This window comes from Streptacidiphilus alkalitolerans (assembly GCF_042511045.1).
Lineage (GTDB): Bacteria > Actinomycetota > Actinomycetes > Streptomycetales > Streptomycetaceae > Streptacidiphilus > Streptacidiphilus alkalitolerans.
Window position 1 is genome coordinate 227691 of the sequence record NZ_JBHEZX010000009.1, and the last position, 90651, is coordinate 318341.

General features: G+C 71.6%; 77 protein-coding genes and 1 riboswitch (1 of these 78 cut by a window edge). Of the genes, 33 read left to right on the top strand and 44 right to left on the bottom strand.

Features of this window, described 5'->3' with window-relative positions; translation table 11 throughout:
• Together ACEZDG_RS21985 and ACEZDG_RS21990 are read right to left on the bottom strand one after the other, a co-directional pair.
• Positions 1-1166: the 5' portion of a glycoside hydrolase family 16 protein gene (locus ACEZDG_RS21985; RefSeq protein ID WP_380512214.1), read on the bottom strand. It extends 274 nt beyond the left edge of the window; 1166 of the gene's 1440 nt are visible here — the first part of the coding sequence; its start codon is at positions 1164-1166; its stop codon lies beyond the left edge, outside the window.
• A 217-nt stretch (positions 1167-1383) separates the two neighbouring features.
• Positions 1384-3003, bottom strand: coding sequence for a hypothetical protein (locus ACEZDG_RS21990; protein ID WP_380512216.1), 1620 nt, complete (start codon positions 3001-3003; stop codon positions 1384-1386).
• Positions 3004-3275: 272 nt separating this feature from the next.
• Between ACEZDG_RS21990 and ACEZDG_RS21995 the strand changes: the two genes are divergently transcribed.
• A complete protein-coding gene (locus ACEZDG_RS21995) occupies positions 3276-4244 on the top strand; it encodes a hypothetical protein (RefSeq protein ID WP_380512218.1) in 969 nt (322 codons plus the stop codon).
• Between the two features lie 40 nt (positions 4245-4284).
• Here ACEZDG_RS21995 and ACEZDG_RS22000 read toward each other — a convergent pair whose 3' ends face one another.
• From ACEZDG_RS22000 to ACEZDG_RS22010, 3 genes are all read right to left on the bottom strand, one after another.
• Positions 4285-6039, bottom strand: a complete 1755-nt coding sequence (locus ACEZDG_RS22000; protein WP_380512219.1) for an MOSC domain-containing protein — start codon at positions 6037-6039, stop codon at positions 4285-4287.
• 172 nt (positions 6040-6211) lie between these two features.
• Positions 6212-9001, bottom strand: a complete 2790-nt coding sequence (locus tag ACEZDG_RS22005) for a discoidin domain-containing protein (protein WP_380512221.1) — start codon at positions 8999-9001, stop codon at positions 6212-6214.
• 152 nt (positions 9002-9153) lie between these two features.
• Entirely contained in the window at positions 9154-9924 is a 771-nt protein-coding gene (locus ACEZDG_RS22010) for a FadR/GntR family transcriptional regulator (protein ID WP_380512222.1), read from the bottom strand.
• Between the two features lie 143 nt (positions 9925-10067).
• Here ACEZDG_RS22010 and ACEZDG_RS22015 point away from each other — a divergent pair, with 143 nt between their 5' ends.
• On the top strand, positions 10068-10418 hold the full coding sequence (locus ACEZDG_RS22015; RefSeq protein ID WP_380512224.1) for an L-rhamnose mutarotase: 351 nt from the start codon (positions 10068-10070) through the stop codon (positions 10416-10418).
• An 18-nt stretch (positions 10419-10436) separates the two neighbouring features.
• On the opposite strand, the gene ACEZDG_RS22020 is transcribed toward ACEZDG_RS22015, so the two are convergent.
• The 8 genes from ACEZDG_RS22020 to ACEZDG_RS22055 all read right to left on the bottom strand — a co-directional run bounded on the left by ACEZDG_RS22020 (position 10437) and on the right by ACEZDG_RS22055 (position 19730).
• Positions 10437-11057 carry an L-threonylcarbamoyladenylate synthase gene (locus ACEZDG_RS22020; RefSeq protein ID WP_380512226.1) on the bottom strand — a complete coding sequence of 207 codons (621 nt, stop codon included), beginning with the start codon at positions 11055-11057 and terminating at the stop codon, positions 10437-10439.
• Between the two features lie 68 nt (positions 11058-11125).
• Positions 11126-11329: a hypothetical protein gene (locus ACEZDG_RS22025; protein ID WP_380512228.1), complete on the bottom strand. Its 204-nt coding sequence runs from the start codon at positions 11327-11329 to the stop codon at positions 11126-11128.
• 83 nt (positions 11330-11412) lie between these two features.
• Positions 11413-12204, bottom strand: coding sequence for a VOC family protein (locus ACEZDG_RS22030; RefSeq protein WP_380512229.1), 792 nt, complete (start codon positions 12202-12204; stop codon positions 11413-11415).
• A 216-nt stretch (positions 12205-12420) separates the two neighbouring features.
• Positions 12421-13596, bottom strand: a complete 1176-nt coding sequence (locus tag ACEZDG_RS22035; protein WP_380512231.1) for a lactonase family protein — start codon at positions 13594-13596, stop codon at positions 12421-12423.
• A gap of 223 nt (positions 13597-13819) precedes the next feature.
• Positions 13820-14818: a zinc-dependent alcohol dehydrogenase family protein gene (locus ACEZDG_RS22040; protein ID WP_380512233.1), complete on the bottom strand. Its 999-nt coding sequence runs from the start codon at positions 14816-14818 to the stop codon at positions 13820-13822.
• A 79-nt stretch (positions 14819-14897) separates the two neighbouring features.
• A complete protein-coding gene (locus tag ACEZDG_RS22045; protein ID WP_380512235.1) occupies positions 14898-15482 on the bottom strand; it encodes a TetR/AcrR family transcriptional regulator in 585 nt (194 codons plus the stop codon).
• 43 nt (positions 15483-15525) lie between these two features.
• Entirely contained in the window at positions 15526-19371 is a 3846-nt protein-coding gene (locus ACEZDG_RS22050; RefSeq protein WP_380512237.1) for an nSTAND1 domain-containing NTPase, read from the bottom strand.
• Positions 19368-19730: a hypothetical protein gene (locus ACEZDG_RS22055; RefSeq protein WP_380512239.1), complete on the bottom strand. Its 363-nt coding sequence runs from the start codon at positions 19728-19730 to the stop codon at positions 19368-19370. Before ACEZDG_RS22055 ends, ACEZDG_RS22050 begins: the two co-directional genes overlap by 4 nt.
• Before the next feature lie 307 nt (positions 19731-20037).
• Here ACEZDG_RS22055 and ACEZDG_RS22060 point away from each other — a divergent pair, with 307 nt between their 5' ends.
• The 3 genes from ACEZDG_RS22060 to ACEZDG_RS22070 all read left to right on the top strand — a co-directional run bounded on the left by ACEZDG_RS22060 (position 20038) and on the right by ACEZDG_RS22070 (position 24042).
• Entirely contained in the window at positions 20038-21546 is a 1509-nt protein-coding gene (locus ACEZDG_RS22060; RefSeq protein ID WP_380512241.1) for a discoidin domain-containing protein, read from the top strand.
• Between the two features lie 132 nt (positions 21547-21678).
• A complete protein-coding gene (locus tag ACEZDG_RS22065) occupies positions 21679-23523 on the top strand; it encodes a glycosyl hydrolase family protein (RefSeq protein WP_380512243.1) in 1845 nt (614 codons plus the stop codon).
• A gap of 102 nt (positions 23524-23625) precedes the next feature.
• Positions 23626-24042: a hypothetical protein gene (locus ACEZDG_RS22070; RefSeq protein ID WP_380512245.1), complete on the top strand. Its 417-nt coding sequence runs from the start codon at positions 23626-23628 to the stop codon at positions 24040-24042.
• 70 nt (positions 24043-24112) lie between these two features.
• Here ACEZDG_RS22070 and ACEZDG_RS22075 read toward each other — a convergent pair whose 3' ends face one another.
• Positions 24113-24382, bottom strand: coding sequence for a hypothetical protein (locus tag ACEZDG_RS22075; protein ID WP_380512247.1), 270 nt, complete (start codon positions 24380-24382; stop codon positions 24113-24115).
• Between the two features lie 229 nt (positions 24383-24611).
• Between ACEZDG_RS22075 and ACEZDG_RS22080 the strand changes: the two genes are divergently transcribed.
• On the top strand, positions 24612-25739 hold the full coding sequence (locus ACEZDG_RS22080) for a chitinase (RefSeq protein ID WP_380512249.1): 1128 nt from the start codon (positions 24612-24614) through the stop codon (positions 25737-25739).
• On the opposite strand, the gene ACEZDG_RS22085 is transcribed toward ACEZDG_RS22080, so the two are convergent.
• Positions 25685-26698: a zinc-dependent alcohol dehydrogenase family protein gene (locus ACEZDG_RS22085; protein ID WP_380512251.1), complete on the bottom strand. Its 1014-nt coding sequence runs from the start codon at positions 26696-26698 to the stop codon at positions 25685-25687. The genes ACEZDG_RS22080 and ACEZDG_RS22085 overlap by 55 nt on opposite strands.
• A 136-nt stretch (positions 26699-26834) precedes the next feature.
• On the opposite strand from ACEZDG_RS22085, the gene ACEZDG_RS22090 reads away from it, so the two are divergent.
• On the top strand, positions 26835-27629 hold the full coding sequence (locus tag ACEZDG_RS22090; RefSeq protein WP_380512253.1) for a helix-turn-helix domain-containing protein: 795 nt from the start codon (positions 26835-26837) through the stop codon (positions 27627-27629).
• Positions 27630-27645: 16 nt separating this feature from the next.
• On the opposite strand, the gene ACEZDG_RS22095 is transcribed toward ACEZDG_RS22090, so the two are convergent.
• Positions 27646-28347: an RraA family protein gene (locus tag ACEZDG_RS22095; protein WP_380512255.1), complete on the bottom strand. Its 702-nt coding sequence runs from the start codon at positions 28345-28347 to the stop codon at positions 27646-27648.
• Positions 28348-28497: 150 nt separating this feature from the next.
• On the opposite strand from ACEZDG_RS22095, the gene ACEZDG_RS22100 reads away from it, so the two are divergent.
• Positions 28498-28896 (top strand): OsmC family protein, encoded by a 399-nt coding sequence (locus tag ACEZDG_RS22100; RefSeq protein ID WP_380512257.1) that lies wholly within the window; start codon positions 28498-28500, stop codon positions 28894-28896.
• 180 nt (positions 28897-29076) lie between these two features.
• Positions 29077-29544, top strand: coding sequence for a DoxX family protein (locus ACEZDG_RS22105; RefSeq protein ID WP_380512259.1), 468 nt, complete (start codon positions 29077-29079; stop codon positions 29542-29544).
• A 50-nt stretch (positions 29545-29594) separates the two neighbouring features.
• Here ACEZDG_RS22105 and ACEZDG_RS22110 read toward each other — a convergent pair whose 3' ends face one another.
• The 3 genes from ACEZDG_RS22110 to ACEZDG_RS22120 all read right to left on the bottom strand — a co-directional run bounded on the left by ACEZDG_RS22110 (position 29595) and on the right by ACEZDG_RS22120 (position 34055).
• Positions 29595-31289, bottom strand: coding sequence for a methyltransferase (locus ACEZDG_RS22110; protein WP_380512261.1), 1695 nt, complete (start codon positions 31287-31289; stop codon positions 29595-29597).
• Between the two features lie 71 nt (positions 31290-31360).
• Positions 31361-32575, bottom strand: coding sequence for a 4-hydroxybenzoate 3-monooxygenase (locus ACEZDG_RS22115; RefSeq protein WP_380512263.1), 1215 nt, complete (start codon positions 32573-32575; stop codon positions 31361-31363).
• A 142-nt stretch (positions 32576-32717) separates the two neighbouring features.
• Positions 32718-34055, bottom strand: coding sequence for a ricin-type beta-trefoil lectin domain protein (locus ACEZDG_RS22120; protein ID WP_380512265.1), 1338 nt, complete (start codon positions 34053-34055; stop codon positions 32718-32720).
• A gap of 499 nt (positions 34056-34554) precedes the next feature.
• Between ACEZDG_RS22120 and ACEZDG_RS22125 the strand changes: the two genes are divergently transcribed.
• A complete protein-coding gene (locus ACEZDG_RS22125) occupies positions 34555-35361 on the top strand; it encodes a polysaccharide lyase family 7 protein (protein WP_380512267.1) in 807 nt (268 codons plus the stop codon).
• Positions 35362-35517: 156 nt separating this feature from the next.
• Positions 35518-36663: an acyl-CoA dehydrogenase family protein gene (locus ACEZDG_RS22130; protein WP_380512268.1), complete on the top strand. Its 1146-nt coding sequence runs from the start codon at positions 35518-35520 to the stop codon at positions 36661-36663.
• A 20-nt stretch (positions 36664-36683) separates the two neighbouring features.
• On the opposite strand, the gene ACEZDG_RS22135 is transcribed toward ACEZDG_RS22130, so the two are convergent.
• Positions 36684-38531: a non-ribosomal peptide synthetase gene (locus tag ACEZDG_RS22135; protein WP_380512269.1), complete on the bottom strand. Its 1848-nt coding sequence runs from the start codon at positions 38529-38531 to the stop codon at positions 36684-36686.
• Positions 38532-38825: 294 nt separating this feature from the next.
• On the opposite strand from ACEZDG_RS22135, the gene ACEZDG_RS22140 reads away from it, so the two are divergent.
• On the top strand, positions 38826-40514 hold the full coding sequence (locus ACEZDG_RS22140; RefSeq protein WP_380512271.1) for a condensation domain-containing protein: 1689 nt from the start codon (positions 38826-38828) through the stop codon (positions 40512-40514).
• A gap of 121 nt (positions 40515-40635) precedes the next feature.
• Positions 40636-41826, top strand: coding sequence for a serine hydrolase domain-containing protein (locus ACEZDG_RS22145; protein ID WP_380512273.1), 1191 nt, complete (start codon positions 40636-40638; stop codon positions 41824-41826).
• Here the strand turns inward: ACEZDG_RS22145 and ACEZDG_RS22150 are convergent.
• Positions 41823-42797, bottom strand: a complete 975-nt coding sequence (locus ACEZDG_RS22150) for a LysR family transcriptional regulator (RefSeq protein ID WP_380512275.1) — start codon at positions 42795-42797, stop codon at positions 41823-41825. The genes ACEZDG_RS22145 and ACEZDG_RS22150 overlap by 4 nt on opposite strands.
• 107 nt (positions 42798-42904) lie before the next feature.
• On the opposite strand from ACEZDG_RS22150, the gene ACEZDG_RS22155 reads away from it, so the two are divergent.
• On the top strand, positions 42905-43912 hold the full coding sequence (locus ACEZDG_RS22155) for an SLAC1 family transporter (RefSeq protein WP_380512277.1): 1008 nt from the start codon (positions 42905-42907) through the stop codon (positions 43910-43912).
• A 62-nt stretch (positions 43913-43974) separates the two neighbouring features.
• On the opposite strand, the gene ACEZDG_RS22160 is transcribed toward ACEZDG_RS22155, so the two are convergent.
• On the bottom strand, positions 43975-44544 hold the full coding sequence (locus ACEZDG_RS22160; RefSeq protein ID WP_380512279.1) for an ester cyclase: 570 nt from the start codon (positions 44542-44544) through the stop codon (positions 43975-43977).
• A gap of 105 nt (positions 44545-44649) precedes the next feature.
• Here ACEZDG_RS22160 and ACEZDG_RS22165 point away from each other — a divergent pair, with 105 nt between their 5' ends.
• Positions 44650-45273 (top strand): TetR/AcrR family transcriptional regulator, encoded by a 624-nt coding sequence (locus tag ACEZDG_RS22165; protein ID WP_380512281.1) that lies wholly within the window; start codon positions 44650-44652, stop codon positions 45271-45273.
• 26 nt (positions 45274-45299) lie between these two features.
• Here ACEZDG_RS22165 and ACEZDG_RS22170 read toward each other — a convergent pair whose 3' ends face one another.
• Both ACEZDG_RS22170 and ACEZDG_RS22175 read right to left on the bottom strand, forming a co-directional pair.
• Positions 45300-46301 (bottom strand): LacI family DNA-binding transcriptional regulator, encoded by a 1002-nt coding sequence (locus ACEZDG_RS22170; RefSeq protein ID WP_380512283.1) that lies wholly within the window; start codon positions 46299-46301, stop codon positions 45300-45302.
• A complete protein-coding gene (locus ACEZDG_RS22175) occupies positions 46298-47659 on the bottom strand; it encodes a GH1 family beta-glucosidase (RefSeq protein ID WP_380512285.1) in 1362 nt (453 codons plus the stop codon). The genes ACEZDG_RS22170 and ACEZDG_RS22175 overlap by 4 nt, the downstream gene beginning before the upstream one ends.
• Positions 47660-47984: 325 nt before the next feature.
• On the opposite strand from ACEZDG_RS22175, the gene ACEZDG_RS22180 reads away from it, so the two are divergent.
• Together ACEZDG_RS22180 and ACEZDG_RS22185 are read left to right on the top strand one after the other, a co-directional pair.
• Positions 47985-50219 (top strand): glycoside hydrolase family 9 protein, encoded by a 2235-nt coding sequence (locus tag ACEZDG_RS22180; RefSeq protein ID WP_380512287.1) that lies wholly within the window; start codon positions 47985-47987, stop codon positions 50217-50219.
• Positions 50220-50265: 46 nt separating this feature from the next.
• Entirely contained in the window at positions 50266-51210 is a 945-nt protein-coding gene (locus ACEZDG_RS22185) for a glycoside hydrolase family 6 protein (protein ID WP_380512288.1), read from the top strand.
• A gap of 65 nt (positions 51211-51275) precedes the next feature.
• Here the strand turns inward: ACEZDG_RS22185 and ACEZDG_RS22190 are convergent, their stop codons facing one another.
• Genes ACEZDG_RS22190 through ACEZDG_RS22200 form a run of 3 tightly spaced genes read right to left on the bottom strand, consistent with a single transcriptional unit; the run spans position 51276 to position 54642 of the window.
• Complete coding sequence (locus ACEZDG_RS22190) at positions 51276-52109, bottom strand: carbohydrate ABC transporter permease (RefSeq protein ID WP_380512290.1); 834 nt, start codon at positions 52107-52109, stop codon at positions 51276-51278.
• A gap of 11 nt (positions 52110-52120) precedes the next feature.
• Positions 52121-53134, bottom strand: coding sequence for a carbohydrate ABC transporter permease (locus tag ACEZDG_RS22195; RefSeq protein ID WP_380512292.1), 1014 nt, complete (start codon positions 53132-53134; stop codon positions 52121-52123).
• An 11-nt stretch (positions 53135-53145) separates the two neighbouring features.
• Positions 53146-54642: an ABC transporter substrate-binding protein gene (locus ACEZDG_RS22200; RefSeq protein WP_380512293.1), complete on the bottom strand. Its 1497-nt coding sequence runs from the start codon at positions 54640-54642 to the stop codon at positions 53146-53148.
• A gap of 200 nt (positions 54643-54842) precedes the next feature.
• Here ACEZDG_RS22200 and ACEZDG_RS22205 point away from each other — a divergent pair, with 200 nt between their 5' ends.
• Positions 54843-55919 carry a LacI family DNA-binding transcriptional regulator gene (locus ACEZDG_RS22205; protein ID WP_380512295.1) on the top strand — a complete coding sequence of 359 codons (1077 nt, stop codon included), beginning with the start codon at positions 54843-54845 and terminating at the stop codon, positions 55917-55919.
• An 82-nt stretch (positions 55920-56001) separates the two neighbouring features.
• On the opposite strand, the gene ACEZDG_RS22210 is transcribed toward ACEZDG_RS22205, so the two are convergent.
• Positions 56002-57237: an MFS transporter gene (locus tag ACEZDG_RS22210; RefSeq protein ID WP_380512297.1), complete on the bottom strand. Its 1236-nt coding sequence runs from the start codon at positions 57235-57237 to the stop codon at positions 56002-56004.
• An 83-nt stretch (positions 57238-57320) separates the two neighbouring features.
• Between ACEZDG_RS22210 and ACEZDG_RS22215 the strand changes: the two genes are divergently transcribed.
• Positions 57321-58277 (top strand): aldo/keto reductase, encoded by a 957-nt coding sequence (locus ACEZDG_RS22215; RefSeq protein ID WP_380512299.1) that lies wholly within the window; start codon positions 57321-57323, stop codon positions 58275-58277.
• A gap of 28 nt (positions 58278-58305) precedes the next feature.
• On the opposite strand, the gene ACEZDG_RS22220 is transcribed toward ACEZDG_RS22215, so the two are convergent.
• A complete protein-coding gene (locus tag ACEZDG_RS22220) occupies positions 58306-58428 on the bottom strand; it encodes a hypothetical protein (protein ID WP_380512301.1) in 123 nt (40 codons plus the stop codon).
• Positions 58429-58754: 326 nt separating this feature from the next.
• Between ACEZDG_RS22220 and ACEZDG_RS22225 the strand changes: the two genes are divergently transcribed.
• Entirely contained in the window at positions 58755-58967 is a 213-nt protein-coding gene (locus tag ACEZDG_RS22225) for a DUF5133 domain-containing protein (RefSeq protein ID WP_380512303.1), read from the top strand.
• A gap of 20 nt (positions 58968-58987) precedes the next feature.
• Here ACEZDG_RS22225 and ACEZDG_RS22230 read toward each other — a convergent pair whose 3' ends face one another.
• Together ACEZDG_RS22230 and ACEZDG_RS22235 are read right to left on the bottom strand one after the other, a co-directional pair.
• Positions 58988-60007, bottom strand: a complete 1020-nt coding sequence (locus tag ACEZDG_RS22230; RefSeq protein ID WP_380512304.1) for an LLM class flavin-dependent oxidoreductase — start codon at positions 60005-60007, stop codon at positions 58988-58990.
• Positions 60008-60041: 34 nt separating this feature from the next.
• Entirely contained in the window at positions 60042-60770 is a 729-nt protein-coding gene (locus ACEZDG_RS22235) for a hypothetical protein (RefSeq protein WP_380512306.1), read from the bottom strand.
• A 199-nt stretch (positions 60771-60969) separates the two neighbouring features.
• Between ACEZDG_RS22235 and ACEZDG_RS22240 the strand changes: the two genes are divergently transcribed.
• Positions 60970-62565 (top strand): glycoside hydrolase family 88 protein, encoded by a 1596-nt coding sequence (locus tag ACEZDG_RS22240; RefSeq protein ID WP_380512308.1) that lies wholly within the window; start codon positions 60970-60972, stop codon positions 62563-62565.
• Between the two features lie 4 nt (positions 62566-62569).
• On the opposite strand, the gene ACEZDG_RS22245 is transcribed toward ACEZDG_RS22240, so the two are convergent.
• Positions 62570-64219 (bottom strand): MFS transporter, encoded by a 1650-nt coding sequence (locus ACEZDG_RS22245; protein ID WP_380512310.1) that lies wholly within the window; start codon positions 64217-64219, stop codon positions 62570-62572.
• A gap of 87 nt (positions 64220-64306) precedes the next feature.
• Here ACEZDG_RS22245 and ACEZDG_RS22250 point away from each other — a divergent pair, with 87 nt between their 5' ends.
• The 5 genes from ACEZDG_RS22250 to tmpA all read left to right on the top strand — a co-directional run bounded on the left by ACEZDG_RS22250 (position 64307) and on the right by tmpA (position 68704).
• Positions 64307-64843 carry a TetR/AcrR family transcriptional regulator gene (locus ACEZDG_RS22250; RefSeq protein WP_380512312.1) on the top strand — a complete coding sequence of 179 codons (537 nt, stop codon included), beginning with the start codon at positions 64307-64309 and terminating at the stop codon, positions 64841-64843.
• A gap of 39 nt (positions 64844-64882) precedes the next feature.
• A riboswitch (guanidine-III (ykkC-III) riboswitch) is annotated at positions 64883-64946 on the top strand.
• 23 nt (positions 64947-64969) lie between these two features.
• Positions 64970-65260, top strand: a complete 291-nt coding sequence (locus ACEZDG_RS22255) for a CBU_0592 family membrane protein (protein WP_380512314.1) — start codon at positions 64970-64972, stop codon at positions 65258-65260.
• Positions 65261-65302: 42 nt separating this feature from the next.
• Positions 65303-65710, top strand: a complete 408-nt coding sequence (locus ACEZDG_RS22260) for a YciI family protein (protein WP_380512316.1) — start codon at positions 65303-65305, stop codon at positions 65708-65710.
• An 8-nt stretch (positions 65711-65718) separates the two neighbouring features.
• Entirely contained in the window at positions 65719-66858 is a 1140-nt protein-coding gene (locus tag ACEZDG_RS22265; protein WP_380512367.1) for an RNA polymerase sigma factor, read from the top strand.
• Between the two features lie 157 nt (positions 66859-67015).
• A complete protein-coding gene (tmpA, locus tag ACEZDG_RS22270) occupies positions 67016-68704 on the top strand; it encodes a 2-trimethylaminoethylphosphonate dioxygenase (RefSeq protein ID WP_380512318.1) in 1689 nt (562 codons plus the stop codon).
• Here tmpA and ACEZDG_RS22275 read toward each other — a convergent pair.
• On the bottom strand, positions 68643-69392 hold the full coding sequence (locus ACEZDG_RS22275; protein WP_380512320.1) for a GntR family transcriptional regulator: 750 nt from the start codon (positions 69390-69392) through the stop codon (positions 68643-68645). The genes tmpA and ACEZDG_RS22275 overlap by 62 nt on opposite strands.
• Positions 69393-69404: 12 nt before the next feature.
• The gene (locus ACEZDG_RS22280) at positions 69405-70358 is read right to left on the bottom strand and encodes a LysR family transcriptional regulator (RefSeq protein ID WP_380512322.1); all 954 of its coding nucleotides are present in this window, start codon (positions 70356-70358) and stop codon (positions 69405-69407) included.
• Positions 70359-70461: 103 nt separating this feature from the next.
• Here ACEZDG_RS22280 and ACEZDG_RS22285 point away from each other — a divergent pair, with 103 nt between their 5' ends.
• On the top strand, positions 70462-71355 hold the full coding sequence (locus tag ACEZDG_RS22285; RefSeq protein WP_380512324.1) for an NAD(P)H-binding protein: 894 nt from the start codon (positions 70462-70464) through the stop codon (positions 71353-71355).
• A gap of 17 nt (positions 71356-71372) precedes the next feature.
• Here ACEZDG_RS22285 and ACEZDG_RS22290 read toward each other — a convergent pair whose 3' ends face one another.
• Together ACEZDG_RS22290 and ACEZDG_RS22295 are read right to left on the bottom strand one after the other, a co-directional pair.
• Positions 71373-73640, bottom strand: coding sequence for a hypothetical protein (locus ACEZDG_RS22290; RefSeq protein WP_380512326.1), 2268 nt, complete (start codon positions 73638-73640; stop codon positions 71373-71375).
• Positions 73641-73743: 103 nt separating this feature from the next.
• Positions 73744-74391: a TetR/AcrR family transcriptional regulator gene (locus ACEZDG_RS22295; RefSeq protein ID WP_380512369.1), complete on the bottom strand. Its 648-nt coding sequence runs from the start codon at positions 74389-74391 to the stop codon at positions 73744-73746.
• A 159-nt stretch (positions 74392-74550) separates the two neighbouring features.
• Between ACEZDG_RS22295 and ACEZDG_RS22300 the strand changes: the two genes are divergently transcribed.
• Positions 74551-76125, top strand: coding sequence for an MFS transporter (locus ACEZDG_RS22300; protein ID WP_380512328.1), 1575 nt, complete (start codon positions 74551-74553; stop codon positions 76123-76125).
• A 22-nt stretch (positions 76126-76147) separates the two neighbouring features.
• Here ACEZDG_RS22300 and ACEZDG_RS22305 read toward each other — a convergent pair whose 3' ends face one another.
• The 4 genes from ACEZDG_RS22305 to ACEZDG_RS22320 all read right to left on the bottom strand — a co-directional run bounded on the left by ACEZDG_RS22305 (position 76148) and on the right by ACEZDG_RS22320 (position 79793).
• The gene (locus ACEZDG_RS22305) at positions 76148-77110 is read right to left on the bottom strand and encodes a hypothetical protein (protein WP_380512330.1); all 963 of its coding nucleotides are present in this window, start codon (positions 77108-77110) and stop codon (positions 76148-76150) included.
• A 218-nt stretch (positions 77111-77328) separates the two neighbouring features.
• On the bottom strand, positions 77329-77991 hold the full coding sequence (locus tag ACEZDG_RS22310; RefSeq protein WP_380512332.1) for an NADPH-dependent F420 reductase: 663 nt from the start codon (positions 77989-77991) through the stop codon (positions 77329-77331).
• A 177-nt stretch (positions 77992-78168) separates the two neighbouring features.
• Positions 78169-79389 (bottom strand): RNA polymerase sigma factor, encoded by a 1221-nt coding sequence (locus ACEZDG_RS22315; protein WP_380512334.1) that lies wholly within the window; start codon positions 79387-79389, stop codon positions 78169-78171.
• Positions 79389-79793, bottom strand: coding sequence for a YciI family protein (locus tag ACEZDG_RS22320; protein WP_380512336.1), 405 nt, complete (start codon positions 79791-79793; stop codon positions 79389-79391). Before ACEZDG_RS22320 ends, ACEZDG_RS22315 begins: the two co-directional genes overlap by 1 nt.
• A gap of 457 nt (positions 79794-80250) precedes the next feature.
• Here ACEZDG_RS22320 and ACEZDG_RS22325 point away from each other — a divergent pair, with 457 nt between their 5' ends.
• Positions 80251-80556 carry a hypothetical protein gene (locus ACEZDG_RS22325; RefSeq protein ID WP_380512337.1) on the top strand — a complete coding sequence of 102 codons (306 nt, stop codon included), beginning with the start codon at positions 80251-80253 and terminating at the stop codon, positions 80554-80556.
• A gap of 267 nt (positions 80557-80823) precedes the next feature.
• On the opposite strand, the gene ACEZDG_RS22330 is transcribed toward ACEZDG_RS22325, so the two are convergent.
• From ACEZDG_RS22330 to ACEZDG_RS22345, 4 genes are all read right to left on the bottom strand, one after another.
• The gene (locus ACEZDG_RS22330) at positions 80824-81843 is read right to left on the bottom strand and encodes a C40 family peptidase (protein ID WP_380512339.1); all 1020 of its coding nucleotides are present in this window, start codon (positions 81841-81843) and stop codon (positions 80824-80826) included.
• 289 nt (positions 81844-82132) lie between these two features.
• Positions 82133-83446: an NtaA/DmoA family FMN-dependent monooxygenase gene (locus ACEZDG_RS22335; RefSeq protein ID WP_380512341.1), complete on the bottom strand. Its 1314-nt coding sequence runs from the start codon at positions 83444-83446 to the stop codon at positions 82133-82135.
• On the bottom strand, positions 83443-83994 hold the full coding sequence (gene mug / locus ACEZDG_RS22340) for a G/U mismatch-specific DNA glycosylase (protein WP_380512343.1): 552 nt from the start codon (positions 83992-83994) through the stop codon (positions 83443-83445). The genes ACEZDG_RS22335 and mug overlap by 4 nt, the downstream gene beginning before the upstream one ends.
• A 101-nt stretch (positions 83995-84095) precedes the next feature.
• Entirely contained in the window at positions 84096-84992 is an 897-nt protein-coding gene (locus ACEZDG_RS22345; protein WP_380512345.1) for a helix-turn-helix transcriptional regulator, read from the bottom strand.
• Positions 84993-85220: 228 nt separating this feature from the next.
• On the opposite strand from ACEZDG_RS22345, the gene ACEZDG_RS22350 reads away from it, so the two are divergent.
• From ACEZDG_RS22350 to ACEZDG_RS22365, 4 genes are all read left to right on the top strand, one after another.
• Positions 85221-86156, top strand: a complete 936-nt coding sequence (locus tag ACEZDG_RS22350; RefSeq protein WP_380512347.1) for an alpha/beta hydrolase — start codon at positions 85221-85223, stop codon at positions 86154-86156.
• Positions 86157-86173: 17 nt separating this feature from the next.
• The gene (locus ACEZDG_RS22355; RefSeq protein WP_380512349.1) at positions 86174-87055 is read left to right on the top strand and encodes a fructosamine kinase family protein; all 882 of its coding nucleotides are present in this window, start codon (positions 86174-86176) and stop codon (positions 87053-87055) included.
• Between the two features lie 124 nt (positions 87056-87179).
• On the top strand, positions 87180-87968 hold the full coding sequence (locus tag ACEZDG_RS22360) for an ABC transporter ATP-binding protein (RefSeq protein ID WP_380512351.1): 789 nt from the start codon (positions 87180-87182) through the stop codon (positions 87966-87968).
• Complete coding sequence (locus ACEZDG_RS22365; protein ID WP_380512353.1) at positions 87965-90532, top strand: ABC transporter permease; 2568 nt, start codon at positions 87965-87967, stop codon at positions 90530-90532. Before ACEZDG_RS22360 ends, ACEZDG_RS22365 begins: the two co-directional genes overlap by 4 nt.
• Positions 90533-90651 lie beyond the last annotated feature (119 nt).

The following is a 90651-nucleotide window of genomic DNA, read 5'->3' on the forward strand; positions in this document are numbered from 1 at the left end:
AGGGTGGCGTAGTTGTACGCGCCGTTGGCTCCGTAGGCGACGGTCATCACTCCGGCGAAGGAGCAGGTGGTGTTCTCGGTGGCGCAGGGGGTCCAGGTGTTGGCCGCCGGTGGTGGGGTCTCGGTGTAGCAGGCCTTGACGGTGCCGGGGATGGGGTCGCCGAACACCCCGGTGGTGCAGGCGGTGGAGTTGCCCAGGGTGCTGTAGTTGAAGCGGCCGTTGGCGCCGAAGGCCACGGTCTTGTGTCCGTCGACCGCGCAGCTGCCGTTCTCGGAGGCGCACTGGGGCCAGGTACCCGGCAGCGACTGATAGCTGGTTCCGGTGCCGCCGCCGGTCGTTGTATAGGCCGCGACATAGTCCACGTTCATACTCGCGCCCGACGATGTCGAGCCGTTCGGACTGGTGCAGCCGCAGACGCCGTTGGGGAAGCCGCCGCCCATCGCCAGGTCGAGGATGATCGACAGGTTGTGGTCGAAGGCGGCCTGCCAGGTGCTGGTGCCGACCTGACTCTCACTCACGCTGAAGTACTGGCTGCCGTCCAGGTACCAGGTGATGGTCTCGGCCGAGGTGTTGGTGCGGTCCAGGATCATCGAGTAGGTGTGGTAGCCGGTCTGGCAGCCGCTGCAGGCGCGGAGCCCGCTGCCGACCCCGGTCCCCTCGTTGCAGACGCCGCCCGGGTAGGTGCCGCAGTGGATGGTTCCGGCGACCTGGGAGAGGGCGTTGACGTCTTCCATGATGTCGATCTCGCCGTTCTCGGGCCACTGGCCCGGGCCCAGCATCCAGAAGGCGGGCCAGTAGCCGAGGCCGCTGCCCGGGTCGGGCTGCTGGATCGACGCGGTGACCTGCAGCTTGCCGCCGGCCGGGGCGCCCACGTTGGCGGTGGGCGTCTGGATCCGCCCCGAGGTCCAATTGCCGCCGTTGTTCAGCGCGGTGATGTCGAGATTTCCGCCACCGTCCAGATGGGTGTTGGCGGTCGAGTTGGTCATCGTCTCGATCTCACCGGTACCGAAGCTGGAACCGGCGCCGGTGTCGAACATCCAGTTGGCCGACGAGGGGGCCGAGCCGGCCGGCCCGTTGAAGTCGTCGCTGAAGACGGTCGTCCAGCCGGAGGGGGGTCCGGGCGCGGCGGCCTGGGCGGCGGTCGCGGTGAACGTGACGGCGTACACCAGGGCCGCGATGGTGGCCAGGATCGTGAGCCAGAGCTGCGCTCGCGACCTCGGCCCGGGACGGGAGCGGCGGAACCGGCCTCTGGGAACTTCGGCGTGATGGGATCGGAACATCGTCCGGCCTTTCTCGTGGGGGTGGTGGACGAAGGCGGGTTGCAACGATTCAAAGTAGGGGTATTGCACACCGCCGTCGGGATTGTGCGTGGCCTTATGCCCGCTACTGCACGTAGCAGCTCTTCGCGGTCCCCGGAATGGGATCGCCGAATACCGAATTGCTGCACCCGGTCGCATTGGTGACGGTCCGGTAGATGTACTGGCCGTTGGCGCCGTAGGCGACTTCGTGCGTGCCGCTGAAGGAGCAGGTGCTGTTCTCGGCGGCGCAGGAGCTCCAGTTGGTGAACGAGGGCGGGGGCGCGATCACATAGCAGGACTTGACGCTGCCGGACGCCGGGTCTCCGAAGGTGGTGTTGTTGCAGGAGGCGCCGTTCGGCAGGGTGGCGTAGTTGTACGCGCCGTTGGCTCCGTAGGCGACGGTCATCACTCCGGCGAAGGAGCAGGTGGTGTTCTCGGTGGCGCAGGGGGTCCAGGTGTTGGCCGCCGGTGGTGGGGTCTCGGTGTAGCAGGCCTTGACGGTGCCGGGGATGGGGTCGCCGAACACCCCGGTGGTGCAGGCGGTGGAGTTGCCCAGGGTGCTGTAGTTGAAGCGGCCGTTGGCGCCGAAGGCCACCGTCTTGTGTCCGTCGACCGCGCAGCTGCCGTTCTCGGAGGCGCACTGCGTCCAGGTGCCGGCGAGTGCGCCCCCGGAGCCTCCGCCCGTACTGCTTCCCGAGGTGAACGGCTGGAAGGCCCGGGTGAAGTCGCCGGTGTTCTGGCTGATCCCGCTGCAGGTGCCCTGGGCCGTGGTCGTCCCGGCGCAGTTGCCGTTGTCGCGGTTCTCGTCCCAGTACGACAGCAGGGCGATGCCCCTGGACGCGTCGTAGCTCTCCACGCTGGCCGCGTCGGCGAGGGTGAAGATCTCGCCCGCGCTGTCGTTCTGGCCGATCATCGGCGTATTGCCGAGCCTCGCGTACGCCGCCGCCGTGGAGATGCCGAAGGCGGAGGCGACCTGGCCCGCCGCGGCGTCAACGGCCGAGTTGGCCGCGTTGCCCATCTCGACGCCGGAGGCTCCGTAGTCCATCGTCATCAGGTTGACGACGTCGGGGGTGAAGCCGTCGGCGCGGGCGTTGTTCAGCACGTTGACCCCGTCACCGCTGAGGCCGCCTGCGGTGGCCGGCACGGTGAAGGAGATCGACAGCGCACGGCCGTTGGAGCCGGCCCAGGAGCGCACCTCGGCCAGCGCCCGGTCCCGGCGGTCGATGCCGGCCGCGTTGGTCAGCGAGTTCGCCTCGATGTCGAAGTCGAGGTGGGACAGGTTGAAGGTGGTGACCACCGACTCGATCTGGGCCGCCGCCGCCTCGGGGGAGGAGCAGGAGTCGCCGAGCTCGGTGAGGTTGTTGTCGGTGGTGTAGCCGCCGAAGGACACCGAGGCGTCGCCGCCGATGTCGCGCAGGCTGTCGATCTCCGACTGCACGGTGCTCTGCTCGCCGATCGACCAGTGACAGCCGGTGCCGTCGACGAAGGCGATGGTGAAGAACTTGGTTCCATAGGAATTCGCCGCGTCGGTGAGGGTCACATTGTTGGACCAGGTGTCGACGAACGGCGCGAACACATGGGCCGGCCAGGGGTTGGGGGACGAGGCGGCGAGTGCCGGTGTGGCGGCGGTGAATCCGGAGACCGCGACGGCTCCGATCACCCCCAGGGCTGACAGCGCGGAGATGACTCTTCTGCGTGCGGACATCTTTCCCCTTCTCTGTGAATCGATTCAGCGAATGGTCGTCATTGGTTTAGACCATGTGGGGTGTGAGGTCTTAGGGAAGCAGCCTGGACGAGTACAGTCAAGATGTCTGGAATGGCGGAAAGCGCCAGAGCTGACCCACGTACTCATCCATGCAGGTGGGGTGATGCACCCTCAGATCACGGGGGAGATACCGGATTCTGGCCCGGCCTCGCGGGTGGCGGGGTCAGACTCGGGTGTGTGGCGATGGGTGAGTTCCGGGTGGGGGGCCGTCGGTGAGCTATCTGCTGGCGTTCCTGGGCGTGATGGTCCCGGTCGGCGCGTGCCTCGGGTACGCGGCCCTGCGCGATCCCGATCGGCGCAGGACCCTCAGGGCCTCCAAGGCTCCCAGCGCCCCCGTGCCGACCCCGCGGCGCGTGGTCGCTCCCGCTCCGCCGACCTGCCCGGTGCCCCGCGAGCGCCAGGTCTGGATCGAGTCGTCGATGCTGTGGCTGGTCGCGGAGTTCGGCCTGGCCACGGTACGGCGCCCGGTGGCGCTGCCGACCCCGGAATTCTTCCCGGTCCCGTTCACCGGTGAGCGCCGCGAGATCAGGGCCCTGCTCGCGCGGGTCTGCTCGGTGATGCAGGTGGACCCGCTGTTCATCTGGTTGAACCTCTTCGACGGCCCCAGCAGCGAGGAGTTGAGCAGGCGTCAGGACCGGCGGATCACGCTCGGCCGGTACCGGAAGATCTGGGAGTTCTCGATCGTCTCCCTGGACCGCTTGGACGCTGCCGCACCCGCCGTGCTCGCGGCGACCATCGCCCATGAGCTCGGCCACGTCCGGCTGATCGGCGAAGCGCGGCTCGATCCCGGGCGCGAGGACCACGAGCAGCTGACCGACCTGGCCACGGTCTATCTGGGGATGGGCGTCTTCAGCGCCAACGCCGCCGTGACCTCGCACCACCGCGGTCCCGTGCCCGACCGTCCGGCATCGCCCCGGTACATGCGGCACGGCTACCTCTCCCAGCCCGACCTCGGCTACGCGCTGGCCTGCTACTGCCGTCTGCGCGGCGAGACCGAGGAACCGGCCTGGGCCGACCGGGTGCACCCGGGGCCGCGCCGGACGCTGCTGCGGGGGCTGGCCTACCTCGCCCACGCCGCCGAGGCCGACGGCACCGGAAGGGTGTTCCCGACCGCGGCCGACCCCGCGGCGGCGGGCAAGGGCGGCGAACGGCCCGGCCGGCATCCGGACGGCGCGGCCTAGGGTCCGTCAGCCATGCCGGGCGATCCGCGCGGTGCGGGGTTCACAGGTCGAGGAGGAGGTCCGTGGTGGGGGTGGCGCAGCAGATCAGGATCTCGCCGGCGGCCGGGGCTTCGAGCGGTGGCGGGGTGTGGTCCGCCAGTCCGGAGATGACGGGGGTGGTGCAGGTGTGGCAGACCCCGGTGCGGCAGGACCAGCGGGTGGGCACGTCGCAGGCTTCGGCGAGGTCGAGCAGGGAGGGGTAGGACGGTGCCCAGCGGGTGGACAGACCGCTGCGGGTGAAGGTCACCAGTGGGCCGGTGGCGGGGGCTCCCGGCGGCTGGTGCGGCGGGGTGGTCGAGACGGTGGCGATGCCGGGATTGATGGCGCCCAGGGCGCCGAAGCGTTCGCTGTGGATGCGGTCGGTGCTCAGGCCGAGTTCGCCCAGGGCGGTGCGGAGATCCGCCATGAAGGCTTCCGGCCCGCACAGGTAGGCGTCCGCGGCGGCGGGGATGCCGAGGCCGGCGAGCGTCCCGGGAGTCAGCCGCCCGTGGACGGCTCCGGGCGGCAGGGGCAGATCCGACTCGGTGGGCGCGGTGTAGAAGACGTGCTCGTGCGCGTCGGGCAGGCGGGCCAGCAGCTGATGCGCCTCGTCGGCGAACGCGTGCTGGGCGCGGTCGCGGGTCGTGTGGATCCACCACACGGGCCCCGGGTCCGCCTCGGCGGCCAGCTGGTACAGCATGGCCAGCACCGGGGTCACGCCGATGCCGGCGGAGACCAGCACCGTCGGGCGGGTCCGGTCGTCGGCCAGGACGAAGTCACCCCGGGGTGAGGCCGCCTCCAGCACCGTCCCCGTCCGCAGCGAGGTGTGCAGATAGGTGCTCACCACGCCGTGGGGCTCGCGTTTGACGCTGATGCGGTACTGCGGGGCGCCCGGCGCGGAGGACAGCGAGTAGCTGCGTACCGGGGCCGGAGCGGGGGCCGGGTCGGTGGCACCGGTGATACGCAGGGTCAGGTACTGGCCGGGTTCGGCCGGTGGCAGGGCCTGCCGGTCGACCGGTTCGAGGTAGAGCGAGGAGACCGTGCTGCTCTCCGCGACGATCCGGGCCACGCGCAGCGGCCGGAACCCGTCCCATCCGGTGCGGGTGCTCGGCCCGGGCGCCGCGGCGGGCTGCCCGGCGGCGTCGGCCAGCTCCCGGAACGACTGCTGCCATCCGGGGCTGAGCGCCGGGATGGCCAGCGCGGCCTTGAGCCGGTCCGGATCCCGGTCGGGCAGGTAGAGCAGCCCGTCGACGTCGGCGACGCTGAGGGCCCCGGGGCCCACCCGGGTCCGGACGATGGCGTCACCCGCCCGGACCCGGCCCTCGGTGATGACCCGCAGATAGAAACCCGGGCGGTGGTGCGAGACCAGCAGGGACGGCATGGCCGGTTCGCCCAGCCGGAGGCCCACCCGGTAGCAGGTGACGCGCGGCTGGGTGACCTCGAACTCGGCCCCGCCGATCCGGTAGCGGTCACCGACGCAGACCTCGTCGTCCGGCAGGCCGTCGACGGTGAAGTTCTCGCCGAACCACCCGAACTCCAGGTCCTCGCGTCCCAGCTGCTTCCGCCAGTGGTCGTAGGACTCGCGCTGGTAGACCAGGACGGCGCGCTGTTCTCCGCCGTGCCCGCCGAGGTCTCCCTGGCCGTCCCCCTCGACGTTCAGTCGGCGCACCATCCGGGGGCCGTCGACGGGTGATTTCCAGGCACCCGTGTAGACGGTTCTTCCGCGCCAGTCGACGTTCCTGGGCAAGCCGACGTTCACGGACAGCAGGGTTGCCATGGGGGCCTCCTGGCTGGCGGCGGTGGAGCAGGAACACGTGCCGCGTCCTGCGGTGCCGTCCGGGTCCGACCGGTGCTGAGCCGGACCCGGGGAGATCGACTCTAGCCGTGCGGACCCGTGCGGACCCGTGCCGTCGCCGTCGGCGGTGGGCGCAGGCTGCCCCGCGCCGGGGTCAGCCGCGGTAGACGCCGATCTCGCTCACCGCCATCTGCCCGCCGGTCTGGCCGCCCTGGTTGGGCAGGTCGGCGACCACGCGGAGGTAGCGCGCCGTCACCGGGGCGGCCAGCTGGACGCCGGTGAGTCCTCCCGCCGTGTCGGCGTGGCGGGCGACGGTCCAGTAGGTGGAGCCGTCGAGGGAGACGTCGAGGTGCCAGTTGGTGGCGAACGCGGTGTCGGGCTGGAGCAGGGAGACGAGGTCGAAGGACTGCGGCTGGGTCAGGTCGATCTGCTGGATCCAGCGGTACTGCGCGGTCGCCTGCGCGGAGGTGGCGGTGTTCCCGTCGTCGGCCGCGGACGGGGTGGAGCCGGGCTGCATCCGCGCCTGGGTCCCGTCGATGTACAGGGCCTGGGCCGGCTGGTTGAGGGCCAGGTTCGGCTGGCCCGTGGTCGGGGCGTATGCGCCGACCTCGCTGATGGCCATCTGGTCCCCGCGCTGGTTCCAGTCGGTCGGCGCGTCGGCGACGATGCGGAGGTACCGCGCGCTGACCGTGCTCGGGAAGACGACGGGGATGGTTCCCCACCCGCTGTCGGTGACGGTGCCGACCGTGGTCCAGCTGCTGCCGTTGGTGGAGGCGTCGACGTGGAAGGCGGTGGCGAAGTGGGCCTGCGGCATGGTCACCGTGACGTGGCCGAGGCTCTGCTGCGCCTGCAGGTCGACCACGAGCTGCCAGCGGAACTGGCCGCTGGCCTGCACATAGGTGCCGGCAGCGCCGTCGGTCGCATAGGACAGCTGGGAGTAGGACTGCAGCGCGGCCGTGGAGCCGTTGAGGAACTGCGCCTGGACCGGCTTGCCGAGGGCGAGGTTGGTCAGCGCCTGCCCGGCGGGAGCCTGGGCGAGGGCCGCGTACTGCGGTTCGAGGCCGGCCGCGGCGATCAGTGACGCGGGCACGCCGGTGCCGTCGGCGGACACCTGGGTGTTGCTGACGGTGGCGTTGGCGGGCGCTCCGCACGGCCAGTCGGGGGTGGTGTTCTCGACGTAGTTGCCGGTGAACGAGAACCCGCCGTAGGGCGTGCCGCCCTGCTCGTTGCAACCGCCCATGGACGGCGTGTTGTTGGCGAACATGGCGTTGCCGGTCATGGTGATGTACTCGCTGCCGCCGTCGGTGTAGATGGCATGGCCGCCGTTCGCCGAGTCGGTGTTGCGGACCACGTTTCCGCTGATCAGCAGGCCGTCGGCGAGTGAGTCGCCCTCGATGCCCAGGACGTAGATGCCGCCGCCGTCCGAGCGCTGCTGCATCTGGTCGAAGACCAGGTTGTCCAGGATCCGGTTGCCCTGGGTCGCGGTGGGGTTGTGCCCCCAGCCCCAGTTGGAGCTGATCCCGCTGTAGGGGACGTCATTTATCTGGTTGTGCTCGATGGTGTCGTCGCGGGTGTAGCCCTGGAAGATGCCCACGCCCCCGGTGTACTCCACGGCTATGTGGTGCACCCAGTTGTCGGCGATCGTATTGTTCGCCGGCAGCAGCGAAAGGTCGCTCGGATCCGCGTCGGTGCCGTTGCCGATCTCCAGGCCGTTGCCGGAGATGTCGGTGAACACATTGCCCTGGACCGTGGATCCGGCGACGTCGCGGTCCAACTGCAGCCCCGCGGCGCCGAGGTGCTCGAAGGTGCTTCCGGTCACGCTCAGCCCGGTGGTGTGGTCGAAGACGACGTTGCCGGGGGTCATGGTCCAGGCGCCGTAGGGGCAAGTGCCGGGGCTGGTGGTGGAGTACCGGGTGCAGGTGCCCTGGTTCTGCCAGGCGTTCTGGCCGGTGAGGCGCATGTTCGCCTGGACCTCCGAGAAGCCGTCGCCGTTGTCGGGCGCCGTCCAGCCCGCGTACTCGAAGGAGATCCCGGAGAGGGCGAGGCCGTTGAGCGGCTGCTGTTCGGTGCCGGTCCCGGAGACGAGGGTCTGCAGGCGCGGGATCTCCACGTCCGCGGTGCTCAGGTTCTGTCCCGCGCGGGGGAGGTAGTAGACGGTGTTGCTGCTCCGGTCGAGGTACCACTGGCCGGGGTCGGTCAGCAGCGCCCTCGCGTTCTCCACGGAGCTGGGCAGGTCCGCGTTGACGCCGTACGGCTTCTTGGTGGAGTTGTCGAAGCAGGGCTGGTCCATGGTGATGCTGGTGCCGGAGACCGAGGCGATGTCGCAGCGGACCTGGGTCCAGGCGACGTCGTAGACGAACTCGACGTCCGAGATGTTCGGCCAGGAGGTGAAGACGGTACTGGCGGCGGTGTAGCCGGTGGCGGTGCGGGTCAGACCGGTGGGCACCGCGCCGGCGGCCCGGTCCGCGCGCACCCCGTTGACGTAGAGCTGCCGGGTGTCGGTTCCCGCGGGGACCGTGGCCTGCCAGACGCCGCCCGCGCCCTGGGTCCAGCCGGTGATCTGCTCGCCTCCGCTGAGCACGGGATCCGCGCCGGGGGCGGCCTGGTAGGTCACGGTGTGGCCGGAGGTGGCGCCGTCCCCGTCGGCCGCGTCGAAGGAGAGGGTGTTGGCGAGCCGGTAGGTGCCGTCGGCGAGGACGACGTCGATGTCGGTCTGGGCGGTCCCGGTGACGGACCGCACCAGCTGCTGCGCGGTGGTCAGGGCGCACGGGGCGGACGTCGTGCACGACTGTCCGCTCCCACTGGGAGACACGTAGTAGGAGAGGGGCGAGCCGGCTGCCGAGGCCGGTGCGGCCGTGATTCCGGTCAGGGCCCCGATGATCAGGCCGGCGGAGGCAGCCAGGGCGGCTGTCATCCTGCGGCGCCGAGGTGCGGTACTGCGCATGGTTGTTCACTCCCGAGAGGTGGGTGGGGGAGGGGAGGGAAGGCCGTTCGGGCCGCCGTCGTCGACGGGCGGACGGCCTGGAACGGGCATGGGGGTGCCGTGACGACCGCCCCGTACCGGCAGGGGTCGCCCAGGGGGTCGATCGGCGGGTGTCAGCCCTGTTCGGGCCGGGTGGACAGGCGGTCGCGGATGCGGCGTTGGAACTGCTGCCGGGTGGTGTCGATATGAGCCTCCATCAGCTCGGCGGCACGGTCGGCCTCACCGTCGGCGATCGCCTTGGCGATCTCCACGTGCTGCCGACCTGCTTCGCCGAACGAACCGGGAGCCGCGCCGTGGAAGAGCAGCACATCGCTCTGCGCGGCGAACCGTCGGGTGGAGGCGACGGCGGACTGCAGGAAGACGTTGGCCGCGGCGGCGGAGACCGCGCCGTGGAAGCGCCGGTCGGCGTCGGCGAACGCCTCGAGGTCGTCCCGCTCGCCGACCTGCGCCGACTCCTCGGCCGCTTCCCTGATGGCGCGTACTTCGATCGGGGTTGCGATCGACGCCGCCCGCCGCGCGGTCTCCGACTCCACGAGGCAGCGGTAGTCGAGCAACATGAGGACGTGCTGCATGTCGGTCGGTTGGAAGTGGGACAGCTCGTCGCTGTCGGGCTCGGCCCCGCCCGCCGCGACGAAGATGCCCGCGCCGCGGCGCACGCTCAGCCGGCCGATCGCGGCGAGTACCTTGACCGCCTCCCGGGTCACATTGCGGGTGGCGCCGAGGAGGTCGGCCAGCCCCTGCTCGGTGGGCAGGCGGCTGCCCGGCCGAAGCTTCTCCTCGGCGATGTACCGCAGGATCTGCTCGGCCACCAGCTCGTAGCCGGGCCGGTAGCGCTCGGTGCCGTCGGGTTCCCCCGGGCCGAGCGGCCCAGCCTTGGTCACCACAGTTGTCGTCCCTTCTGAGCATGAGCTGCACCGTGCGCAACATGAGTATGCTGTATCAGCGTTTTCGCGCAAGTACTTCGACCATTAATCTGACTCTTCGCCAGACCTCGCCCCCATGGGCGGCCTCGGCGGGAACGAGGGCCATGGACACCGAGCAGGTGCCGCCGACGGAGACGTTCACCTTCACCACGCTGCTGCGGGCTGGCAGGGAACAGGACTACGAGCGCTTCCACCGCGCCATTCCCGCCGAGCTGGACGCCGCGATGCGCGCGGCCGGCGTCCTCGGCTGGCAGATCCGGCGTCAGGGGACCACCCTGACGCATGAGGTGACGGCCCGGAGCCGCGCCCGGATGAATCTGATTCTTGAGGGCGACGAGGTCAACCGGGCCTGGCAGCACGAGGTCGCGCCGTTCCTCGACTCCAGTCGCCCGGCGCCTGCCCCGGACGCCGACGCCGGCGCGCTGATCTGGGACTTCTCCTGGCCGACGCGCTGACGGGCCCCCTCCGGGGCCCTACTCGAACCGGCTGACGTCGCCCGCCCCGCGGCGCACGATCTCGGCCTCACCGCTGGAGAAGTCGATGACCGTGGTCGGCTCGGTGCCGCAGTCGCCCGAGTCGAGCACGGCGTCCACCACGTGGTCGAGCCGCTCCTTGATCTCCCAGCCCTGCGTCATCGGCTCGTCCTCGCCGGGCAGCAGCAGGGTGCTGGACAGCAGCGGCTCGCCGAGCTCGGCGAGCAGGGCCTGGGTGACGACGTGGTCAGGGATCCGGACACCCACCGTCCGCTTCTTGGGGTGCAGCAGCTGCCGCGGCACCTCCGTGGTCGCCGGGAGGATGAAGGTGTAACTGCCGGGCGTCGCCGCCTTGATGGCGCGGAACACCCTATTGTCGATGTGCACGAACTGGCCCAGCTGCGCGAAGTTCTGACAGACCAGGGTGAAGTGGTGCCGCTCGTCGAGCCCCCGGATCGAGCGGACCCGCTCGATCCCGTCCCGATTGCCGAGCTGGCACCCCAGCGCGAAGCAGGAGTCCGTCGGATACGCGACGAGCGCGCCGGAGCGGATGAGGTCAGCCACATTGCCGATGGTGCGACGCTGAGGGTTCTCAGGGTGCACGTCGAAGTACTTCGCCATCCGCCGAGCCTACGGGACCGCGGCCCGGATCCCCGGCACCTCGCCATGGCGGGGGCGGGGCGGGGAGGTCAGGGGCCGAGGCGGTCGGCCGGGGTGCTGGTGGGGGCGGTGACGCTGATCTTCTGGAGCTTCTGGCCGAAGGAGACGGTGGCCTCGACGACGGTGTCCCCTGCCGCGCCACCGCGCATCGCGTCCTGCACCCAGGCGGCGACCTCGTCCAGGGTGAGGAACTGGCCTTTGTCGGCCCTGACTTCAATCGTGCGCTTCGCCATGGGCGCAAGTTTCCCATCCGGCCGCAGGCCGGTGCCAGGCGGTCTCCGGGTTCGGTGAACCCGGAGACCGAAGCCGTCCCGGTTCAGGGGAGTTGGACGAGACCGAAGAACGCGTCCTGGGGGTCCCGGGCCACACCCGCGCGGCCCAGCGGTGTGTCGAAGGTGTCTCCGAGGACGCTGCCCCCGGCCCGGCCCAGTTCCGTCCTCGCGGCGTCGAGGTCGGCGACCGCGAAGTAGGTCAGCCAGGTCGGATACGCGCTGCGGGGCAGGTTCTCGGAGTCGGACAGGGCCGCGACCGGGCGGCCGTCCACGGTGAACACATAGATGCCGGGCGCGGACTCCACGGGGGTGACCTCGATGCCGAGCACCGTGCTGTAGAAGGGCGCGACGGCGGCCGGGTCGGCGGTGTAGAGCTCGTTCCAGGCGAAGGACCCGATCTTGCCCACGAACGCCGCGCCCGGAAGCGCCGCCTCGGCGTCGGCCTGCCACAGGCCGAACACGGCACCGCTGGGGTCGCGGACCAGGGCCGTTCGGGATATTTCGGTCCGGTCGGCGCCCGGCACGAGCACTGCCCCGCCGTCGACGGAAACCGCCTCCGCGGCGGCGTCCACGTCCTTGGTGGCGAGACAGGTGGTCCATACGGCTGCCGGTGACAGCTCGGGGATGCTGCCGTCCTGGTTCCTGATCGTATTGATCCCGGCGACGGGCCTGCCCTTGAAGCGGAACACGGTGCGGTGGCCCGACCCGTGCGGCAGCACCTCGGCCTCCCAGTGCAGCACTCTGCGGTAGAAGTCGACGGCTAACCGCTGGTCAGGGGCAATGAGGTCGACCCAGCACGGGGTGCCGGGCGGGTACGGAGCGGTGACGTGTGACATGGAGCCTCCCTGGGGCACGGAACGGGCAGCAGCAGCACGCTTGGGCGGTGCTGCATCCGTGATCTCTCCAGCAGCCCCACGCCGAAACCAACCGGATGCCGTTGAGTGCACCGCTGTTGCCGTCCCGTCAGCCCGTCAGCCCGCCCGCCCCGGGCACCGTGGGCGGTGCGCCGGGGCGGGCGGGCTGGGCCGGGGGTACGGCCCACGGCCTGCGGGTCAGCCGGCGGCGATGCCCTCGCCGCCGACCGCGCCGGGCACGGTGACCGAGCCGATCGCGGTCAGCGAGCCGTCCCGGGCGACCCGGAACTCGTCCACGACGCCCTTGGCGCCGGTCTGGGCGTAGAGGTAGTGCCCGTCGGAGCTCGCCGCGGCGTCGACCGTGCCGCCGTCGGTGGCGGTTGCGCCGAGCGGGGTGAGGGCGCCGGGCGCGGCGGCGCCGAAGCCGGAGAGGCTGCCGCTTCCGGCGTTGGAGGCGTAGAGGTGGTCGCCCGTGGCGGTGATCCAGCAGGTCGCGGCCTGGCCGGTGGCCAACTGGCCGACAGCGGCCAGCGCGCCGTGGCGGCCGACGGTGAAGGTGGCCACGGCGTTGGGTCCGGCCTCGGTGACCTGGAGCCGTCCGGCCGGGTCGAAGGCGAAGCCGAACGGCACCGCGCCCGGGGTCGAGGTCACCACGGGCTCGGACGCGGGGGCGCCGGACCCGCTGAGCGGGAAGACGTCGATGGTGTTGGCGGCGGCCTTGGTGGTGACGATCAGCTCGCCGCCGTCCGGGGTGAAGCCGATCTGCCCGGGGGTGTGGGTGAACTGGGGCGTGGCGCTGGGGTCGAGGTTCAGGTCCCGGTGCCAGGAGGGGATCCGGACCAGCCGGTCGCCGACCCGGGCGAAGCCCTGGATCGAGCCGCCGTCCAGCGCGTTGGCGACGTAGACCAGGTTGCCGTGGACGGCGACGCTGACGGGGAACTGCCCGCCGGAGGAGACGACCTGGACCCGGCGCAGCCGGTCGCCGTGGACGGCGAAGACGGTGACGGTGTCGCTGGCCGCGTTGACGGCGTAGAGCAGCTGGTGGCGCTGGTCGAGGACGAGCGAGCCCTCCGAGGCCAGGTGGTCCACGGCGGAGCCGGCCAGGACCCCGCCGAGGCCGCCGGTGGCGTAGGAGCCGGCCTGGCTGAGCGTCCCGTCGGCGTTGCGGTGGTAGGCGAGGACGGTGTTGCCCGCGGTGTTGTCGCTCTGGACGAACACCGGCGCGCCGCTGCCGGGGACCTCCCCGCCCGCGTGGTGCGGCGCGGCGGCGAGGGCGGGGACGGTGAGCAGCGCGGTCGCGGCGGCGGCGGCCGTCGCGACGGCGAGGGCGCGGGCGGTGCGGCGGGTGACGGTGCGGCGGGTGGTGGACGACATGATCGGGCTCCTTGTGAATGCCGGGGCGCTCTGGGTGGAGGCATGCCGCAGAGACCGTCAACTTGTCTTTGCTGAAGGACAGTTGACGGCTTGTGCAGCTTCTGGACCGATCATCAGATTAGACGCTCACGAGCGGCTGGTATCGGACATAACCGGCAAACCATCCAGGCGTCCGAACTCCGTAAGGAATGGCCCGTCGGACCGCCGCTGAGCCGCGTTCCCGTCAGCCGGTGGTCTCGGGGATGACGTCGATGACGACCTTGCCCTGGGCGGTGCCGGTCTCCACGGCCCGGTAGGCGTCGACGACGGACTCGAAGGTGAAGTGCCTGGGGTCTAGCCGCGGCGTCAGCCGACCCGACGCGGCGATCACCGCGGCCTGTTCCAGGATCTCGCCGTGGTGTGCCCGTCCGCGGCCGGTGAGCATCGGCAGCAGGGTGAAGACGCCCGAGTAGGTGGCTCCGCGGAACGACAGCGGCGCGAGGCTGTGGGTGCCCCATCCCAGCGCGCTGACGACGTGTCCGGTGTAGTGGCGCGCGGCGCTGAAGGAGGCGTCGAGGGTCGCGCCGCCGACGGTGTCGAAGACGATGTCGAACCCCTCGCCGCCGGTGTGCTCGGCGACGTAGGCCGCCACGTCGGTGGTGGTGTAGTCGATCGGGACCGCTCCCAGTTCCTTGATGGCCCGCTGGCTCCGCGGGCCTCCGGTCGCGAACACCTGGGCGCCGTGGGCCAGGGCGATCTGGACCGCCGCCTGGCCGATGCCGCCGGCGCCGCCGTGGACCAGCACCTTGTGCCCCGGGCGGACGCCGGCCCGGTCCACCAGTCCCTCCCAGGCGGTGATCGTGACCAGGGGCAGGGCCGCCGCCTGGCGCATCGTCAGCCCCTCGGGCTTGTGGGCGAGGAGGTCGGCGTCGACGGCCGCGTACTCGGCCAGGGAACCCTGGAGGTCGCCGACGCCACCGGTCAGGCCGTACACCTCGTCGCCCGGCGCGAAGCGCTCCACGCCTGCCCCGACCGCCGCGACGGTGCCGGCCAGGTCGAGGCCGAGGACGGCGGGCAGGCGCCGTTCGGCGTGGGCGGCCTTACCGGCGCGGATCTTGGTGTCCAGCGGGTTCACGCCGCTGGCCCGGATCCGGACCAGGACCTGGCCGGGACCGGCCTCGGGGGTGGGGATCTCGGCCGGCTCCAGGGGAGTGTCGAACTCTTGCAGTACCAGGGCGCGCATGGCTTCCTCGGATATCGTTGATGGAATCGAACAGAAAGGTCTGTTTCTTGTGGCGCCGACGACCCCGGTCCGGTCGGGATCAGGCGGCGGCCGTGCAGGCCGTCTCCACCAGCCCCCGGGCCGCCGCCCTGGCGGCCAGCGGCATGGCCCGGTCCTGCTCCAGCTTGCCGGCGGCCAGCGTCCCGTCGATCAGCAGGGTGAGCTGCAGGGCCAGCTGGTCCGGGTCGGCCGCGCCGGCGGACGCGGCGAGGTCGCGGACCCAGCTCCGCACCGCGCGCTTGTGGTCGACGGTCACCTGGTGCGCGGGGCTGCCGGGCTCGCTCTCGGCGGCTGCGTTGATGAACGGGCAGCCGTGGAAACCGTGCTGCCGGTATGCCGTGGCGACCGCGTCGAAGAGGCCGACGAGCTGGTCGGACGGCCGCTCGCCGGCCTTGCGGGCGGCGGACTGCAGCTTGCCGCGCCAGGAGGCGTCGGTGCGGCGCAGGTACTCGACCGCCAGGTCGTCCTTGGAGGGGAAGTGCACATACAGCGTGGACTTGGCGACACCCGATTCGGCGATGATCCGGTCGACGCCGACCCCGCGCAGCCCGTGGGCGGCGAACAGCTCGGCCGCGATCAGCAGGATGCGCTCCCGCGCCGGCAGTGTGCCCCTGGTGGTGGTCATGGACCCATGATACAGACAGTTCTGTCCGATGACCCGCGCCGGGTCACCGGCAGGGCGGGTCGTAGCGGTAGTGGGGGACGTACGCGTGCCACTGCTGGGGGGTGAGCACGTTCCTGGTGCTGGCGCAGATCCACCGGACGGCGTCGTCGGCGTCCAGGTCCCACAGTCTGATCACGCCGTCCTCCCCGCCGGTGACCAATTGGCTGTCGCGGTCGAACCCCAGGGACTCGACGGAGCTGTAGGGTCCGGTCAGCGGCTGTCCCAGGGCTGTCGGGTGCAGCGGATCGGCCATGTCCCACAACCGGACCGTGCCGTCGGCGCCCCCGCTGGCCAGGACGCGTCCTGAATGGTCGAACGCCACCGACAGGATGGAACTGGTGTGGCCGACCAGCTCTCGGCCCACGGCCACCGCCTCGGCGGGATCGGTGACGTTCCAGAACCGGATCGTGCTGTCCTGGCCGGCGCTGGCCAGGGTGCGACTGTCCGGGCTGAACGCCACCGACAGCACAAAACCGGTGTGCCCGGTCAGTGGTCGGCCCAGGGGCGCCGCGTTCGCGGGATCGGTGACGTTCCACAGCCTGATCGTCTTGTCGGCGCTGCCGCTGGCCAGGGTGTGCCCGTCGGGACTGAAGGCCACCGACACCACAGGTCCGGTATGACCGGTCAGCGGCTGTCCGAGGGTGGTGGGACGGGCCGGATCGGTCACGTTCCACAGGCTGATCTGCCCGTTCCAGCCGGCGGCGGCGAGAGTGCGGCCGTCGGGGCTGAACGCCACCGACATCACCCTGCCCATGGTGCCGGCCAGGGTTTGCTCCGGCACCCCGGTACGGGCCGGGTCCCCGGTGTTCCACAGATACACCGCGCCGTCGTCGCTTCCGTCGGCCAGGACGTGCCCGTCGGGGCTGAACGCCAGGGACCTGATGTCGGCGGGAGCGCTGAGGACCAGAGGCCCGGCCAGCAGGGTGGGTCGGGTCGGGTCGGTGACACTCCACAACCGGACTCTCCGGTCGGTACTCCCGGTGGCCAGCAGGTGTCCGCCGGAGCTGAGCGCCACGGACGCGATCGACCGGCTGGAGGAGGCGATCAGCCGGGGCGGAAGCGACCACACCCGCAGGGTGTCGTCCGCGCTGCCGCTGACCAGGGTGCGGCCGTCGCCGCCGAAGGCCAGGGAGAGGACCGGCCCCGTGTGGCCGACCAGGCTCGGACCACGCGCCACGGGGTTGGCGGGGAAGGCCACGTTCCACAACTTGACCGAGCCGTCGTAGCTGCCGCTGGCCAGGGTCTGCCCGCTCCGGCTGAAGCTCAGGGAGGTGATTGAGCCCGTGTCGCCGAGCAGTTGGCCCTCCGACACCGCGTGGGCCGGATCGGCCACGTTCCACAGCCGGACCCGGTTGTCCGCACCTCCGCTGGCCAGCGTGTGTCCGTCGGGGCTGAAGGCGACCGCGGACACCAGGTTGTCGCCGTGGCCGAACAGGCCGGGGCCGAGAGCCACGGGGTGGGCGGGATCGGCCACGTTCCACAATCTGACGGTGTGGTCGAAACTGCCGCTGGCCAGTACCTTGCCATCGGCTCGGAAGACCACCGATGCCACGGTGTCGGTATGTCCGGTCAGGGGGTGGCCCAGAGCCACCGGGCGGGTGGGATCGGCGACGTTCCACAGTCTGATGGTCTTGTCGGCGCTGCCGCTGGCCAGGATCCGGCCGTCCGGGCTGAACGCGACGGATCCCACGGTGCTGGTGTGGCCGGTGACGGGCTGTCCGAGAGCCACCGGGCGGGCGGGATCGGCCACGTTCCACAGCCTGATGGTGCCGTCGTTGCCGCCCGCCGCCAGCAGGCGTCCGTCCGGGCTGAAGGCCACGGACTCGACGATATCGGCGTGGACGGGCAGCGGCGCACCCAGCGGGACGGGGCGGGACGGGTCGGCCAGGTTCCACAACCGGACCGAGTTGCTGTTGCCGCCGGCGGCCAGGGTGCGCCCGTCCGGAGTGAGCGCCACCGAGACGACGACTCCAATGCCCGAGGCCACGGGTGTGGACAGGGGAGTGGTGCCGTCGTCGACCAGATGGCTGTACAGGTCGGGTGTGGGGTTCATGCGGTAGGCGACGGCGTCGAGTTGTGCGGCGAGCGCCGAGTCGGTGGTCCGCAGCCGGTCCGCTTCTCCGGTGATCTGGTTGAAGATGGCGTCGTCGCGCTCGGCCAGCGCCGATCCGCGCTGCTGGAAGGCGAACACGGCCGCCCCGGACGCGAGCAGGGCGAGGGTCACCAGGACGGCGGTGACCCGTCGGCGGATCCGCGCGGCACGCTTGACGCGGCGGTTGGAGGCGACGAGGAACGCCCGGGTGACATGGTCGACGTCCCCCGTGTCGGGGGCACTCGCCTCGACCGCGTCCAACTGGCTTCTCCGGTACAGCAGGTCGTCGTCGCGTCCGCCGCGGTCCCAGGAGGACGCGGCGTCGCGGAGTTCCTGCCGCACGATATTGCCGACCCGGTCGCTGTCGATCCACTGGCGCAGGCGCGGCCAGGCCCTCAGCAGCACCTCATGGGTGATGGCGACGGTGTCCCGGTCCTGCGTCAGCAGGCGGGCCTTGGTAAAGGCGCCGAGGACCTTCCGCACGGCCTCCGGTTCGGCCTCCGAGCCCAGGAGGTCCGCCCGGAGTACCCGGCGCCGGGAGTCGTCGGAACCGCGGATGACCGTCACCAGCCGCAGGAAGACGTTCTTCGCCGCCGCCTGCTCGGCGTCCGCCAGTCTCTCGAAGGCCCGCTCGGCCGTGGCGGCGACCGCGTGCTCGATGCCTCTGGTGGTCTCGTACCCGCTGACGGTCAGCCGGCCGTCGTGCCGGTTCTGCCAGGTGGCGCGAAGTGCGTGAGCCAGCAGCGGCAACCGGCCCGCCTCGTAGCCGTCGGGAGCGTCGGCCGTCCCGTTGCCGGCGCCGAGGTCCCGCAGGAGGATCTCGACCAGGCCCGGTTCGACGTCCAGCCCGACCTCCTGCGCCGGGAGCACGATCGCATCGCGCAGTTCGGACCGCGACATCGGGCCGAGGAACAACTGGTGCTGCTGGAGCGCGGTCCGCAGCCAGGGGTAGTCGGCGCAGTGTGCGTAGAAGTCGGCCCGCAGGCCCAGCACGACCAGGCCGATCGGGTCCCGGCCGTCTCCCGGATCGGTCAGCCAGGCCAGTTCCTCGATGAAGGCCCGCCGCTCCTCGTCGTCCTCGCACTGCGCGAAGACCTCCTCGAGCTGGTCCACGATCACCACGATGCGGGCGTCGCCGCGTGGCTGGTTCCTCGCGAGGGCGGCGACCAGCCCGGCCCGGCGCAGGTCGCGGTCCTGCGACCGCCAGTCCGGCGGCCCGGCGGGGTCCTCGGCGCCGTCGGGGTCGGCGGTGAGCAGCGCCAGGTGCGAGGTCAGGGCCGCCATCGGGTGGTCGGTGGGGGTGAACACCACGCGCTGCCAGCGCCGCGAACCCGGCGTCGGCAGGTCGCCGCGCTCGACCGCAGGCAGGAGCCCGGCTCTCAGCAGCGAGGTCTTGCCCGTCCCCGAAGGCGCGACGACGACCAGCGGAGTGCGCTCGGACAGGCAGTCGTCCAGCCGGACCGTCAGGTCCGCGACCAGGCCCTTCCGGCCGAAGAACCACCCGGCCTGGTCCAGGCCGAACGGGGCCAGGCCGGGGTAGGGGCACTCCTCGTCCGTCGTCGGCCGGTCGACCCGGTCGATGCGGCCGTCGCGCGCGACGAAGGTGACGTGGAGGTCGCGGACCTCCACGACGTACTGGGACCCGGCTGCCACGAAGACACGTGCGTCGTCCGACGCCTCGGCGCGTACGAAGACCCTTTCCGCCCGCCCGTCACCGGTCGGTTCCTCCTCGGATCCCCACCCGCCGGGGGCGCTCACTGTTCCGTTATGTGCTGGTCCCTGGCGGCCATGTAGACCCGGCCGTTGCCCTCCGCGTGAGCCTCCAGGTGGATGTCTCCGCGCACGACCTGGGCGCCGGGCGCGGCCTCCCAGTCGGCCAGGATCGCCCGAAGGGCCGGCTCGGCGTCCTGGTGGGACTCCAGCAGCTCGACGAAGCGCCGTCCCCACTCCTCGCGCAGCGCCTGCTCGACCACCGTCGTACCGGACTGGTGGGCCGCGAGCACGGCGGCCCGGGTCGAATCGAGCTCGGTCGCCACGGCGGCGGCATGCTCGGGGCGGACCCGCCGCCACAGCTGCACCACCTTGTCCCTGGCCTGCTGCCACCCGTCGGTGACCATGAGGGTCACCATCGTGCTTCCGGCTGTACCCGCCAGAGCGACAACCTGCGGATCCATCTCCACCCCCGTTGTGCGTACTTCCGTCGGGCATCCACCGGCAGGTACCGGGGGGTGCGACATCGCGGCGCCTCAACTGTAGGACAAACCCGGTCCGGGCAAGTGGAGTTGGCACCGGGCGACGGCTGCCGACGACTCGGCGTGACACACCCGTGGACAGCGTGAGGCCACGCAGTTAACCTTCTTTACGAGCTGGTCATAGACATGACTGCTGTCCATACATGTGAACCCTCGTCGTTAGGGAATCCTCATGCCACGTAGAACCCGCCCCGTCCTTCTCGCTTCGACCCTCGCCGTCGGCGTCGTGCTGGCCGCGGGATCGCTCACCGTCGCGCTGGCCTCGACCGGCACCGCGGCGGCCATCCCCGGGGACCTGGCCTGCGGCCGGGCCGCGACCGCCACCAGCACAGCCGCGGGGACACCCGCCGCCGCCACCGACTGCAGCACCGCGACCGGTTGGCAGAGCAGCACCGCCCACCCGCAGGAACTCGTCGTCGACCTCGGCGCCGCCGACGCCGTCGACCACGTCACCGTGGCCTGGGGGGCCGGCTACGCGACCTCGTTCAAGGTGCGGACCTCGCCCGACGGGAAGCAGTGGCACACCCAGACCGCCGTCACCGCGGGCAAGGGCGGCACCGGGACCGTGCAGCTCCCCGCCGGGGTCTCCACCCGCTACATCGAGCTCTACCTGCAGCAGTTCAGCGGCGGGAACGGCTTCCAGGTCAACGAGTTCGAGGTCTTCGGCACGGCCGCCACCTCCACGCCGACCCCGACCCCGACCCCAACGCCCACGCCGACCCCCACGCCGACGCCGACGCCCACGGGTACGACCGCGCCGGGCGGGCCCACCGTCCAGGTCTCGACCGCGGCGCAGCTCAGCGCGGCGCTGCTCGCCGCCAAGCCGGGGCAGACGATCCAGCTGGCCGCCGGCACGTACTCCGGGGTCTTCCTGGCCACCACCAGCGGGACGGCCGCCGCACCGATCACCCTCAGCGGTCCCACCTCCGCGATCCTCACCAACCCGGACACCACGGGCGACCTCGGGGCCGGCTACGGCCTGCACCTGGAGGCGGACCACTGGAAGCTGACCGGGTTCAGCGTGGCGAACTCGGCCAAGGGCGTGGTGCTCGACCACGCCAACAACGACGTGCTGGACGGCCTGACCGTCTACAACATCGCCGACGAGGGCATCCACCTGCGGGAGTTCAGCAGCAACGACGTGGTCGAGCACTCCACGATCCACGACACCGGCCTCAAGGCGCCGGGCTACGGCGAGGGCGTCTACATCGGCACCGCCAACAGCAACTGGGACACCTACACCAACGGCCAGCCGGACCTGAGCAATGACAACCAGATCCTGAACAACACCTTCGGCCCCAATGTCGCGGCCGAGAACATCGACGCCAAGGAGGCTACGGTCGGCGGGCTGATCAGCGGGAACAGCTTCAGTGGCAAGGGTGAGAGCGGAGCCAACTCGGCGACCGACGTGGTGGCCGTCAAGGGCAACGGCTACACGGTGACCGGCAACACCATGAGCAACGGGCTGGTCGACGGCTTCGAGGTGGAGCAGCTGTGGCCCGGCACCGGCTGCGGCAACACCTTCACCCGGAACACCATCACCCTGAACGCCCCGGGGTGGGGTTTCAACGTCAAGGACCAGAGCGACTGCGCCGCGGCGCCCAATGTCGTCGGTGCGTCGAACACGGTCACCGGAGCCGTCCTGGGCGCGTCCAGGATCCCGGAGACGCCCGGCCTCTGAGACCTGACCCCTGACGGTCGGTCACGGTTCCGGGACTTGTCCGATCCGTTGACGGGGCCCGGTCAGCCACCTATGTTTTCGCTGATTCACTTATGAATCAAGTTCATATGTATGAACAGTGAAAGGTGGGGCATGCACGCCTCGATACGCTTCGCGATGACGCTCGCGCTCGCCGCAGCCACCGTCACGGCCACCGCGACCACGGCGAACGCGGCAGCCCCTCCGGTGATCACCATCTCCCCGACGACGACCGGCACCTCGCTGACGGCCGGCTCGCTCGGCCTCTCGTTCGAGGCTTCGGACCTCGCGCTGCCGGGCTTCACCTCCGGGAACCTGGCGAGCTATCTGCGCACCCTCGGCAGTTCGGTGATGCGGATCGGCGGCAATACCGTCGACCAGACGTACTGGACCTCCACCGGGGAGACGCCGCCGTCCTGGTCGTCGGCCACCATCACTCCCGCCGACCTGACCGCGCTGGGGACCCTGGCGCGGGCCAGCGGCTGGAAGGTGATCCTCGGCGTCAACCTGAAGCAGTACGACCCGGCCAGGGCCGGTGACGAGGCGGCGCACGCGGCGGCGGCCCTCGGGTCGTCGCTGCAGGCCGTCGAGATCGGCAACGAGCCCGACCTGTACCCGCAGTACTCGGGCAACACCGCGAAGTACCTCACCGACTTCAAGGCCTATGTCGCCGCCGTCAACAAGGCCGCGCCCGGGGTGCCGATCGAGGGTTCGGACGCCGCCGGAGCCCCCGGCGGCACCTTCCAGAACGCCTTTGTGGCCAGCCACCCCGCCGTCAGCGAGCTGACCAGCCACTACTACCCGCTCACCTCCAGCACCTGCGGCGGCAACCCGACCGTCGCCGACCTGCTCGGCTCGGGTGTGCGCGACGCCGAGACCGGGGTCGCGGCCGCCGCGGTCACCGAGGCCGCCAAGCTGGGCCTGCCCGCGGTGTTCGACGAGGGCAACTCGGTGGTGTGCGAAGGCCAGCAGGGTGTGAGCGACGTGTTCGCCGCCGCGCTGTGGGAGGTGGACGAGCAACTCGACATGGCCCGGGCCGGCGTGGCCGGGGACTACATGCACGGCACGGTCATCAAGTGCGACGCGCCCAAGCCGCTCTACATGTACTACTCCCCGCTGTGCGCCCCGACCGACGCCGACGCGTCGGCCGGACTCCTGGCCGCGCAGCCGGAGTACTACGGGCTCGCCGCCGTGCACCAGCTCGGCACAGGCAGCTTCCTGAACCTCAGCAACCCGATCTACGCCGGCCTGCGTGCCTACGCGCTCAAGCACACCGACGGCAGCATGACCGTGGTGCTGGACAATGTGCAGGACCCGGCGACCAATGCCGCCACGACCGTCCAGCTCGCCCTGGGCGCGTCGTTCAGCTCGGGCCGGCGGGTGAACCTCACCGCGAGCGGTCTGACCGCCACCGGCGGGGTCACCCTCGGCGGGCAGTCGGTCCAGACCGACGGCACGCTGGCGGCCCCGGTCTCGACCAGCATCGCCGTCAGCGGCAGCAGCACCACGGTCAGTGTCCCGGCCGGCAGCGTGGCGATCCTGACCCTCGGCGCCGGCGGCGGGACCAGCCCGGCGACCGCCCTGGTCGGCGGGGCGTCGGGCAAGTGCCTGAGCGTCACCGGCGCGTCCACGGCGAACGGTGCCGTCGCGGAGATCTACACCTGCAACGGCAGCCCCAGTGAGAACTGGACGCTCGGCGCCAATGGCACCATCGTCGGCGGACTGTCGGGCAAGTGCCTCGAGGTGAGCGGGAGTTCCACGGCGAACTACGCCCTGGCCGACATCTCCAGCTGCACCGGGGCGGCGAACCAGCAGTGGACCGTGACCGGTGGCGGTACCGTCGTCGGGGTGCAGTCCGGCCGCTGCCTGAGCGTCACCGGGGCCTCGGTCGCCAATGGCGCGACGGCCGACATCTACGACTGCAACGGCAGCGCGAGCGAGACCTGGTCCGAGCAGTAGCCGCGAGCGACCGGGGTGCCTTTCCGCACGTCGAGGAGGACGGCGGCGGAAGGCACCCCGTGCACCCTCGCGCATATGCCAGGGTCATGCCAGGATGGCCCTGTGGCCCAACTCCCATATCCCGCACACCTGATCCCGGATGTCTCGGCCGGCATGCTCGCCCACAACGACGCCCGCGCGGCGGCGGCGCAGGCCGGCCATGTGGCCGTCAGCATCCAACTGCAGCGGGGCGCCTGGTCGGTGAAGATGGACACCCGGACGGCGCCGGCCCACTCCGTCCGCGAGAGCGACGCCCTCGCCCTGGCCGAGGCGGTGACCACCCTCGTCCGGTGCCGCGTCGCGGTGACCGGAACCTGCGGGCCGGGTCAGTACGGTCTGGTGCGGCTGGCGGGGGAGGAGGAGGCCCGATCCCTGGCCGCGGCCATGCACGCCGCCGTCTACGGTGACCCGACCGGACTGAAGGCCCTCACCGCCGAGCTGTGCGCGGCCCGGGGACGTACCGCGGAAGGGACGCGGTAGCGCGCAGGGTCGGCCGGGGGCATCGCAGACCCGGGTGCGCTGGTCGGCGATGCCTCGGCCTGACGGCCGGTCACTTCACGTAGAGGTCCGCCTCGCCCAGGATGCCGGAGCCGGGGAAGCCGGGGTTGAAGGGGGTCCAGGTGCAGTAGTACGCGGTCCACTGGTGGTTGGTGACGCCCAGTTGGCCCTGGCTGGCGCACTGGTCCTGGTAGTAGTACTCGGCGTGCCAGGTGTAGCCCGGCGCGGGGGCGGGGGCCGCCTCGGCCGTGCCTGCCGTGGCCAGCCCGGCCCCGAGAGCGAGGAAGGTCAGCGCTGCTGCCGTGCGGAGACGTCGTGTCACGGGGAACGCCTTTCCGTAGGGGAAACGCCAGCAGGCTAGGCGAATGGTCTGGACCAGTCAAGAGCGCCTCACTGGTCCGAACAACCAGCCCCGCAAGGCCATGTGGGGCAGGGCGCCGGGGTGCGGTCGGGCCGTTGGCGGTGGCATTGACGCGCTCTCGGGGCAGCCCTAGAGTCACCACCGCGTTAGTGACCTTTACTGGTTTGTCGAGTGGGATGAGGGCGGACACTTGATCAGCATCCGAAAGGCAGGCGCGGCCCTCGCGGCGGCGGCCCTGATCGCGGCGGGCACCACGACGCAGGCCGCAGCCAGCGGTCACGGACATGGGCATGGGTACGGACACGGCCACAGCCATGCGCCACGCCCCCTGCCGACCCATCTCTTCGCGCCCTACTTCGAGGGCTACACCACCGACAACCCGGCTACCCTGGCGGCCCGTTCGGGATCCAAGTACCTCACCCTGGCCTTCATCCAGACGCCCGCGCCCGGCTCCTGCGAGATCGACTGGAACGGCAATCCGGCCACGCCCGTGGCCCACTCCACCTACGGCGCGGACATCGCCCGGATGCGCGCGGCGGGCGGCGACGTCATCCCCTCCTTCGGCGGCTACAACGCCGACCACGCCGGTGAGGAGATCGCCGACAGCTGCACCGATGTCGCCGCCATCGCCGCCGCCTACGAGCGGGTCATCACCGTGTACGGGGTCTCCCGGCTGGACTTCGACGTCGAGGACAACTCGCAGACCAACCCCGCCGGGATCAACCGGCGCAACCAGGCGATCCACCTGGTCGAGCAGTGGGCCGCGCGGCAGCACCGGACGGTGCAGTTCGTCTACACCCTCGGCACCAATATGACCGGCCTGGACGAGCCGGACGGCCTGAGCGTGCTGCAGAACGCCGTGGCCAACCACGCCCGCATCGACATCGTCAACATCATGACCTTCGACTACTACGACGACGCGCCGCACGAGATGGCCAAGGACACCGTCACCGCCGCCGAAGCGGTGCTGCGGCAGCTGCACGGCGTGTACCCGCGCAAGAGCAGCTCGGAGCTCTGGCACATGCTCGGCATCACCGAGATGGTCGGCATCGACGACTACGGTCCGCCCGAGGTGTTCACCCCCGCCGACGCGACCGCCGTGGAACGCTGGGCCACCAAGCAGGGCATCGCCGAGCTGTCCTTCTGGGCACTGCAGCGGGACCAGGGCGGCTGCGTCGGCACGGCGGGCAGCGACAGCTGCTCCGGGGTGGCGCAGAGCGGCTGGGAGTTCAGCCACGCCTTCGAACCCTTCACCCGTGCGGGTCACAGGGTCACGACCACCTTGCCGAAGGGGTCGCCGTCGCGGAAGTACCGGTAGGCGTCCGCCGCCGCGGCGAACGGGAACACCCGGTCGATCACCGGGCGGATCCGGTGCGCGGCCAGGGCCCGGTTCATGGCCTCGAAGTCGGTGCGACTGCCGACCGCGATGCGCCGGACCGACACATAGCCGCCCGCGAAGGGATCCGTGACGGGCGCGGTGGCGGGGAAGGCGCCGATCAGGGTGATCCGGGCGTTGTAGGCCGAGGCGGCGACCGACTGCCGCAGGGTCGGCAGACCGACCGCGTCCACCACGTGCTCGACTCCGTCGCCGCCGGTGAGGTCCCGCACGGCCTGCGGCCAGTCAGGGGTCTCGGTCCGGTCGACGACCTCGTCGGCGCCGACCTCGCGCAGCCGCTTCGCCTTGTCCGCCGAGGAGGTCACGGACACCACGCGGGCGCCGTGCATCCGGGCGAACTGCACCGCGAACAGCGCCACCGTGCCGCTGCCGACGGTGAGCACCGTCTCGCCCGGCAGCACCGCGGCCGGCCCGGTCAGCGCCGCCCAGGCGACCACCCCGGCGCAGGTCAGGCAGGCCGCCTCGGCGTCGGTGAGGTAGTCCGGCGGGTGGACCACCGAGTCCTCCGCCAACAGGACGTATCCGGCCAGCCAGCCGTCGTGGTTGGCCCCGTACTGCTCGCGGGTGTGCGTCAACCGCTGCGGACCGGCGATCCAGCGCTGGAAGTAGGTCCCGGACACGCGGTCGCCGACCGTCGCGCGGGTCACGCCGGGACCCACCGCGACCACCTCGCCCACCCCGTCCGACAGCGGAATCACACCGGGCGTCGCGGGCAGCGGGTACGAGCCGTCCATCAGCAGCAGGTCGCGCCGGTTCAGCGACGCTGCACGCACCTGGACCAGGACCTGGCCCGGCCCCGGCGTCGGACGCTGCTGCGGACGGGCGCTGAGCCCGTGCGGGTCGTGCAGCGGGTCCAGGTGGTAGGCGAGGGGACTCGGCATGGCAGCGCTCCTGACGGTGGGTCGGACGGGTCGGACGGGTCGGTGGGCCGTGCCGCCGAGTCTGGGACGGTCGACGCGTACGTGCGATTCCCCGGAGGGAATGGCGGAGCCGCGGCCCGGCGGCGAGGATGGCGCCATGACCACCGAGGCAGCGCCGAGCCGGTTCGCGGGTGAGCTGCGCCGCTGGCGCGGGCTGCGGCACTGGAGCCAGCTGGACCTGGCGATCGCCGCGGACACCACCCAGCGCTATCTGAGCTTCCTGGAACGGGGACGTTCCCGCCCCGGCCGGGAGATGGTGGTCCGGCTGGCCGAGTCGCTGGGGCTGACGCTGCGCGAGCGCAACGCTCTGCTGCTGTCGGCCGGCTACGCCCCCGCCTTCGATGAATCCAGCCTGGACGCACCGCAGTTGGAGCCGGTGCGGGCCGCGCTGCGCAGCGTGCTGGACGGGCATCTGCCGTACCCGGCGGTGATCGTGTCCCGGCTCGGCGCGCTGATCGACGCCAACGCGGCCTTCGGCCTGTTCACCGAGGGCTGCGCGCCGGAGCTCTGCCGCCCGCCGCTGAACGTGCGCCGGCTCGCTCTGCACCCCGAGGGCATGGCGAGGCGGGTGCTCAATCTCCCCGAGTGGGGCCGCCATGTCACCGAGGCCATGCGCAGCCGCCTGCGGATCAGCCCCGACCCGCAGGCGGAGGAACTGCTCGCGGAGCTGGAGGGCTATCTGCCGCGCAGCGAGCCGGGGCCGGGGTACCTGGGCTTCGCCGTCCCGCTCCGGTTGCGCCGCGAGGGCGGCGAGCTGTGCCTGATCACCACGCTGACCACGTTCGCCACCGCCACCGACATCTCGCTGGCGGAACTGCACCTGGAGGCGTTCCTGCCCGCTGACGAGGCGACAGCGAAGTACCTGCGCGACCGGCAGACGCCTGCGGGCTGATGATGACGATCTCCTGCTACTCCTCGATCGCCCCGCCGACGGCACGCAGATGCTCACGGAACGTCAGGGAGGGGTTCTCGCGGCGTCCGGCGAGGTAGCTGTCGAACCGCACCTGGGCGCGCAGGGAGGTGCCGGAGCGGATCAGCTCCGCCTGGCGCCGTTCGGTGTCTCGGATCGCCTCGGCGAGGTCGAGGACGTCGGCGGCCTCCGAGGACGGAACGAACACCACGCCGTCGTCGTCACCGAAGACCAGGTCCGCGCTGCTCACCGTCCAGTCGCCGACGACGGCGGACTCCGGAGCTCCTCGCTCGTCGAGGCGTTGCGGTCCGGTCGAGGTCGACCCGGTGCTGAAGACCGGCAGGCCGATGGCCCTGATGTCGGCGGTGTCGCGGTGCAGGCCCCAGATGACGATGCCCTCCACGCCGGCGGTCCTGGCCTCCAGGGCCACCAGGTCGCCGACGCAGGCTTCGTCGGTGCGCCCGCCGTTGTCGACCACCAGGATGTCGCCCGGCCCGGCGTGCTCGAACGCCTCCAGGAAGACGTCGACACTGCCGACGTGACGGGCGGGCAGCACCCGCCCGGCGACGCGGCTGCCCGGGATGACGGCCTGAAGTGCCGGGGGAGCGCAGCGCACCGGGATCCGCGCGCGGAGGCAGGCATCCGTGAGGTGGGCGGTGGTCAGTCCTGCGAATCGAAGTCGCAGCTTCTGGGCGTCCATGCTCGGCATAGTTCCCGAAGCTACCAGGGGCGGACCCCGTCCGCACGGCTCGAGTGGCGGGGCTTGCCGGGTCCGCGAAGGGTCTGAGCCCGTGTGGAAGGATTCGGGCCGGGCCACAAGTCGGCGACGGGCTACGGGAGGCGGCAGGCCATGGACGAGCGGTTCGCGGTGGTGGCGAGCGCGGGGTCGTATCTGGCGGAGGACGGCGACGAGGTCCGGTTCCCGCACCGGTGGACGCCGGGAGGCGTCGGTGTGCGGTCGGTGTTCAGCGGCGGGCATGTGCTGAACCTGGCGGTGGCGGCGTGTGTGCTGAACGACCTCTACCGCGAGGCCGAGACCGCCGGCTTGGCGCTGCGGGGCGTCCGGGTGCGCGCGGAGGGCGGATTCGACACCTCCCGGTGGGTCTCGACCGGCATCTCCTACGCCGTCGAGGTCGACAGCGACGCGCCGCAGGCGCTGATCGACGCGCTGGTCGCCGCAGTTGACGAGGTGGCCGAGATCCCGCAGGCCCTGCGCCAGGGTGCCGCTGTCACCCGCTCGGCGGAGTGAACGGCCGGGCGGGGCCGGAAATTCATCGTTCTGCCGTGAACCGTGCGGTCACCGCACGCGTATGCCTGGTGACGCGCACGCGTCCGTCCTGACCTGCGTCTCGCCGGGGGTGACTTCCGCACCAGCTATTGACATGAGCACGTCTATTCTGCTCCGCCCGTACACCAGCGCACCGACCCGATGGAGGAATCCGTGTCACAGACCAAGCTCTGGCCCTACGTCCTTTCGCTGTTCCGCGTCATCGTCGGGGCACTGTTCGTGTGCCACGGCGCGGCCACCGTCTTCGGTGTGCTGGGCGGCACCGGAGCCGGAACGGCCGCCCCGGTCGGCGCCTGGCCCGGCTGGTGGGCCGGGCTGATCCAGCTCGTCTGCGGCGCCCTGGTGGCGCTGGGCCTCGGCACCCGGGTGGCGGCTTTACTCGGATCCGGTTCGATGGCCTACGCGTACTTCAGCGTCCACCAGGAGAAGGCGCTGCTGCCGATCCAGAACGGTGGTGAGGCGTCCATCATGTTCTGCTGGACCCTGCTGGTCATCGCCCTGACGGGTCCGGGAGTCTGGGCCCTGGACCCGCTGCTGGCCCGGATCCGGCGGGTACCGGACCGTACGCCGCAGCCGGCCGAGCCGGTGGCCGAGGGCGCCGCCGGTTGACCTGACGGTGTGTCGGCCCCGTGGGGGCGGGGGCCGACACACCGTCAAGCTCAGTCGACGGTGGCCGCCTTCCGGGCGTGCAGCACGCGGGCTTCCAGCGGCAGCGGCGAGCTGTCCACCAGGGCCAGGCCCGCGTCGGCGAGCAGCCGGGCGTAGTGGTCGGCCCGGCGCTCCCGGCCGCCGACGTTGCACATCATGTGCAGGTCCCACGCGGTGGCCAGGGAGGGGGAGCCGTCGTTCGGCAGCACCCGCTCCACGATCAGCAGGTCGGCGGTGGCCGGCATGGCCCGGGCGATGCCGCGCAGGATCTCCCGGCAGCGCTCGTCGTCCCAGTCGTGCAGCACCCGCGAGAGGACGTAGACGTCGCCGCCCTGCGGCACGTCCGCGAAGTCGCCCGGCAGGTAACGGCAGCGCCCACCCAGGCCGGTGGCGTCCAGCGACCGGCGTGCGGCCTCGACGGCGTGCGGGCGTTCGAGCAGGACCCCGTGCAGCCGGGGGTGTGCGGCCAGCAGGCGGCCGAGCAGCTGCCCGTTCCCGCCCGCGACGTCGACGACCGTCCCGGGGGCCGCTGCCCGGGCGGCGCCGAGGACGACCGGGTGTGCGGCCAGCGGTTCGAACATGCGTGAGCTGGCGGCCATGGACTGGTCGAACAGCTCGGCGAGTTCGGGATGGCGGGCGAAGTGGTCGAAGTGGTTCTCGCCGAAGCGGTGCTCGAAGCCGACCTCGCCGGTGCGCACGGTGTGGTCCAGGCTCGCGAAGGACTGGTAGAAGGCGCCGCCGTACATCAGGGCGAGCGGTCGCAGCGAGCCGGGGACTCCCGCGCGCAGCAGGGCGCCGCGTTCGGTGAGCCGGAAGCCCTCGGGGTGTTCGGTGACCACGTCCAGCATCGCGAGATAGCGCAGCAGCCGCTCCAGGTTCTCCGGTTCCGCGCCGAGGGCCCGCGCCAGCGGGCCGGCTCCGGTGGCGGTGCCGGTGTCCATGGCGTCGGGCACCCGCAGCTCCGCGAAGACCGCGAGGGCCTGGGTGGTCCAGGCTCCGGTGAGCAGATGCAGGAGCGTTTCCGCATGGCCGCGGGCCCGGGACTCCTCCAGATGCGCGGCCAGTACCTCCTGGTGTTCGCCGGGCGCGTAGAGCTCGACCCGCCGGTATCCGGCCTTGGATTCGGCGGGGGCGGTGAAGTAGAAGACCGTGCCGTCCTCGTGCGCGTTGTAGCCGCCGCCGTCGGGGGTGGTGCCGTGCTCGGCCAGCACGGCGCGCAGGCCGCGCAGGACCAGTGGATCGGGGTGGTCGACCTCGAAGGCGAGGTGCGCCTCGTGCTGCCGGGCGCGCTCGTGCTCGGCGATGCCGGCCAGGTCGGAGCCCGGCGGGACGGTCAGCGCGAACACCTCGACGGTGCGGGGCTCGCCGTCCGGGCCGAGCACCGGCGGACGGAGGATGTGGACCTCGAGGTCGGCCGTGTCCCGACCGTGGCGGTTGGCCAGCCGTTCCCTGACCACGACGCTGGGGTGCGCGGCGGTGTCGGCGGCCAGGCCGCAGCCGGCCAGATCGGCCCGCAGAGCCGCCTGCTCCGCGGGGAAGACGAGCAGCGCGGCGTGCGAGAAGCGGCAGCGGTCCGCCAGCGCCCGCAGTTCCAGGGCGTCCAGGTCGGGCAGCAGGAGCGAGAGCAGCGCGGCGGTGTCCTGTCCCCGGACGAAGTCGACCGCCGCTCGCAGGCGGTCGGCGTCGGTGGGGAGGGTGGGCGTCATCGCTAAGGCATCCTTGGTCTCGGCATCGGGGTGGACGGTCGTCGGTGGGACAGTGGTCGGCGGGACGGTTGTCATACGCCCACGTACTGTTCGGCGAACCAGTCCTGCTGGCTGCGCGAGACGCGCAGGGACTCGACGCGGGAACGTCGCAGGGAGTTGTGGAAGAGGGAGTCGGGGTCCGAGCCGGACGGTCCGTGCAGCAGCCGGATCATCCAGTGCGAGAAGGCCTGCGCCCGCCAGATGTGCGCCAGGCACCTGGCCGAGTAGTGGTCGAGGGCCGTCCCGTCGCCGCGCCTGAGGTCGTCCACCAGGGCCTCGGCCAGGAGCTCCGCCTCCAGCACCGCGAGGTTGGCGCCCTTGGCGGCCGACGGGCTGAGCAGGCTCGCGGCGTCGCCGGCCAGGAGCAGCGAGCCGTACCGCAGCGGCTCCAGCACGTCGGACTCCAGGTCGACGACGGTGCGCTGGACGATCGGGCCGCGGTGCAGCTCGCCGTACTCGGAGCTGCGCATACGCAGCGCCAGTTCGTCCCAGATGCGCTGCTCGGACCAGGCGTCGGCGGCTTCTCCGCGCTCGCACTGCAGGTAGTAGCGGGTGACCTCGGGGGTGCGGGCCATGTGCCCGGCGAAGCCGCGGCCGTGGACCGCGTAGCCCACGGCGTCCAGGCTCGGCGGCGCCTCGGCGAGCAGGCCGAGCCAGGAGACGCCGTGGTCCCGGTGGTGCCGTCGCACCGCGCAGGTCGGCAGGGAGCGCCGGGCCGCGCCGTGCCGTCCGTCGCAGCCGGCCACGTATCTGGCCTGCCATCGGGCCGGGCGGCCGTCGGTGTCGTGCACCGTGACCGTCGGACGTAAGGTTTCTGCTCCGACGACGGCGACCGCTTCGGTTCCGAAGCTGATCCGCCCGCCGGCGTCGAGGTAGCGGGTCAGCAGATCCCGCACCAACTCCTGCTGCGGGTAGACGGTATGACGCTCGCCCAGGCCCAGCGCGCCGTAGTCCAGGCGGAAGCGGCCGTCCTCGGTGCGGAACTCGCACACCGTGTGCTCACGTCCATGGCGGTGCAGACCGTCCGCCAGGCCGTGGCGGTCCAGGATCCGTACGGTGTTGGCGGCGAGGAACCCGGCGCGTGCCCGGGTCTGCACCTGTTCGCGGTCGGCGCGCTCCACGACGAGGCAGTCGACTCCGCTCGCGAGGAGGAGGTTTCCCAGCACCAACCCGGCGGGCCCGGCGCCGAGGACGATGACTTCGGCCGTGTCACTGCTGTGTGTTCGGGGGTTCTGACTCTTGATCACGAAAGTGGATCATAAGCGCTGATAAGAGCGCTGATCGTCAGAATTCCCCCGTTTGCAGGAGCGGACCTGCTGGGAAAAAAGGGACGAGCCCCGGACCGCCGTGGAGGGCGGTCCGGGGCTCGTCCGATGCGGACGCGGACGGTCAGCCGGCCAGGGTCCACTGCTGGTTGGCGCTGTCGGAGCAGGTCCAGATCTGCAGCCGGGTGCCGTCGGCGGAGCTGGGTCCGGTCGCGTCGAGGCACTTGCCCGACCCGGCGTTCACCAGTTCACCGTTGGACTGGTGGGTCCACTGCTGCGCGGCGGTCCCGTTGCAGTCGTAGAGCTGCACCTTGGAACCGTTCGCCGTGCCGGCGGACGTCACGTCCATGCACTTGCCCAGGGCCTGGAGCGTCCCGTTGGAGGACGCCCACTGCTGGGCGGTGGTGCCGTTGCAGGTGTAGAGCTGCACGGCGGTGCCGTTGGCGTTGCTGGCCGCGGCGACGTCGACGCACTTGCCGCCGTAGCCGGTGATCTGGCCACCGCCGGTGGGCGGGGGCGGCGGGGGAGTGGTGGTTCCGCCGGTGATCTTGTTGAAGGTGCGGGAGTAGGCGTAGCCGGTGCCCTTGTCGTAGCCGTCGACCTCCCAGAAGGACAGCTCCTGGACGCCGTTGGTGGCGGCGAAGCTCTCCAGCGAGGTGGCGTTGGCCTGGGTGAAGTTCTCGTTGTCGTCGTTCTGTCCGGCGATCGGGGTGAGCCCGATCTTGCCGTAGGCGGCGGCCGTGGAGATCCCGTAGAGGCTGGCGAGCTGGGTCGCTGTGGCCTTGGCGGCGGAGATGGCGTCGTTGTAGGCGTTCTGGCCGTCGCCGAAGTCCATGGTCATGATGTTGACCAGGTTGACGTTGACGCCCTTGCTCTTGGCGTCCTTGAGCAGGTTGAGCTGCTCCGTCGGCAGACCGCTGGGGTCGACGGCGAGGGTGTAGTCGATCTCCACCGAGGGGTTCTGGGCCTGGAGGGCGGCCAGGGCCTGGTTGCGGCGGGTGTTGGAGGCGGTGTCGTCGATCACGCTGCCTTCGATGTCGAAGTCCAGGCGGTTGACCCCGTAGGTGCTGACGATGTTGGCGTACGCGGCCGTCAACGAGGTGACCGAGGTGCAGGTCTGGGCTATCTCGTTGGGGTTGTTGCCGTCGGGCTCGCCGCCGAAGGAGGGGATGACGTTGCCGCCGGCCGCCTTGAGCGTGTTGATCTGCGAGGTGAAGGACCCGACCGAGCCGCCGGCGCCCCACTGCGGGGTGCAGCCGGACTTGGGGACCAGGAAGGCCAGGGTGTAGTTCTTGAGCCCGGTGGCGGCCAGGTCGGCGGCCATGTCACCGGCGTTGCCGCTGTTGATGTAGAGGTACGGCGCGGCGTAGTGCGCCGGGAAGCTGGAGGCGGCCTCGGAGGAGGCGGTGGTGGAGAAGGTCATCGCCATCGCTGCCACCGGCAGCGTGGAGGCGACGAGCATCCTCTTTCTACGTGACCATGTCACAGATGTCCTCCTGGTGCAGACGGAAGTGTGGGGTTCTTCCGCGGATGATCGGCGCCCCGTCCGCGCCGCAGGCGCCTGAAGACGTCAGGAGCCTGCTGTGCCAAGGGAATTGGGGTCAGACGGGTGCGCTGATGTGGGGGTGCTGGGCGGTTCCGCGCCCGAAGGCGCCCGCCGGGACGGAATGGTCGATCTCTGTCGCGCCAGAGTTAACTAGCGATCGAGACACTACGTCAAGGTCGTAAGGAAAGTTTCCTAATGATCGCGCACGGATGCTTGCGCTCTGCGGGTCACCCGTCCTAGCGTGGCCAAGGCAACATGGACATGATTCCCGTTCACATACATGTCCGTAGGAGGGGTGCTCACACGCTGCCCCGGCGGTACTGACACCTGGTCAAGAGCTTCTCGGAAAACCCCACAACCGGGCTGCTCGACGTCACATCCGCACCATCACACCCCCACCACACAAGGACCTCTCATGAAGCGTCGCACCAAGATAGTCGCGGCTGCCACCGGCGCAGCCGTGGCGGGCACGATCGGCCTGCTCAGCACCGCCAGCGCCCAGGCGTCCACCGCCGCGCCGCTGGCCGCCAACCTCAGCACCACGGTGGCGCCGGGTGGCAACTTCAACCTGAAGGTGTGGGAGCTGCAGGAGCCGGTCGGCTCCCCGGGCTCGCCCACCACCATCTCCTCCTCGCGGCTGCAGGGCTCGGGCGGGTTCCAGGACTCGTACTTCTACACCGACAAGTCCGACGGGGCGATGACCTTCTGGGCCCCGGAGAAGGGCGTGACCACCGCCAACTCCAACTTCGCGCGCTCCGAGCTGCGGGAGATGAACTCCAGCGGCAGCGCCGCGAACTGGGCGCTGGGCGGTACGAACACCCTGAACGCCACGCTGCGCGTCGTCTCCGTGACCGCCAATGTGACGGTCGGGCAGATCCACCTCGGCACCGGCGGATCCTCCACCAAGCCGCTGCTGGAGCTGTACTACAACAGCAGCGGCGACATCAAGGTGGGCATCGAGGACTCGCCCACGGGCGGCCAGACCCTGCACACCGTGGGCCATGTCGCGGTGGGCACGAAGTGGTCGTACACCATCGTCGAGTCGGGCGCCCACACGCTCAAGCTGACGGTCAACGGGTCGACCACCACCTATACGATCCCGTCGTCCTTCAACCCGTACAAGATGTACTTCAAGGCCGGCTCCTACAACCAGTCGTCCTCCAGCAGCACCACCAAGGGCGCACGGGTCGCCTTCTACGCCCTGACCGTCGCTCACAGCTGACCGCGGCGGCCCGGGGTCTGCCGGGAGGCGCAGGCCCGGATACCGGTGGGTGACCCCGCGGTGCTTCCGGCTGCGGGGTCACCGTGGTGAACGCTACGCTTCGACGGCGCGTGGGTTGTCTAGACCTCTTGCGCCCGCCGAAAGGGAGCAGCTCAGATGCAGGACCACCTCCTCGACCCCGAGCACCGGGAGTTCGCCGCGATGGCGCGTACCTTCGTCGCCCGGGAGGTCACCCCGTACCACGCGGACTGGGAGCGGGCCGGGATGGTCGACCGCGAGGTCTGGCGCACGGCGGGGAAGGCGGGGCTGCTCGGGTTCGACGTGGCCCCGGAGTTCGGCGGCGGGGGAACCGACGACCTGCGGTATCCCGTGCTGCTGGGGGAGGAACTGATCCGGGCCGGCGCGACCGGGATCGGCTTCGGCCTGCACAACGATGTGGTCGCCCCCTACCTGAACCAACTGGCCACTCCCGCGCAGCGGGCCCGCTGGCTGCCCGGATTCTGCTCCGGCGACCTGGTCACCGCGATCGCCCTCACCGAACCCGGCGCGGGGAGCGACCTCCAGGGGATCACCACCAGCGCCGTCCGGGACGGCGACGCGTATGTGCTGAACGGCTCCAAGTCCTTCGTCACCAACGGGATCCATGCCGACCTGGTGATCGTCGCAGCGAAGACCGACCCGGCGGACCGGCTGCGCGGCGGCATCTCGCTGCTGGTGGTGGAGCGCGGGATGCCCGGCTTCGAACGCGGCCGACCGCTGGAGAAGATTGGCCGGCACGCGCAGGACACCGCGGAGCTCTTCTTCGACGCCGTCCGCGTCCCGGCGGCCAACCTGCTCGGCCGTTCGAACCGCGGACTGCGCCATCTGATGGAGTACCTCCCGCGCGAGCGGCTGAGCATCGCGGCCAGCGCGGTCGCGGGCGCCGAGACCGTCTTCGCCGAGACCCTCGAGTACTGCCGGACCCGTACGGCCTTCGGCGGCCCGATCGGCGGCTTCCAGCACATACGGTTCGAACTGGCGGAGATGTCGACCGAGTTGGAGATCGCCCGCAGCTACATCGACACCTGCGTGCTGGACCACAACGCGGGCCGCCGCGATCCGGTCACGGCGGCCCGCGCCAAGTGGTGGACCACCGACCTGCAGAAGCGGGTGGTCGACCGCTGCCTCCAACTCCACGGCGGCTACGGCTATATGAGGGAGCAGTCGGTGGCCCGAGCCTTCCTGGACACCCGGATGATGCCGATCTACGGCGGGACCAACGAGATCATGAAGGAGATGATCGGACGCTCGCTCGGCGTCTGACGACGGCTGCGTACGGCGGGTCAGGGGGCGTCGGCACCGGTTCTGATCCGGCCGATCGCCTGTGCCAGCTCGGCCACCGTGTCGTACTCGAAGAACAGTTCCACCGGTATGTCGACGTTCCAGCGCGCTCGCATCAGGCCGGCGATCTGCATCATGGTCAGCGAGTGGCCGCCGAGGTCGGCGAGGTCGTCGCCCGGCAGCACCCGCTCGACGCCCAGTATCTCGCGGCAGATCTCACTGACCTCGGTGAGCAGGGTGGTCGCGGTCGGCTCGGAGTCCGTGTCCGTCGGCTCGGCCCCAGCCCCGGCCCCGGCCCCGGTCGGGGCGGGCAGCGCACGCCGGTCGACCTTGCCGTTCGGGGTGAGCGGGAAGCGGTCCAGTACGACCACCAGGCTCGGCACCATCGCGGACGGCAGCACGGTCCGCCCGAACTCCCGTACCTGGGCCGGACTCGGGGCGGGCGCTCCGGCCCTGGCGACCACATACACGGCGAGTGCTGTTCCCTCGGCGCCCTGGTCGTGGACCGCGGCCACCGCTCCGTCGAGGCCCGGCATCGCGGCCAACCCGGCTTCCACCTCGCCCAGTTCGATCCGCTGGCCGCGGATCTTCACCTGGTCGTCGGTCCGGCCGACGAACTCCAGCAGCCCGTCCGGCCGCAGGCGGCAGCGGTCGCCGGTCCGGTACCTCAACGCCCCGGCGGGGCCGCCTGGTTCGGCGACGAACCGGTCGGCCGTCAGCTCCGCCCGGTTCAGGTAGCCGAGCGAGACGCCTGCGCCCGCGATGCACAACTCGCCCGCCTCGCCCGGGGCGACCGCTCTCAGACGGTCGTCCACCAGGGACAGCCGGGTGTTGGCGATCGGGAGACCGATCGAGATGTCCGTGACCTGCTCCGGCACCCGCCACAGCGTGGACAGCACGGTCGTCTCGGTCGGCCCGTAGCCGTTGAACAGTCCGGCCACCCGGGAGCGCAGCGCACGGGCGAGGGGCACGGTGAGCGCCTCGCCGCCGGTCATCGCGACCAGGTCCGGGGCGTCGAACCCCGCGTCGAGCAGCAGCCGCCACTGGGACGGGACCGCCTGCATCCGGGTGATGCCGCTTTCCCGCACGAGCCGGACCAGTGCCCGCGGGTCGCGCGGCAACTCCTCGCCGGTGAGCACGAGTTCCGCCCCGGTGGCGAGCGGGACGGTCAGCTCGGCCATGGAGATGTCGAAGCCCGGTGCCGCCATCGCCAGCCAGCGGTCGCCGGGCCCGCAGGGCATCGCGGCGGCGAGTTCCAGCACCACGTTCAGCAGTGAACGATGACCCACGCGGACGCCCTTGGGCCGACCGGTCGAGCCGGAGGTGTAGATGACATAGGCCGGGATGTCCGGGCGGAGTGGCTGGGCTGCGGCGGCTGCTCCCGGGCCGGCGGAGAAGGCGGAGAGTTCGTCGACCGTGGCCGAGGTGACCCCGTCCGGCAGCTGACGGGCCGTCGGTTCCGGTCCAGTGAGGACGAGTTCGGCCTGCGCGTCCCGCAGCAGGAAGGCGATCCGGTCGGCGGGCAGACCGGGATCGAGCGGGAGGTAGACGCCGCCGGACTTCCAGACTGCGAGCAGGGCGACCACGAGGTCCACCTCGCGGCCCAGGTGTACCGCCGTCGCTCGGCCCGGACCTGTTCCCCGTCCGCGCAGCCCGGCCGCGAGCCGTTCGGCCGCGGTGTCCAGCTCCCGGTAGCTGAGCCGCCGGTCGCCGCAGCTCACCGCAGGTGCGTCGGGTGTCTCCGCGGCGCACCTCTCGAAGCGGCCGAGGACGGTGGTCGCCGGCAGCGGGCGGTCCGGCCCGACCAGGGTTGCGGGCGGCGCGGAGCGGACGGGTGTGCTCTGGTGCATGGTTCTCCAATGGCGGTGGCAGGGCGGCCCCGTGGGCAGGGAGGGCCGACGGCCCCGATCCGGCCACGGGCGCGCGGTCTGGAGCGACGCCTGGATTCTAGGTAGGTCTGGACCAATAGCCGCCCCAAACGGCAGGATAGGTCTGTACCAATTGGGGAGGGGGTGTCCGCGATGGCGGAGATCATGGGGGAGTTCGACCATGGTGCCGTTGTGCCGGGAAGGGGCCCGGACGTCACGGTCCGCCTGTCGGGGGGTTCGGCACGCAGCGGACCGCTCACGCAGGGGCAGGCGAACATGCTGCGCTGCATCGCCGCCGACGAACCGGCGCACATCAATATGCACGTGGTGTGGGAGCTTCCGGCGGGTATCGGCCCCGGGCGCGTCGCCGACCTCCTCGCCGCGCTGCGGCTGCGCCACGAGTCGCTGCGCACCACCTTCCCCGTCGGGCCCGAACCGCGCCAACTGGTGCACGCGGAAAGCGAGACGGCCTTACGGGTCTATGCCGCCCAAGGTGATCCGGCGTTGTTCGCCGAGGAGTTGGGGCTCCGGTGGCGGGCGGTCCGCTTCGACCCGGCCGTCGAGCACCCGGTTCGCGCGGCCCTGGTCACGGACGAGGGGCGTCCGGCCCACCTGGTACTCGTCCTCTCCCATGCCGCCGTGGACGCGACCTCGCTCGGCCTGCTGCGCCGCGAATGGCTCGCGCTGCTGGCCGGAGAGCCGCTGCCGGCGCCCGCCGCGACCCGGCCGGTCGACCTGGCGCACCTCGAACGCTCCCCGGAGGGCGAGCGCCGGGCCGCGGCGTCGTTGCGGTACTGGGCCGGACAGCTGGCGACCATCCCGCAGGCGATGTTCGCGGTGCCGCCGACTCCCGCCGCCGCAGGGCCGGTTGGCGGTGTGAGCCCCGCCGCCCGGGCCGGTTGGACGCCGCGGCTGCGGATCCGTTCGCAGGCGGCTGCGGCGGCCCTGGACGTGCTCACCGAACGGACCGGCGTCTCCCGGTCCTCCCTGGTACTGACGGCCCTGTCGGCGCTCACCGCCCACCGCACCGGCCACCGGCAGGCCGTGGTCACCACCCTGTCGGCCAACCGGTATCTGCCCGAACTCACGGACTACGTCGGCACGGTGGCGCAGGACGCGCTGTTCACGCTGCCGGTCGGCGCCGACGACGGCTTCGAGGCACTGGCCCGCCGGGTCCGCAAGCGGACCCAACTCGCCTACCCGCACAGCTGGTTCGACTCCGAGGAGCTGTGGACGACGATCGACCGGGTCGGATGCGAACGCGGAACCCGCTACGCCCGCGACTGCGTCTTCAACGACCTCAGCCCGCTCGGCCTGGACGGCGGAGTGCTGCGCGGCGGCGCCGACCCGCGCGACCCCGCCCAGCAGATCCAGCTCAGTCGGCTGCCGGACGAACCGCTCGCCGTGGACCTGATGCTCTGGGTGTTCCGCCTCGACGGTGAACTCGACCTGTCGCTGTGGGCGAATCCGGCCCGGCTCGCCGCGCCGGACGCGGAACTGTTCGGCCGCGGACTCGCCGTCCTGCTCATCGAGGCGGCCCGGGGCGACGTCAAACTCCAGGAGATCGAGGAGCTCACCGGCCTGCCCCCGGTGGCCCGCGGCCCCCGCTGGCTGCGCTCCGACGGCTGCTGGATCGACGGGGCCGAGGTCGACGAACTGCTCGCCCACGTGCTCACCCAGGTCCTCGCCCGGCCCGGCGCCGCCGGCCCGCCACCCTTCCTCGTGGTCGCCGAACCCGACGAGCGCCTCGGCCACCGCCTGGTCTGCCACCTCGCCGCGGGGGCGGCCGACCCGGCGCGGATCCATACCGCGTGCGTGGCCGCGCTGCCGGGGCGTCCCGCCGCGATGGCCCCGCACCACTACGTGCTGCACACCGGATCCCCCGCCGACCCGGCCGACCCCGCGGCGTGGCGCGCCCTGCCCGTGCGGTGCGAAGGCAACGGGCGGACCGCCGCGTCGGCCTGACGGGCAGGAGAACCCCCCCGGGGGATTCGGGTCTCTGACATGCTGTGCGCCAACTCGGTTGAACTGGAGACTTCTCGTGCATCGACGTCGTACCCGCGCTGCTCGGCGGACCGTACTGGGTGTGGCGGCCGTCGGGGCGCTCGCGGCCGTCCTGGCGGCCGAGCTTCCGGCCCGGGCCGACGCGGCTGCCGCCCCGGCTCCGAATCTGACGGCGTTGAAGGCTTCGCTGCAGGCTGTCGTCAGGGCGGGGTCCCCGGGTGTCTTCGCGCGGGTCGACGACCTCCACGGCACCAAGGTGTCCACCGTCTCGCTCGGCCGGGGCAATATCGCCGCCGGGACGGCGGTCAGCCCGACCGGTCAGTTCCGGGTCGGCAGCATCACCAAGGACTTCACCGCGGTGCTCGTCCTGCAACTGGTCGGGCAGAAGAAGGTCGCCCTCGACACCATGGCGTCCAAGTACCTGCCGGCCGGGGTGCTGCCCGCGCGGTCGCCGATCACCGTCCGGGAGTTGCTGAACCACACCAGCGGTCTGTACGACTACACCGACGACCTGCTCACCGGGGGCACCGTCACCGGCTACCAGAAGTTCCGCTACCGGACCTACCAGCCGAAGACCCTGGTCGCAATGGCGGTCAAGCACGGCTCGCAGTTCAAGCCGGGCAGCAGGTACAGCTACTCGAACACAAACTTCGTGGTGCTCGGTCTGCTGGTCGAGAAGATGACCGGCCTTCCCTACGCGACGGCGCTGCAGCGGAGGATCCTCACCCCGCTGGGCCTGACCCACACCGCCTTCGTCGTGCCGAAGACCACCCTCCCGGCGGCCCACGCCATCGGCTACCTGACCCAGGACGTGCGCAGCAAGCCGCTGTTCGACGCGACCAACCAGACCGCCTCCTGGCTCTGGAGCGCCGGCGCGCTGATATCCACCACCGCGGACCTGAACCGCTACCTGCGGGCGCTGACCACCGGGAAGCTGCTGCCGGCCGCGCAGTTGACCCAGATGGAGACGATGAGGCCGGTCGACTCCACCAGCGGCTACGGCCTGGGCATGCGGCAGTACAAGCTCTCCTGCGGAATCAGCGTCTACGGCCACGACGGCATCATCGAGGGCTACCAGACCTACGCCTACACCACCAAGGACGGATCCCGTCAGGTGACCGTCTCGGCCAACGCCTCCAACAACTCCGCCGTCTTCGCCGCGGAGCGACGGGTACTGAACCCGGTCTTCTGCGGCACGGCCGCACCCGCCGCCGCGCAGAAGCAGGCCACCGCCGACGCCGGACACGTCGCCCTCGAGGAGTCCGGCCGCTAGGGGGTGTCTGACGGGGATGACCAGCCTGCGGGCGGGTCGGTGCTCAGCGCCGTGTGGACGAAGGCGGCCACGGCCGCGGGCTGGGCGCGGGCGGGATTCCACCGCAGGGTGAAGGGCACCGGGCGGCTCGGGGCGACCGGGAGGACCACGGTTTCGGTGTGGCTGCTGGCGAGCGAGCCGATCAGCAGGATCCAGTCGACCTCGGGCTGGGCGAACCAGTGCGTCGCGGCCAGGTCGGTGTCCAGCAGGTCGACTGCGGGCGGGTGTACTCCGGCGGCCTCCAGGGCCTGTCGCTGGGCGAGCGCCCAGGCCGGAAAGAGGCCGACGCGGGTGGCGCCCAGCACGTCGTGGGCGAGGTCCTCCAGGCTCACCGCTGCCTGGCCCGCGTACCGGTGCTCCGGGCGCAGCCCGACCAGGAGCGGCTCGGCGGCGCACACGGCGCTCACCACATCGCCGTCGCCGTGGCCCTGGTGCGGGTCCGGCGGCAGGCCGCAGCTGAGGGCGACGTCGACGGCGCCGGTGATGACGGCCTCGGTCAGGGTCGGCAGCCACATCTGCTCCAGCCGCACCGTGACCCGCGGGGCCGACCGCTGGAAGGCCCGTACCAGGTGCGGGGCCAGGACCGGTGCCGCCGGCGGGGTCAGGCCCACCCGGACGGTGCCGCCCTGGCCCTCGGTGACCCGTTGCACGGCCGCGGTCGCCGCGGTGGCGTCGGCCAGGATGGATTTGGCGTAGGGCAGCAGTTCGACGCCGGCCGCGGTCAGGGCCACTCGGCGGGTGGTCCGGGTGAACAGCGGTGTGTGCAGTTCCCGCTCCAGCCGTCGGACGAGTTCGCTGACCGTGGGCTGGCTGACGTACAGCTTCTGCGCGGCGCGCCCGAAGTGCAGTTCGCTCGCGACCGCGGCGAAGGCTTCCAGCTGCCGGAACTCCATCATCGAAGAATAGCCCCGGGCCTCCCGATTGAGAGGCATGGACGATGAGTGGCATCGGAGACTGGTGCTTTTTCGCGAGCCGCCGCCGGAGGAACCTGAGGGTGACCGGTCCGGTTCCGGCCGGTCCCTACCTTGGAGTCACGGTCATGGCGGCTCAGCGCATCCCCCTCAACTTCTTCGCGATGCCGTTCGGTCTGGCCGGTCTGGCCGGCAGCTGGCAACTGGCGTCCGAGTACGGCCGGGCGCCGCAGGCCGTGGCGACGGTCCTGTTCGCCGTGGCCGCGCTGGTCTGGGCCGCGGTCCTGGCCGCCTACCTGAGGTACCTGGGCCGGGACCGCGCCGGGTTCGGCCGCGACCTGCTGGACCCGGTCGCGGCCCCCTTCGCGTCCCTGGCCGTGATCACGCCGATGCTGCTGGCCGTCGAAGGCCTGTACCCGCACGCCCCGCAGGCCGGGCGGGTGCTGTTCGACGTGTTCCTCGCCCTGACGGTGCTGCTGGGGGCCTGGTTCACGGGGCAGTGGATGTACGGCGGGGGCCTGGACCTGGACCGGTTCCACCCCGGGTACTTCCTGCCGACCGTGGCAGGCGGCCTGCTCGCCTCGGCCGGGGCGGCGGCCGTGGGGCAGCGGCGACTGGCCGAGGCGATGTTCGGCCTGGGCATCGTCTGCTGGCTGGTGCTCGGCTCGATCATCCTGGGCCGACTGTTCTTCCGCCCCCGGCTGCCCGCGCCGCTGATGCCCACCCTGGCCATCGAGGTGGCCCCGGCGGCGGTCGCCAGTCTCGCCTACTTCGCCCTGCACGGCGACCACATCGACGCGACCGCCGCGTTCCTGGGCGGATACGGCCTGCTGATGGTCCTGGCCCAGCTGCGCCTGCTGCCCGGCTACCTGGCGCTGCCCTTCATGCCCAGCACCTGGGCCTTCACCTTCAGCTGGGCCGCGGTTGCCACGGCCGCCCTGCACTGGCTGAACGCGCTGCGCCCCAGCGGCTACCAGGTCTGGCAGTACCTCGTGCTGGCCGCCGTGAGCGCGCTGGTCGGCGCGATCGCGCTGCGAACGCTGGTCGCGCTGCGCCGGCACCAGCTGCTGCCCGGACAGCCGCAGCCGCAGCCGTCGGCGGGGCCGTCGTCCGCCGCCGAACCGGTCTCCCGGTAACGCGCCCCGGGACTCGATGCGCGGGTTACCTGCCCCCGAGGGTTGTCGGCGAGGTCGCGGGGCTACGCGGCCCCGAACCCGGCGGCTGCCTCGGCGGCGCTCGCGGAGACGGCGGTGGCCGCCCGCCGGTCGCGGCCGGTGAGTTTCCAGCCGGCCAGCCGGGCGGCGAGGGCGGGGGCGGGCGGGAAGACGCCGAGCTGGCCGAGCATGGTCATGTCGTCGCGGACGGCCTGGTGCTCCACCACCTTTCCGTCGCGCATGGTCAGCACGTGGATCTGCTCGAAGTCGATCTCACGGCCGGTCGGCGGCACGGCCTTGTCCAGCTTTCCGTCGCGGAAGAGCACAAACGGCCCGGTGTGCCGTCCCCGCATGCGCAGCCGGACGTACACCTGGTCCCGCTCCTCGTCGGTGGCCGTGCCGAGGATCGGGAAGTGCAGGCCGGTGAACGCGGAGCGCATCCAGGCACTGGAGGCGAGCACCCCGGCCGGTCCGGGGATCGCGCAGGCGGCGGGGGAGTTGACCGCCTCCCGGTTGTGGAAGCCGATGCCGACGACGTCGGCCGCGAGCGCCGGGTCGCCCGTCTCCAGGATCGTGAAGAGGGCGGACGCGGTGGCGGTGACGGTGCCCTGCATGGCAACTCCTCGGCTGATGAGGGGATCTCAGAAATTGAGGTTATCACACGCCTATTGAATTGGTTGATGAGGCAATCAAAGCACCTGGCGGGTAGTCTGCCTGTCATGCCGACTCCCAAACGTGCCTATGCCTCCCCGTTGCGGGAGCAGGCGGCGGTGCGGACCCGCGAGGCGATCCTGCACGCCGCGACGGAGCTGTTCGCCCGGCGCGGCTACGGTCTGGTGACCGTCGCGGACATCGCCGCCGCGGCGGGGGTGTCGCCGAAGACCGTGTTCGCGAGCGTCGGCAGCAAGCGCGAGATCATGGACCGCATCGTTGACGCGGGAGTGGCCGGGTCCCGCTACGAAGCGGCGATGCGGCGGGTGTCGCAGTTGAGCGACCCGCGTGAGGTCCTCGCGGCGCTGGCGGCCGGAACCCGCGCGGGCAATGAGACGCAGTCCACCGTGCACGAGGCCGTTCGGCTGGCGCTGCCCGTCTACGAGGACGGCGCCGCGCTGTGGGAGCGAGCCACCCGCGACTACCGTGCGGCACTGGGCGACGCCGCGCGCCACCTGCACGCGCTGACGCCGCGTCCGCTCTACGACGCCGGGGAGACCGCCGACCTGCTCTGGCTCTGGTTCGGTCCCGACGCATGGCGCTCACTGGTCGCCGAAGGCGGCTGGTCCTGGAGCCGCGCCGAGACGGTGATCGGGGCGACCGCCGTCGCGACCCTCTACGCCGGCGGCTGACGAGGCGCCGGCCTGCGCGGGGCCGGCTACGCGGATTCGCGGATGACGAGTTCGGTGGGGAGGATCAGCGGGCTGACCTGCTGACCGTTGATCAGGTGGATCAGCATCCGGGTCATCTCGCGGCCCAGGGCGACCATGGGCTGGCGGATCGTGGTGAGCTTGGGGTCGGTGTGCCGGGCGGCGGCGATGTCGTTGAAGCCGACCACGGCGACGTCCTCGGGGACGCGGCGGCCGTGCTCGCGGAGGACCTGGAGCGCGCCGACGGCCATCGCGTCGGAGGCGACGAAGAGGGCGTCGAGGTCGGGGTGGGCGGCGAGCAGCTGCCGGGTGGCCGCGGCGCCGCCGGCCTCGCCGAACTCGCCGTGGGCGACCCGGTGGTCGGGGAGCCCGGCCAGGGACAGGGCCTCGCGGTAGCCGAGGTAGCGGGCGGTGCCGGCGTGCAGGTCCAGCGGGCCGGTGACGGTGGCGATGTTGCGGCGGCCCAGCGAGACCAGGTGCTCCACGGCCTGGCGGGCGCCGCCGCGGTTGTCCGCGTCCACGTACCAGCGCGAGTCGGGGTGGGAGGTGCGACCGCCGTGGACCACCGGCACGCCGCCCGACTCGGCCACCTTCGCCAGCGGGTCGTTCTCGCGCAGGGCGAGCAGCATCACCCCGTCCGCGCCGCGTGACTGCAGGGTACGGGCCAGCCGCTCCCGGCCCCGGTCGGAGGCGGCCAGGATCAGCAGCAGTTCCAGGTCGGTGCTCTCGATCACCTCGTTGACACCGGTGATCACCTCGGCGAAGAAGAGGTTGGCGAACAGCGCGGGGTCGTCGCTGGAGATGGCGAGGACGACCGCGCCCCGGCGCTGGGTGGCCAGCGAGCGCGCCGCCACGCTGGGGACGTAGCCGAGCTCGGCGATGGCGCTCTCCACGGCGTGGCGCGACGCGGCGCTGACGTGGTGGTGGTTGTTCAGGACCCGGGAGACGGTGCCCTTGGAGACGCCGGCCAGCCGTGCCACCTGGTCCAGTGTGGGCTGACGGCCGGTCATCGGACGGGGGTCTCCTCTGCTGCGTGGTCGCTGTCGCTCAGGCCGCCTCGGCGGATCACCTCGGCGTACCAGCGGGCGCTGTCCTTGGGGGTGCGCCGCTGTGTGGCGTAGTCGACGTGCACGATACCGAAGCGCGGCCGGTAACCGTGGGACCACTCGAAGTTGTCCAGCAGGGACCAGACGAAGTAGCCGTGCAGCGGGACGCCCCTGGCCACGGCCTCGGCGCAGGCGCGGAGGTGGTCGCGCAGGTAGGCGGTCCGCAGCGGGTCGTGCACCGGGTCGTCGTAGGCCGCGCCGTTCTCGGTGAGGTAGAGCGGGACGGCCGGGTACTCGCGGTGCAGCCGGGTCAGCAGCGCCAGCAGGCCGGCGGCGTCGATCTCCCAGCCCATGGAGGTACGGGGCCGCCCGCCGCCGGCGAAGCGCACCCGCGGGGAGCCGACGTAGGCCGTGTCGTTCGGTGTCGCGCTCGCGCCGACCAGCATCGGGGCGTAGTAGTTGACGCCCAGGAAGTCCAACGGCGCGGCGACGGTCTTCAGGTCTCCGTCGCGGACGTGGTCGAAGTCCAGGGTCCCGGCCAGGTCGTCCAGGACGTCGTCCGGGTAGCGGCCACGCAGGACGGGGTCGAGGAAGAGGCGGTTCTGCAGACCGTCGATGCGGCGGGCCGCGTCCAGGTCGGCCGGGTCGTCGCTGGTGGGGGAGACGTCGGTGAGGTTGAGGGTGATGCCGATCCGGGCGTCGGCGAGGGCCTGCGCGGCCAGGCCGTGGCCGAGCAGCAGGTGGTGGGCGGCGCGGACGGCGGCGGCGGGTTCCCGGCGGCCGGGGGCGTGCCGGCCGGTGGCGTAGCCGAGGAAGGCCGAGCACCAGGGCTCGTTGAGGGTGGTCCAGCGGGTGATGCGGTCGCCGAGGGCCTCGTGGACGATGACGGCGTAGTCGGCGAAGCGCTCGGCGGTGTCGCGGACCGGCCAGCCGCCCCGGTCCTCCAGCGGCTGCGGCAGGTCCCAGTGGTAGAGCGTGGGCCAGGGCTGGATGCCGTGGTCCAGCAGGGTGTCGGTGAGGCGGCGGTAGAAGTCCAGGCCGCGCTGGTTGGCCGGGCCGGTGCCGGTGGGCTGGATCCGGGGCCAGGCGATGGAGAAGCGGTAGGCGCGCAGGCCCAGCTCGGCCATCAGCGCGACGTCCTCGGCGAAGCGGTGGTAATGGTCGGCCGCCACACTCCCGTCCTCGCCGTCGTGGACCGCGCCGGGGGTGGCGGCGAAGGTGTCCCAGATGGACGGGCCCCGGCCGTCCTCGGCGGTCGCGCCCTCGATCTGGTAGCTGGAGGTGGCGGCACCCCAGACGAAACGCGGGTCGAACACGGTCATGCGGGCGAGCCCTTCCGGGTGGACGACAGGACCGGGACCGGTTACAGAATCAAGGGCCGACAGGCGCCCCTGCTCCGGGTGCGGTGACGCCGCAACCAGCCGGATCTGAACCAGGAGGTCCGGAGCGATGACTGTAACCGGTCCCAGTGTGCACGGTCCGAGGCTAGGACGGGCCGCCCCGGCCTGGGAAGGGGGCGCGGCCGGAAAAGTTCTGCCGCCGCAGCCATTGACGCGGCGACGGGCGGACCCCAGCATCAACATCCGACGCCGCACGAAGCCGGGACCCCTGCCCCTGAAAGGGCCCGGTATGTCCACAAAGCCTGGTGTGTCGAAAAGACCCGGATGGGTCGCGGTCGGTATCGCCTCGGCCCTGAGCATCACCCTCAATGTCGTCCCGGCCCACGCGGCCGACTACCAGCGGATCCTCAACGGCTCCTTCGCCGACGGCGAGACCGACTGGTGGAGCAGCGGCAACACGCCCTCGTCGGTGACGGACGGTCAGCTGTGCGCGCAGGTCCCGGCCGGTGGCACGGCCGTCTACAGCTCGATGATCGGCCAGAACGACGTCCCGCTGGAGGCCGGCCAGAAGTACACGCTGACCTTCACCGCGACAGCGACCGGCACCACGACAGCCACCACCGCCGCCGCCGTCCACGCCGTGCTGCAGCTCGCCGCCGCGCCCTACCCGACCGCCTTCAACAAGGCGCTCACCGTCACCGGCACGCCCACTACCTTCACCGTCTCCGGCACCGCCCCGGTGGGCGGGCTGCACGGCCAGCTGTCCTTCCAGCAGGGCGGAGCGGCCCAGCCGTTCACCCTGTGCCTGAGCGGCGTCTCGCTGACCGGCGGCGCGATCGGACCCGGCGGCGGCCGGGACTTCGGCTCGCCGGTACGGGTCAACCAGTACGCCTACGAGACCGACGGCCCCAAGCAGGCCTCGATCGTCGACCCGTCGGACAGCCCGCTGCCCTGGAGCCTGCTGGACGCCTCGGGGAACGTGGTCAGCACCGGTGAGACCCGGGTGTCCGGCATGGACGCCGAGTCCGGCGAGCACGTCCACCGCGTCGACTTCAGCGCGGTGCGCACCCCCGGCACCGGCTACACCCTGGCCGTCGGCGCCGCCACCAGCTACCCCTTCACCATCGAGGACGACCCCTACGCCGCGCTGCGCAAGGACGCCCTGGACTTCTTCTACGACGACCGCAGCGGCACCGCCATCGACGCCGCCTACGCCGGGACCGCCTACGCCCGCCCGGCCGGACACCTCGGCGCGGCCCCCAACCGGGGCGACACCAGCGTGCCCTGCCAACCCGGCGGCTGCGACTACACGTTGGACGTGCGGGGCGGCTGGTACGACGCGGGAGACCAGGGCAAGTACGTGGTCAACGGCGGCCTCGCGGCCTGGCAGCTGATGGACTCCTACGAGCGCGCCCTGCACACCGGCGACCGGGCCGGGGCCGGCGACGGGCTGATGAGCATCCCGGAGAACCACAACGGCGTGCCCGACCTGCTGGACGAGTCGCGCTGGGAGACCCAGTTCCTGATGGAGATGCAGGTCCCGGTCGGGCAGCCGCTGGCCGGGATGGTGCACCACAAGGTCACCGACGCCGCCTGGACCGCCATCCCCACCCGGCCGGACCAGGACGCCCAGCCGCGCTACCTGCACCCGCCGTCCACCGCGGCCACGCTGAACCTGGCCGCCACCGGGGCCCAGTGCGCCCGCCTCTGGTCCCGCTACGACCGGGCCTTCGCCGCGAAGTGCCTGACCGCTGCCGCCACCGCCTGGAAGGCCGCGCTGGCCCACCCGGCGGTCTACGCCCCGGCCGTGGACGACGTCGGCGGCGGGGCCTACGCCGACACCGACGTCAGCGACGAGTTCTCCTGGGCCGCGGCCGAGCTCTACGCCACCACCCACGACCCGCGCTACCTGCGGTACATCACCGCGCACACCAGCACGGCGGGCTTCTCCTGGCAGGACACCAGTGCGCTGACCGACCTGACCGTCCTCCGGCTGCCGAGTCGGTTCCCGCTCGCCCTGGTCGCCGCCGCGCGCAGGCGGGTGCTCGCGACGGCCGACCGGTTCGTCAGGAACGAGCAGGAGCAGGGTTTCCCGAACCCGAACCTGCCCTCCGACGGCGGGTACGTCTGGGGCTCCAACAGCGTCACCGCCGACGACGCGCAGATCATCGCCACCGCGTACGACCTCACCCACCGCAGGGTCTACCGGGACGCGTCGATCGGCGCGCTGGACTACCTGCTCGGCCAGAACGCGCTGAACCAGTCCTTCGTCACCGGCTACGGCAGCAGGGCCAGCCACAACCAGCAGAGCCGGATCTGGGCCAACCAGCTGAACCCCGCGCTGCCGACCCCGCCGCCCGGGACCATGTCCGGCGGCCCGGACTCCGCGCTGCAGGACCAAGTGGCCCAGCAGGACCTGGCCGGTTGCGCCCCCGCCACCTGCTACCTCGACGACATCGACTCGTACTCCACCAATGAACTGGCCATCAACTGGAACTCGTCGCTGGCCTGGCTGTCCGGCTTCGCGGCCGGGACCGACTGAGCCGACCGCGGCATCAACCCACCACCCTGGGAAGGACAAATCCACCATGCGAGGCAAAGCCCTGCTCAGCACCGCCCTGGCCGCCGCGATCTGCCTCTGCGCAGCGCCCGGCGCGTCCGCCGACCCGCTCTCGGGAACGAGCGGCTTCTACGTCAACCCCGGCTCCGCCCCGGCGGCCTGGGTGGCGGCCCACCCGTCCGACCCGAGGGCGGCGGGCATCCAGTCCGCCATCGCCTCCAGGCCGATCGCCCGCTGGTTCGGTGACGACGGCGGCGACATCGGCAGCGAGGTGAGCAGCTACGTCGGCGCGGCGAACAGCCACGGCAAGGTGCCGGTGCTGGTCGCCTACGACATCCCCGACCGGGATGTGTGCGGCGGCTACTCGGGCGGCGGCGCGAGCAGCGTCGGCGCGTACGAGAGCTGGATCTCCGGCTTCGCGGCCGGCATCGGCAGCCGTCCGGCCGTGGTGGTGATCGAGCCCGACGCGCTGTCGGACTACAGCTGCCTGACGGCGGCCCAGCAGTCCTCGCGGACCGCGATGCTGCTGTTCGCCACCCAGATGTTCCAGAAGAAGGCGTCCGACACCTGGGCCTACCTGGACGCCGGCCACACCAACTGGGTGGCCCCGGCGACCATGGCGAGCGAGCTGAAGGCCGCGGGCGTGGCGAACGTCCGCGGCTTCGCGGTGAATGTGTCGAACTTCTACACCACCGGCTCCTCGGAGACCTACGCCGGCTCCGTCAACGCCTCGCTCGGCGGGAGCTCGCACTTCGTGGTGGACACCAGCCGCAACGGCAACGGCTCGGACGGCGAGTGGTGCAACCCGTCCGGGGCGAAGCTGGGCACCGCCCCGCAGGCGGGCGGCGGGGCCGACCTGCTGCTGTGGGTGAAGACCCCGGGGGTCTCCGACGGGCAGTGCGGGACCGCTCCCGGCACCCCCGCCGGGACGTTCGATCCGGCGCTCGCCGTCGCCCTGATCAACGGGTCCTGACGGACGGCTGCCGAACAGCGGTGCGGGGCACGGAACCTGACGGTCCGTGCCCCGCACCGCGCGTCCTACTTGACCGCTCCGGCCAAGCCGTTGACGAAGTACCGCTGCAGTCCGAGGAACACGGCGACGATGGGCAGCAGGGTGATCACCGACCCGGCGCAGACCAGGGTCCAGGCCGTGGAGTTCTCGCCGAGGAAGGTGAACATGCCCACCGTCAGGGTGTGCAGGTCCGGCCGGGAGAGGGTGAACACCAGCGGGACGAAGAAGCTGTTCCAGGCGTTGATGCAGGTGAACAGCCCGACGGTGGCCAGCATCGGCCCGGACAGCGGCAGCATGATCCGCCAGAAGACCTGGTGGAAGTCGGCCCCGTCCACCCGGGCGGCCTCCTCAAGACCCTTGTCGATGGTGGAGAAGTAGCCCATGAACAGGAAGGTGCCGAAGACCATGCCGCTGGCGGACTGCACGATGATCAGCGCCCACAGGGTGTTCAGCAGGTGCAGCCGCTGGATGAGGTCGAACACCGGGATGATGGTGTAGCCGTGCGGCAGGAACAGCGTCGCCCCGATCAGGCCGAGCACGGGCCTCTTGCCGGGGAACTCGGTACGGGCCAGGACGTAGCCGGCCATGGAGGTGGCCAGCACGGTGACGACGACCGTCCCGCCGGCGAAGAGCACGGTGTTGAGGAAGTAGCGGCTGAAGTCCCCCTCGTCCCAGGCCTGGCTGTAGTTGGACCACTGCGGGTGGGCGGTGAAGGGGTTGAGCCCGGTGGAGAAGAAGGCGTCGTCGCTCTTGAGCGAGCCGCCGACGGCCCACAGGAACGGGTAGAGCCAGAGCAGCCCGCCTGCGGTCAGGACCAGGTAGAGCAGTCCGCGGCGTGCCTTCAGGGTGGTGGTGGACATCTGAGCACCTCTCACAACGCGGCGCCCGCGCGGCGTCGGCCCAGTCGGCGCAGGGCCAGCACCTGCGCGGCGGAGAAGACGATGAGCAGCAGGCCGTAGAGGAAGGAGGCGGCGGAGGCCAGGCCGACGTCGGGCTGGACCGCCCCGGAGCCGGAGCCGCCGCCGAAGGCCAGGTGGTAGATATAGGTGTTGACGACCTCGGTGGCGAAGTAGGGGCCGCCGCCGGTGAGCACCTGCACCAGGTCGAAGACCTGGAAGCTGCCGATGAACGCCAGCACCACGATGACCACGCCGACCGGGCGCAGCATCGGCAGGGTGATGGAGCGGAAGCAGTGGACCGGCCCCGCGCCGTCGATCCGCGCGGCCTCGTAGAGCTCGGCCGGGATGGTCTGCAGCCCGGCCATGAAGTAGACCAGGTTGTAGCCGAGGGTGTGCCAGATGCCGATGCCGATGATCACCGCGAGGGCGGTGTGCGGGTCGCCGAGCCAGTCGATGTGACGGCTGGTCAGGCCGGTCTCGGAGAGCAGGCTGCCGGCCGCGTCGCCGAAGTTGGACAGCATCAGCTGCATCACCACCCCGACCACGGCGGCGGAGGTGACCACCGGGACGAAGTAGACGGTGCGGAAGAACATCCGGAACCGCAGCCTGGGGTTGTTCAGCACCAGCGCCAGCATCAGCGCGATCAGCAACTGCACCGGGACCAGTACGAAGGCGTAGACGAAGGTGTGCTCGACCGCGCCCCAGAAGATGGAGTCGTGCAGCACCTCGCGGAAGTTGGCCAGGCCCACGAAGTCCGTCGGGCTGCCGATGCCGTTCCACCGGTAGAAGGTGTAGCCGAGCGAGGCGAAGATCGGATAGACGATGAAGACCAGGACCAGCACGGCCATCGGCGCCAGGTAGGCGTAGGACCAGCCGGCCTTCCGGATCCGTCGGCGCAGGCCGGGCAGGCCGGTGCGGCGCGGGGGAGCGGACGGGGTGCGGGCGGGGTCCGGCGTGCGCCGGAGCCCGGGAGCGGAGAGGGTCATCGGGCCCCCGCTCAGGCCTTCTTGGTGGTGTACGGCACGGTGGGGTCCCAGTCGGCGAAGACGTAGTCGGACATGGCGGCCTTCTTGCCGGTCTTGGCCACCGCGGCGACGGCGGTCGAAAGCAGCCGGCCCTTCTGGTCGGCCAGGCTGCTCAGTGCCGACCGCACGTCCTTGATCTGGCCGGTGTAGACGCCGGTGACCAGGTCGCCGATGTCGGACTTGGGGGCCTGCGGGGTGACCCCGGCCAGGTCGGGGTTGCGGACCACCGGCACCGGGCCGGTCAGCTCCTGCTTGGTCATGGCGACGAAGGCGGCGAAGGGCTTGGAGTTGATGCCGTCGGCGGCGTTGTCGGCCGGGTGGACCGAGACGCCGTTCAGGTCCTGCACCCAGCGGCGTCCGGCGGCGGCCGAGGTCAGCGCGTCCACCCACTGGAAGGCCTGCTGCGGGTGCTTGGTCCTGGCGGATACCGCGGCGAACGCGCCGGTGCCGACCGGGTCGGCGTAGTAATAGGCCTTCGGGGTGGGGCCGGGGGAGGGGAGGGTGACCAGGCTGTAGTCGGTGAACTTGTGCTGGGTCCACTCGGGCTGGTTCCACACGCCGCCGACGGTCATGCCGAACTTGCCGCGCTCGAAGAAGGCGCGGGCCGCCTCGTCGGACAGGCTCAGCGAGTTGGGGTAGAAGTAGCCGCGCTGCTTCCACTGCACCATCAGCTCGAGGAAGTCGGCGTAGGAGCGGTCGCTCGCGTAGGTCCAGCTGCCGACGCGCAGGTCGAGGCCGGTGCCGGTGCCGCTGGGGGCGCCGCCGGGCGCGCCGGCCCCGCGCACGAACAGGTCCAGCCACCAGGCCATCAGGCCCATGTTGTCGCCGTTGCCGAAGCCGAGGCCGTAGGTCCTGCCGCGGGACTTCCTGGTGATGGTGTCGGCGGCTGCGCTGACCTCGTCCCAGGTGGTGGGCACCTTGACGCTGCCGTCGGGGTTGGTCAGCCCGGCGGACCTGAACACGCCGTTGTGGACGTAGAGCTGGTACTGCGGGGCGGAGCCCTTGAGCGGGGCGGAGTAGACCTTGCCGCCGAAGACATTGGCGCCCTCGATGAAGGTGCCCTCGGGGAAGCCGGCCTGCCAGGCGGGGGTGGCCCACTGGTCGAGCGGGAGCAGCCAGCCGCGGTCCACCTGTTCGGCCAGGCCGGGGCTCTGCGGGACCATGAACACGTCCGGAGTGGAGCCGCCGCGGTAGGCGAGGGCGACCAGGTCGGCGTACTTGGCGGAGACCTGGGTGGTCTTCCTGACGGTCACGCCCGGATGGGCCTTCTGGAAGCGGGAGACCTCCCCGTCGACCCAGGGCGCCTGGGTGACGTACCAGTCCCAGTAGGTCAGCGCGGAGCCGGACTTGGAGCCGGACCCGGAGCCGCCCGATCCGCAGGCGCTCAGTGCGCCGCCGGCGGCGACCGCGCCGGCGGCGAGGGCGGAGCCGCGCAGGAAGGTTCTTCTGGAGAGGGGCGAGGCAGTCATCTGGCTGGTCCTTCCATGGGTGAGGGTTGAGGAAGCCGTGTAACGTTCATGAAACCGTTTACAGTGATGGGACGTTAAGTGCTGCCTGGGAGGTCGTCAATACTCCGCGCAGAAATGCCGGGTCGGTGTAGCCGGGGCGGTCCGATCTGTGTAACGTTTGCATCCGCGTTACACGATCACTCGCACCGGAGGGCAGAACCATGGCACGTGGCCGCAGCTCGAGCGGGCGGCCGACGATCCGCGACGTGGCCGAGCAGGCCCAGGTCTCGGTCGCCACGGTCTCCCGCATCCTCAGCGGTTCCTACACCGCGCCGCCGGAGACCGAGGAACGGGTGATGCGGGCCGTCGCGGCCCTCGACTACGTCGTCAACGCCAACGCGCGTGCGCTGTCCACCCGGTCCGGGCTGGTGGCGGTGGTCGTCAACGACATCACCTCACCGTTCTTCATGAACGTCGCCTCCGGCGTCGAGGAGCAGGCCATGGCCGACGGCCGGGTCTGCATCGTCTGCTCCACCCAGGGCGTTCCCGAGCGCGAACTCTCCGTCATCGAGCTGCTGCGCGGCCGGGGCGTGGAGGCGGTGATCCTGGTCGGCGGCATGGCCGAGGGCGAACAGCACCTCGCCCAACTCGCCACCGCCGCAGCGGCGCTGGACCGCGCCGGGGCGCGCATGGTGCTCTGCGGACGCTCCTGGGCGGGGCCGGACGCCCCGATCGACGTGGTCGAGAGCGATGTGGAGGGGGGAGCGTTCGCCGCCACCAACCACCTGCTCTCCGCCGGGCACACCCGGGTCGCGCACCTGGCCGGACCGCACGAGTTCAGCGTGGCCCGGCAGCGCCTGCACGGCTACGAGCGCGCACTGCGGGCCTACGGCATCGAACCCGACCCGGCGCTCATCGCCGGCAGCGACATGACCCGCGAGACCGGCTACGCCGCCGCCCACGCCCTGCTCACCGGCACCGACGCCACCGCGATCTTCTGCGCCAACGACATGAGCGCGGCTGGCGCCGTCGCCGCGGCCCGCGACCTGGGGCGCTCCGTGCCCGAGGACGTGTCCGTGGTCGGCTTCGACGACATCCCGCTGGCCGAGGACGTCTACCCCGGCCTGACCACCGTGCACGTGCCGCAGCAGGAACTCGGCCGCTCCGCCACCCGGTTGGCGCTGCACCGGCGCCCCGGCGACCCGCCGCGCCGGCATGTGATGCTCGGCTCGCACATCGTGGTCCGCCAGTCGGTGGCCCCGCCGGCCCACCTCTCCGGGGGTGGATGGCTGCACTGAGCGCCCGATGGGCGACGCTGCGCGACGGGACTCGCGCCGAGGGGGAATGACGACAGCCCAGGGGGCTGCCTCGAACGACGCGTCAGTCCAGCTTCTGGTTCGGTGCGGCGGTGCTGTCCGCGGGCGGTCGCACCGCCGCGGTGATCAGTGCGGCGGCGCCGAGCAGCACCGCGACGGAGGTCAGGGCCCTGAGCACGGTGAGGTGGTCGGCGAGCAGGCCGATGGCCGGCGGTCCGGCCAGAAACGCGCAGTAGCCGACGGACGCGATGACGCTGACCCGGCCCGCGGCGTGGCGGGGGTCGTCCGCGCCCGCGCTCATGCCCACCGGGAAGCCCAGCGAGGTGCCGAGGCCCCAGAGGACCACGCCGGCGATCGCGATCGGCGTCGTCGGGGCGAAGACGAACACCAGCGACCCGGCGATACCGAGTCCGGCCAGCACCCGCAGGACCGCGACCCGGCCGTACCGGTCCAGCAGCCCGGGGCCGAACCAGCGCCCGAGGGTCATCGCGGCCAGGAACGCCGCGAAGGTGAGGGTGCCGACCGCGGCGGGCGCCCCGTAGCCGTCGATGGCGGCGACGGAGATCCAGTCGTTGCCGGTGCCCTCGGCGAAGGCGAAGGCGAGGACGAGGACGCCGATCAGCAGGGTGCGCGGCTCGCGCCAGGCCGAGAGCGCGCTGTGCGACGGGGCTTCACCCGCCGGGTCGTCAGGTCCGGTGTCCTCGGGCAGGAAGCGGCGGGTCCCCCAGGGGACGAGGCCGGCGACGACGGCCGCGACCAGCAGCAGGTGCACGGTCACCGGCACGTGCAGCGCGACCAGGGCCGCACCGGTGAGGGCCCCGGCGACGGTGCCCAGACTGAACCCGGCATGGAAGCGGGACATGATCGAGCGGCCCAGGCGGCGTTCGACCAGCGCGCCGTGGACGTTCATCGCCACGTCCCAGGCGCCGTTGGCGAAGCCGAGCAGGAAGAGCCCGGCGACGACCGCGGCGAGTCCGCCGAGGTAGCCCAGGGCGACGGTCGCCAGGCTGAGGCCCATCAGCCCGGCCATCGCGGCGACGGTGCGCCGGGGGCCGAAGCGGTGGACGACCGGCCCCGCGAGCGGCAGCGCGATCAGCGATCCGGCGGCGATGGCGAGCAGCACCAGGCCGAGCCGGGCCGGGGAGAGCTGGAGGTGGTCGCGGACCTGCGGGATGCGTGAGGCCCAGCTGGCGAAGGCGAACCCGGAGCCGGCGAAGGCGAGGTAGGTGGCCGCGACAGCACGCTGTGTGTCGGGTGGAGCGGGGGCCGCCACGACGGCAACAACGGGCGCGGACGGCATGGCGGTGTGCTCCGGCTGGCAGGAGGGGAGGGGGTGTCAACCTACCCCACGGACCGGCGGCGCACGAGAACTAGAGTGGCCCCATGGAATATCGAAGCCTCGGCAACAGCGGACTCCTGGTCTCCGTGGTGGGACTCGGCTGCAACAACTTCGGCGGGCGCCTCGACGCGGCGCGGACCCGTGCGGTGGTCGACGCGGCACTCGACGCCGGGGTGACGCTCTTCGACACCGCCGACATGTACGGAGCCGGTGGCGGCTCCGAGACCTTCCTCGGCCAGGCGCTGAAGGGCCGGCGCGAGGAGGTCGTGCTCGCCACCAAGTTCGGCCACCAGGGGGCGGACCTGGGGTACGGGCCCGCGGCCGGGGCGAAGGGCGGGCGGGCCTACATCCGGCGGGCGGTCGAGGAGTCGCTGCGACGCCTGCAGACCGACCACATCGACCTCTACCAGCTGCACACCCCCGACCCGAGCACACCGATCGCCGAGACGCTCGCCGCGCTGACCGAGCTGGTGCGCGAGGGCAAGGTGCGCTACATCGGGCACTCCAACCTGGCCGGCTGGCAGATCGCCGAGGCCGCGCACGTGGCGCGGGAGATCGGGGCCGTCCCGTTCGTCTCGGCCCAGAACGAGTGGTCGCTGCTCGAACGCGGTGCGGAGCGGGAGGTGGTGCCGGCCTCGCTGCGCTACGGCCTCGGCGTGCTGCCGTACTTCCCGCTCGCCAACGGCCTGCTGACCGGGAAGGTGCGGCGGGCCACCGGGGTGCCCGCGGGCTCGCGCCTGGCGTCGCGGCCCGAGCGGGTGACCGAGGCGGGGCTCGACGCGGTCGAACGCCTTGCCGCATGGGGCGAGGCGCATGGCCGGAGCATCCTGGAGATCGGCGTGGCCGCGCTCGCCGCGAGGCCCGGCTGCGGCTCGGTCATCGCCGGGGCGACCAGCCCGGAGCAGGTGCGCGCCAACGCCGCGGCCGGGGAGTGGGTGCCGACCTCGGCGGAACTGGCCGGGATCGACGCGGCCCTCGAGGCGCGGCCCGCCGCGGCCTGAACGGGGCGCGGCCCGGACAGACCGCCGCCTACTCCTCGCGGCGCTGCCGTCGGAGCCGGGACCGGTTCGCGGACCGCGACCTGGCCACCTTGGAGAGGACCACGAGGGCGAGGCCGCCGAAGACGGCAAGGACGGACCAGAAGGTGTGCACGGCGGTGGCCCTTCGTCGGAGGACAGCTACCTACCCCGTGCACGGACGAGTACCCGGGATCCGGCCCACCGCCCTTGCGGGCAGGGCCGGATGACGTTCCGGCAGCAGCCCGTCAGGGCGCGGGCTGTGGCGGAAGTCTCCTGCGCCGACGCCGGATCCCGGGTCCGGCCCGCTTATCATTGAGTCAACAGTCAACCTCGGTCCAACGAGGTTTTGCCGGTCAGTCAGCCGCGCGCCGCAGCGCGTCGGCCACGTCCCGTGCTGTGGCCCAGTGTCGGTCTGCAGCGGTCTCCCACCGTGTCAGCAACCAACCGACGGAGTTCTCCATGCCGCTGATCAATCCCACCGAGCTGCGCCGCCTCATCAATGAACTCGAAGCCCTGGACCAGGCCCAGGCCGGAGCGGACACCGAGCGCCGCCGTGAGGACCTGCACTACACCCTCTGCGTGTCCACCGGCATCCGCGAGCCCGCTCGCGCGGTGGAGCAGGCCCGTCGGCTGCTCGCCCCGCGCCGCGAGGCGCTCACCTCCGCCGCCTGAGAGCGGGCGGCCCCGGCGCCTCAGCTGCCGGGCTGCCAGCCGAGGGCCGGCCCGAGCCTGGTGGCGATGTCGCTGAGGATCTGGACGTAGTCCTCGTGCTCGAAGGTGAACGGCAGGGCGAACGCGACCTCGTCGACCTCGCGGAACGCGGCGTGGGCGTAGAGCTGCTCGGCGATCTCCGCGGACGTGCCGACGAGGTCCGGTGCGAACATCATCCGGGCCGGCCCCTGCGGCTGCAGGGTCCGCGGAGTGCGCTCGGCGGCGAACGCCCGGTACTTCGCCCGCTGCTCCGGGGTGGCGGAGTCGACCGGGATGACCACGAGCCCCTGGGAGACCCGGGCGCGGTCGCCGTCCGGGTGGTGCTTGCGGAACGTCCGGATGTGCGACAGCTGGATGGCGGTGAAGTCCTCCGACTCCTCGGCCCTGACGACGCTGCTGGTCAGGAAGTTCATCCCGTGCTCACCCGCCCACTGGGCCGAGCGGGTGCTCGCGCCGCCGTACCACATGCGCCGGGCCAGGCCGGGGGAGTGGGGCTGGACCCGGTCGGAGAACACCTCGAAGCCCTCGACGCCGCTGAAGCGGGTGACCGGCTCGCCGCGCACGCAGTCCAGCAGCCGCTGCATCCGGTCGTAGCTGAAGTCCTCCACCCCCGCGGTGCCGGGGTAGAGCGCGTCCCGCACCTGGTCGAAGTGCATCGGCGGACCGACGCTGAGACCGGGGTTGAGGCGGCCCCCTGACAGGATGTCGACGGTGGCCAGGTCCTCGGCCAGCCGCAGCGGGTTCTCCCATCCCAGCGGGATGACGGCGGTGCCGAGTTCGATCTGGCTGGTGCGCTGCGAGGCCGCGGCCAGGACGGCGACCGGCGAGGAGATCCCGTACTGCAGGTGGCGGTGCCGGACCCAGGCGCTGTCGAAGCCCAGCTGCTCGCCCAGCTGGATGATCTCCAGCGTCGATTCATGCCCGGGACGCGGGTCGTTCCCGTCGAACAGTCCAATGGTCAGGAAGCCGAGCTTCCGCAGCGGTTCCGAAGGCAGCGGCACAGGGTTCTCCTTGATGGTTCGTCATTCCGTGGTGTCACACCGTCTGCCGCGCCGCCACCGCGCGGACGGCGGCCGCTTCGACCTGGCGTCGGCCCGCGTCGCCCCGGCTCCAGACAAACGCGCGCCAAGGACGCGGTCCCGCGCCGGTCCAGCTGCGGAACTCCTGGACCGCCACACATTCTGACAGTCGCCACCGGACGGTCGGACCCGAGGCCTCGGGGACGTCGGTGAGGTTGCCGAGCTGCTCGGCGAGTGCGAAGCCGTCGACCTGGACCGTACTGCGGTCCCAGTCGGAGACCGTGTCGACGAGCGCGTGGGATTCCATGAGCGCCGGGACGGACGGGGCGATGTCGAGGAACGTGCCACTTCCGTCCTCCACGCCGACGCGTCCGTCCGTGTGCACCAGGTAGCGCACGGGGGATGAGACGCGTTCGCCGGACCAGCCGAAGTACCAGCCGCCGGCGGGGTCCGCCCACATGGTCCCGTCCAGGTCGTAGTGCCAGTCACGGAGTCCGTCGTGGCGCTCGGCCCGGTCGGTGGGGCCGCTTCGGACTCCGTAGCGGAGCCCGCCGTACCGCTGCTGGAATCCCTCCCGGCGGATCACCAGCGTCATCGGCGCGGGGACCAACCGGCCGTCGCGGTTCCGGACCCGCAGGAACTCGGTGGGGAGCCCGGGGTCCTGGCGGTGATCGCGCCGGCCGGTCCGCTCCAGCAGGCTCCTCGCACGGGTGGAGAGGCCAGTGGGGTCATCCAGGATGTGCATCCCGCGCTTCTTTTTTCCAGGACAGGGTGTGGGTGCGTGCGGACCCCACGGTATCGCGCCGCCCCAACCGCGGGGGTTGACCCGGGGATTGGTCCAGTCCTATCGTCCTCGTGGACCGTTCATATGGATGACCCTCGTCCATCCTTGTGAGTGCGGTGGATGTCCATTCGCCCGCTCACCGTTCGTGGGAGGCATCAGTATGGATCGACGGAGCTTTCTGGCCGGCGGAGTCGCGCTCGCCGCCGCCGGCGTGCCGGCACTGGCGACGACAGCAGCCCACGCCGCAGGCACCGCGAGCACCGCAGGTGCCACAGCCGCCGCCGCACTGCCCGCCGCGACCCTGCCGTCGCGCGAGGACATGGTCGCGGTCCTGCGGCGGGTCGCCGACCAGTGGATCGGGGCGCACCCGAACAGCGGTGACAACGAGTGGGCGAACGCGACGCTGATGAGCGGGCTGATGGCCCTGTACCGGCTGACCTCGGACCCCGCCTACCTGAACTACGTGACCGGTTGGGCGCAGAGCCACAGCTACGGCCTCAACGGCGGCAACACCACCCGGGACGCCGACAGCCAGTGCGCGGGCCAGGCCTACCTCGACCTCTACGACACCGCCCCCGCCGCCAACAAGATCGCCGCGATCGAGGCGTGCCTGCACAACATGACCTACGTCAACCAGGTGAGCAAGGACGACGACTGGTGGTGGGTCGACGCCCTGCACATGGCGATGCCGCAGTTCGCGCGGCTCGGAGCGCTGCGCGGCGACAGCGGCTACTTCGACAAGCTGCACCGGCTCTACACGCACACCAAGAGCGCGGAGGGCGGCCCCGGCCTCTACAGCCCGACCACCGGCCTGTGGTACCGCGACAAGAACTTCCTGCCGGGCGGGATCGTCTCGCCCTCGGGCAAGCCGGTGGTCTGGTCGCGCGGCAACGGCTGGGCGGCGGCTGCCCACACCAAGGTGCTCAAGGCACTGCCGGCCGGCCAGGCGAACGTGGCGGAATACCGCTCGACCCTGGCCAAACTGGTCACCGCGGTCGCCCAGGTGCAGCGTTCGGACGGCTTCTGGAACGTCAACCTCGCCGACCCGAACCACTTTCCCGGCCCGGAGACCAGCGGCACCGTCTTCTTCGTCTACGGCACCGCGTACGCGATCGGGGCGGGCCTGGTGGACTCCGCCACCTACCTGCCGGTCGCGGCCCGCGCCTGGAACGGGCTGGTGGCCACGGCCGTCCACGCCGACGGCTCGCTCGGCTACGTGCAGAAGGTCGGCGACCGCCCCGACTCCAGCCAGCCGGTCACCTCCGACAGCACCGCCGACTTCGGCGTCGGCGGCTTCCTGCTGGGCGGCACCGAACTGGCCGCGCTGGCCGCCCCCGCCGGCGGCGCCGGCCTCCCGGCCTCGGGGACGTACGCGCTGCGGGCCCGGATCAACAGCCGGTATGTGACCGCGGAGAACGCCGGCGCCTCACCGCTGATCGCCAGGGCCGCCACCGCCCAGGCCTGGGAGACCTTCGACCTGGCCGTGTCCTCGGGCGGCAGCGTCACCCTGCGGGCGCACGCCGACAACCTGTTCGTCAGCGCGGCCAACGCCGGCGCCTCGGCGCTGATCGCCAAGGCCGCCACCGCTCAGGCGTGGGAGGCCTTCACCCTGGTGGCCAACCCCAACGGCTCGGTGAGCCTGCGCGCACAGATCAACGGCAAGTACGTCACGGCCGCCGCGGCCGGAGCCTCCCCGCTGATCGCGAGCGCCCCGACCATCGGCACCTGGGAGCAGTTCGACGTCGTCCCGCAGTGAGCCGTCACGGTGTCCTGCCCCGGTCGCGGTCGCGGTCGCCTTCACGGTCGGCTGACGCTGTGTCACGGGCCTCCTGGAGGGGCAGCCCCGGCCGGGACCCGGTGGCCGTTCGCCCGGTGTCGCCCCCGGTGCGGGCCGGCAGCCAGAACGCCCCGAGGACCATCCCGGCCAGCAGGACGGCGACCGTCACCGACGAGGTGGACCGCAGGGCGTTGATGAACGCGTGGGTCGCGCCGTCCTGCAGCTGCGGGACGGCCCGCACCAGCCCGGGGTTTCCGCTGCGCGCGGCGGACTCGAGCGCGGTGGCGGTCGCGCCGAGGGAGTCCTGGGCCTGTTCCGGCAGCGGCGGTGTCCAGGGGGCGAGGGTGCCGGTGACGCCGCTGTGGTAGCGGGTGGCGTAGACCGAGCCGAGCACGGCGACCCCCAGGGCGCCGCCGATCTGACGGATCGCGCTGTTGGCCGCGGCCCCGGCGGCGGCCTTCTGGGGCTCGACGACGGCCATGACCAGCGGGGTGGTGGTGGCCATCACCGAACCGATGCCCAGGCCGGCCAGCAGCAGGGCGCCCTCGATCACCAGCAGCGGCGTGTGCGGTTCGAGGAAGTACAGGATGACAAACGCGGCGGTGAGGGAGCCGAGCCCGAGCAGCACAGTGAACCTGGGTCCGCGGGCCCGGGTGAGCGCGTTCGCGGCGAGGGCCGCCGGGATGCTGCCGACCGCCACCGGCAGCAGGACCAGGCCGAACTGCAGGGTGGAGTCGCCGCGGACGAGGAGGCTGTAGAAGACGAGCAGGTAGGTCCCGCCGGTGATGGCGAAGAACGCCAGCGCCATGCTCAGGGTGCCGGAGGCGAAGGCCCGGTTGCGGAACAGCGACACGTCGATGGTCGGCTCGGCGCGGCGGCGCTCCACCAGCACGAACAGGGCGAGGATCACGAGGCCGGCGGCGACCAGGCCGGTGGTGTTCCAGGCCCGCCAGGTGGTCTCCCCGCCGCGGATCACCCCGAACACCAGGGTGGTGGCGCCCGCGACCGACAGCACCACACCGGGCAGGTCCAGGCGCCGGCTGGTGGCCGCCCTGGACTCGGGCACCGCCCACATCGCGAGCGCACCGGCCAGGAGCACGATCGGCACGTTGATCAGGAACACCGACCCCCACCAGAACCGCTCCAGGAGCAGACCGCCGACCAGGGGTCCGAAGGCGACCGACGAACCGCCGATGGCCGACCAGATCCCCATGGCCCGGCCCTGCTGGTCGCTCGGGAAGGTGTCGCGGATGATGGACAGCGTGGCCGGCGGCACCACCGCGCCGCCCAGGCCCATCACCGCGCGCCAGACGATGAGCTGGTCGGGGGTGTGCGAGAAGGCGGACAGGGCGGACGCGGCGGCGAAGACCGTCAGCCCGATCAGCAGCACCCGCTTGCGCCCGTACCGGTCGGCGAGGATTCCGGCCGGGAACATGAGCGCGGCGTAGATCAGGATGTAGGAGTCCACGGCCCACTGGAGCTGGGAGTTGGACGCGTCCAACTGCTCCTGGATGGCCCGCAGGGCGATGTTCACGATGGTGTTGTCCATCATCACCACCATGAGGAACACGCCCAGCAGGGCGAGGACGAGCCCCGTGCTGCGCGGCGCGGTGACGGACGGTTCTGGTCTCACGGTGGGCTCCTCGGCTCCGAATCAACTTACTGAGTGCTCGCTAAGTTCAACCTAACAGAGTTAGCGATTGGTCGCTAAGATGGGGGCATGGCTCGATCCAACGCAGAGGACCGGCGGGCCCAGGTGATCGACGCGGCGATCGCCCTGTTCGCCCACACCGGGTACGAAGGCACCAAGACGAGCGCCATCGCGGCGAGGGTCGGGGTGTCCCAGCCGTACCTGTTCCAGCTGTTCCCGACCAAGAAGGCGATCTTCATCGCCGCCTGGCACGAAGCCTGCGACCGGATCGTCGACACCCTGACGAAAGCGGTCGCCGGGACGCCGCGCCCACAGCGGCTGCCGGTGCTCGCCACCGCCTACGACGAGCTGGTCACCACGGACCGCGACCTGCTGACGATCCAGATCCACGCCTGGAGCGCGTCGGCGTCGGACGCCGACATCGCCGAGGCCACCCGGGCCGGGCTCGAACGGCTGGAGCAGTCCGCCATCGAGCAGCTCGGCATCTCCGCGGAGCAGGCGACCCGGCTGCTCGCCGACATGGCGTTCTACAACATCAGCGTCGGCGTCAGGATGCGCAACCCCGGGGACTGCACGGTGACCCGGCTGCTGCAGCAGCACCGCTGAGCGCCCTCGGACCGGCCGACCCGGATGTGCGATCATGGGGAGTGAGGGCAGGACGCCCTCACCGGACGAGGTGCGCCGTACCCGGAACGACAGACGACGCTTGCGAAAGCGAGGCGTCACGTCGTCATGGTGGAGCAGTCGGTTCAGATCATCGGTTCGGTACTGATCCTCATCCCCTTCGCGCTGGCACAGCTCGGCCGGGTGGATCCGCACGCACGCAGCTACCTGCTGTTCAACGTGGTCGGCTCCGCGGTCCTGGCCGTGGACGCCGCGGTCGGCCGGCAATGGGGATTCCTGCTGCTGGAGGGCACCTGGGCGCTGGTCTCACTGGTCGGGCTGGTGGAGCACGTCCGCCGCACTCGAAACAATCCGGACGGGGATGTCGAGAAGCCGCGTCGGGCTCCGTCCCCGGAGTGAGCGCGGCCACAATGGGTCGCACCAGCACCGAGGAGAACCACCATGGCCAAGTACCTGCTGCTGAAGCACTACCGAGGCGCCCCGGCCGCGGTCAACGACGTGCCGATGGACCAGTGGACCCCGCAGGAGATCACGGATCATGTGCGGTACATGAACGACTTCGCGGCCCGGCTGGAGAAGACCGGCGAGTTCGTCGACGGCCAGGCGCTCGCCCCCCAGGGGGCGTGGGTCCGCTACGACGGTGAGGGCCGCCCGCCGGTCACCGACGGACCGTTCGCGGAGACCAAGGACCTGATCGCCGGCTGGATGGTCATCGACGTCGACAGCTACCAGCGCGCCGTCGACCTGGCCGGAGAGCTGTCGGCCGCCCCCGGGGCCGGCGGCAGGCCGATCCACGAGTGGCTGGAACTGCGTCCCTTCCTGACCGAGGCACCCACCATCACGGAGTGACAGTACCGATGGACGAGGCCCTGCTCCGCAGCCTCACCCCGAGCGTGCTCACCGTCCTCGTCCGCCGCGGAGCCGACTTCGCGGCGGCCGAGGACGCCGTGCAGGACGCCCTGGCCGAGGCGCTCCGGGTCTGGCCGGCCGACCCGCCGCGCGACGCCAAGGGCTGGCTGGTCACCGTGGCCTGGCGCAAGTTCCTGGACCAGGCCCGCGCCGACACCGCCCGCCGCCGCCGCGAGGACCGGGTCGAGGTGGAGCCGGCCCCCGGGCCCGCGACGGGGGTGGACGACACCCTCCAGCTCTACTTCCTGTGCGCGCACCCGTCGCTGACCCCGGCCTCGGCGGTCGCGCTGACGCTGCGCGCCGTCGGCGGGCTGACCACCCGTCAGATCGCCCAGGCCTACCTGGTGCCCGAGGCGACCATGGCGCAGCGGATCAGCCGGGCCAAGCGGACGGTGTCCGGTGTGCGCTTCGACCGGCCCGGCGACGTCGGCACCGTGCTGCGGGTCCTCTATCTGGTCTTCAACGAGGGCTACTCCGGCGACGTCGACCTCGCGGCGGAGGCCATCCGGCTCACCCGGCAGCTCGCCGGCGCGATCGACCACCCCGAGGTGGCCGGGCTGCTCGCGCTGATGCTGCTGCACCACGCCCGGCGGGCCGCCAGGACCGGGCCGGACGGCAGCCTGGTGCCGCTCGCCGAGCAGGACCGCGGCCGGTGGGACACCGCGTCGATCGCCGAGGGCGTCGGGATCCTGCAGGCGGCCCTGGCCCGCGACCGGCTGGGGGAGTTCCAGGCCCAGGCCGCCGTCGCCGCCCTGCACGCCGACGCGCCCACCGCCGAGGAGACCGACTGGGTGCAGATCGTCGAGTGGTACGACGAGCTGGCCCGGCTGACCGACAGCCCGGTCGTCCGGCTCAACCGCGCGGTCGCCGTCGGCGAGGCCGACGGACCCCGGGCCGGGCTGGCCGCGCTCGCGGCGCTGGACAGCACACTGCCCCGCCACACCGCGGTGGCGGCCTACCTGCACGAACGCGACGGCGACCTGGCCACGGCGGCCCGGCTGTACGCCGAGGCGGCCCGGAAGGCGTCCAACCTCGCCGAGCGCGACCACCTCACCCGCCAGGCCGCCCGCCTGAACGCCCGCCGATGAAACGGGACTCGGGTGGGCTGGTGCGAGTGCGGCGCAGATGCGTTTCGTGAGGGGTGTTGTATCGGACATGTCGCGTACATCCTTTGGCCACTCGGGGGCGGAAGCATCACGGCATCAGAAGTTGGCTATACAACTTTGCCGAACGAGAGGTCCGCCGATGCCCCGCCCCTCCGAGTTCGCGGCCGTGTGGCTGCGCGACAACTGCGCCTGTGCCGAATGCCGCGATCCGGGCAGCCAACAGAAGCTCTTTCAGATCACCGACCTCCCAACGGAGTTGGCCCTGTCCTCGGAGACCCCGGTCGACCTGGACGGGGCACCGGGATGGGAGGTGGTGTGGAGCCCGGACGGCCACCGCTCCCGCTATGCCGATACCTGGCTGGCCCCGCCCGGCGACGCCGAGCGGGAGGACCGCACCGAGGAGACCAAGCTGCTCTGGCGCGCGGCCGACCTGAACGGCGCCCTCCCGGAGGGTAGTTGGGCCGACTACCGCCAGGGCGGGGCGGTGAAGGCGCGGCTGCTCGACGCGGTCGCGCAGCTGGGGTTCTGCCTGCTGCGGGACGTCCCGGTGCGTGACGGGCAGGTGCTGGCGGTCGCCGAGAGCTTCGGCTTCGTCCGGGAGACCAACTACGGGCGGCTGTTCGAGGTCCGGGTCCAGGAGCGGCCCAACAACCTGGCCTTCACCGGCGCGCGGATCACCCCGCACACCGACAACCCCTACCGCGACCCGGTCCCCACCCTGCAACTGCTGCACTGCCTGGTCAACAGCGCCTCGGGCGGGGACTCGGGACTGGTGGACGGGTTCGCCGCGGCGGCGCTGCTGCGCGAGGAGGACCCGTCCGCCTTCGAGGTGCTCAGCTCGACCCCGGTGCCGTTCGCCTTCGCCGACCGGGACACCGCGCTGCGGGCCCACCGTCCGCTGATCGGTCTCGACCCGCAGGGCCGGATCCGCGAGATCCGGTTCAACAACCGCTCCCTGGGGACGCTGCGCCTGCCCGGGGAACGGACCGCAGCCTTCTACGCCGCCTACCGCACCTTCGCCGAACTGCTGCTGCGCCCGGAACTGTGCCTGGACTTCCGGCTCGGCCCCGGCGACTGCCTGGTGTTCGACAACACCCGGCTGCTGCACGCCCGCACCGCCTTCGAGAGCAGCGGCGGAGGGCACCTGCAGGGCTGCTACGCCGACCTCGACGGCCTGCTCAGCACCCGCGCGGTGCTGCGCCGAAACGAGGAGGACCGCAGCGAGCAGGACCGCGCGGTCCTGGACCTGCTGGAGTCGCTGTTCGACGGGCAGGGCGCGGCCGAGTACCTGGGCGAGGAGGTCACCCAGGCCCAGCACATGCTCCAGGCCGGCGCGCTGGCCCAGGCAGCCGGGGCGCCGCCCGCGCTGGTGGCCGCGGCGCTGCTGCACGACGTGGGGCACCTGCGCGGCGAGGTCACCGGGCACGACCTGATGGCGGGCACGGACAACCGGCACAGCCACACCGGCGCCCAGTGGCTGGCCCGCTGGTTCGCCCCCGAGGTCACCGAGCCGGTGCGGCTGCACGTCGACGCCAAGCGCTACCTGTGCGCGGTGGAACCCGGGTACGTCAACGCCCTGTCGCCGGCCTCGGTGCACACCCTGGCGGTCCAGGGCGGTCCGATGTCCCCGGCCCAGGCCGACGCCTTCGCCGCCGAACCCTTCGGCGCGGACGCCGTCCGGCTGCGCCGCTGGGACGAGGAGGCCAAGAACCCGAGCGCGCCGACCCCCGCATTCGGGCACTTCCGCCCACTGCTCGCCGGCCTGCTCAGGGCCCGTCGGCGGAGTGCCGCCCCAGGCCCGGGACCGCGCGTGAGCTGTGTACGGTGAAGGCCATGACACCGGGGAGGTAGCGGTCCTCGGACCATTCCACCGGCGCCCCGGCCGGGTCCGTGGTCCGGCGCCGCTCACGCAGCAGCGCGGCCCCGGGCGCGCAGCCCAGCAGTTCCGCGTCCTGCGGATCGGCGACGGTGAGGTCCACGGTGTGGTCGGCGTCGGTCAGCAGCACGCCGACCCTCTCCAACTGCTCGGTCACCGAGAAGGTGTCCGCCGGCAGCGGGGCCACCAGCTCGCCCACCGCCTGCGGGTACGCCGTCCGCTCCACCATGGCCGGACGGCCGTCCAGCAGGCGCAGCCGCACCACCCGGAACAGCTGGGCGCCCTGCGGCAGGCGCAGCTGGGCCGCCTCCTCGGGACCGGCCGGGTGCCACTCCTGACGCACCGTCCGGCTGCCCGGCTCCAGGCCCTGGGAGCGGGCCCACCGGCTGAAGCTCAGCAGCTCGGCGAAGTCGTGCAGCGGAGGGGACTCCAGGGCCACCCGCCGGGTGCCGCGCCGCGAGGTGACCGTGCCCTCGGCCCGCAGCACCGCCAGGGCCTGACGCACCGTCCCCCGCGAGACGCCGTACTGCTGGGCGAGCCCCTCCTCGCTGGGCAGGCGTCCGCCGTCGCGGTACTCCCCCTGCCGCACGGCGGCCCGCAACTCCTCGGCGATCAACCGGTACCGCGCCTGCGCTGTCACCACACCGTGGTATCACGGATTCGGGCCGCCGGGCGCGCAGAGGACCCGGCGGACGGTGCCGCGGAGCCAGCGGTGGGCGCCGTCCGCCGTGTGCCGGGGGTGCCAGGCCATGCCGATGGTCAGCGGCGGCAGCTGCAGCGGGACGTCGAGGAGGCGCAGCCCGAGGGCGGTGGCGTCCTGGGTGAGCGGAGAGGGCGCGGCGCCGGGCAGTGCGGCGGGTACCAGGCAGACGATGTCGCTGCGGGCGGCGAGGGCCATGGCGGACAGGTGGCTGGGCAGGACGACGCCGACCCGCCGCCTCAGGTCCAGCTCGGCCAGGGCCTGGTCGAGCGGACCGGTGAACCGGCCGCGGCGGCTCACCGCGACATGTTGGGCGGCGGCGAGCCGGGCCGGGGACGGGGTCCCCCGGGTGAGCGGGTGGCCGGCCCGGACGGCCGGGACCATGCGGAGGCTGACCAGTTCCTCGACCTGGGTTTCCGGGTCCACATGGTCGATGGAGCCGACCTCCAGGTCGATCCGGCCGTCGCGCAGGGCCGGTCCGGCCTCCCACTCCTCGGCCAGGAGCCGGAACGAGACCCCCGGCGCCTCCTGCTCGGCCAGCCGCAGCAGCCCGGGCGCCAGCGCCGCGCCGACCAGGTCGGCGGCCTGGAGCGTGAAGGTGCTGCGGAGTGTGGCGGGGTCGACGCTCGTGCCCGGGCTGAGCAGCGCCCTGAGGCCGCCCACCACGGCGGCTGCCTCCTCGCGCAGGGCCACGGCGCGCGGGGTGGGGACCATCGCCTGCCCGGCCCGGACCAGCAGGGGGTCCTGGAGGATGCGGCGCAGCCGGGCCAGGGTACGGCTCATGGCCGCAGGCGAGCTGTGCAGGCGTTCGGCGGCGCGGGTCACGCTGTGCTCGGTCAGCAGGGCGTCCAGGGCGAGCGCGAGATTGGCGTCGATGACCGGTTCCGGGCTGTCCACCTGCATCATTCCATTTCAGTCAATGATTCCTTGCTGAAGTTCCCATTGTGGCAACACCATGGCCGCTCGCAGCATGGGGGTGTACCGATCCAGCACGACCTGCGAGGAATTCATGATCGTCATTACTGCTCCCACCGGTAACATCGGCCGTCAGCTGCTCACTCGACTGCTGGAGTCCGCTCCCGCCGCGGGCGAGGAACTGCGGGTGGTGGTGCGCGACCCGGACCGGCTGCCGGACGAGGTGCGCGGACGCGTCGAGGTGGTCACCGGCTCGCATGCGGAGCCCGCGGTGCTCGACCGGGCCTTCGAGGGTGCGGACGCCGTCTTCTGGCTGGTCCCGCCGGACGCCTCGCTGACCCCGCGGCAGGCTTACAGCGGCTTCAGCCGACCCGCCGTCAGCGCCCTTGCCGCCCACGGGGTCGGGCAGGTGGTCGGGGTCTCCGCGCTCGGCCGCGGTACCGCGGTCGCCGACAGCGCCGGCCTGGTCACCGCGTCCCTGGCGATGGACGACCTCATCGCCGGCACCGGGGTCGGCTACCGGGCCCTGGCCTGCCCGTCCTTCTTCGAAAACCTGCTGGAGGAGACCGCCTCGATCCGGGAGAAGGGGGTCTTCACCGACAATGTCGACGCCGACCGCAAGGCCCCCCGGGTCGCCGTCGCCGATATCGCGGCGGTCGCCGCCGGCCTGCTGCTGGACCGCTCGTGGACCGGCAGCGACAGCGTCCCGGTGCTCGGGCCGCAGGACCTGTCGCCCAACGACCTGGCCCAGATCATGACCGAGCAGCTCGGCCGCCCGGTCCGCTACGAACGCCAGCCGTTCGACGAGCTGTCCGCCACCCTGGTCGGCTACGGCCTCAACGAGGCATTCGTCCAGGGCATCGTCGACATGAAGCGGGCCAAGGACGCGGGCCTGGACGCCGGTGTCGCCCGGACGCCGGCCACCGCCTCCCCGACCACCTTCGAGCAGTGGTGCGCGCAGACCCTCCGGCCCGCCCTGCTCGCCTGAGGCGCCCGGGTGTGCGTCTACATGAGTGCCTTTGCGGCTGAGAGCCATCGCGTCGGGTGGGTGAAGGCGGGGAGCCCGCTGACGTCGTCTTTTGCGGCCAGGGTCTGCAGCTGGGTCAGTAGGGCGGATTCGTTCAGCTCCAGCTGCTGGAGGAGATCGTGGCGCGAGTTGATGTCCGCATCAAGGAGGACCTTCAGCGCTCCGGGGGTGTCGAGGTCCGAGTGGATCCCGACGAGGTTGCAGAGTGCGGTGTAGTAATCGACGACGATCGGGTCTACGTGCAGGTAGCCCGCGAGCGCCAATCTGTCGTTACCGGTTTCTGTGTGTTGCCGGAGCGCCCCGAGGGTAGTCACGCCGAGTCGGGTCAGCTGTGACGAGTAGGTGGCGAAGGGGGAGAGGTCCAGGAGGGAGGTTTCGGGCGGTTCGGGGCCGAGGACTGCGTGGAGGTTCTCGGGGATGCCGGCTGCCCTCAGGAGGAGGTAGTCGGGGTCGGTCCGGATACGCTTGCGTTCTGTGTCGGTGGCCAGAGCGAGGGAGAACGCGTCGAACAGGTCCGTGCTCGCGCGGCCTGCACCTCCGAAAGCGTGAACTAGGCCGGCTGAGCAGCCGTAATCGTAGGCCAGGCCCGGCCGGGGGTATTCCTCGCGTTTTCCTTCCCAGTTCCAGGGGACTGGTGTGGTGCTGGCCAGGTTGGCCTCCAGGAAGGCGATGGCTGCTTTCAGGTTTGCGGCGGTCGGTGTCATGCGCTCGGCGTACCAGGTGACGTATCCGTTGACTTGTTCGTGTAGGAGTTGCTCGCAGTCCTCGGCGAACCTCTCTGTGTTGCGGCTCGCCTTGGTCAACGCCTGGGTGCCGGTGGGACTGAGTACCGGGGACGGCTTCCAGTCGTCGGCCAGTTCTTGCAGGCAGTAGTTCAGCCGTATTGCCACACTGCTGTACATGGCTCGCATGCGGATAACTTCCCAGCCTTTCTTGATCGTCCTTTCGTGTGTCTCTGGGGCCTCTTTGGCCAGGGCAGCCAGCTGGTCCATCCAGTCTGCGAAGCGCAGCCGGTCGTTGGAGGGGCCGCGGAACTGTTCGAGGAGGGCGTAGGCGTAGGCCAGGCGAGCCGTGCCGTAGTGGGGCTCGAGATCGACGGCTTCCCTGAGGAGCCGGAGCTCGAGGGATGCGTCGTCGCACAGGGCCCGCTCGTTGGCGATCATCTGCATCGCCACGCTGCGCCACTGCTCCGCACCACAGAGGCTGTCACTGAGATCAGTGTGGACACGGCTGAGGCAGACAAGGATGCAGGCAGCCGCGCCGGTCAGCAGTTGGGCATGGGCGCGGCCCTGTTCCGCCTCCAGCTGCGGTGACTTCAGATTTGCCGGGAGGGCAGGCAGGAGCAGGTTGCGGCGGCTGATGATGATGTTCTCGACGTTGTGGCTGTTTCTCGTCAGTGCGACAACCACGCGGTCGGGGTCGACGACGGTAATCCTGGCCCGCCAGGTGAGTCCGGGGCGGATGGCATACAACACACGGGCCGCAGCTGAGGCGATGGCTCCGACAGGGACAGCGCTAAAGTCAGCAGTGAGGAGCGCAGTGAGGTCGGTGGACCGGGAGATGCCCAAACCGTCTGCCTTGTGCGAGTCGGACTGTTGGATCCTGGCCAGGACGTAGTCCGATGCGGCCGCGTTGAGTTTGCCGTCGGCGCCGTGCGACTCGACCTGCAGGCGCAGGGCTTGGCCCAACGCCGTCGCGGTCGCTGTCACACCGAACAACACCAGTGAGACCTCGGTTACGAGCAGCCGCTCGCCCTGCCCCCAGAAGTAGAAGCAGCTCGCAAGTGCGGTCCACAAGCAGAGCAGGACAACGAGTGTGGGGATCGGCAGTTGGCGGTACTTGGAGGAGGTTGGGCCAAGCCTAGGTCGCGTGGCGAACGAAAGTAGTGCCAGCGCCGGGGTGAGCAGTGCGAATCCGTAGAGCCAGCTCAGCCAGGTGCCGTCGTTGAAGGGGTGGAACAGTGGGTAGAGCGGCAGGAAAACTGCTGCGGCGAGGATGGCGAGGACACCGGGGATTCCCCAGGCCCAACGGGCATTTGCGCCCCACGTCTCTGCGTCACGCAGGATCGTCCAGCGGGTGATCAGGCCGCTTACGGCCGTCAGCACGGCCAGCGAGATCGCGAAGGGTACGAGGAACTGCACGCCCAGTTTCAGCCGCCCGTCGTAGAAGGCGTCCCAACCGCTTGTCCCCGCATTGCTCATGTGGTCCAGCAGCAGATGCAGCATGTCGGGCACCTCGATGACCATCGGCCCCCACATCCCCAGAGTAGGTCGAGCGGGCGAACGATGCCCGTTGCGTCCCGTGACCCGCGAGGGTCGCCGGGGTCGGAATGCCGACTCCGACCCCGGCTCAGGCCTCGGCCTGGAGGCGTAGGCCGGTGAGGGTCAGTTCCAGGGCTGAGCGGAACTGGTCGACGTCGTCGTGGCCGTCGAACTCGTCGACGATGTTGTGCACGAAGGGGAACTTCTCGGGGTCGAGCTCGCGCCAGGTCTGGGCGTAGCGGCCGAGGAACTCGTCGCGGTCCACCGCGCCGTCGAGGACTTCCTGGGGCGGTTCCTGACCCAGGTCGACGGCGGAGCCGACGACGACGCCCACGATGGCGGACACGGCGTGGAACCGCTGGAGTGCGGTGAGGTCGAGCCGGAGGGTCTGCTGGCCGAGCCTCTCGTACAGCCGCAGGGAGTTGCCCTGGGTGCCGGTATTGCGCATGAAGTAGGCGCCCAGCCACGGCCGGTCGACGATCGCGTCGAACAGCTTCAGGGCCATCGCGCGAAGGTCGTCGATCGGGTCGTCGCTGCCCGGGAGTTCTTCGATGTCGGCCAGCATCATGCCGATCACATGGTCGGTGGCCCGGTCGAGCAGTTCGTCCTTGCTGGCGACGTACCAGTAGATGCTGGCGACGCCGCCGCCGAGGCGCTGCGCCAGGGCCCGGAAGGTGAGCGCCGGCGCGCCGGCCTCGTCGAGCAGCGCCACCGCCTCGGTGAGCACCGACTCCATCGAGTGCGACGCCCGTCGGCGTCCCTCGCTGGAGCGGTTCTGCGTGCGTGCCATGGCTCACATCCCCTCGCGTCTTGCACCGTACCGAACGTTGTTCTATCGTAGCGTATCGAACGCTGTTTGATAGTCGTACCTTGTTCGATCGATAGGAGGGCCGTCATGGCTACCGCCACGCTTCAAACCCCGTCACGCACCTATCCGTCCCTGCGGGCGGCGTGGATTCCCCTGGCCGCCCTCTGCCTGGCCTTCTTCGTGGAGATGGTCGACAACACCCTGCTGTCGATCGCGCTGCCGACGATCGGCCGCGACCTCGGCGGCGGCACCACCGCGCTGCAGTGGGTCACCGGGGCGTACTCGCTGACCTTCGGCGGCCTGCTGCTCACGGCCGGATCGATGGCGGACCGGCTCGGCCGCCGCCGGGTGCTGCTGGTCGGACTGGCCGTGTTCGGCGCGCTGAGCCTGTGCGTCGTCCTGGTCACCACCACGGGCGAGCTCATCGCGCTGCGGGCCGCGCTCGGCATCGCCGCCGCGGCGATGGCCCCGATCACCAACTCACTGGTCTTCCGCCTGTTCGACGACAAGGCCCTGCAGATGCGCGCCATGACGGTGATGATCGTCGTGGGCATGTCCGGGTTCGTCCTCGGGCCGCTGCTCGGTGGCACCGCGCTGGCCCATGTGAGCTGGCAGTGGCTGCTGGTCGTCAACGCGCCGATCGCCGTGCTCGCCTGCATCGGCGTCCGGCTCGGCGTCCCGGCCGACCGGCCGCAGGACCTGACCGAGGACGCGCTCGACCTGCCGGGCGCGGTCCTGAGCATCAGCACCATCGGGCTCGCCTGCTACTCGCTGACCAGCGGTGTCGAGCACGGCTGGCTCTCCGCGATCACCCTCGCGTCCATCGTCGGCGCCGTCGCGGCCGGGATCGGATTCGTGCGCCACGAGCGCCGCAGCGCCGCACCCATGCTGGACCTGCGCCTGTTCTCCAGCGGCACCGTGCGCGGCGCCGCCATCGCGCAGATCGGGACGTCCATCGCCATGGCGAGCGTGATGTTCGGGCTGATCCTGCACTTCCAGTACGCCTACGGCTGGAGCCCGGTGCGGGCCGGCCTGGCCAACCTGCCGATCATCATCACGATGATCGTTGCGACGCCCCTGTCGGAGTGGCTCGCGCGCCGGTTCGGCCACCGCATCGCCTGCCTGGTCGGCGCGGCCTGCCTGGCGGGCTCGCTGGCCGGCCTGTCCTGGGCGGTCGACCACGGGTACGCCGCCATCGCCGTCTGCATGGTGCTCATGACCGTGGGACTGCGCACCGTGATGACGATCTGCGCGGTCGCCCTCGTCGACGCGATGCCCAGCAACCGCACCTCCATCGGCGCGGCCCTCAACGACACCGCCCAGGAGGTCGGCTCCAGCGTCGGTACCGCCGTGGTCGGCACCCTGATCGCCGCGCTGGTCACCACCCAGCTCCCGGCCGGCACCTGGAGCAGCGCGCTCGTCGCGTCGTTCTTCCACGGCGAGCGGATCACCTACGCCCTGCTGGCGGTGGTGGTCGGACTGATCGCGGCGGGCGGCGCGCTGAGCCTCACGGACTCCCACTCCGTCGAGGAGCACCCGGCGGAGGAAGCCGTGGCGGAGGAGGCCCCGGCGGAGGAAGCCGAGTCGGAGGAGGCCGCGTCGAAGGAAGCCGTGGCGGAGCAGCCCGCTGCCGCGGAGGCGGCGGTCGAGGAACACGCCTGACAACCGGGTACATGACGAGGGGTCAGCATCCCCGGTCGTAGATCGTCCGCAGCCACGGTTCCGCGACGGCGGGCATCCGCGCGAGCGTGTACCGGAACGCCTCCATGGACGGCTGGACGGGGTACTGCGGGTGCGGCGGCAGCGGGTCGTCCCGCTCCACGCCTGCCGGCAGCCCGCCGACCATCGGCAGCCGGGTCCGGTGCGGCGGGAAGGCGAGGTCGGCCCAGAGCGCGGCATCCATGGGCACCAATACCGGCCCCGGCACCGTCCCGGTACGCGGCTGCCACAGGTCTCCGGTCTGCGGATGGACCGGCACCAGCGCCAGGTCGGCGGCCGGCTCGCCAAAACCGGGTCCGGCCAGGTCGAGCCGCAGCGCGGCTTCCCCGGCGGGCAGCAACGAGCCCAGCGCCCGGCCGAGCAGTTCCGCGACCGGCCCGGGCGCCGCCTCGACCGGTGCGCCCCCGGCGGCCACCACCACCTGGGCGAGGGCCGCACCCGCCGGGATGTCCCCGTAGTCGCTCAGTCGGTGCCGCAGCGCGCCGGTGGCGAGCAGTTCCGCCCACTCCATGACCGGGCGCTCCGGCGGGGCGGGCAGCCGCACCACCGCCTGCGGGACGAGCCGGACGACCTGCCAGCACCCGCAGTCGTCCATCCTCGTTCCGACCGGCAGATCGCAGCTCAGGCAGGCCAGGTTCGGCCCGTCCCTCCCGTCGATCCCCATGCAGTAGCCCCCGGTCCGCTCCATGATCAGCCCGGTGCCGCGCATGTCGCCGGGGGCGAGGAGGACGGTGCCCGACGGTCCGTCGGACAGCGCGCCGAACGGTGCGAATCGCCCCCGCTTCGCCGCCTCGCGCGCCCCGACCTCGTCCGGCTGCCGCCACGGCGGGCCGTACGGCTCGGGGTCAACGGCGTAGCAGCCGGCCTCCAGCAGCGGCGGGTGCAGGGTTTCCCAGTGGGTGCCGGCCAGGTGGATCGGGAGCGCCACCTCCGACACCGCCGCTGTCAGGACCGCACCGCAGCCCGCGCATCCGAACACCGCCAAGCTGTCCCCTCCCGCCGTCGAAACCCCTGCATCCCACCAAGCGGGCAGGCCCGGGAGCAAGGGGTTTTCGGACGACGCGGCACACCCTGCCGTCCCGGCCCGGGGGCGTGCTGGGGCGGGGTGCCTCGGGCCGGGACGGCGTGTGGTGAGTTGTCGGCGGGTCAGCCGCGGAACTCCGGGGGGCGGGTCGGGGAGGCTGCCGCGAGTGCGGCGACCACGGCGTCGGTGCCCGCGGCGAGTCCGTAGACGGGGGTGCCGGGCTGCTGGCGCCAGGACTCGTCGAGGCCGCCCGCGTCGACGGTGTCGAAGCCGAGCTCGTCCAGCAGGGACCGTACGGCCTTCTTCGCGGCCTCGTCGTCGCCGGCGATCGGCAGCGCGACCCGGTCGGCGGCGCCCGCCGGGCGTGGCTTGTCCAGGATGTCCTGCGCGTAGGTGCCGTTGAAGACCTTGACCACGGGGTGGCCGAGCTGGCGCTCGGTCCAGCGGCTCTCGGTGAGGCCCTCGTCCTCGATCGCGGCGATCCGCCCGTCGCGCTGCTGCGGGTAGTAGTTGAGGGTCTCGATCAGGGTGAAGCCGTCGGCGGCACCGTCGAGCACTCCGGCGGGCAGGTCGGGGGCCTTCTTCAGCGGGATGGTGACGACGACGATCTCCGCGCCGCGGGCCGCCTCCGAGACGGGGACGGCGGTGGCGCCGGTCTCCTCGACCAGGGCATGCAGCGTCTCAGGGCCACGGGAGTTGGCCACGGACACGTCGTGCCCGAGCGCGGTCAGGCGACGGGTGAGGTTTCCGCCGATGTGCCCCGCGCCGATGATGCCGATCTTCATGAGCTCCCCAAGGTGTGTGGGTACGTACGCGATCCGGTGCCGCACCGGTCACAACCCCGTGACACACCGGCATGTTCCGGCTGGAGGGCACTCGTTCGGGGGAATTCGGGGGAATTTGCGGCGCCGACGGATCGTTTGGGCGATCCTGCCCGGGAGGCCGACGGAGAGGGAGAGGGGTCAGCCCAGCAGGGCCGCCTTGCGCAGCAGCACCGAGCGTTCGCGCTGGTTGGCGCAGAGTCGGGCTGCCAGTTCCAGTTCGGCGCGGGCCTGCGGCCTTCGGCCGAGGCGGGCGAGCAGTTCTCCGCGTACGGCGGGGACCAGGTGCGATCCGGGGAGCAGGTCCGAGGCGACCAGTTCGTCCACGATGGCCAGCGCCTGCGCGGGGCCCGAGGCCATGGCCACCGCGACGGCCCGGTTGAGCTCGACCACCGGTGAGGGCGCGACCCGGCCGAGCGCTTCGTAGAGCAGCACGATCCGGTCCCAGTCGGTGGCCTCGACGGAGGGCGCCGCGGCGTGGACGGCGGCGATCGCGGCCTGCAGGCCGTAGGGGCCGAGCCCCCGGGCCGATGCCTTGGTCAGCGCGGCCAGTCCGCGGCGGATCGCGGAGTAGTCCCACTGCTGCCGGTCCTGGTCCTCCAGCAGGACCGGGGATCCGTCCGGGCCGGTGCGGGCCGGGAAGCGCGCGGCGGTCAGTTCGAACAGCGCCAGCAGGCCGTGCACCTCCGGCTCGTCCGGCTGCAGCGCGGCCAGGGTGCGGGCCAGCCGGATCGCCTCGTAGGCGACGTCGGGGCGCAGCAGCCGGTCGCCGGAGGTGGCCGTCGACCCTTCGGTGAAGATCACATAGAGGACGCTGAGCACGCCGCCCAGCCGCTCCCGGCGCTGGTCGGACGGCGGCAGCTCGAACGGGACGGCCGCTGCCGCGATGGTCTTCTTGCCCCGGGTGATCCGGGCCTGGACGGTCGGCACGGGCAGGAGGAACGCGCGGGCGATCTCCTTGCTGGACAGGCCGCCGACCACGCGCAGGGTCAGTGCCACCTGGGTCTCGCGGGAGAGCACCGGGTGGCAGCTGACGAACATGAGCGCCAGGATGTCGTCGTCGATCCGGTCGGGGTCGGGGTCGATCTCCTCGTCGGTCGGCGGGTCGGCCGCCAGCAGGGCGTAGCGGTCCCGCAGGGCGGCCCGGCGGCGGATCGCGTCGATCGCCCGCCGCCGGGCCGTGGCCATCAGCCACCCGGCCGGACTGGCCGGAGCGGCCAGCGGCCACGACACCAGCGCCTCGGCCACCGCCTCCTGGGCGGCGTCCTCGGCCAGCGCGAAATCGCCGGTGAGCCGGGTCAGCGCGGCGACGATCCGCGCCGACTCGATCCGCCAGACGGCCTCGACGTCGGCTGCGTCCATCAGTTGCCGTTGCCGTTGCCGTTGCCGTTGCCGCTCTCGCCGACCTGCGGGACCTCGTCGTCCCCGGGGACCCGGCGGACCTCGATCTTGGACCCCGGGACCGCGGGCACGCGCTTGGCCCACTCGACCGCCTCCTGCTTCGAGGCGACATCGAGCAGGAAGAAGCCGCCGAACAGTTCCTTGGTCTCTCCGTACGGCCCGTCCGTGACCACCGGGGCCTCGCCGCTGAAGTCGACCACGACGCCCTTGGCCGGGTCGTCCAGGCCCTCGGCCGCGAGGAAGACGCCGGCCTTGACCGTCTCCTCGATGAACCTGCGGGTCGTGGCCATCAACTCGTCGATGGAGGCCATCATGGCCGCGTTGGTCTCGTCGGTGCCCCGCATGATCAGCATGTACTTCGGCATCGTGTGCTCCTCGTCCGGCGGGGCCGCCTCTCGGCCCGCGCACCCATAGGTCGAACGAGCGGCCGGCGGATCGACACGGGCCCTGAGATATTTTCCGCCGCGACGCGGCCGGAGCCGCCGGTCGGCGTGCCGCCATCGGCCCGGTCCCTGAGCGTCGCGGGAAGTCTATCGTCGCGGCTGCGGGACTTCCGGGAACCGCGCTCCCGGCGGGATACGCGCCGGAAATCGGTTTGGCGGCACTCTCGGCCGCTGTCACGATGGCGCTTGTGCTGAACACGGGGAGGCCGGGCTGTCTGATCGTGACGGGGATGCCCGGGGCGGGGAAGTCGACAGTGACCAGGCTGCTCGCGGACCGACTGGCGAGGTCTGCGCGGATCGACGGCTATTTCATCGGCACGCTCGTTGTCGGCGGTTACGTCTGGCCGCTGGGGAACCCGCCGATGAGGCTGCCCGGCAGGTGGGGCTGTGTCACCGCAATCTGTGCACGCTGGCGGACAACTTCTGCGAGGCGGGCTTCACGCCTGTGATCGGCACGGTGCTGGCAGAGCGCGCCCACATGGACCTCTACGTCTCACTTCTCCCTGCCCGGCAGGTCCGACTCGTCGTGCTCGCACCGGGGGCCGAGGTGTGCAGGTACCGGAACGCGTGCCGTGATCCGCGGGAACGGTTCGACTTCGACGGGTACGAGGCACTGGACGCCGGGATGCGGCGGGAACTCGGTTCCGTCGGCTGGTGGTTGGACACCGCGGCGCTGACGGCCTAGCAGACGGTGGAGTGCATTCTCTCCGACACGTCCGGTCGCGCCGATGTCAACTGATGCCGGGTGGTGCCCCGCAGGTGGATGCGGGGCACCGAAGTGCTGCGGGCGGTGCCCCGCATCCACGCGACCCGGGGCACCGGTGCGCGCCTCGGGGGGAGTGGCGCACACACCCTTCGCTTGCCCATGCACAGGACAATCCATGCACGGCGGTGGGCGGGGCTCCGCCCCTGCTCGTCCGGCCCGGGGTCTGAGCCGTCTGCTGACGAGTGGTCAGTAGCGGTAGTAGCCCAGCAGATGCCCTCCGGCGGCGATCGTATTGGTCTGGACGTCGGTGCCGGTGTCGTAGGCGTTGATCATCTGACCGTTGCCGATGTAGACGCCGACGTGCTCGGTGTGGGTGGTGTCCGTGCCGAAGAAGGCGAGGTCGCCGGGGGAGGGGGTGGCCACCGCCGACATCTCACTGAGCTGCCGGTCGGTGTTGCCCGAGCCCAGGACGTCCTGGCCGTAGGCGAGGTCGTAGACCCAGCGGGCGAAGCCGGAGCAGTCCAGGCCGACGGCCGCGGGGTTGGTGCAGCTGAGGGACTGGGGGTCGCCCACGCAGGTGCCGGTCGAGGGTCCGGGGGTGCCCCTGTGGCCGCCGCCCCACACGTACTGGATCCGGCCGCCGCCCCAGCCGGGTTCGGCGTCCCCGGCCTCGATCTGCTGGGCGTAGCTGACGATCTTGGCCAGCACGGTGCCGTTGGGCGGCGGCGGGGGAGTGCTGGCTCCGTTCAGTGCCGCCTTGGTGCTGGGGCCGACGATGCCGTCGGCGGTCAGCCCGTGGGCGCTCTGGTAGTTCTTGACGGCGGTGAACGTTGCTGGCCCGAAGTCGCCGTCCACGGTCAGTCCGGCGCCGTGGGTGTCCAGGAGTTGCTGCAGTTCGGTGACGCAGCCGTCGGTCTCGCCCTGGCTGATGTCGGTGGGGCACTTGGCCGAGGTCAGCGCGATCGGGGTGGGGACCGTGGTGGTGGCCTGGTCGAGCGAGGCCTTGGTGTTGGGGCCGACGATGCCGTCGACGGCCAGTCCGTGGGCGCTCTGGTAGTTCTTGACGGCGGTGAACGTTGCTGGCCCGAAGTCGCCGTCCACGGTCAGCCCGGCGCCGTGGGTGTCCAGGAGCTGCTGCAAGGTGGTGACGCAGCCGTCGATCTCGCCCTGCGCGATGTCGGTGGGACACTGCGCCGACGTCAGGGCGATCGGGGCGGGCGCGGCGGCCTGCGCCGTGGTGACGCCGGCCAGGGTGATGGTGCACATCGCGGTGAGCGTGCCCAGCAGGCGCAGCACGACCCGTGGGCGGGGACGGGTGCGACGGTGTGAGGGAGCGTCAAATGCTATCCGGTGCATGACAATCGACAGGACGGGCATGGCCGCCTTTCCTTGTGCGTCAAGCTCTGTGTGTGAGCGAAGCATGACAGCACCGGCCGGACGCTGTCCAAGGGTGTCGAGTCCTGTCCCGGAGTCGTCCTGTCCCGGAGTGGTCCTGCCCCGCCGGACGGTCGGTGCCCGGGCATTGGAACCCGGGTGCCGACCGTCTGTCGACCGCTCAGTCCACGGTGGGTTTGTCGAGGTTGAGGTGGTCGCGCAGAGTACTGCCGGTGTACTCGGTGCGGTAGCGGCCCTGGCGCTGCAGCAGTGGGACGACATGGTCGACGAACGCCGTCAGCTCGTAGGGCAGCGTGGAGCCCATGATGGTGAACCCGTCGGCGGCGCCCGCGTCCTGCCACTCGGCGATGAACGCGGCGAGCTGTTCCGGTGTGCCGGTGAAGTGGACCTGCCCGGCACCGCCGGTGACGAGTTGGGCGACCTCGCGCAGGGGCGCGTCCGGCTGGGCCCGTGACGCCGCGTACAACTGCTCCGCCCGGCTGGACGGCGCCGTCTGCCCGGCCCAGGTGTCGGGGGGCAGCGGAGCGTCGGGGTCGAAGGCGTCGGGGTCCAACCCCGCGGTGTAGAGGGCGTTCTGCCACCGGAAGTCGGGGCTGGCCAGTTCTTCGAGGTGCCGCGCCCGTTCGCGGGCTTCGGCCTCGGTGCCGCCCAGGGTGACCATCAGTGCGGGCAGCACGGCCACCTGCCGCGGGTTGCGGCCGACGGCGGTCACCTGGGCGTGGAGCTTGCTGCGGAAGGCGGCTGCGGCCTGCACGCTGGACGGTCCGCTGAAGACCATCTCGGCGTAGCGGGCCGCCAGGGCGATGCCGGCCGGCGACTGTCCTGCCTGGACCAGGACGGGGCGGCCCTGCGGGGAGCGGGGGAAGGGCTGGATGCCCTCGACGTCGTAGTACTTGCCGTGGAAGCCGGGCGTGTGCAGCTTGCCGCGGTCGGCCCAGACGCCGCGCTCCCGGTCGCCGACGAGCGCGTCGTCGCCCCAGCTGTCCCAGACCCGGATCGCCGCGTCGACGAACTCCCCGGCGCGGGCGTAGCGGTCGGCGTGGTCGGGGTGCGCCGGTTCGCCGAAGGCCGCGGCGGCCAGCGGGGTGACGGTGGTGACGATGTTCCAGCCGGCCCGCCCGGCGCTGAGGTGGTCGAGGGTGGCGAAGCGCCGGGCGAGTTCCCAGGGCTTGCTGTAGGTGGTGGAGCCGGTGCCGACCAGTCCGATGCGGGTGGTGACGGCGGCCAGGGCGGACAGGACGGAGATGGGGTCGAACTGGGTCTGCGGCAGGTGGGTGGTGCGGTACTCGGCGATGGCGAGGTTGTCGGCGAGGAAGACCGCGTCCATCAGTCCGCGCTCGGCGGTCCGGGCGATGCCGGCGTAGTAGGGCAGTCCCAGAACGTCGCGTATGTCGTCGTCGACGACGCGCCAGGCGGACTCGTGGTAGCCGGCCGGCCAGATGAAGGCGTTGAAGTGCAGGGAGGGCGCGATCATGGTTCCCGTCTCCTCTGTGAGAGCTGGTGTCGGTCGGGCAGTGCGGCGGCGATGCGTAGGCGGGTGAACTCCGCGGCGAGGGCGGTGGGCGGGAAGTGGGCGTTGCGCCCGCTCGGGTTGGGGAGTACCCACACCCGGGTCGTTCCGATCATGGCAGTCTGGAGTCCGACCCGGGCCTGCGGGGCGTCGAAGGCGGGGCGGTAGCCGCTCACCCCCAGGAAGGCCGCCCAGCGCGGCCGGAGATCGTGCAGGCGCTGCGTCAGATCGGCTCCGCCGGAACGCAGTTCGAGCGTGCTGAGCTGGTCGGCGCGAGCGGTGGGACGGCGCACGATGCTGGTGATGCCCAGGCCCAGCCGCAGCAGGTCGCGTTCCTGGTGCGGACGCAGGACGGTCGGGGTGAACCCGGCGGCGTGCAGGGCCGGCCAGAACCTGTTCCCGGGCGTGGCGAAGCTGTGTCCTGCGGCCACCGAGACCGGCGGGGGGTTGATGCCGATGAAGACGACGTCCAGCGCTTCGGCGACCACATCCGCCAGACCGTCAGCACGCATGGGGCCTCGTCACGGTCAGGGGCCGGCTGGGCAGGGGCATGGTCCCGATCCTAGTTCCGGTCGCCCGGCACGGCTGTGACCGGGCCGGGCGGGACATCGGGCTAGCCGTCCAGGTCCGCGGTGTGGCCGCTGGGGCGGCTGTTCGGGCGGCCGGTGGGGTGGGCCGACCACTGGAGCAGGAAGCGCAGGGCTTCCTGGGAGGGGGAGCCCGGCGGGGTCGTGTAGGCGACCAGCTGCTGGTCGGGCTGGGTGTCGACGGAGAACTGCTGGACGTCGAGGGTCAGCGCGCCGACGACCGGGTGGCGGTAGGTCTTGGAGAGCTGCCTGGGTCCGCGGACCTGGTGGTTCGCCCACCAGGTGCGGAAGTCCGGGTCGCGGACCGTGAGTTCGCCGACCAGGGCGGTCAGGGCCCGGTCGTCGGGGTTGCGTCCGGCCTCCATCCGCAGGACCGCGACGCACTCGCGGGCGGCGCGCGGCCAGTCGGCGTACAGGGCCCGGTAGGACTCGTCGAGGAAGGTCAGCCGGATCAGGTTGCGCTGGGCTGCGGGCAGTGCGGCGAAGTCGGTCAGCAGGGCCGCCGCTCCTCGGTTCCAGGCCAGTACGTCCATGCGGCGGTTCAGGACCATGGCGGGGTTGTCGTGCATGCCGTCGAGGAGTTGCTGCAGCTGCGGGTCGACCCTCGGCCCGGCGGTGGGTCGGGCGGGGACGGCCCGGGTGACGTCGGCCACGGTGAACAGGTAGGCGCGTTCGTCCGGAGCGAGTCGCAGGGCGTCGGCGAGGGCGTCCAGGACGGGGCGGGACACCCGGCGGGTCCGGCCCTGCTCCAGTCTCACCACGTAGTCGATGCTCACGTGTGCGAGCTGGGCCAGCTCCTCCCGGCGCAGCCCCGGTACCCGGCGCAGCCGGCCGTCGTCGGGCAGGCCGACCCGGTGCGGGTCGAGGGCGGCGCGGCGGCTGCGCAGGAACTCGCCCAGTTCATTGCGCTCTTTGCGGCTCATTGCGCTCCTTGCGGCCTGGCGGGGTGCCGGGGTGCCGGGGTGGTCCATGGTTCCCAGTGTCCGTGAGTTCGGAGCGGCGTGCCTGGTACTGGTCTGCACAGGCAGGGCCCTCCCTGGCACCCCGTACCGGGCGGCGCGACGGTGAGGGGGTGGCCGCCGGACTCGACGCGGTCACCGGATCCCGCCCCCCCGGGCGGGCCCGCCCCCGTACGACCGGAGAGCAGCAGCATGAAAACGGACGTCACCTTTCCCAGCGCCGGCCTGAGGCTCGCCGGCCACCTCTACACCCCCGAGTACAGCCCTGACCGTGAAGCCGGCGGCTCCCACCCCGCCGTCGTGGTGGGGCATCCCGGCAGCGGGGTCAAGGAACAGACCGCCGGCCTGTATGCGCGGCGCCTGGCCGAGCGGGGCTTCGTCGCCCTCGCGTTCGACGCCGCGTACCAGGGCGAGAGCGAGGGCACCCCGCGCGGTCTGGAGGACCCGGCCCACCGGGTGGAGGACGTCAAGGCCGCGGTCTCGTTCCTCAGCACCCGCGCGGAGGTCGACCCCGACCGCATCGGCGCGCTGGGCATCTGCGCCTCCGGCGGGTACGTCCTGCCCGCCGCCGCCACCGACCACCGGATCAGGGCCGTCGGCACGGTCAGCGCGGTCGACATCTCCCGCCAGTTCCGCCTGGGCGCCGACGGCGCGCAGGACCCGGCCGTCCTCCAGGGCCTGCTCGACGCCGCCGCTGCCGCGCGCACCGCCGCGGCCCGCGGCGAGGGCGAGCAGAGCTTCCAGCTCTTCCCCGACACCGCCGAGCAGGCCCGCGCCATGGGCGGCCGGCACGGCTTCGAGGGCTTCGAGTACTACCGCACCGACCGCGCCCGGCACCCGCGCTCGGCCGCGTTCCTCCCCTGGTCCAGCGTCGACCGCCTGGTCTCCTTCGACGCCTTCCGCTTCGTTGACCTGATCGCGCCCCGCCCGCTGCTGATGATCGCCGGAAGCGAAGCGGTCACCTCGTGGATGGCCGTGGAGGCGTTCCAGAACGCCCGCAGCCCCAAGGAACTGCACTGGATCGACGGGGCCAGCCACGTCGACCTCTACGACAGGGAGCAGTTCGTGGGCCTGGCGGTCTCGAAGCTCGCCGAGTTCTTCGGGGCCCACCTGGCCAGGAGTGCTTAATATGCTAAGAAGTGTTCGTGTCGAATGAAGAGATACTCGCGGATCGCCTCCGCGCAGCGGGATATGCCGTGAAGGAGATTGAGCAGGCTGTCGGTGGAGCGGTCGCCATCGCGGGCCTGGTCACCCTCGAGGACGGCACCGAATTGTTCGCCAAAACGCTGACCGGGCCGGATCGGGATATTTTCCTGGTTGAATCCACTGGTTTGTCCGAACTCCGCGGGGTCGGCGGCGCGAATACACCGGACATTCTGTGCGCCTCGCCGCGTCTGCTCGTACTCGAGAAGATGCAGCCGCCCCGGGCGGACGACGTGGAGTTCTGGGAGGAGCTCGCGCAGATGGTGGCCGCCCTGCACATGTCCACGGTCTCGGACCGGTTCGGCTGGCACCGTGACGGGTGGCTGGGCCGGTTGCGCCAGGACAACTCCTGGGAGGAGGACGGCCACACCTTCTTCGGGGAGCGGCGGATCCTACGCTGGCTGTCGGAACCCCTGGTGGAGGCCGTGCTCGACCGCGATGACCGGCGGGCCCTGGAACGGCTGTGCGCGGCCCTGCCGGAGCTGGTTCCGACTCAGCCCCCGTGCCTGACCCACGGCGATCTGTGGCAGCAGAACATCGTCGCCACCGGCGGGGGAGCCCCGGTGCTCATCGATCCCGCCGTGTCCTACGGCTGGCCCGAGGCCGACCTCAGCATGCTGTGGTGCGCACCGCGCGCGCCCGCGTCCGAGCGCTTCTTCGCCGTGTACCGGGAGATCACTTCGCTCCCGGACGGCTGGGAGGAGCGGATGCCGGTCCTGCACCTCAGGGAGCACCTCAGCGCGATCGCCCACGGCGACGACAACTGGGGTGCGGTCGACGTGGTGCGATCGGTCATCGCGCCGTTCCGGCGGAGCGGGGGCTGAACCGGGGGTGGGGATAGCCCCACCCCTGATGCGGTGACGTGCCCCATGGTGGGGGCGGAGTGCGTTCCAGCAGGGTGGAGACACAGGAAAGCACGGCCCGTGTCGAGCACTCAGGAGACCTCCAGTGACCACGTCCGTATCGAGTCCCGCTGCCCAGGGCAGCGGCACGCGCTCGTCGTTCGCCGCCCGGGCGCGGGGGCTCACCAAGGCGTACGGCAACGGCGAGACCCGGGTGGTCGCGCTCGACGCGGTGGACGTCGACATCCCGCGCGGGCAGTTCACCGCGATCATGGGTCCATCGGGTTCCGGCAAGTCCACGCTGATGCACTGCCTGGCCGGTCTCGACACCGCCTCCAGCGGCGCGATCTGGGTGGGCGACACCGAGATCACCAAGCTCAGGGACAAGCGGCTGACCCGGCTGCGCCGGGACAGCATCGGCTTCATCTTCCAGTCGTTCAACCTGCTTCCGACGCTGACCGCGTTGGAGAACATCACCCTGCCGATGGACATCGCCGGCCGTACCCCGGACCGCGCCTGGCTTGACCGCGTGGTGGAGACGGTGGGGCTGGCCGGACGGCTCAAGCACCGCCCGGCGCAGCTGTCCGGCGGCCAGCAGCAGCGGGTCGCCGTGGCCCGCGCCCTCGCCGCCCGGCCCGAGATCATCTTCGGGGACGAGCCGACCGGGAACCTGGACTCCCGGGCCGGCGCCGAGATCCTCGGCTTCCTGCGCCACTCGGTCGACGCCCTGGGCCAGACCATCGTCATGGTGACCCACGACCCGGTGGCCGCCTCCTACGCGGACCGGGTGCTCTACCTCGCGGACGGCCGGATCGTCGACGAGATGCGCACCCCGACGGCCGACGCGGTGCTGGAGCGGATGAAGTCCTTCGACTCCCGGGGCAGGACGTCATGACCGTGCTGCGTGCCTCCCTGCGCAACTTCCTGGCGCACAAGGGCCGGATGGCCCTGTCCGCCGTCGCCGTGCTGCTGTCGGTGGCGTTCGTGTGCGGGACGCTGGTCTTCACCGACACCATGAACGCTACCTTCGACAAGCTCTTCGCCACCACCTCCTCCGACGTCACCGTCAGCCCGCCGAAGGTCGACAACGCCCAGCAGACCGGGACCCCGGACACCCTTCCCGCCTCGCTGCAGGCACAGTTGGCGAAGGTCCCCGGCGTGGCCCGGGTGGTGCCCGAGGTCAGCAGCCAGCAGGCCACCGTCGCCGACAGCCGCAACCAGGACATCGGCTCCAGCACCGGCGCGCCGACCATCGTCGGCAACTGGAACCCGACCCAGACCAGGGCCGTCGACATCACCTCGGGGCACGCCCCGACCGCGCCCACGCAGGCCGTGCTCGACGCCGACACCGCCGCCAAGCACCACCTGGGCATCGGCGACACCCTCCGGATCATCGCCGGACCCGGCGACACCAGGGTGACCGTCAGCGGTATCGCCACCTTCAGGACCACCAACCCGGGCGCGGCCGTCGTCTACCTCGACACCCCCACCGCCCAGCAGGTGCTCCTCGGCTCCCGTACCGCCTACACCGACTACGCGCTGGACGCCGCGCCCGGCGTCAGCGACGACCAGCTCAAGGCGCGGGTCGACACCGCCCTGGGCGGCCACTCCTACCAGGTGCAGACCGCGGCCGAACTGACGGCCCAGAACCAGCAGGACATCGGCTCCTTCCTCAACCCGATGAAGTACGTGCTGCTCGGCTTCGCCGGGATCGCCGTGCTGGTCGGCATCTTCCTGATCGTCAACACCTTCTCCATGCTGGTCGCCCAGCGCACCCGCGAGATCGGACTGATGCGGGCCATCGGCGCGAGCCGACGGCAGGTCAACCGCTCGGTGCTGGTCGAGGCGGTGCTGCTCGGGGTCGTCGGCTCGGTGGCCGGCATCGGCGCGGGCATCGGCCTGGCCGTGGGCCTGATCAAGGTCATGGGCGCGCTGGGCATGCACCTGAACACCGCCGATCTGACGATCAAGGCGGCCACCCCGCTGATCGGCCTGACCGTCGGGGTCGTGGTCACCGTGGTGTCCGCGATGCTGCCCGCCCGCCGGGCCGGCGCGATCTCCCCGATGGCCGCGATGCGCGACGCCGGCACCCCCGCCGACGCCCGCGCCGGACGGATCCGGGCCGCGCTCGGCGTGCTGCTCACCGCGGCGGGCGGGACCGCCCTCGCGCTGGCCGCAGGGTCCACCAGCACCTCCAAGGGGTCCGGGCTGCTGGCGATCGGCGTGCTGCTGACCCTGGTCGGGTTCGTGGTCGTCGGCCCGCTGCTGGCCGGGCTCGTGGTCCGGGTCCTCGGCGCGGTCACCCTGCGGATGTTCGGCCCGGTGGGCCGGCTGGCCGAGCGCAACGCGCTGCGCAATCCGCGCCGGACCGGGGCCACCGCCGCCGCGCTGATGGTCGGCCTGGCGCTGGTCGCGAGCCTGTCGGTGGTCGGCAACTCCATGGTCGCCTCGGCCACCTCGCAGATGGACAAGTCCGTCGGCGCCGACTTCATCATCCAGTCCGGCAACGGCAACCCGATCAGCCCCGCCGCCGCCAAGGCCGTCCACTCGGCCGGACACCTGTCCCATGTCACCGACCGCACGGACGTCGCCGCGACAGTCATCGCCCCGGACGGCAGCAGGGACAGGACGGAGATCGCTGCCGCCACCCCGTCCTACACCGACGACCTCCAGGCCAAGACCGTGCAGGGACGCCTGATCGACGCCTACGCGCCGGGCGCCATGTCGGTGCCCGAGGGCTGGGCCAAGAGCCACCGGGTCACCCTCGGCGACCGGCTCAGCGTCGCCTTCACCAGCGGCAGCACGGCGAAGCTCACGGTCAGGGCGATCACCTCGGACGACACGGTCTTCGACAAGGGCGCGATGTACATGAACATCGCCGACGCGAAGACCTACCTCCCGGCCGCGAAGTTCCCGTTGAACGACATGATGTTCGCCTCGGCGGTACCGGGTCAGCAGGCCCAGGCCGCGGCGGCGCTCAAGGCGGCCACCGCCGACTACCCGCAGATCAAGGTCCGCGACCAGGCCGACTACAAGGACATGATCAAGCAGCAGCTCGACCAGCTGCTCAACATGATCTACGCCCTGCTCGCGCTCGCCATCGTCGTCGCCGTCCTCGGCGTGGTGAACACCCTCGCCCTGTCGGTCGTCGAACGCACCCGTGAGATCGGGCTGATGCGCGCCATCGGCCTCTCCCGGCGCCAGTTGCGCCGGATGGTCCGGCTGGAGTCGGTGGTCATCGCCCTGTTCGGCGCGGTCCTGGGGGTGGCCCTGGGCATGGGCTGGGGCATCGCGGCACAGAAGCTGCTGGCCCTCGCGGGGCTGGGTGTGCTCAGCATCCCGTGGACCACCATCGGCATCGTCTTCCTCGGCTCCGCGGTGGTGGGCCTGCTGGCCGCCCTCTTCCCGGCCTTCCGCGCCGGACGGATGAACGTCCTGAAGGCCATCGCGACGGACTAGGGGGTGTCTGACGGGTCTCCGCGGGTGAAGGAGCGGTGTCCGGTGCGTGCGGTCGCAAGGCGCCGGAGCGTCCTTGTAGCGGAGCTACCAGGGCGGTTCGGCAACGCGGCGAGCGTGCG

Bases quoted from the DNA above. Each gene is read 5' to 3' on its own strand.
- ACEZDG_RS22015 (WP_380512224.1), top strand. From the start codon at position 10,068: ATGGACACCGAGCAGGTGCCGCCGACGGAGACGTTCACCTTCACCACG.
- ACEZDG_RS22200 (WP_380512293.1), bottom strand. From the start codon at position 54,642: ATGACTGCCTCGCCCCTCTCCAGAAGAACCTTCCTGCGCGGCTCCGCC.
- ACEZDG_RS22105 (WP_380512259.1), top strand. From the start codon at position 29,077: ATGGAGGAATCCGTGTCACAGACCAAGCTCTGGCCCTACGTCCTTTCG.
- ACEZDG_RS22320 (WP_380512336.1), bottom strand. From the start codon at position 79,793: ATGCCGAAGTACATGCTGATCATGCGGGGCACCGACGAGACCAACGCG.
- ACEZDG_RS22095 (WP_380512255.1), bottom strand. From the start codon at position 28,347: ATGGACGCCCAGAAGCTGCGACTTCGATTCGCAGGACTGACCACCGCC.
- ACEZDG_RS22045 (WP_380512235.1), bottom strand. From the start codon at position 15,482: ATGACCACCACCAGGGGCACACTGCCGGCGCGGGAGCGCATCCTGCTG.
- ACEZDG_RS22260 (WP_380512316.1), top strand. From the start codon at position 65,303: ATGGCCAAGTACCTGCTGCTGAAGCACTACCGAGGCGCCCCGGCCGCG.
- ACEZDG_RS22165 (WP_380512281.1), top strand. From the start codon at position 44,650: ATGCCGACTCCCAAACGTGCCTATGCCTCCCCGTTGCGGGAGCAGGCG.
- ACEZDG_RS22160 (WP_380512279.1), bottom strand. From the start codon at position 44,544: ATGCAGGGCACCGTCACCGCCACCGCGTCCGCCCTCTTCACGATCCTG.
- ACEZDG_RS22060 (WP_380512241.1), top strand. From the start codon at position 20,038: ATGCCACGTAGAACCCGCCCCGTCCTTCTCGCTTCGACCCTCGCCGTC.
- ACEZDG_RS22335 (WP_380512341.1), bottom strand. From the start codon at position 83,446: ATGATCGCGCCCTCCCTGCACTTCAACGCCTTCATCTGGCCGGCCGGC.
- ACEZDG_RS22125 (WP_380512267.1), top strand. From the start codon at position 34,555: ATGAAGCGTCGCACCAAGATAGTCGCGGCTGCCACCGGCGCAGCCGTG.
- ACEZDG_RS22130 (WP_380512268.1), top strand. From the start codon at position 35,518: ATGCAGGACCACCTCCTCGACCCCGAGCACCGGGAGTTCGCCGCGATG.
- ACEZDG_RS22350 (WP_380512347.1), top strand. From the start codon at position 85,221: ATGAAAACGGACGTCACCTTTCCCAGCGCCGGCCTGAGGCTCGCCGGC.
- ACEZDG_RS22250 (WP_380512312.1), top strand. From the start codon at position 64,307: ATGGCTCGATCCAACGCAGAGGACCGGCGGGCCCAGGTGATCGACGCG.
- ACEZDG_RS21990 (WP_380512216.1), bottom strand. From the start codon at position 3,003: ATGTCCGCACGCAGAAGAGTCATCTCCGCGCTGTCAGCCCTGGGGGTG.
- ACEZDG_RS22140 (WP_380512271.1), top strand. From the start codon at position 38,826: ATGCTGCGCTGCATCGCCGCCGACGAACCGGCGCACATCAATATGCAC.
- ACEZDG_RS22310 (WP_380512332.1), bottom strand. From the start codon at position 77,991: ATGAAGATCGGCATCATCGGCGCGGGGCACATCGGCGGAAACCTCACC.
- ACEZDG_RS22035 (WP_380512231.1), bottom strand. From the start codon at position 13,596: ATGTCGTCCACCACCCGCCGCACCGTCACCCGCCGCACCGCCCGCGCC.
- ACEZDG_RS22055 (WP_380512239.1), bottom strand. From the start codon at position 19,730: ATGGTCACCGACGGGTGGCAGCAGGCCAGGGACAAGGTGGTGCAGCTG.
- ACEZDG_RS22345 (WP_380512345.1), bottom strand. From the start codon at position 84,992: ATGAGCCGCAAAGAGCGCAATGAACTGGGCGAGTTCCTGCGCAGCCGC.
- ACEZDG_RS22030 (WP_380512229.1), bottom strand. From the start codon at position 12,204: ATGTCACACGTCACCGCTCCGTACCCGCCCGGCACCCCGTGCTGGGTC.
- tmpA (WP_380512318.1), top strand. From the start codon at position 67,016: ATGCCCCGCCCCTCCGAGTTCGCGGCCGTGTGGCTGCGCGACAACTGC.
- ACEZDG_RS22255 (WP_380512314.1), top strand. From the start codon at position 64,970: ATGGTGGAGCAGTCGGTTCAGATCATCGGTTCGGTACTGATCCTCATC.
- ACEZDG_RS22020 (WP_380512226.1), bottom strand. From the start codon at position 11,057: ATGGCGAAGTACTTCGACGTGCACCCTGAGAACCCTCAGCGTCGCACC.
- ACEZDG_RS22150 (WP_380512275.1), bottom strand. From the start codon at position 42,797: ATGCCTCTCAATCGGGAGGCCCGGGGCTATTCTTCGATGATGGAGTTC.
- ACEZDG_RS22110 (WP_380512261.1), bottom strand. From the start codon at position 31,289: ATGACGCCCACCCTCCCCACCGACGCCGACCGCCTGCGAGCGGCGGTC.
- ACEZDG_RS22085 (WP_380512251.1), bottom strand. From the start codon at position 26,698: ATGCCGAGTCCCCTCGCCTACCACCTGGACCCGCTGCACGACCCGCAC.
- ACEZDG_RS22185 (WP_380512288.1), top strand. From the start codon at position 50,266: ATGCGAGGCAAAGCCCTGCTCAGCACCGCCCTGGCCGCCGCGATCTGC.
- ACEZDG_RS22210 (WP_380512297.1), bottom strand. From the start codon at position 57,237: ATGCCGTCCGCGCCCGTTGTTGCCGTCGTGGCGGCCCCCGCTCCACCC.
- ACEZDG_RS22205 (WP_380512295.1), top strand. From the start codon at position 54,843: ATGGCACGTGGCCGCAGCTCGAGCGGGCGGCCGACGATCCGCGACGTG.
- ACEZDG_RS22315 (WP_380512334.1), bottom strand. From the start codon at position 79,389: ATGGACGCAGCCGACGTCGAGGCCGTCTGGCGGATCGAGTCGGCGCGG.
- ACEZDG_RS22365 (WP_380512353.1), top strand. From the start codon at position 87,965: ATGACCGTGCTGCGTGCCTCCCTGCGCAACTTCCTGGCGCACAAGGGC.
- ACEZDG_RS22000 (WP_380512219.1), bottom strand. From the start codon at position 6,039: ATGGCAACCCTGCTGTCCGTGAACGTCGGCTTGCCCAGGAACGTCGAC.
- ACEZDG_RS22170 (WP_380512283.1), bottom strand. From the start codon at position 46,301: ATGACCGGCCGTCAGCCCACACTGGACCAGGTGGCACGGCTGGCCGGC.
- ACEZDG_RS22215 (WP_380512299.1), top strand. From the start codon at position 57,321: ATGGAATATCGAAGCCTCGGCAACAGCGGACTCCTGGTCTCCGTGGTG.
- ACEZDG_RS22120 (WP_380512265.1), bottom strand. From the start codon at position 34,055: ATGCTCGTCGCCTCCACGCTGCCGGTGGCAGCGATGGCGATGACCTTC.
- ACEZDG_RS22225 (WP_380512303.1), top strand. From the start codon at position 58,755: ATGCCGCTGATCAATCCCACCGAGCTGCGCCGCCTCATCAATGAACTC.
- ACEZDG_RS22300 (WP_380512328.1), top strand. From the start codon at position 74,551: ATGGCTACCGCCACGCTTCAAACCCCGTCACGCACCTATCCGTCCCTG.
- ACEZDG_RS22040 (WP_380512233.1), bottom strand. From the start codon at position 14,818: ATGCGCGCCCTGGTACTGCAAGAGTTCGACACTCCCCTGGAGCCGGCC.
- ACEZDG_RS22240 (WP_380512308.1), top strand. From the start codon at position 60,970: ATGGATCGACGGAGCTTTCTGGCCGGCGGAGTCGCGCTCGCCGCCGCC.
- ACEZDG_RS22285 (WP_380512324.1), top strand. From the start codon at position 70,462: ATGATCGTCATTACTGCTCCCACCGGTAACATCGGCCGTCAGCTGCTC.
- ACEZDG_RS22280 (WP_380512322.1), bottom strand. From the start codon at position 70,358: ATGATGCAGGTGGACAGCCCGGAACCGGTCATCGACGCCAATCTCGCG.
- ACEZDG_RS22155 (WP_380512277.1), top strand. From the start codon at position 42,905: ATGGCGGCTCAGCGCATCCCCCTCAACTTCTTCGCGATGCCGTTCGGT.
- ACEZDG_RS22090 (WP_380512253.1), top strand. From the start codon at position 26,835: ATGACCACCGAGGCAGCGCCGAGCCGGTTCGCGGGTGAGCTGCGCCGC.
- ACEZDG_RS22025 (WP_380512228.1), bottom strand. From the start codon at position 11,329: ATGGCGAAGCGCACGATTGAAGTCAGGGCCGACAAAGGCCAGTTCCTC.
- ACEZDG_RS22100 (WP_380512257.1), top strand. From the start codon at position 28,498: ATGGACGAGCGGTTCGCGGTGGTGGCGAGCGCGGGGTCGTATCTGGCG.
- ACEZDG_RS22235 (WP_380512306.1), bottom strand. From the start codon at position 60,770: ATGCACATCCTGGATGACCCCACTGGCCTCTCCACCCGTGCGAGGAGC.
- ACEZDG_RS22265 (WP_380512367.1), top strand. From the start codon at position 65,719: ATGGACGAGGCCCTGCTCCGCAGCCTCACCCCGAGCGTGCTCACCGTC.
- ACEZDG_RS22175 (WP_380512285.1), bottom strand. From the start codon at position 47,659: ATGACCGTGTTCGACCCGCGTTTCGTCTGGGGTGCCGCCACCTCCAGC.
- ACEZDG_RS22295 (WP_380512369.1), bottom strand. From the start codon at position 74,391: ATGGAGTCGGTGCTCACCGAGGCGGTGGCGCTGCTCGACGAGGCCGGC.
- ACEZDG_RS22290 (WP_380512326.1), bottom strand. From the start codon at position 73,640: ATGGTCATCGAGGTGCCCGACATGCTGCATCTGCTGCTGGACCACATG.
- ACEZDG_RS22135 (WP_380512269.1), bottom strand. From the start codon at position 38,531: ATGCACCAGAGCACACCCGTCCGCTCCGCGCCGCCCGCAACCCTGGTC.
- ACEZDG_RS22190 (WP_380512290.1), bottom strand. From the start codon at position 52,109: ATGTCCACCACCACCCTGAAGGCACGCCGCGGACTGCTCTACCTGGTC.
- mug (WP_380512343.1), bottom strand. From the start codon at position 83,994: ATGCGTGCTGACGGTCTGGCGGATGTGGTCGCCGAAGCGCTGGACGTC.
- ACEZDG_RS22065 (WP_380512243.1), top strand. From the start codon at position 21,679: ATGCACGCCTCGATACGCTTCGCGATGACGCTCGCGCTCGCCGCAGCC.
- ACEZDG_RS22195 (WP_380512292.1), bottom strand. From the start codon at position 53,134: ATGACCCTCTCCGCTCCCGGGCTCCGGCGCACGCCGGACCCCGCCCGC.
- ACEZDG_RS22005 (WP_380512221.1), bottom strand. From the start codon at position 9,001: ATGCGCAGTACCGCACCTCGGCGCCGCAGGATGACAGCCGCCCTGGCT.
- ACEZDG_RS22330 (WP_380512339.1), bottom strand. From the start codon at position 81,843: ATGTGCACCATCACCCTGGCCGGCGTCACCACGGCGCAGGCCGCCGCG.